The following is a 115343-nucleotide window of genomic DNA, read 5'->3' as shown; positions in this document are numbered from 1 at the left end:
CATGTCGGTCACCACCTCCGTTAACAGGTGCGGAATGCCTTCGTAGACGGACAGTTCGAGCATTTTTGGGTCGATCATGATGAAACGCACGTCTTCAGGCTGCGCTTTGTAGAGCATACTGAGGATCATGGCGTTCACCCCGACCGATTTACCGGAGCCGGTAGTACCCGCAACCAGCAGGTGCGGCATCTTCGCGAGATCGGCAACCACCGGATCGCCGGCGATATCTTTACCCAGCACCACGGTCAGCGGGGACGGGTTGTCGCGGAATTTGGTGTTATCCAGAACTTCACGCAGATAAACGGTCTGGCGTTTCTTGTTTGGCAGCTCAAGGCCAACGTAAGGCTTGCCTGGGATCACTTCCACCACGCGTACCGCCACGGTGGACAGAGAACGCGCCAGGTCGCGGGAGAGGTTAGAAATACGCGCCGCTTTTACGCCCGGTGCCAGGTTCAGTTCGAAACGGGTGATCACCGGGCCCGGTGAGTAGTTCACCACGTCCGCTTTAATGCGGAAGTCAGCCAGACGCGCTTCCACCAGACGGGCCATCTGCTCAAGGGCAAAGGTATCCACCGGCTCGACTTCCGCTGGCGGTGGCGTTAACAGATCCAGCGACGGTAGCGGCGTACTTGGTCGTTGCAGCGGTCGGCTGTCTCCGTTACGCATCAGCAGCGGGTGAATCAGGCTCTCCTGCGGCTGTGGTGCTGGCTGCTGGAACTGTGGCTGAGGCGGTTGAGAAGGTGTCTGCGGCTGCGCATACGCCTGCGGCGCCGGCTGTTGCGGCTGCACGTAAGCCTGTGGTGCAGGCGGCTGACGCACCGGCTCCGCTTCCGGCATTACGCTCGGCGTGAACAGCGGTTCGCTTGGGCCATCATCCACCAGATCTTTCATTGGTGAGAATTCGAAATCCGACAGCGAGAACGGGTTTGCCCCCGAAGGTTGCTCACCGGAATAACGCTGCTGCTGCGTTGCTGCAAACTGGCGCGCCAGCTCCGCTTCGGCCGCATCATCGTCGTCCTGCTGTGAAGGCACGTCATGCTGATACTCTTCGCCGTAACGCTGATTCTGCTGGGCAGCAAACTGACGCGCCAGCTCATCCTGATGCAGTTCGTCGGCATCATCCTCGTAGTCGGACTCACGGGCTTTTTCTTCCGCCATACGCTGGGAAGGCAGTTTAATGCCCAAAGAGGCCAGCTCCCGGCGAGTCGGTACGCGCACGCGGTTAGGGCGCGGCAGCTGTGGACCAATGCCCTCTTTCACCTGAGGACGCGGGGCGCTGTCGGCTGCCGGGCTGAATAGCGGAGCGGACGCGGCAGCGGCTGCCGTTGCCTGCTTCACGGCTTCTGCACCCGACGCAACGGCTGGCGTAGGTTCTACAGGTGGAACGCTGACCGAAGGCGCTTTTGCAACAGGCTCCTGCACCGGCTCGGGCACGGGCTGATACCAGGCGGCAAGCTGCTCGCGCTCACGGGCGCGGCGCTCTTCCACTTCTTCAAAATAGTATAATGGCGGACGGGATGGCTTCGCTTCCTCCACCACTTCGGGTTCAGACACCGGTGCAACGTATGGCTGTTCAGGTACAGCGGGTTCGGGCGTATAAGCCTGATACGGTTGTTGCGGCACGCTGGCAGGCTCAGGCGGCTGAGACGTTTGCTGCCACTGTTCCTGCTGCACAGGAATATAACTTTCAGGCTCAGGTGCAATGGTCGGTTCAGGCGTATGGACGCCTGGCGCAGTCTGCCAGTCTACCTGCGGTTGCTGGATCGCGGACTCCGGTGCCGGAACAGGCGAGGACGGCATCACGCCTTCAACAGGCGCAACATGGGCCTGAGCAGCCGTCGTTGCGGCAGCAGCAGCGGCTACCGGTTCAGTCACGGAGTGGCCATTCAGCAGCGGATCGTATTCGTCATACTCTCCCGGCGTGGCTCGATGGCCAGAGAACAGTACGTCATCAGGGTCGACGGCCGCACCGCGATACTCAATCTGCTCGTCTTCATCCATACGTTTGCCGGAGAACAGCGCGGCATCCGTTTTACGGCCTAACGGGTTAGCAAATTTTTCAGCGACGCGCTGGCGGCGCGCCAGAGCACCGCGCAGAATACGCGCGCGGCGAGATTCACGCCGCTGTACAGGCGCCTCGTCTTCCTCTTCGTACTCATCTTCATACTCGTCTTCATCGACCCACGTATCGTCACGACGGGTACGGTTGCTGGCGAACGTCAGCAGCGTCAGAATAAAGCTGCCGATCTTCTCAGCAATGCTCACCCAGGACCAGCCGGTAAACAGCGTCAGGCCCGCCGCCCAGATACAGAGCAGCGCCAGCGTGCCGCCGCTGCTATGAAGCATCGGTTGCAGCGCGGAGCTCAACAGGCTGCCGATCACCCCGCCGGAGGCGAAGTACCAGATATCATCAGCGTTGATCGCCGCCAGCCCACAGGAGGTGAGGATCAGCGCCAGGGCGCCAATCAGGCGCAGCGAAACGGCAAAATAATCGATGTAGTCGTCGTTCTGTCGATGACGCCAGGCAAACCAGCATCCGCCAATAATGATGACGGGAAGGGTATAAGCCATCACTCCGAAAATGAAAAAGAGCGTGTCCGCAAGCCAGGCACCGGGAACGCCACCTAAGTTATGAATAGGCTCATGCCATGCGGTTTGCGACCAGCTGGGATCTGAGGGGTTGAAACTGAGTAAGGCGGCCATCAGCCAGACGGCAAAAAGGGCAATAACAATCAGTAACGCCTCGAGGAGACGACGTCCGCTGCTTAGCTTAGATAATGTGACTTCTTTGTCTTCAGTGTATTCCTGGCTCAAGAAAGGCTCTCCAGGTATCAGGCATGTCCTGCCTGTGTGCTAAAACGGACAACAGCGCCGGGTATCCCCGGCACTGTTGCTGTATGGATTAACAGGAGTGTAATCAAACTACACTGATTTTGCACCTGTTCCGTGTTAGCGCGTCTTAATAACCAGACGATTGCTCTGTTTGACCTCTTCCATCACCACATAAGTACGGGTGTCGTTCACGCCTGGCAGACGCAGCAGGGTTTCACCCAGCAGCTTACGGTAGGCGGACATATCAGGCACACGGGTTTTTAACAGGTAGTCAAAATCACCGGAAACCAGATGACACTCTTGAATTTCTTCAAGTTTTTGTACAGCGGCGTTAAATTGCTCAAACACATCCGGCGCACCACGATTCAGAGTAATCTCAACAAATACCAGAAGTGAGGCATCCAGATAATGCGGGTTTAGCAGAGCCGTATAGCCCTGGATAAAACCCTGTCTTTCCAGTCGACGCACACGCTCAAGGCACGGCGTCGGGGAAAGTCCCACACGTTTTGAAAGCTCGACGTTGGAAATACGCCCATCCTTTTGCAATTCATTAAGAATGTTACGATCGATACGGTCGAGATCTTTGCCAGGGCGCTTCTTGCTATCTACCATTATTATTGTCTCTCTGTATTCCTTCCCTACTCCTGCCTGGACCCTGTGCACATCACTGTTCAGAGCCTGCACCCGTTATTCATCACATCGCCTGGTTATGTATTAGACGCGATGTGGATTCGGGTTCTGCGGTAAGAAGACCGTTGCCCGAAAGCAGTCACAGACATCACGTATGGCGTCTGTCCACACCATGCGTAGATTTCACTGACCCGGTAAAAATGGCATTTACGTGCATGTCTATTCGACATGCAGTTCATGCGTCTTTTTTTCTTCCTTGAATGTTTTCGCAAAAGCGCAGGGGATTGTCAAAGCAAAACATCGATTTTTAGTACAAGATGCCGGATATTCATTACGGGGGGGTATTAATCATCATTTTATTGCCTTATAAACGCGCGATTTTCAGTAGCAGACGTGATATGACCGTGTCTTATCCATAGGGCGTGACTATTGCATATATCGGAAGCAAAACTGTCGTGCTCTTTTTTTACGGCAACAAATTCCCTACAATCCAGCCCATTGCCTGCCAACAACAATGGGGATCTCATGGGCACGACCAAACACAGTAAGCTGCTAATCCTTGGTTCTGGACCTGCGGGATATACCGCAGCGGTCTATGCTGCACGCGCTAACCTGCAACCGGTACTGATTACCGGGATGGAAAAAGGCGGTCAGCTGACCACCACCACGGAAGTGGAAAACTGGCCGGGCGACCCGAACGACCTGACCGGGCCGCTGCTGATGGAGCGCATGCACGAGCATGCTGCTAAATTCGAAACCGAAATCCTGTTCGACCACATTAATAAAGTGGATTTGCAGAACCGTCCGTTCCGTCTGACCGGCGACAGCGGTGAATACACCTGCGATGCGCTGATCATCGCTACCGGTGCCTCTGCCCGTTATCTCGGTCTGCCGTCTGAAGAAGCATTCAAAGGGCGCGGCGTATCAGCCTGCGCGACCTGCGACGGTTTCTTCTATCGCAACCAGAAAGTTGCGGTGATTGGCGGCGGCAACACCGCTGTGGAAGAAGCGTTGTATCTGGCGAACATCGCCTCAGAAGTACACCTGATCCACCGTCGCGACACCTTCCGCGCCGAGAAGATCCTGATCAAACGCCTGATGGATAAAGTGGCGAGCGGCAACATTGTGCTGCATACCAACCGTACGCTGGAAGAAGTGACCGGCGATCAGATGGGTGTGGCAGGTCTGCGAATTCGTGATACGCAGAACACCGACACCGTCGAAACGCTGGAGGTGGCAGGCCTGTTTGTGGCAATCGGTCACAGCCCGAACACGGCCATTTTCGAAGGCCAACTTGAGCTGGAGAACGGCTACATCAAAGTGCAGTCTGGCATTCACGGCAATGCCACGCAGACCAGCATCCCAGGCGTCTTCGCGGCTGGCGACGTGATGGACCATATTTATCGTCAGGCGATCACCTCTGCGGGCACCGGCTGTATGGCCGCGCTGGACGCAGAACGCTATCTGGACGGACTGGCAGAACAAGGTAAATAATCTTTACAAGTCAGTAACAAACGTAAATAAAGGCGGCCACTGGTCGCCTTTATTTTTGCTCACGTGTAACATGCAGATGTCTAATTTCTTATAACGTCACCTGCAAAGTACGCAATGGAAAAAACCCGTCAACAAGAGTTAACGCGCTGGCTGAAACAGCAAAGCGTTCTGTCCCGCCGCTGGCTTATGATTTCCCGCGTTCTGGGATTTATCAGCGGTCTGTTGATTGTTGCCCAGGCATGGCTGCTGGCCCGCATTCTCAATCATATGATCATGGAGAGCATCCCGCGCGAAGCGCTGCTGCTGCCGTTTATCGTTCTGGTGCTGGTTTTCGTCCTGCGTGCGTGGGTGGTCTGGCTGCGCGAGCGGGTTGGGTTCCATGCCGGCCAGCACATCCGCTATGAGATCCGCCGCAAAGTGCTCGACCGGCTTTCGGAAGCCGGGCCTGCGTGGATCCAGGGCAAACCGGCCGGTAGCTGGGCGACGCTGATCCTGGAGCAAATCGACGATATGCACGATTACTATGCGCGTTATCTTCCACAGATGGCGCTGGCAGTGTTTGTGCCTCTGATGATTGTTATCGCCATCTTCCCTGTTAACTGGGTAGCGGCTCTGATCCTGATGGGGACCGCCCCGCTCATCCCGCTGTTTATGGCGATGGTCGGCATGGGCGCGGCAGATGCCAACCGTCGCAACTTCCTTGCGCTGGGTCGGTTGAGCGGTCATTTCCTGGACCGTCTGCGCGGAATGGAAACCCTGCGGATCTTTGGTCGTGGTGAAGCGGAAACCGAAAACATTCGCCTGGCGTCGCAGGATTTTCGTCAGCGCACCATGGAAGTGTTGCGCATGGCCTTCCTTTCTTCCGGCGTGCTCGAGTTCTTTACCTCCCTGTCGATTGCGCTGGTGGCGGTTTACTTTGGCTTCTCCTACCTCGGCGCGCTGGACTTTGGCCACTACGGTACGGCGGTCACGCTTTCCGCCGGGTTCCTGGCGCTGATCCTGGCCCCGGAATTTTTCCAGCCGCTTCGCGATCTCGGCACCTTTTACCATGCCAAAGCGCAGGCGGTGGGTGCTGCCGACAGCCTGAAAACCTTTATGGAAACGCCGCTGGCGCATCCGGAGCGTGGTGAGGTGACGCTGAATACGAACGATCCGGTGACCATTGAAGCACAGGATTTTTCTGTTCTGTCGCCTGAAGGCAAAGTGCTGGCCGGCCCGCTGAACTTTACCCTGCCTGCCGGGCATCGTATGGTGCTGGTGGGTACCAGCGGCTCAGGTAAAAGCTCATTGTTGAATGCGCTGTCAGGTTTTATGGCGTACACCGGATCGCTGCGTATCAACAAAACGGAGCTACGCGAGCTCGATCCTGATGCCTGGCGTAAACAGCTAAGCTGGGTGGGTCAAAACCCTCAGCTGCCTGCCCCGACGCTGCGCGAGAATGTGCTGCTGGCAAGGCCGGATGCACGTGACGATGAGCTGCAATCTGTCCTCGACCGCGCCTGGGTCAGCGAGTTTTTGCCGCTGCTTGCGCAGGGTGTCGATACCGTCATTGGCGATCAGTCTGCCGGGCTGTCAGTGGGCCAGGCACAGCGCGTCGCGGTTGCCCGTGCGCTGCTGAACCCCTGTTCGTTAATGCTGCTGGACGAACCCGCCGCCAGCCTGGACGCTCACAGCGAGCAGCGCGTGATGGATGCGCTTAACGCAGCCTCACGCCAGCAAACTACCCTGATGGTGACCCACCAGCTGGAAGGTATTGCCGACTGGGATCAGATCTGGGTGATGGAAAACGGACACATTGTTGAGCAAGGCGATTACGCCGCGCTTGTTGCCGCGCAGGGGCCCTTTGCGACCCTGCTGGCGAACCGTCAGGAGGATATCTGATGCGCGCCCTGCTTCCCTATCTTGCTTTGTATAAACGCCACAAATGGATGCTGACGCTCGGGATCGTACTGGCGATTATCACTCTGCTCGCCAGCATCGGCCTGCTTACGCTTTCTGGCTGGTTCCTCTCCGCGTCTGCGGCCGCAGGCTTTGCCGGGCTATACAGCTTTAACTACATGCTGCCTGCCGCCGGGGTGCGCGGCACGGCGATTACGCGAACTGCCGGGCGCTACTTCGAACGCCTGGTCAGCCACGACGCGACCTTCCGCGTGCTGCAACACCTGCGTATTTATACGTTCAGCAAATTGCTGCCCCTCTCCCCTGCCGGGCTGGCACGTTTTCGGCAGGGCGAATTACTCAACCGCGTAGTTGCGGATGTGGATACGCTGGATCACCTCTATCTGCGCGTCATCTCGCCCATGGTGGGCGCGTTTGTGGTGATTGTCGTGGTCACGCTGGGGTTGAGTTTCCTGGATGTTCCCATCGCACTGACGCTCGGCGGCATCATGCTGATGACGCTGATTATTCTGCCGCCCCTGTTTTATCGTGCAGGTAAAACCACCGGGGAAAACCTGACGCGTCTGCGCGGGGAATACCGCCAGCAGCTCACCTCCTGGTTGCAGGGTCAGGCCGAGCTCACCATTTTTGGTGCCAGCAAGCGCTACCGCACCCGTATGGAAAATACGGAACTGAACTGGCATGAAGCCCAGCGTCGCCAGTCTGAACTGACCGCGTTTTCTCAGGCGCTGATGATGTTAATCGGTGGGTTTGCCGTTATCGCCATGCTCTGGATGGCCTCCGGTGGCGTGGGCGGTAACCCGCAGCCTGGCCCGCTGATTGCGCTGTTTGTTTTCTGTGCCCTGGCAGCCTTCGAAGCCTTAGCCCCGGTCACCGGCGCCTTTCAGCATCTCGGCCAGGTGATTGCCTCTGCGCTGCGCATTACGGATATTGCAGAGCAGGAGCCGGAAGTGAAGTTCAGCGCGGGTCAAACCATCGTGCCGGAGCAGGTCGCGCTGACGCTCAGCAACGTCACCTTCGCCTACGACAAGCAGGCGCAAAACGCGCTGGAAGACATCAGCCTTTCTGTTGATGCCGGGCAGCGCATTGCGATCCTTGGCCGTACGGGATGTGGCAAATCGACGCTTTTGCAACTCCTCACGCGCGCCTGGGACCCGCAGCAGGGCGAGATTCGGTTTAACGACCTTCCGCTGTCTGATTATAGCGAAGCGGCCTTGCGTAAAACGGTCAGCGTCGTGCCCCAGCGTGTGCACCTGTTCAGCGCTACGCTGCGCGATAATCTTCTTCTGGCGGCACCGGACGCCTCTGACGATACGCTGCGGGCGATGCTGGAACAGGTTGGGCTGCACAAGCTGCTTGAGGACGACGGGTTGAACAGCTGGCTGGGTGAAGGGGGCCGACAGCTTTCCGGCGGCGAACTGCGTCGTCTGGCCATCGCGCGCGCCTTGCTGCACGATGCTCCGCTGATGTTGCTGGATGAACCGACAGAAGGTCTGGATGCGACAACCGAGAGTCAAATTCTTGATTTACTGACAAAGGTGATGAAAGGCAAAACCGTGCTGATGGTCACTCACCGCCTGCGCGGGCTGGTGAATTTCGATCGAATAATTGTGATGGACAACGGACACATAATTGAGCAAGGTAATCACGCAGAGCTGCTGGCAAAACAGGGTCGCTACTACCAGTTTAAACAGCGCCTGTAGACTATATTTGTAGCGTCCTCTCTCGCGTACTGGAGTTCTGTTGTCATGCGCCTGGTGCAGCTTTCTCGCCATAATATTGCGTTCCCTTCTCCGGAGGGGGCGCTGCGTGAACCTAACGGATTGCTGGCTTTGGGCGGCGATCTCAGCCCGGCGCGTCTCTTAATGGCTTACCAGCGCGGCATCTTCCCGTGGTTTTCTCCCGGCGACCCGATTTTATGGTGGTCTCCGGACCCGCGAGCCGTGCTGTGGCCCGGGCAGTTTCACCTGAGCCGCAGCATGAAACGTTTTCACGCAAATTCGCCCTATCGCGTCACGCTCAATCATGCCTTCGGGCAGGTTATCGAAGGCTGCGCTGAAGATCGTCATGAAGGCACCTGGATAACCCGCGACATCATTATCGCCTACCACCAGCTTCATGAGCTGGGCTACGCGCACTCCATCGAAGTATGGAAAGATGATGACCTCGTTGGGGGGATGTACGGGGTGGCGCAGGGCACGCTGTTCTGCGGCGAGTCGATGTTCTCCCGCGCCACGAATGCGTCGAAAACCGCGCTGCTGGTTTTTAGCCAGGAATTTGCCCAACGCGGCGGACAACTGATGGATTGTCAGGTGCTGAATGAGCACACCGCCTCGCTCGGCGCGGTTGAAATTTCCCGCCGACGCTATATCGAACACCTTGAACAGTGCCGACAGGAGACTCTTCCGCGCGATTTTTGGGTTCCCAGAATGCTCTTTATGCCCAATGCCTAAATGTTTTCCGCATATTTTTTATGAGGGTGTTATAATTACGCCGCAGAGTAGCTTCTGCCTGTTGCCCCGCCGCCGTTTGGGACCCTCGCTTCAGATAACGTCCTGACGTTTATCCTGTCGTATCCCCTTTACGAATGCGCTTTCCGTTCGGTTGTACCGTGACGCTTGGGCAATACGCTGAAATTGTTTTGCTGCGTTTTAAACGCGCAATTCTTTACTTAATTGATGAATTTCGGCATTATCTTGCCGGTTCAAAACTTGGTAGTGATACCCCAGAGGATTAGATGGCCAAAGAAGACAATATTGAAATGCAGGGTACCGTACTTGATACGTTGCCTAATACCATGTTTCGCGTAGAACTGGAAAACGGTCACGTGGTAACTGCGCACATCTCCGGTAAAATGCGCAAAAACTATATCCGCATTTTGACGGGCGACAAAGTGACTGTTGAACTGACCCCGTACGACCTGAGCAAAGGCCGCATTGTCTTCCGTAGTCGCTAATTGTTTTCGCCTGTAATGGCAGATGAATATTTAAAAGGTCGGGACAATCCCGGCCTTTTTTATTTATGGCCTTAGTGTGGCTGTGTCGGCAGATGTATTGTCATGCACGGGTTCATGGGTACGATTAAATCTTCAGCTATCGCGTGGGTAATGTCATGCAACAGTCCCGTCAGGTGCGGCAACATATCGCGGTCAAAATGCGAAACCAGCAGCACGTGGTTTAACGCCCGGCAGTAGTCACATTTCGTTTCTGTATCTTCCAGCAACCACTCTTTTTGTCGCGGCTGTTCCGCTTCGTCCTCAAATTCCACCACCTGAAAATCACGCATGGATTCTGTGAGGCCGGATTTTACCTCTTCCAGATAAGCTCCGAGACAGCGGCAAACGGGCTGCGTTTGTGGGAGCGAATGACAGTCGAGCAGGATTTCAGTGAGCAGGTTACAGCGTTCGGCAAGAGTTGGGAGATCGGGGTTGAGGGAGAGTTCGGTGTAGAGCTGGGCGAAGCTATTAATATTAGTCATATGTAATCCTTTATGCACGCAAGATTGTCTGTGCACACACTTTCAGGACGCCAATCCCGGCACCCGATTTTGCAGGTGCGACACCATTTTATTACTGTAGATTTATCCAGCAACTGACTTCGAAAGAATCTGGAAAGCGCCTCGCAAAATTCCTCTGCGGCCTGATGCCCTCACCCCAGCCCTCTCCCACTGGGAGAGGGAGCAAACAAAAAAAACGGCAACCGAAGTTGCCGTTTTGCTTTTACCTTTCAACTCAGTGAGCCGCTTCCGGCTTGTGCTTCGCCGCACTCTGGAAATCGTACGTCAGTTCGTTCTTCGCCTGATCCAGCGCCACGGTCACCTGGCCGCCGTCAACCAGCGATCCAAACAGCAGTTCGTTCGCCAGCGGTTTCTTCAGGTTGTCCTGAATCACGCGCGCCATCGGACGGGCACCCATCGCACGGTCGTAGCCTTTCTCAGCCAGCCAGTTGCGGGCCTCCTGGCTCACTTCCAGCGACACGCCTTTCTGATCCAGCTGAACCTGCAGCTCGACGATGAACTTATCCACCACCTGATGGATCACCTCGGTAGACAGGTGATCGAACCAGATAATGTTGTCCAGACGGTTACGGAACTCCGGCGTGAAGATCTTCTTGATCTCCTCCATCGCATCGGTGCTGTTATCCTGATGGATCAGGCCGATGGATTTGCGCTCGGTTTCACGCACCCCGGCGTTGGTGGTCATCACCAGCACCACGTTGCGGAAATCGGCCTTGCGCCCGTTGTTATCGGTCAGCGTCCCGTTGTCCATCACCTGCAACAGGATGTTGAACACGTCCGGGTGCGCTTTCTCGATTTCATCGAGCAGCAGGACCGCGTGCGGATGCTTGATCACCGCGTCGGTGAGCAGGCCGCCCTGGTCAAAGCCCACGTAGCCCGGAGGCGCACCAATCAAACGGCTGACGGTGTGACGCTCCATATACTCGGACATATCAAAGCGCAACAGCTCAATGCCCAGCGCTTTGGAGAGCTGCACCGTTACCTCGGTTTTACCCACACCGGTCGGGCCGGCGAACAGGAAGGAACCGACAGGCTTGTGGTCATGCCCCAGGCCAGCACGGGCCATCTTGATCGCTTCGGTTAAGGCCTCAATGGCTTTATCCTGACCAAAGACCAGCATTTTCAGGCGATTGCCGAGGGTGCGCAGCGTATCACGGTCGCTCTGAGAGACGCTCTTCTCAGGGATACGTGCGATACGGGCCACCACGGACTCGATATCCGCTACGTTCACGGTTTTCTTACGCTTGCTCGCTGGCATCAGGCGCGCACGCGCACCCGCTTCATCAATTACGTCGATCGCTTTATCCGGCAGATGACGATCGTTGATGTATTTCACCGCCAGCTCCACCGCCGCACGCACCGCTTTCGCGGTGTAACGCACGTCGTGGTGCGCTTCGTACTTGGTTTTCAGACCGTTGATGATCTGCACCGTTTCGTCAACCGACGGCTCGGTAACGTCGATTTTCTGGAAACGACGCGCCAGCGCACGATCCTTCTCAAAGATGTTGCTGAACTCCTGGTACGTCGTAGAGCCCATCACGCGGATCTTGCCGCTGGAGAGCAGCGGTTTGATCAGGTTGGCGGCATCTACCTGACCACCGGAAGCCGCGCCTGCGCCGATGATGGTGTGGATCTCATCGATAAACAGGATGCTGTTGGTGTCCTGCTCCAGCTGTTTTAACAGCGCTTTGAAACGTTTTTCAAAATCACCGCGGTATTTGGTGCCCGCCAGCAGCGAGCCAATATCCAGCGAGTAGATGGTGCAGTCGGCAATCACTTCCGGCACGTCGCCCTGCACAATGCGCCAGGCCAGACCTTCGGCAATCGCGGTTTTACCCACGCCAGATTCCCCCACCAGCAGCGGGTTGTTCTTACGGCGACGGCACAGCACCTGGATGGCACGCTCCAGCTCTTTGTCGCGGCCAATCAGCGGGTCGATACCGCCAACGCGAGCAAGCTGGTTAAGGTTGGTGGTGAAGTTTTCCATACGATCCTCCCCGCCTGCTTGCTCTTCATTGCTGTTGATCTGTCCGCTGGGATCCGATGCCTGGTTAGGCTCGTCTTTTCGCGTTCCGTGAGAGATGAAGTTGACCACGTCGAGCCGGCTGACTTCGTGTTTACGCAGCAGGTAGGCCGCCTGGGACTCCTGCTCACTGAAGATGGCGACCAGCACATTGGCGCCCGTCACTTCGCTACGTCCGGAAGACTGGACGTGGAAAACCGCGCGCTGCAGCACGCGCTGGAAGCTGAGCGTCGGCTGTGTGTCGCGCTCTTCTTCACTGGCTGGCAGCACCGGTGTGGTTTGTTCGATGAAGGCTTCGAGTTCCTGACGTAGCGCCACCAGATCCACGGAGCAGGCTTCCAGCGCTTCGCGGGCAGATGGGTTGCTAAGCAGTGCGAGCAGCAAATGCTCGACGGTCATAAACTCATGTCGGTGCTCACGCGCTCTGGCGAAAGCCATGTTTAAACTGAGTTCCAGTTCTTGATTGAGCATAGGCACCTCCCCCAATTTTATGCCTTATCAGGCCTTTTCCAGCGTACACAGCAACGGATGCTCGTTCTCCCTTGCATAGTCGTTCACCATCGCTACTTTGGTTTCCGCTACTTCGGCAGTAAAGATGCCGCAGATCGCTTTGCCACGATAATGAACGGTAAGCATCAGTTGCGTTGCACGTTCAACATCATAAGAAAAGAACTTTTGTAGCACGTCAATAACAAATTCCATCGGCGTGTAATCATCGTTCATTAACATAACTTTATACATAGATGGCGGTTTTAGCGCGTCGCGCACTTTATCTTCCGCCAGCTGGTCAAAATCCAGCCAATCGTTGGTCTTACCCATTATGCATAACCACTTTGAATCTACCTCAGATGTTAGATAACAATCATCTATTACTGTCATCCGCGATGTCTGTCACAAACTGTTGCAATAGCGTTAACTGCCTCAAATTTTGGTTGATTATTGTCCCAACTCCAGCGCCAAACGCTTGACGGCTTCTTCCGTTTCTCTAAATTGTACAAGCGTGAGTTGGCGAGGTTTTGAACAGCCCCCACTCCACCACCGGTTCATTCCATCTTAATTTATAAGATTTACGAAGGATGTCGAAGCATGGAAATGGGTACTGTTAAGTGGTTCAACAACGCCAAGGGGTTTGGCTTCATTTGCCCCGAAGGCGGCGGCGAGGATATCTTCGCTCACTATTCCACCATTCAGATGGATGGTTACAGGACGCTCAAAGCCGGGCAGTCCGTCCGGTTCGATGTACACCAGGGGCCAAAAGGCAATCATGCCAGTCTGATCGTCCCCGTTGAAGCAGAAGCGGTTGCATAGCTCTCTGATTCATTGTGTACACCCTGCAGGCAAAATGCCAGCCCGATCGGCTGGCATTTTTATTTTCGGGTTATTCGCGCGCCAGCGCATCCACCGGATCCAGCCGCGCCGCGTTTCGCGCCGGTAGCCAGCCGAACAGAATACCGGTGAAGGTGGAACATAAAAACGCCGTCAGGATCGCCATCGGCGAGAAGCCAATCTCCCAGCCCGGTAAGAAGAGCTGGAGCGCAAAGGCGATCATCATCGAGAGCGCAATCCCCATCGCACCGCCCACCAGACACACCAGCACCGCTTCAATTAAAAATTGCTGCAGCACGTCGCTGGCTCTGGCTCCGACCGCCATGCGGATGCCGATCTCCCGCGTACGTTCGGTCACCGACACCAGCATAATGTTCATCACCCCTATCCCGCCGACGACCAGCGAAATCACCGCCACCAGCGTCAGGAACAGCTGAAGAGTACGTGTGGTCTTTTCCGCCGTTTTCAAGAGGCCATCCATATTCCAGGTGAAGAAATCCTTTTTCCCGTGGCGCAGGGTTAACAGCCGCTCCAGCTGCTGTTCCGCCAGCCCGCTGTCGTAGCCCTCCTTCACTCGAACGGTAATAGAGTTAAGCCAGGACTGCCCCATGATGCGCCCGGAAATGGTGGTGTACGGCAGCCAGACGCGCAGGATTTTACTGCTGCCGAACATCGACTGCTTCTCTTCCGCCACGCCGATCACCGTCGCTGGCATGTTGCCTACGAGGATCACTTCCCCCACCACATTGGTCTTATTCGGGAACAGCTGCCTGCGGGAGTTAGCATCTAACACCACCACCTGCGCCCTGCCCGCCAGCTGTTCAGCGTTGAAGGTCGCCCCTTCGCTGAAGGTCATGCCGTAGACGTTGAAGTAATCTCCGCTGACGCCGTTAGCGCTGGCCGCCACGTCGATGTTGCCGTAGCGCAGACGCAGGTTTTGCGAGACGGCAGGCGTGGCGGAGTTCACCCACGGCTGCTTCTGAATAGCCGCCAGATCGTCATACTTCAGCGCCTGCTGATACTGCGGCTCGTCGTCGCCAAAATCTTTGCCGGGGTAAACGTCGATGGTGTTAGTCCCGATGGCGCGAATATCTGCCAGCACCAGCTGTTTCGCCGCATCGCCCACCACCACAATCGACACCACTGAGGCAATACCAATAATGATGCCAAGCATGGTCAGCAGAGTGCGCATTTTGTTGGCCGCCATCGCCAGCCAGGCCATGGTCAGCGCCTCGCGGAAACCGCTGGAAAACTGGCCCCAGCCGGTTGCGGCCGGCAGCGCCTCTTTCGCCGCCGCCGCTCTGGACTGACGTGGCGGCGGGTTGCTGACCAGCTCGCCGTCGTGGATCTCGATAATGCGTTCCGCCTGCGCTGCCACCTGCGGATCGTGGGTGACGATAATCACCGTATGCCCCTGATCGCGAAGCTGATGCAGGATCGCCATCACCTCTTCACCGGAATGGCTGTCGAGCGCACCGGTTGGCTCATCGGCGAGGATCACCTGCCCACCGTTCATCAGCGCGCGGGCAATACTCACGCGTTGCTGCTGACCGCCGGAAAGCTGCGAAGGCTGATAATCAACACGCTCCGCCAGCCCAAGACGCGTTAACAGCGCCTTCGCGCGTTCGAGGCGTTTTTTGCGCTCGACGCCCGCATACACCGCCGGCACTTCCACATTCTGCGCCGCGCTCAGGTGTGAAAGCAGATGGTAACGCTGGAAGATAAAGCCAAAATGCTCGCGACGCAGCTTCGCCAGCGCGTCGCCGTCCAGGGTGGAAACATCCGTCCCGGCCACGCGATAGGTGCCGCTGGTAGGCTTATCCAGACAGCCGAGAATGTTCATCAGCGTTGATTTACCCGAGCCCGATGCCCCGACAATCGCCACCATTTCACCGGCTTCAACGCGCAGGGAGATGCCTTTCAGCACCTCCACCGGCCCGTCGCCGGACGGATAGCTGCGACGAATGTCATTCAGCTCAAGCAGCGCCGTCATTGCGCGGCTCCAGGCAGGCTTTCGCTGGTGACCACTTCCTCACCCTCTTCCAGCCCTTTTACCACCACCACGTCGGTGTCGTTACGTGCGCCAATCACCACTTCCCGCTCGCGGGTTTCACCGTTGCGCAGCACTTTCACCTTGTAGCGATTGTCCCCGGCGGATTCGCCCAGCGCGGAGAGCGGAACCGTCAGCACGTTTTTCACGCCGGTCAGCTGGATATGCACCTGAGCGGTCATGTCCAGACGCAGCACGCCCTGCGGGTTAGGCACCTCAAAACGCGCATAGTAGAAGATGGCGTCGTTGACCTTCTCCGGCGTCGGCAGGATATCTTTCAGCACCCCTTCATAGCGGGTTTGCGGATCGCCCAGCACCGTAAACCAGGCTTTCTGCCCCGGCTTAAGGTGAATGACGTCCGCTTCAGATACCTGGGCTTTCACCAGCATGGTGCTCATATCCGCCAGGGTCAGGATGTTCGGCGCCTGCTGCGCGGCGATGACCGTCTGGCCTTGCAGGGTGGTTATCTGCGTCACTTCCCCGGCCATTGGCGCAACGATTTGCGTGTAATCGAGGTTGGTTTTCGCCGTATCCAGCGAGGCCTGATTCCGCTTGATTTGCGCATCGATGGTGCCAATCTGCGCCTGCTTCACCGCCAGCTCCGTGGCGGCTGTGTCCAGATCCTGTTTCGAGATGGCCTGCGTTTTCGCCAGCGCCTGCTGGCGCGACAGGGTGACCTGAGCGAGATTACGCTCCGCCTGAGCCTGAGCGCGCTGCGCGCGCAACTCCATCAGCGTCGCTTCCACTTCGCGGATCTGGTTTTGCGCCTGCTCAGGATCGATCACGCCCAGCAACTGGCCTTTTTTAACCTTATCGCCAATCTCAACCGACAGGGTTTTAAGCTGACCGCTGACTTGCGCGCCCACGTCAACCTTACGCAGGGCATCCAGCTTCCCCGTCGCCAGCACGTTTTGTTGCAGCTCGCCCGGACGAACAATCAGCGTTTGATACTGTGGTACCGGCGCGTTCAGTACCTTCCATAACCAGAATCCGCCTGCTAACACCACTACCGCCAGCAGCAGAAACAGCTTTCTGCGTTTTCCCTTCAGGTTCATAAATATTCCAAATAATTGTTCTGGCTATCATCACCGTTGATTTTATCTAAACCACTCCTCAACGAAACCCCCGATCCCCGTAATCGTCGGGAATTGTTTACCCGATGTTGATAAAGCGCCTGCTGAAATAGCGAAATTCCACCAGAAGCAGGATCTAACATGTCTTCCATCGTCGATACACCTTATTCAACGCTGTCCCAGCCTAAATCGGGCTGGCAACTGTTTAAAAGCCTGGCATCCGGTTCCCTCACGCCGGGGCTGGCGTGGCAAAATCCGGCCTATCGACGTAAGTTTATGCTGCGCTCGCTGGCAACGCCGTTCACCACTGCGCGCCTGCTCGGAAACCTTGCAAAACAGCCCCGTCTGATGCAGATCCTGCGCGTGCAGCCCGGCCTGCCGTGCCGCCTGCACCGACCGTGGCTGACCGTCAATATGGGCCGTCAGAATACGCTGGACGCATTGGACAATCACTATCAGATGATGAGCCGCCATCTTCCGGCGTCACTGCTGAACGGCTACCTTTCCAGCCAGGGCATCACGCTGGTGACGTTAACGGGCAAAGAGGAGCAGCAGTTTAGCGTTCGCCTGAGCGCGGATGCGTTTCTGGACAAAGAAGGGGAAGCGACCCTCACTTTTTGTGACCACCAGAACACGGTGCTGGCCGAGCTGACCTTTACGCTGTGCAAATACCAGGGCAAGTCAACGCTCTTCATCGGCGGAATGCAGGGGGCGAAAGCGCATGTCCCGCACGAGCACATTCAGCTGGCGACCAAAGCCTGTCACGGACTGTTCCCAAAACGTCTGCTGGTAGAAGCGGTCATGACGCTGGCAGGCGCCTTCCCCGTCGAGCAGATCCTCGCGGTGAGTAACGCCACCCACATCTACCGCAGCTGGCGCTATCGCAAGAAAAAAGAGGGAAAATTGCTGGCTGACTATGACAGCTTCTGGCGCTCCCTTGGCGGACAGCAGCAGGAGAACGGTAACTTTGCACTGCCACTGACCATGCCACGCAAACCGATGGAAGAGATTGCGAGTAAAAAACGGTCCGAGTACCGCCGCCGCTATATCCTGCTTGATAGCCTGCATCAACAGGTATCGCAGGCGACTGCCCGTTAATCGGCTCTCCCGCGTGCCAGCCAGAGGACGCGGGAGAACATTTTACGCAGCAGCGTGGGCACCGACTCCACGCCCCGCCTGCCCGCTTCCGTCGCGACTTCAATGGCCAAATCCGGTTTTGACGACCGATGGATAGCTTTGGCGATCACCCGACGCATATTCATGGGCACATCCACCGGGATCATCGCCACGCGGTGAAAGACGTCGTCAAATCCCTGGCGGTACATAAAGTGCTCCATGTCCATCGCGGGCAGCGTGGTCAGATGTTCCCGCTCCTCTTCACGATCGTTATTGAGCAGGCTGCGCACGGTCGCCGCATATTTTTTACCCGCCTCATCGCCATCCACCAGCACGTGCCACTCTATCCCCATCCGGCGCGCAAATTTGATCAGCGGCTTTAAGCCAGACTGAGCAAATTCGATCACTTTGATGCCTTCGGCATCAAAGTGGTGTCCGCACTGGCGCGCCAGCTCGTTTATCACCCAGGTTTCGGTTTCCCCTTCCACCAGCAACCAGCAGCGGGCAAACAGGGAAGAGGCACGGTTAAAACGGATATGAAACGCAATGCGTCGGCCATCTTCGGCATTTAACCCGCCGGGCCCGAGCCGGTAGGCGGTGACCCGCGAGGATTCACGCACCAGGCGGCAGACATACTCCACCGGCGTCAGGGAGAGCAGCTCGCCGGAATTCGTGGTGGTGACACGCTGCAACGGCAGCAGATTAAGAAGATGCCACGCCACGGAAAGCATAATCGGGTGCAGCCGCGTTTCCGGATCTTCCACCAGCAGCAGAGGGCGCGCGTCCCGATCCAGGCGCACCGTCCCTTTCGCCTGTAAAAGCGTGGAGAATAATCCCAGCAGGATCACCCGATGCGTGCGCCCGTTGGGGCGGTCGATCATGCGGTTGATAATATCGAGATAGCGCCAGCTTCGTTGCTCGTCGTGCGAGCGGCGGCGCATCAGGCGGTGGCGCGCCTGCCCCGTTCCCTGCTCGGAGAAGTAGTGCTCCAGCAGTTGGACCATGGCAGACAGTCCCTGACGGATCTGGCCGTCGGTGAGGTTCTGCGGCCGCGAGACCAGTTCACGGGCGAGGAAATCCAGCTCGCGGGCGGTTACTTCCACCTCAGGCATATTCGGTACGGTGCCGTTACGGATCCGCCGCATAAAGCGCGCGTCTCGTAAGCGCAACACGGGGGAGAGGCGGATAAGATGGCGGGCAAGCTCGTCAATATTATCGAGCGGGATCGGATTCCCCTTCTCATCAAGAAATTCACGCAGGGTTAATACCCCGTCGTTTTGCGCCATTTCGCCCTCAAGGCGATAGAAAATACGCTGGAACCCATCTTCACAGGGCACCCAGCAGGGCGACATAGGGCGAAAACGACGCACGCGATGGCGACCGGGCTCGGATTCGCGGAAGGTCAGAATGATATGCAGGTGTTTCTCGCGCCCATTGACATCCCCCGGCGGAAACCAGAAGTCATCATGGACAAAGTGGTACAAGTTCTCTTCGGGCGAAAGCAGCAGCGTCAGGGCATCCAGCAGGCTGGATTTACCCCAGGCGTTTTCGCCTATCAGGACGTTGTTCTGTTCCAGTTGCAGCGACAGGCGGTTAATCCCGCGAAACCCGACAATCTCCACACGTTCGAGTAGCATACATCCCCCGCATTTCGGCCACTTTTTCCTTCAAGTTATCAGCAGTATAGCGGCAGGCTGTAGGTCACGACAGCAGAATATACGCCCCCTTAATTATTGGGCTATGCTCTAATTACCTCCGTTCTGAACAAGGATTGACATCACATTGCCTTAAATCAAATTTAGTGAATTTATTTGAGTGGCGAAGGGATGTTGATGGTTTCAAAATACTGGCTCTTTGAGTCGTCATCCCTTTATGGCGATATAACCCGCGCGCAGGAATGGGCGCGGACGTTTATTATTGAGGTGGTTATGTTCAGAAAATTAGCGGCAGAATGCTTTGGTACATTCTGGCTGGTGTTTGGTGGTTGCGGTAGTGCAGTACTCGCAGCCGCATTTCCGGAATTAGGCATTGGATTTGTCGGCGTCGCGCTGGCATTCGGTTTAACCGTATTAACCATGGCATTCGCCGTGGGGCATATTTCCGGCGGTCATTTCAACCCGGCCGTCACGTTAGGTTTATGGGCGGGCGGACGTTTCCCGGCGAAAGATATTATTGGCTATATTATTGCCCAGGTTATTGGCGGTATTATTGCCGCGGCGGTGTTGTACGTCATTGCCAGCGGAAAAGCCGGGTTTGACGCCGCGGCCAGCGGATTTGCGTCAAACGGCTTCGGCGAACACTCTCCAGGCGGCTACTCAATGCTGTCTGCTATCGTGATTGAAATTGTGCTCACCGCAGGTTTCCTGTTGGTGATCCACGGCGCAACGGACAAATACGCGCCTGCGGGCTTTGCCCCCATTGCTATTGGTCTGGCGCTGACGCTTATCCACCTGATCTCCATCCCGGTGACCAATACCTCCGTTAACCCGGCACGCAGCACCGCGGTGGCTATTTTCCAGGGCGGCTGGGCGCTTGAACAGCTGTGGCTGTTCTGGGTGATGCCAATTATTGGCGGTATTATGGGCGGCGTGCTGTATCGCACCCTGCTGGAAAAACGCGATTAATTAAGTGCGGCCTGTAATGTCGGGTGGCGCTAAAGCTTACCCGACCTACGTGAGTGTGCACTTTGTAGGCCGGGTAAGGCGCAGCCGCCACCCGGCTTTCTTTTGCCGCTTTACTGTACAGCCTTTATTGGGTAGTGTCTCTGGCGCTTAAATGATACTCAAAAGGACCGGCTGTTCATGTTCTCAGGACTCCTCATCATTCTTCTGCCCCTGATTGTGGGCTACCTTATTCCGCTGCGTCATGAATCGGCCTTAAAGCTTATTAATCGTTTTCTCAGCTGGATTGTTTACGTCATTCTGTTCTTTATGGGGATCAGCCTGGCCTTCCTGGATAATCTGGGGACGAACTTGCTTTCCATCCTGCATTATTCTGCGGTTACGGTAGTGGTTATTCTGCTGTGCAATATTGCCGCGCTGTTCTGGCTGGAACGCACTATTCCCTGGAAAAATCACCACCATCAGGAAAAGCTTCCCTCCCGAATTGCGATGGCGCTGGAATCATTAAAGCTGTGCGGCGTGGTGGTGCTCGGTTTTTTACTGGGGCTAACCGGATGGGCTTTTTTACAGCACGCTACGGAAGCCAGCGAATATACGCTGATTTTCCTGCTCTTCCTGATCGGTATTCAGTTGCGAAATAATGGCATGACGCTGAAACAGATTGTCCTGAACCGCCGGGGCATGATGGTTGCCGTTATCGTTGTGGCCAGCTCAATGGCGGGGGGAGTGATTAACGCCTTTATTCTCGATCTGCCGCTGAAAACCAGCCTGGCGATGGCATCCGGTTTTGGCTGGTATTCGCTCTCCGGTATTCTGCTGACCGAATCGTTTGGTCCGGTGATCGGCAGCGCCGCCTTCTTTAACGATCTGGCGCGCGAGCTGATAGCCATCATGCTGATCCCCGGCCTGGTACGCCGCAGCCGCTCTACCGCGCTGGGCCTGTGCGGGGCCACCTCAATGGACTTTACCCTGCCGGTGTTACAGCGCTCGGGAGGGCTTGAGATGGTCCCTGCCGCTATTGTACACGGCTTTATTCTGAGCATGCTGGTCCCCATCCTGATGGCGTTCTTCTCAGCCTGATACTGCTTTGGCGGTAGTGAACCTGCCGCCAAAATTGCGCTAAATCAATAACCCTCCACTTAGTATAAGAAAGCACTTTTCTCCGTTGTGGCACAGGCATAACCTTAAACATGTATCTGAAATATAACTTTAACAGGTGTGATTATGTTTTGTGTGCAATGTGAACAAACCATCCGTACCCCGGCAGGCAACGGCTGCTCTTACGCGCAGGGTATGTGCGGCAAAACCGCAGAAACGTCCGATCTCCAGGACCTGCTGATTGCGGCGCTGCAAGGCTTATCCGCCTGGGCCTTCAAGGCCCGTGAATATGGCCTTGTCGATCACTATGTCGACAGCTTTGCGCCGCGCGCATTTTTCTCCACGCTGACTAACGTTAACTTCGATTCTCCACGCATTGTGGGCTATGCCCGCGAAGCGATTGCCCTGCGTGAAGCCCTGAAAGCGCAATGCCTGAATGCCGACGCCAGCGCCCGCGTGGACAACCCGATGGCGGAACTACAGCTGGTGAGCGACGACCTGGGCGAGCTACAGCGTCAGGCCGCCGAATTTACTCCCAATAAAGACAAAGCGGCGATTGGCGAGAACATCCTCGGCCTGCGCCTGCTGTGCCTGTACGGTCTGAAAGGTGCTGCGGCGTATATGGAGCACGCGCACGTACTCGGCCAGTACGACAACGACATTTATGCCCAGTACCACAAAATCATGGCATGGCTGGGCACCTGGCCTTCCGACATGAACGCCCTGCTGGAATGCTCGATGGAAATCGGCCAGATGAACTTCAAAGTGATGAGCATTCTGGATGCCGGTGAAACCAGCACCTACGGTCACCCAACGCCGACGCAGGTCAACGTCAAAGCGACCGAAGGTAAATGCATCCTGATCTCCGGCCACGACCTGAAAGATCTCTACAACCTGCTGAAGCAGACCGAAGGCACCGGCGTTAACGTCTATACCCACGGCGAAATGTTGCCCGCGCACGGCTACCCGGAACTGCGTAAATTTAAGCATCTGATCGGTAACTACGGCAGCGGCTGGCAGAACCAGCAGGTGGAGTTCGCCCGATTCCCTGGCCCAATCGTCATGACCTCTAACTGCATCATCGACCCTACCGTGGGCGCGTATGACGACCGTATCTGGACCCGCAGCATCGTCGGCTGGCCGGGCGTGAGCCACCTTGAAGGCGATGATTTCGGTCCGGTTATCGCGCAGGCGCAGCAGATGGCGGGCTTCCCGTACAGCGAAATTCCGCACCTCATCACCGTCGGTTTTGGCCGTGAAACCCTGCTGGGTGCGGCGGATTCCCTGATTGACCTCGTCAGCCGTGAAAAACTGCGTCACATCTTCCTGATCGGCGGCTGTGACGGCGCGCGCGGGGAACGTAACTATTTCACCGATTTCGCCACCCGCGTTCCGGAAGACTGTCTGATCCTGACCCTGGCCTGCGGTAAATACCGTTTCAACAAGCTGGACTTCGGCAACATCGAAGGTCTGCCACGCCTGGTGGATGCTGGTCAGTGTAACGATGCATATTCAGCCATCATTCTGGCGGTCACGCTGGCAGAGAAACTGGGCTGCGGCGTGAACGATCTGCCGCTGTCGCTGGTGCTCTCCTGGTTCGAGCAGAAAGCGATCGTTATTCTGTTGACCCTGCTCTCTCTCGGCGTGACCAACATCGTCACCGGGCCGACCGCGCCAGGCTTCCTGACGCCGGACCTGCTGGCCATCCTGAACGAGAAATTTGGTCTGCGTTCCGTGACCAACGTTGAAGATGATATGAAGCAACTGCTGTGCGCGTAAGGAGTAACTCATGACCATGCCAACCTCACAATGTCCGTGGCGGATGCAGGTTCATCACATCCAACAGGAGACGCCGGATGTGTGGACACTGTCGCTGCTGTGCCATGACTACTACCCGTACCGCGCAGGTCAGTATGCGCTGGTGAGTGTGCGTAATTCGGCGGATACCCTGCGCGCCTACACGATCTCCTCCACGCCGGGCGTGAGCGAATACATAACGCTCACCGTCCGTCGTATTGATGACGGCGCAGGCTCCCGGTGGCTGACCCGTGACGTGAAGCGCGGGGATTACATCTGGCTGTCTGACGCGCAGGGCGAGTTCACCTGCGACGACAAGAAGGAAGACAAATTCCTGCTTCTGGCGGCAGGCTGTGGCGTAACGCCGATTATGTCGATGCGCCGCTGGCTGGCGAAATACCGTCCTCAGGCCGACGTGCAGGTGATCTTTAGCGTGCGTTCCCCGGAAGATGTGATTTTTGCCGAGGAATGGCGAAATTATCCGGTGACCCTGGTGGCTGAGCACAACGCGACGCACGGTTTTGTCGCGGGGCGTCTGAGCCGCGAAATGTTGCAAAGCGTGCCGGACATTGCGGATCGTACCGTGATGACCTGCGGCCCGGCGCCGTACATGGAGATCGTGGAGAAAGAAGTGAAAGCGCTCGGCGTGGCCCGCTTCTTTAAAGAGCAGTTCTTCACGCCTGTAGCGGCAGCGGCGACCAGCGGGATGAAGTTCACGAAGCTGCAACCGGCGCAGACCTTCTTTGGTCGCGTGGGCACCACGCTGCTTGAAGCGCTCGAAAGCAATAACGTGCCGGTAGCGGCAGCCTGTCGTGCGGGTGTGTGCGGCTGCTGTAAGACGAAGGTGGTTTCCGGTGAATACACCGTCACCAGCACCATGACGCTGACCGATGCGGAAATTGCAGAGGGTTACGTGTTGGCGTGTTCATGCCATCCGCAGGGGGACCTGGTGCTGGCATAATCTGGCGCAGTGCCTCCATTTGTTGCCGGGTGGCACTGCGTTTACCCGGCCTACTTTGTACATGTTGGCTCTTCGTAGGCCCGGTAAGCGTTAGCGCCACCGGGCTTTTTGCCGGGTGACACTGCGTTTACCCGGCTTACGTTGTGCCTACTGCCTGTGCGTATGGAATACCAGGCAGCCAATACAGTGACTTTCTTCTAAGCTTGTAAGCGATATCACATAAAGGAGAAGGACCACCATGAAACAAACCGTGGCTGCATACATAGCGAAAACCCTGGAGCAGGCTGGCGTAAAGCGTATCTGGGGCGTCACCGGCGATTCGCTGAACGGACTCAGCGACAGTCTTAACAAGATGAAGACCATTGAATGGATGCCCACCCGCCATGAAGAGGTCGCCGCCTTTGCCGCGGGTGCCGAAGCGCAGCTCACGGGCGAACTCGCCGTCTGTGCAGGTTCCTGCGGACCGGGAAACCTGCACCTTATCAACGGTCTTTTCGACTGTCACCGCAACCATGTTCCGGTGCTGGCGATTGCCGCACATATTCCGTCATCCGAAATCGGCAGCGGCTATTTTCAGGAGACGCATCCTCAGGAGCTGTTCCGTGAATGCAGCCACTACTGCGAGCTGGTCTCGTCGCCGGAGCAGATCCCACAGGTGCTGGCGATAGCCATGCGTAAGGCGATCCTGAATCGCGGGGTTTCGGTGGTTGTGCTGCCGGGGGACGTGGCGCTGAAGGCCGCACCTGAAACCGCCACCACCCACTGGTACTCTGCGCCACAGCCAACCATTACCCCTGCGGATGAAGAGCTTAAAAAGCTGGCGCAACTGCTGCGATACTCCAGCAATATCGCCCTGATGTGCGGCAGCGGCTGTGCCGGCGCGCATAAAGAGCTGGTGGAATTTGCCGCTAAGCTGAAGGCGCCAGTTGTGCACGCCCTGCGCGGGAAAGAGCACGTTGAATACGATAACCCGTACGATGTGGGCATGACCGGGCTGATCGGTTTTTCCAGCGGCTTCCATACCATGATGAACGCCGATACGCTGATCCTGCTCGGCACCCAGTTCCCGTACCGCGCGTTCTACCCGACGGATGCGAAAATTATCCAGATCGACATTAATCCCGGTAGCATCGGCGCGCACAGCAAGGTGGATATGGCGCTTATCGGCGATATTAAATCCACCCTCGCCGCCCTCCTGCCGCTGCTGGAAGAAAAAACGGACCGCAAATTCCTCGATAAAGCCCTGAGCGACTATCGCGATGCGCGTAAGGGGCTGGACGATCTGGCCAAACCGAGCGAAAAAGCGATCCACCCGCAGTATCTGGCGCAGCAGATCAGCCACTTCGCCGACGACGATGCCATCTTCACCTGCGACGTGGGTACGCCCACCGTCTGGGCCGCGCGCTATCTGAAAATGAACGGCAAACGACGCCTGCTTGGCTCGTTCAACCATGGCTCAATGGCCAACGCCATGCCGCAGGCGCTGGGCGCAAAAGCGACGGCACCGGAACGTCAGGTGGTGGCGATGTGCGGCGACGGCGGGTTCAGTATGCTGATGGGGGATTTCCTGTCGGTGGCGCAGATGAAGCTTCCGCTGAAAATCGTGGTCTTTAACAACAGCGTGCTGGGCTTTGTGGCGATGGAGATGAAGGCCGGAGGCTACCTCACGGACGGCACCGAGCTGCACGACACCAACTTCGCCCGCATCGCCGAAGCCTGCGGTATCACCGGTATTCGGGTGGAGAAAGCCTCAGAGGTGGACGAAGCCCTGCAACGTGCCTTCTCCATCGACGGCCCGGTGCTGGTGGATGTGGTGGTCGCCAAAGAAGAGCTGGCAATCCCGCCTCAAATCAAGCTGGAACAGGCTAAAGGTTTTAGCCTCTACATGCTGCGCGCCATCATCAGCGGGCGCGGTGACGAAGTGATCGAACTGGCAAAAACCAACTGGCTCAGGTAAAACATTTCACAAGACCTCTTAAATGAAAGGGATGTGAAATGATTGATTTACGTAGTGATACCGTTACCCGTCCGGGCCGCGCCATGCTCGAAGAGATGATGGCCGCCCCGGTCGGGGACGACGTCTACGGCGATGACCCGACGGTCAACGAACTCCAGCGCTATGCGGCCGAGCTGAGCGGTAAAGAGGCTGCCCTGTTCCTGCCCACCGGCACGCAGGCTAACCTGGTGGCGCTGCTGAGCCACTGCGAGCGCGGCGAAGAGTATATCGTCGGCCAGGGGGCGCATAACTACCTGTACGAAGCCGGCGGCGCGGCGGTGCTTGGCAGCATTCAGCCGCAGCCGATCGATGCTGCGCCGGACGGTACGCTGCCGCTGGACAAAGTCGCGGCAAAAATCAAAGCCGATGATATTCACTTCGCCCGCACTAAACTGCTGAGCCTCGAAAACACCCATAACGGTAAAGTCCTGCCGCGCGAATACCTGAAAGCGGCATGGGATTTTACCCGCGAGCGCAAGCTCGGCCTGCACGTTGACGGCGCACGTATCTTCAACGCCGTGGTGGAGTACGGCTGCGAGCTGAAAGAGATCACCCAATATTGCGACTCGTTCACCATTTGCCTCTCTAAAGGGCTGGGCACGCCGGTAGGTTCCCTGCTGGTTGGCAGCGCGGACTACATCAGACGCGCCAACCGCTGGCGCAAAATGACCGGCGGCGGGATGCGTCAGGCGGGTATTCTGGCGGCTGCCGGACTGTACGCCCTGAAAAATAACGTGTCACGCCTGAAAGACGATCACGACAATGCGGCGTGGATGGCAGCGCAGCTGCGTGAAATCGGCGCTGATGTCATGCGTCATGACACCAACATGCTGTTTGTCCGCGTCGGCAATGAGCATGCTGCCGCGCTGGGCGAATTTATGAAAGCCCGAGGCGTGCTGATCAACGCCTCCCCGGTCGTGCGACTGGTGATGCATCTTGACGTTAACCGCGAGCAGTTGACCGAGGTGGTGAAACACTGGCAGGCGTTTTTACAGCGTTAAGGAGCATACCGTGCCGCAACGTATTCTGGTGCTCGGTGCCAGCGGGTATATCGGTCAGCATCTGACCACTGCGTTAAGCCAGCAGGGGCACCAGGTGCTGGCAGTGGCACGCAACACGGAACGCCTGCAAAAGCTACATTTGCCTGGCGTGACGTGTCACAACGTTGACCTTAACTGGCCGAAAGCGCTTCCTGCGCTGCTGGAAGGGGTCGATACGCTTTACTACCTTGTTCACAGCATGGGCGAAGGCGGCGATTTTATCGCCCACGAGCGTCAGGTGGCGATGAACGTACGTGATACGCTGCTGCAAACGCCGGTAAAGCAGGTGATCTTTCTAAGCTCGCTTCAGGCGCCTGAGAACGAGCAGTCAGACCATCTGCGCGCCCGGCAACTGACGGCAGAGACATTGCGAAGCGCCCTTATCCCCGTCACCGAACTGCGGGCAGGGATCATCGTCGGCGCGGGTTCCGCCGCGTTCGAAGTGATGCGCGATATGGTCTACAACCTGCCTGTGCTGACACCGCCGCGCTGGGTACGCTCGCGCACCACGCCCATTGCGCTGGAGAATTTACTCCACTATCTGGTGGCATTGCTGGATCATCCGGCGGCGGCGCATCGTGTGCTGGAGGCGGCTGGCCCGGAAGTGTTGAGCTATCAGGCGCAGTTCGAACATTTTATGCGGGTGAGTGGCCGCCGCCGCTGGCTGGTGCCCGTCCCCTTCCCGACCCGCTGGATTTCGGTGTGGTTTTTGAATGTGATCACCTCCGTGCCGCCGACGACTGCCAAAGCGCTTATACAGGGACTGAAACACGATCTGCTGGCGGACGATCGTGAACTGCGTGCCTTGATCCCTCAGGAATTGATCCCCTTCGACGATGCCGTACGCAATACGCTGAAAGAAGAAGAGAAGCTGGTGAACTCCAGTGACTGGGGCTACGACGCGCAGGCGTTTGCCCGCTGGCGGCCCGAGTACGGCTATTACCCAAAACAGGCGGGCTGTACGGTAAAAACCACTGCCAGCCTCTCAGCGCTGTGGGACGTTGTGAACCAGATCGGCGGCAAAGAGCGCTATTTCTTCGGCAATATCCTCTGGCAAACGCGCGGCGCGCTGGATCTGCTGGTGGGTCACCGGCTGGCAAAAGGCCGTCCTGCCGCCCCGTATCTGAACGTGGGCGATACGGTCGACAGCTGGAAGGTGATCATCGTTGAGCCGGAAAAACAGCTGGCGCTGCTGTTTGGCATGAAGGCACCGGGGCTGGGGCGGCTCTGCTTCACCCTTAAAGACAAAGGCGATCACCGCGAGCTGGACGTTCGGGCGTGGTGGCACCCGCACGGAATGCCCGGGCTGTTCTACTGGCTGCTGATGATCCCGGCACACCTGTTTATCTTCCGCGGAATGGCGAAAAGGATTGCGCAACTGGCAGAAGAAAAGCGGGAAAGTAATTAAATAAAACCCTTTTTCTTTCACCTTTCCCATTGCAACACATCGTAATTCACGAAAGAATGCGCACGAAATTCTTTTCAACACAGTGGATTGTTATGAAGGTACTGGTTACCGGGGCGACCAGCGGCTTAGGCCGAAATGCGGTCGAATTTCTGCGCAACAAAGGCATCAGCGTGAGGGCCACCGGTCGCAACGAGGCGATGGGCAAGCTCTTGCAAAAAATGGGCGCTGAGTTTGTCCATGCCGACCTGACGGAGCTGGTCTCCTCTCAGGCCAAGGTGATGCTCGCCGGTATCGATACGCTGTGGCACTGCTCCAGTTTTACCTCCCCGTGGGGTACCCAGGAAGCCTTCGATCTCGCCAACGTGCGCGCCACGCGCCGTCTGGGCGAATGGGCCGTCGCCTGGGGCGTGCGTAACTTTATTCATATCTCTTCCCCGTCGCTCTATTTTGATTATCACCATCATCGTGATATTCAGGAAGATTTCCGCCCTGCGCGCTTTGCCTGTGAATTTGCCCGCAGTAAAGCGGCTGGCGAAGAGGTGATCGACCTGCTGGCCCAGTCAAATCCGCACACCCGCTTTACCGTGCTGCGACCACAGAGCCTGTTTGGGCCGCACGACAAAGTCTTTATCCCGCGACTGGCCCAAATGATGCACCATTACGGCAGCGTGCTGTTACCGCGCGGCGGCGATGCGCTGGTAGACATGACCTATTACGAAAATGCCGTTCACGCCATGTGGCTGGCGAGCCAGCCGGAGTGCGATAAGCTGGTGTCGGGCCGCGCCTATAACATCACCAACGGCGAACCCTGTACCCTGCGCAGCATTGTGCAAAGGCTGATTGATGAGTTAAAAATCGACTGCCGGATCCGTTCCGTTCCCTACCCGATGCTGGACATGATTGCCCGCAGCATGGAGCGCTTTGGCAGTAAATCGGCGAAAGAGCCTGCGCTGACGCATTACGGTGTGTCGAAGCTCAACTTCGATTTTACGCTGGATATTTCTCGGGCGGAGAACGAGCTGGGGTATAAACCGATTATCTCGCTGGATGAAGGGATCGTGCGTACGGCGGCGTGGTTACGGGATCACGGGAAGTTGCACCGGTAAGCGTTCCAGCCTCATGTAGGCCGGGTAAGCGCAGCGCCACCCGGCAAAAAACAGAGAGTGCGGACTGATGCCCTCACCCCGGCCCTCTCCCACAGGTAGAGGGTGCAAACATTAAAACGGCAACCCGAGGGTTGCCGTTTGCTTTTACAGAGCCGTCCAGGCTTCAGCCCATGCCAGGCCTGCACCCGGCTCATAGTACGTCGGCGCACTGTTACACCAGCCGCTGTACGGGAACGGTTTGCACTGGAACAATTTACCGTGGTTGTTCACGATATCACCGGCGTTGTACTTGCTGTTCGCGCTCCATGCCGGGTAAGACGTATCTTCTCCGGATGGCGTTGCCGCTTTCGCTTTCACGTTCAGCAGGTAAGACGTGGTGCTGCTCAGCTCGCCATCGCTGACGGTCAGGCTCACTTCATACTGCTGCGCCGTTGCAGACTCAGGCGCCTTAAAGGTCACCACCGCTTTATCTTCGCCGGTCACGGTCTGGCCATCCTGAGAACGCCAGGTGTAGGTCAGCTTGTTGCCGTCTGCGTCGGTAGAGCCTTCCGCGCTCAGAGAAACCTGCGCGCCCGCTTCTACGGCACCGATTGGGCCCGCAATCTGCGCAACCGGCGCGTGGTTCACCGCGACAGGTTCAACCGGAGTTTCATCCGGAACTGGCGCTGGCGTTGGGGCCGGCGTAACATCTTCAGAAGGTGTTGGCGTTGGCGTGACCGGGGTTTCGTCCGGCGTCACCGAGGAACCGTCGTCATTCACGATATTCACGTTATAGAACTTCTGCACGCACTTGCTGTAGTCGCCCTCTTTGAACGCGCTGAACGGTGTCTGATAACCCACCAGCTGGCAAGAGTAAGTCTTGCCGTCCGGGGTATCCGCGCTCCATCCCCAGTCCTGTTCCCAGTAAATCTTCAGGGCGCCTGCGCCACCTTCGTCAAACTGCTTCATGTTGGCGCAACCCAACACTTCGTTCGCCGGAACAGGGACTTTCAGGTAGTTCGCAAATTCTTTGTAATACTTGATACGGTTCTGAGACTGCGCAATTTCAGTCGGGCCGCCGCACTCAACGCCACCGTTGATGATCTGGGTTGTTACACCGAAGCCCGGGACCAGTCCGTTGGCTTTATCGTGATCGTTCGGCTGCCATGTACCGTCGATCACCTGCAACATGCTTGGTTTTGGCGGCTGTGGATAGGCGAAGAAGAAGATAGCACTGGCCAGGTTCAGCCAGGTGTCCGCCACCAGCTCAGGTTTATCGAGCAGGGTACGCACGTCGCCGTACATCGCTTCAGAGAATGGACCGTAGTTGTAGTTGTAGGACAACTGTTTCGCACCGCGTCCGAAATAGCTCAGGAAATCGCCGTCTTTGTCTTTACCGCAAGGCCAGGTCTGTCCCTGCCAGACGTCCGGGTTACATTCGCCGTTATAGCCGCCCTTCTGCCCTTCGCTCCAGCCCATTTCACGCACGTGGACCAGCGCCTGACGCCATTCGGCTTCCGGACGCCAGCTTTCGTGGCCGCCGGTTTCCTGGGCAAAGTGGGCAAACATGGTCGCCAGCTCTTTGCGGCAGATAGCGTCGCTGTCACGACCGTCGTTGTAGGTCTTACACAGCGCCGGGAATTTACCCACGGCTTTCAGGAAGTTGCTGTAGGTATAAGCCTGTGCACGCAGCGGAAAGAGATATTCCCAGTCGCTGGCTTTCACAATCCCTTCAACGCGTTTGACGTTGTCCGGGTTCGCCGCGCGGCCTGGCTCAATCAGTTCGACCTGCGCGTTGTCCAAGGTCTGAATAGTCTCTTTAACGGAGGCCATCAGCGGGAAGTTAGTGAGCTCATGCTCTTTCTTCGCCAGATCGCTGGCTTTCATGGTGTACGGCTCGCCGGTGGTCGCCTGCAAAGAGGCGGCCTGCGCCATAAAAGGTGCAACGCAAGCACCAGCAACAAGTACACTCAGTAACGTCCTTTTGTTCATTTCAGTTTTCCTGTTCGTTTCAAATTAAATGTTAATATCCCGGCTTAGGTATTATTCCGTTAATACATAAACCACATTCAGCTGTTTTCACTTTTCGAAGAACACCTTCAGGAATTCTTCAAAAATAAAAAACGTTAATCGCGTGCTGCTAATTTTAATTGCTGATATTTAGCCCAGACCTTATGGGCATATTTCATCCGCTGCGGATAATTCTCTTTCTTCAACCCGGCGTTATAAGCGCCTACCGCTTCCCAGTTATAGCCATATACTCTTATCATTCCGGAGAGAATGGAGGCACCCACCATGATGGAGGTACACGGCTCGGTCATTAAGCGATACTCATCGATGCCTCTGCTTTCCAGCGCGGTAAAATGCGAGCTGTTGATTTGCATCAGCCCGACATCTCGCGTGCCATCGCGTTTTTTCCCAACCGCGTACGGATTCATACCGGATTCCACATTCGCTATCGCGTACAGTAAATAAGGGTCGACATGATAATAACGCGCCGCTTTATCCCAACAGTTTGCCAGAGCACCCTGGCTTATTATTAATAACAACAAAATGAGCTTTTTCATTTTTACCTGCTGACTTTATTGGTTATTTCTCCTTAGAAACATCCTGTAAAATGAATTTTTAATTACTCCCCCTCAGAAGGGGGGAGTAATTAATGGGTTAGATTATTTGCAATCTGTTGATGCGCCTTCTTTTACCCATACGTCGCTATTTGCTGGGTTATCACCACGGGTCCACCATTTCGCACGGTAAACGTTACCTTCATAGGTGGTGGTGTCGCCGCCGTTATAGACCAGGTCAGAACGCCAGTTCATCTTCACGTTGCTTACCAGCTCCCACGCGTCCATACCGAAGCCAGGCTGATTGCCCTGAGTCCAGTATTTCGCTTTCCACACGAGGTGGTCGAAGCTTACGGTATCGCCGTTGTTATAGATTTTGCTCGCGTCCCACGCAGCGTATTTGCTGGCGTTGGCATCGACAGGTGCATCGCAGCTGCCGGTGGTATCATCAGCTGGCGGGGTTACGTCGTCAGCCGGTGGTGTGACGTCATCGGCAGGAGGCGTTACGTCGTCAACCGGTGGGGTTACGTCATCGGCAGGAGGCGTTACCTCGTCAGCCGGCTTAGGCTCCACCGTCACCTGCACGTCAGACTGCACGCTGGTTTTACCGTCCGTCACAATAACGCTCAGGGTGTAGGAAGAGGTATTGTGCACTTCTGGCGCAGTGATGCGAACGTTCGCCGAATCAGTGCCGGTCGCGTTCATATCAGCCGGTACGCTCCAGCTGTAGGTCAGCGCGTCACCATCAGGATCGGATGCCTGTGCGTGCAGAGAAATTGCTTCACCGGACTGAACGGTAACGGCTTCCATAGCATTGATTACCGGCGCCTGGTTGGCTTTAGGCGCTTTATTCACAACCTGGACGTCAACAGCATTGCTCAGCCCTTTAGCGTCGGTTACGGTCAAACGGAAGACCAGGTTCTGGTCGCTTGTCACAGCCGGAACGCTAAAGCTGGCTTTTGCTTTGGTGCTATTGGCGATGGTCACAGAAGGGCCTGAAACCTGCGTCCATTTATAGGTCAGCGCATCGTCGTCCTGGTCGCTGGAAGCAGAGCCATCCAGGGTCACGGTTGCAGGACCGGTGACATTTTGATCGGCAGCTGAAGCCACTGGCGCATGGTTAGTCTCAACAGGCAGATCCGGGATGGAACTTCCGCCCAGAAGGCTTTCGTTCATGGCGTTCAGGATATCGCCGTTATCAGACTCGATAGACCATGCGAACAGTCCGCCCAGGTTTTTGTTCAGTACGTATTTGCCTTTCGCCATAACGGAACGGGCGTTATCGTACGTCACCAGCTCACCGGTGGACTTGTTGAACACGTACGGCGCTTCAGCCGCTTCGTCATATTTGTATTCCCAGCCCGGTTTGCCCAGCATCTGGTTGACGATTTGACGATAGTCAACGATACCGTTTTCCCATGTCCCTTTAATTGGTCCGGTTGCGGTGCCGGTAAATGGATTATCGCCGGTATAACCATGAACGCCGGTCCAGCCGCGGCCATACATACCTGCGCCTACCACGATCTTGCCTGGCTTAACGCCCTGCTCCAGCATCGCTTTCACCGCGTTATCGGTGGTGTAGTTAGTGTCTGGTTTCCAGGAAGCACCGTACAGGGCGGTCTGGTGGCCCAGATCGGTATTGCTCCAGGCACCGTAGAAGTCGTAGCTCATCAGGAAGATATGGTCGAGGTACTGCTGCGTGGTGTTATAGTCCACGTCTTCGATCTTATCTTTACCGGCACCGATTGCAGTAGTCAGCTCGTAGGTACGACCGGTTTCCGCAGACAGTTCATTCAGCATCTGACGCAGGTCGTGCATCAGCGCGGTGTAGGTAGCTTTATCGGTCTGAGGATTGCCGAGTTTGGCGTTTTCACCGCCGCCGCCCGGGAATTCCCAGTCAATATCCACACCGTCAAACACTTTCCAGGTGGTCAGGAAGTCTTTTACCGACGCCACGAAACGGTCACGCAGTACTTTGTTATCCATCTGATAGAACGGATCGGACAGGGTCCAGCCACCAATGGATGGCAGAATTTTCAGGTCAGGATGGGCTTTTTTCATCGCCATCAGCTGCCCATAGTTACCTTTGTAGGGATCGTCCCAGTTGCTTACGCCTTTCTGCGGTTTCTGCAACGCAGCCCATGGATCGTGAATGGCCACGGTGTAGTCCTGACGGCCAGCACAGGCGCGTTTCAGGGATTCCAGTGCACCTGAAGATTTGGCGCTGTCATTAATACCGTCACCGCCGCAAATTGGAATAAAGCCGTACAGCAGGTGGTTAATGTTCGCGACCGGGATCTTATCCGCAGAGAAGTTTCGATCGTAAACGCCCCACTCAGGGAAATAGGCACCGACGACTTTATCGGTATGCTGAGCGAAAGCTTTGTTATTTTCCAGCAGCGGCGTATTCAGCGGCAGCAAATGGCTTCCGTCGGTATCCGCCACGATAATCAGTTTGCTTGCGCTTTTGGTACAGCCGCTGTCGTTACACAGTTCGACCTGTTCCTGATAGCGGCCCCCTTTTTTGACTTTGAAGGTCGCAGAACCCGCCGCGCTGCCCGCGCCGGTCCAGACGGTCTTGCCGTCCAGCAGCACTTTTGCAGACGTTGGGGCGTCACCGCTCCAGACGTTCCATTCCACTTTTACATCAACACCCTCTTTATGCACTTTGATGAGGTTGTTGTAATCCTGTGCCGCCTGATCCACTTCTACCAGCGCAAATTTATCATTGCCCGATGTAATAGAAGGCGTACCCGGCGCAGCTGCAAATGCGGAGCTGGTGGCCGCCGCAATAAAGAGCGCCAGATATTTTGGTTTCATAAATTTCATTTTTATTTCCTGATAAATTTATTTATAACGTAATAACCCATGCCTTCCGTGAGATCATGGATGCGTTTCGCGTAATGCGTATTTAACCAACGTGAGTGCCGTAAACAAAAAATTGTTGCTGCGCTGTATTCCTCCATAAAAAGATACAAGCCAAATCCCGTGTAGCTTATATCTCCTACGATACACCGAGCGTAAAGAGTCGTCCTTCTCTCGCAGCATCAAAAAGATTTATAAAAAACCTTGACCAGTATATTTAAAATGTGAAAGCAAACTGCTGACTAATAAACACCACGATTCCAGAAAAGGCGAGGTAAGGACCAAAAGAAATAGTGAGGTTATTTTTATTTAAATTATTGACGGCGAAATAACCGACAATACCGCTTAACGCTGCCGCCAGTTCAATGGAGGGTAATGCCTGCCAGCCGCACCAGGCGCCCAGCGCCGCCAGTAGCTTAAAGTCCCCGTAACCCAGCCCTTCTCGTCCGACGATCAGACGAAAAGCCCAGTAGAGCAGCCAGAGCGACAGATAGCCCGCCACCGCGCCAAACAGCGCATCGCGTAGCGGCAATGTGTGGTCAATAGCATGGAGCACTAACCCCGCCCACAGCAGCGGCTGGGTCAGGCAGTCCGGCAACAACTGATGCTGCCAGTCGATCATGGCCAGCGGCAGCAAAAAAGCCGCCAGTAACCACAAAGAGAACAGCGCCTGAACGTCCGGCATGCACCAGGCCGTGATGCCAAAAAACAGCGCGGAGAACAGTTCCACCAAAAAGAGTCGCAGCGGGATCGCGCTGCCGCACTGGTGGCAGCGCCCCCGTAATAACAGCCAACTGAGCAGCGGGATATTTTCCCATGCAGCAAGCGTGTGCTGACACACCGGGCAGTGCGAGGCAGGAAAGAGCAGATTGCCGCTCCCCTCCTCATCCATCACCATTCCCGGTACGCGCTCGGCAACAACGCCGAGAAAACTGCCCATAATCCCGCCCAGGATAGCACTCATCATCGGGAAACCGAGCGGACAGGCCTCCCGCATCAGCGTGAAGGTATTCATGCGCTTTTTGACCAGGTAAGCTGCACCTGTGCTTTCACATCGCTGAGGTGGTCAACCGGCGTGAGGTTTATTTTTTGCAATGTCACGCCGGAGGTCTGATTAATTTCACGCAGCCAGCTTTTTAATTCATATACATTTACCCGATTCACCACGAACGATAAAGTTTGCCCCTCCTGGCGCACATCCGTCAGTGAAAGATTAATTTCATGAGCGCTGTTCTCGACCACCGTACGCGGATTATTCGTTTTAACTAACTGGACCTGAAGATGATTTTTATCAATTTCACTGCGCATCCAGTTAAGCGTCTCTTTTTGTCTTTTAAGCGTCGATTTACTATTTTGAATTATATTATCCAGGGGAATTACTCCTGTGTAATACACCGCAGCCGCCACAATGGCAACGGCACATATTTTTAAAATGATTTTTTCCCGGGCGCTGTAATTCTGATAGCGTGATTTCAGCTGCACGATTCGCTCTTTCATTTATGTTTCCCTGCGATCATGGCGGTATACGGTTCGGTTGTTGAAACAGGTTGTAAGGTAAAATCAAAATTCTCACTGGTCTGGTTCACAAACGCCTGCAACGCGGGCTGGCTTTGCGCGCTAACGCTCAGCGTCAGGGTGTTTTGCTGCGCATCGTATTCCAGCAGATCGATTTCCATCGCAGGGACTGACTGCCTGGCTTTCTCCAGCTCCTCAAGCTGAAGAAAGAACCCCTTGCTCTGTTTTTTCAGGCTTTGGCCAAAGTGATATTTGATATTGGTCTGCTGGCGCATGCTGGGGAAATGGTGCTGATAAACCTGAACGATCTCCTGCTGAACCCGATTTTCCTGCTGCACCAGCATCCAGGTCATCGCAATGCGCGGCCCCAGCAGCAGACCAACGGACAGCAGGCCCGCCGCTATCATCGCTGCTTTCATGCTTTTTGCGGCCTGGCCATGACCGGCCTTAAGGCTGAATTCACCGTGAAGCAGATTCATACGACAGGTTTTCCACTGCGGCTGGATCAGCACCAGCGGGTGCTGCCAGGCATGCTGTACGTCAACGTGAACGTCCGCAGGCGCGTCGCCGTAGCAACACACTTCCCCGTCTCCGGCTTTCTGCATCAACAGCGGCAGCAGGGTTCCCTCCATTTCACCCGCCACGTGGGGAGATAAACGCAGCCAGTAGCCTTTATCCTGTACGACCAGCGTGCTGCCCCCTGCCGCCACGGGCAGCAGCCAGGCATCAGGCAGGGCCTGAATCACGTTTAATCCGGCCTCGTGACAGCGGGTCAATGCCGCACGCAGGCGGTCGGCGTCAATGGCAACGGCGTCGACGTCAGCGCCTTTTTTGTAGAGCACTGTCCAGTGGAGGTTGTCCACGTCGCCAATCAGCGTCTCTTCCGCCATCCACGAGAAGGCCATCGCCTGAGAAGCCACCTTTTTCGGCAGCGTGAAATGGCGGAAAATCATGTCGCTGGCGGGCAGCAGGAGACAAACGCGTGTAGCCAGCGGGTGTTCGGCCAGCATCTCCAGGCTGTCGAGCACCTCGACGCGCTCGCTGCCGGACTCACAGCACATTATTTTCCCGCCCTCGCGGCTGTCGGGGCGAACAAAAAGTACCTGTTTCATAACGTTCTACTTTTCTTATTCAATCATTCGGTAACGACGCTGCCACGTCACGATCTCACCGGCTTCGTTATTCATCTGAAGCTGGCTGACCACGCGAAGCGTTAATTCATCGGTATTGCCGCTGTAATTCACGCGGAAGTACCGGCTGTTTATAGAAAATTGATCTGCCACCTGCGGGAGATCGTCTTTTAACTGCGGGAAGGTCTGCTCCAGCGCTTTGCTGAACGCGTCCATATTTTCCCAGCCCGATTCCGGACGTGTATCCAGCAGACGAACCGCGTCATCCTGCGTGAATTTTCCCGGAAACATGGCCGCCAGCACCATGGCCTGTTCCGGTTGCAGGGTGTTAACGTCCACCTTGCTGGCGGCGTCCGGCAGCGCGCATAACACCTTGCTCACCTTCGGATATGCCGTAACCGGGAACGCTGGCAGCAGTTTGATCTCCGCGATGCTGCGCATCATCTGGTTTGCCGGTTGCCGGGCGGGCACGACGCCAGCCCACGCATCGCTTTCGGCACCCTCTTTCGCCGTGGTGCTGTCACCATCGAGATAATCCACCAGCTGGAAATAGACCGCCTCCGCCGTGCCCGGACTGAGCCCGCTTTCCGTCAGGAGTTGTTCAACAATCCGCTCTTTACGCGGTTTTTCCGCCACAGCGGGAGCGCTTTGCCCCTGGGGCGCGACGTCGGCGGTCAACAGGTTATTGACGTTAAAGCAGTCCTGAGCGTCTTCCACCTGGCTCACGACCGTGTAGTCTTCTCCCTGCGTCTCCAGCGGCTGATGCCAGTCGCCGTCCAGCGCCAGCGGCTTGCTCTCGCCGCTGGCATCGGTCTGTAACCTGTCCTTCACCACTTTTTCCTGGGCCTGCATCGCCCAGCGCAGCTGCTGCTGGCTTATCTGATAATGCGTTTTCTGCAAATTACGGCAGAACTGCTGGCTGATTTTGGCGGCCAGCGCCGACATCATCACCAGCAAAATCAGCACCACCAGCAGAGCGACGCCCTTTTGTTGACGGATTCGGTTCATGGTCTGGTCTCCGGCGAAGGCGCAGGGGCTGCGTCCGGAGTCGTCGCAGGCGCGTCGGCGGCTTTCTCTGGGGCAGCGGCAGCGGCCACCTCCGGCATATCCCCCGGCGTGGTGAACACCCAGCGCCAGGTATCCCCGTTTTCCATCGTCAACGTGACCTCCACGCCGTCCGGCAGATGGGCGGCGTCGTGCCAGGCTGTCTTCCAGCCCTGACGATAAAACCGCCACTGCAATGCTTTTACGCCGCTGACAATCGGCACTTCGTCAGGCTTAACGTCCACCGGGCCGTCAATGACCGGCCAGACGTCGCGGTACAAACGCCCCTCTTCCAGCCGCCAGCGCACGCGCTCCAGCTGGACCGTTCCGCTCACGCCATTCAGGGTGGTCAGTTCAAGGGCATCGCCCTCCTGACGGAACCGCTCTGGCTCATTACGCGGCGCTCGCGCCTGTAGCTGGAAAAAATCGCGCTCCATCAGACTCCAGCCGCGCTGAAGCTGGTTGAGCTTAGCGGCGCTGGCATCGGTGGCCGAGCTGGTACGCATCGCGCCGTCCAGAATTTGCCAGGCCAGGGTGCTGATTACCGCGAAAATAGTCAGCGCAATCATGATCTCCAGCAGGGTAAATCCGCGCTGGCGTCGCGTTTTCTTCACTTGCTCTCTCCCGGCGGAATGATGTGCAGGGAAATAACCGGCTGGCTCTCATCGCCTTCCGCATAGACGCGAATGGAGTTCGCCCAGCCGTTGTCGGCGGTTTTCACCCGCTGCTTACGCCAGTTCCAGCTGCGCCCGCCCATGATTTCCGTCCCCTGCTGCTCAGCATCCGGGAAGTCGGTTTTGGTGAGCTGCGCTTCCGCCAGCTGATTTTCCGCCACCCAACTGGCCTGCAAGGTATCGGCCAAGCCATGGGTAAAACGCACGTTCAGGGAGACCGAGTTCATTAGCGCCAGCGCGGCGGTGGAGAAAATCACCAGCGCGACCATCACCTCCAGCAGCGTCATCCCCTTTTGCTTTGTGTTGTCGTTAGCCATCGTTTTCTACCGATACCGGCGCCGCACCCTGCGACACCACGCGGAAATGGTGCTGTTTGTCGTAACTTTGCAGCGTCAGCGTAAAGCGGCTGATTTCACCGTCCGGTAAAAAGATCACCTGTGGCTCGGACGCCACCGTCGCGGCCAGGCGCTGCGGCGAGAGCGACACGTGCATCTCTTCCGGAAAATCACCTTTGGTGGTAATACGTCCGGCAGATAATGGCACCCAGTGACGCTCGCCATTTTTATCCGCGCTCGTCACCAGCTGATATTTATCAGTGGCGATCACCAGCCCGACAATATTTCCGTCCATCACCGCACGGTCTGAACCATAATCAACGAGCGCTTTTAATTGCTGGCCAAATATATCCGCGCCGCTGCGCGATGGAATGGTGGACACCACCATCATGGCGCAGCTGGCAAATATCACCAGCGCCAGAATAATTTCCAGCAACGTAAAGCCGCGTTGATTTTTCATTACTTCTCGTTCTTATCCAGAGACCAGTTGGTAATGTCATCGGCAGTATTCGCTTCGCCGTCCGGACCCGCAGAGAAAATGTCCACCGCACCGTGTTCACCTGGGCTGACCAGAATATAATCGCTGCCCCATGGATCCTGCGGCAGGCGGCGAATATAGCCATCCGTGCGATAGCCGTTCGGGATTGGTGCGATTTCCGGTTTCGTCACCAGCGCCTGCAAACCCTGCTCTGTGGTCGGGTAGCGGTGGTTGTCAAGCTTATACATATCCAGCGAGCCTTCGAGCGCGACAATATCGCTGGTCGCCTTTTGCGTATCCGCTTTTTCTTTATTACCCATTAAGTTTGGCACTACCATACTCGCCAGAACGCCAAGAATAACAATCACCACCATTAATTCGAGCAATGTGAAGCCCGCCTGGCGAGCCAGGTTTTTACGTTTTAGAGCCATGATTTAACCTACCATATTATTAAGTTGCAGAAGCGGTTGTAATATTGAAAGAACGATGAATAAAACAATCGTCGCCATGGATACCACCAGCGCCGGTTCAAATACCGACAGCGTTAATGTAATTCGATGCTGTAATGCCGATTCCTGATTTTCCGCCGCGCGATCCATTAAATTACCTAATTCCCCGCTCTCTTCACCGGAGGCAATCATATACAGCATGGTTGGCGGGAATAATTTCGCCTGTTCCAGCGCCGCATACAGCGACGCCCCCTGACGTACGGTATCGGCGGCCTGCTCCAGCACCTGCCGGGCATAGAGATTTTCAATACCGTCCATCGCGATATACATCCCCTCCAGCAGCGGCACGCTGCTGGCCTGCAAAATGCTCAGGGTACGGATATAGCGGGCGCTGTTGATGGCGCACACCAGCTTTTTAATCGGCGAGCCGTTCACCAGACAGCTGTGCCAGCGAAAACGGTTTTTCACGTTTCGCACCCAGGTTTTGAAGCCGACGAACGCCCCCGCCAGGCTGCCGACAATATAGATACCCCAGGCTTGCAGGAAATCACTTACCGCAATCAGCGTCCGGGTGGTGATCGGCAGTTGCTGTTTCATGTGGGTAAACTGCTCAATCACCTGCGGCACCACCGCCACCAGCAGAATGCCGATCACCGCGATAGCGACCACGGTGAGGGTAATCGGGTAGACCATCGCCTGCGTCAGCTTGCATTTCATCTTCTGGCGCTGTTCGTTGTACTCCGCCAGCTTCTCCAGCACGTCGCCCAGGTGGCCGGTCTTTTCACCGGCCATCACCAGCGTGCAGTAAAGTTTGTCGAAGGTGCGTGGAAACTGGCTAAAGGCGTCGAACAGCGTATGCCCCTCGACCACCTTCTCGCGGATCTCCATCACCATCGCCGCCAGCTTTTTATCTTCCGTCTGCTTAGAGATCGCCTTCAGCGCACTTTCCAGCGGCAGCGCGGCGTTCACCAGCGTCGAAAGCTGACGGGTAAACATCGACAGCACCGGGGTAGAGAGCTTCGCCCCGGTTTTCGCTTTCCCGCCTGTCGCCGTTTCGCGGGTTTCGGTGATACTCACGGGCATCAGCTTTTGCTCGCGAAGCCACTGGCGAACCTGCTTCTGTCCCTCGGCCTGTAACGTCCCGCGCTGGGTTTTTCCCGCGGCACTCGTCGCCGTCCAGGCGTAGAAGGCCATTACGCATCCCCCCCACGCTCGGCGGTGACGCGCATGACTTCTTCCAGAGACGTCACGCCGCCGATCACCTTCAGCAGCCCGTTTTCACGCAGGCTGTAGGCCTGCTTAAAGAGCTGCGTTTCGATGGACATTTCGTCCTTATCTTCATGGATGGCGCGGCGCATGGTACTGTCCACCACCAGAAACTCATGAATACCGGCGCGGCCCTGATAGCCGCTCTGACGGCAGTGTTCACACCCCACCGCGCGATAAATCGCTTTTGGTGGCGCGTCCATAAAGCTGAACAACGCTTTTTCATTGGCATCCAGCGGACTGGTGGTCCGGCAGTGCGTACACAGCCGACGCACCAGACGCTGGGCAATGACACCGAGCAGCGATGAACCGATTAAAAACGACTCCAGCCCCATATCCCGCAGACGGGTTATCGCCCCTGCGGCACTGTTGGTATGCAGCGTCGACATCACCAGGTGACCGGTCAGCGACGCCTGCACCGCGATCTGGGCGGTCTCACCGTCGCGAATTTCCCCGATCATCACCACGTCCGGATCCTGACGCAGAATCGCGCGCAGCCCGCGGGCAAAGGTCATGTCCACGCGCGGGTTAACCTGCGTCTGCCCCACGCCTTCCAGCTCGTATTCGATCGGATCTTCCACGGTCAGAATGTTGCGCTCGTGACCGTTCAGCGCCGAAAGAATGGCGTACAGCGTGGTACTTTTACCGGAACCCGTCGGGCCGGTAACGAGGATGATCCCATGCGGGCGGTCAATCAGCCCTTTCAGCTTCTCCAGCTCTTCATCAATCAGCCCAAGCTTGTTGATGTCGGGCTTGAGATTGCTTTTATCGAGCAGGCGCATGACCACGCGCTCGCCGTACTGGGACGGAATGGTCGACACACGCACATCGATGGCCTTACGGCCAATGCGCAGGGAGATACGTCCATCCTGGGGGAGACGTTTCTCGGCGATGTCGAGTTTCGACATCACCTTAATACGCGACACCAGCAGCGGCGCGAGCTTACGCGCCGGTTGCAACACCGGGCGCAGCACGCCGTCAACGCGGAAGCGGATGCTCAGCGTGCGCTCGAAGGTTTCGATATGAATATCCGACGCGCCGTCCTTCACCGCCTCGCCGAGAATGGCGTTGATCAGGCGGATCACCGGTGAGTTTTCGTCGTTATCGAGCAGATCTTCGTTATCCGGGATCTCCTCGGTTAAGGCCATCAGATCGATATCCGCGTCCATGTCGTCCACCAGCTGCTGCGACACGCCGCTGCTCTGCTGCCAGATTTTGGCCAGCATCTCGTCAAACGCTTCCGGCGTCACAGTGACGGGGATGAAAGCACGGCCCAGCACCCGGCGCACCTCCAGCAGAGCATGCGCAGGAGTGTCGCCCCGGATATAGACATCATTGTTGTAAAACAGAACGCCGTTATCTTTTGCGTAGTTGCTGCTACACAGTGTTTTACTCAGTTCGTCCACGTTACCCCTCCGCGCTATTCTTTAAACGGATTGCGCGTGGCGCTGGTTTTCACCGGTGCGGCGCCAGTGCTTGCAGAGGGAAACGCGGGCAGGACGGCGTTGTCAGTCGGCTCAACAATACCGAGCTTTTTCTCCTCCACTCGCTGCATCTGGCGCACCCGGATCTGGTCATATTTCTCTTTCGAGGCCGCGCTGTAGTTGTCGTCGTCACGCAGGACGGTGGTATGAATAAACACCATCAGGTTGCGTTTGGAAGTATCCTGCGAGGTGTAGCGGAACAGCTGACCGACCAGCGGGATATCGCCGAGCAGGGGCACTTTGGACACGGACTGTTTGGTCACATTTTCCATCAGACCGCCGAGCACCACCGTCTGACCACTGTGGACCATCACTTCGTTATTAATCGTGCGCGTGTTGAAGGTTGGGCCGAGGCTGGAGTCTTCCGTCGCGCTGTTGTCGACACTCGACACTTCCTGCTCAATCTTCAGATGGATCATGTCGCCATCGTTAATCTGCGGCACAATCTTCAGCTTGGTCCCTACGGTTTTACGCTCAACCGAGTTAAAGACGTTGTCGCCGCTGGTGGTTTGCGAACCGGAAAGCACCGGCACATCCTGACCGACGTTGAACGACGCTTCTTTGTTATCCAGCGTGACCACGCTTGGCGTGGAGAGGATGTCATTTTTGCCGTCAGTGGAAAGCGCGGTCACCAGCGCACCGAAGTCACCGTTAAAGAAGCCGGTCGCAAGGCCAGTGAAACTTGCCCCTTTCATGGTGCCATTTTTAATCTGGCTGATTGGCAGGCCGGTGGAGCCAAACTGCACCCCGCCGTGCTTGCTGGTCCACTGCACGCCAAGATCCAGGCCGTTACCGTCCTGCACTTCGGCAATGATCGCTTCCACCAGCACCTGCGGACGGCGAATATCCAGCTTGTCGATCACTTTCTCGAGGGAGTTCATCACGTTAGGCTGTGCGGTGATCACCAGGGAGTTGGTTGACTCGTCGGCGGTAATATTCAGATCGGTTGAGGTGCTCGCGGATTTCGCTTTGGCCGCACCCGGCTTGTCTTTCAGCTGCTCACCAATCCCGGTGAGAACCGGCACCACTTTGGTGGCGCTGGCATACTTGAGGTAGAAGACGCGGGTATTGCCCTCGTTATTCTGCTCACGATCCAGCTGATGAATAAGGGAACGGGTGCGCGCCCGCGCATCTTCCGCGCCGCTGATCACCAGGCTGTTGGTTTCGTCATCCGCGACGACTTTAGTCGCCAGCTGCGGCGCGTTCTGCCCTTTCTGTTCTTCATTGTTGAGGTTATTCAACATCTCCGAGAGTTCTTTGGCGGACGCAAAGCGCAGCGGGATGATTTCGCGACGCTGGATGCCGTCTTTATCGACGCGCTGCACCAGATCCACCAGCCGGTTCACCACCGAGGCTTTACCGGTTAACAGCAGGACGTTGGACGGCTCAAAGTGGACCACGTTCCCGATACCGGTGGCATCGTTGAGCTGACGCAGCAGCGGGGCCAGCTCACGAACAGGCACGTTTTCCATGCGCACCACGCGGGTGATGATCTCATCACCTTTGCCCGGATTTTTGCTGTCTGCCAGCGGCGCACCGGCGGTACGCGCCACGCTTGAGCGCACCACTTTGACCATGCCGTTGTCCATCGGGATCACCGACAGGCCGTAGAGATCCAGCACGCTCAGAAAGAATTGATAGTACTCATCTTCCGTCAGCACGTTGTAGGTTCGGACCGAGACGGTTCCCTGGACGGACGGATCGACCAGAATGGTTTTATTGAGATTGCGGCCTACCGTATCGATAAACTCGCGAATATCAGTATTTTTAAAACTCGCGCTAAAGTTAGCTGCAAGCAGCGAACTGGAATATAACGACAATGCGGTCAGCGCCACGCACGCCCAGGGAATTTTTTTCATGTCTGCACACTTTTTAATTGTTTAGAACATTAATCCGAATATTTTCAAGGTGAGCGTGACGTCGTACGATGACCTCCGCTTCTTTCATTTTTGACCAGTTGGCAATAATGCTTTTCGCTTTTGCTTCATCGGTCATATCGACAGAGTTAACCTGAACCGCCACATCGCCTTTTACCAGACCTGACTGGCTGTAAAAGGCGGAGGCATTCCTTGGGTTTATCCTGTAGCCTTCCAGTCGGCCCTTTTCAATTATGGGTTTTAACACCAGATAATCATCAAGATGCACACTCTCTGCGCCAACATCTTTTGTCGATTTCGTTACCGGGCCGCTATCCACGCCACCCTTAAAATAGTCCGGTTTATTTAATGCCAGAACCTGCGTAGTACCTTCATAATTAACCACCACATTATCTTTGTTTATTTCCTGAATAAATGCGTCGTTAAATCCAGAGAGAGGTTCACCCTCACGGTAGCTTCTCTGACCGCCTGGCGTTTTGATGACAGCAAAGGAGAGCCAGGCGTCATCGCTGTTCACAATACCTTCGATTTCAGCTGCCAGCGGGGCTTTCACCGCACCCGGTAAGATTTCCTGACGCACGGCTGCCGTAAAAAGCGTAAAGGATTTCTCTTCGCGCGTTTTTTTCAGCGGCTGTTGATCGGCATTAGCCAACTTATTCATAACTTTTTTATAATCTTTAAAGGTGAGATACCCTTGCTGGCCGCAAAAGATCAGCAGCACAAACATAATACAAGGCGTTATCCACCGTGAAAGAAATGAGAACCTCATTTTTTATCCGGCCTATAGCAAAGCAAAAATAAGCAGCGTCATACTGCGCCAATATGGATGAAAATAGTAATAAGCTGGTGCAAATGCGACCACTGACTTCGCCGCTAACTTTCATAAAGAAAAATATTGACCGTATAAAATCCAAATGTTAGACGCTGCCAGCAGGATATTTTTACCCTGTTTGCAAATTGACCGTTCAGGGGCGTTACCTTACTTTCTGATGCTGTTGCTATTCCTAATCAGAGACGGTAAGTCGTTATGTATCAGAGCCACTTTAATTTTAAAAATCCGCCATTCAGATCGATCGCCCGTTTATCCGGGGATTTTCTGGTGCCTTATCATCAGGATGTGTTCAACCTGTTGAAAGAGAAAACCCAGCAGGCGGGAATTATCGGGCTCTTTTGCGACGACGCCCCGCTTCTGGGTCACTTCAGCGATGCGCTAAAAACCCGCCACAGTAACGTCCTTGTTATCAATGCGTTTCCCAAACTGAGTGCCAGTAGCCTGCTGTACAAGCTCAATCCGGTAACGAAAGAGAGCAAGAATCGCCTGCAGGCGGTGGATGCCATCCTGCGCCAGTGGCACGAGGGAAAAGCGAAAACCAGAGTGCTGGTGATTTCACACGCCGAAGCCATGAAAGAGAGCTGCCGTGAAGTCCTGGGTACGCTGCTCACGCGAGCCCAGGAGCTGAACTTCCGGCTCTCCGTGGTGCTGACGGGCACTGCGGATCAGGAAATCCTGCTTAAGCAACCTGAACTGCGCGAATATACACACACTCGTCATGTCCTGCGCCCCCTGACCTGCCGCGAATTCCTGGGCTATGTGCAGGCGCAATGCGAAGAACACGGCTGTGAAAATTCGCCGTTAACGCCGGCCCGCGTGCGCAAAATGCACACGTTGACCAAAGGCAACATCAGCAAACTTAACGAACTGGCGCACCTGTCAATGCTCGCCGCCTGGACGGAACGCGCGTCGCAGGTCAGCCCGCGTCATTTACGCCTGGCGGCGGGAGAGATCCTGCCCGCGAAAAAACACGGTAAGCGTCTGGCAACCGTGGGGCTGTTCGCATCGGTGCTGTTTGCCGCTTGCGGCTGGTATTTAACCTCATCCATCAGCGGGCATCTTCCCATCCAGCTGCCGGTCCCCGTCAGCTGGAAACAGCCGACGCGAAAAACGGAGGCGCCCGTGGTGCCGGTTATCGACAATGAAATGGTTAATCAGCCGGATGCGATGCACCAGCTCTATCTGATGTGGGGATATGACGCCTCGGCCGAAGATGCGCTGTGCCAGAATGCCGCTAAAGTGAACCTGATGTGTAAACAGGGGAACGCGTCGCCGGAGACGCTGGCGCAGGAAGGGTATCCGTGGGTCAGTGAGCTGAAAACCAGCGGTCACCTTAACTATGCGGTGGTCGCCAGGGTCGGAGATACATCAATTGACCTGTTAATGAATAACCGGACCTGGCAGGTGAGCCGCAGCTGGTTTAACCGGCATGCGACCGGCAACTTCACCCAGTTGCACCGCCTGACACCGGAAGGAAAAGACGCGATCGGCGCGGCCAGCGACAGCAAAGACATGGCCTGGCTCGATCACCAGTTAAGCCTGGCGCTGAACCAGCCCGAAACGCATGCCCGGATCTGGACCGCTGAGATGATGAAACGCACCCGTGAGTTTCAGCAAAAAATGCATCTGCACGTGGATGGCATCCCCGGCGAAGAAACGCTGATGCAGCTGATGCGCGTAACCAACAGCACGCCGAGCGTACTGATTCAGGCCACCCGCACTACCCCGGACGCAAAAATGCAGGAGAAGAAAGCCTAATGTCGACCATCTGCCTTGCGGCCCAGCGCAGCTATACAACCGGGGAAGCGGTCTGGTTTTCGTACCGCCTCCCCAGCCTGAAAAACGTTTTCGGCAAAACAGCATTATGGATGGTCGGCCTTTGCGCCATGCTGGTTGTCGGCCTGTATATGCATGTCTACTGGAACATGCGCCACCCGGCGCCTGAACCGGTCAACGCCAGCGTTGCCAAACCGGAAACCCAGCTTTCGGAGATGCACTACGTGTACGTGAGTAAACCGTTCCCGCATCCGCAGCCTAAAGCTGCGCCAGTGCCTGTTGATGTTCCACCGATGCAGGATCTGCCGATCATCAGTGATGATGCCGACTGGCAGCAGGCGCCCGACGGCGCGGTGCCGCAAGACCCCTCGCGGGATACCCTACCCGGAACTGAGGCGCATGAGCACGATACCCCCCCCGCCAGCACGAGCAGTGAAGAGTCATCATTAACGGAATTATTTAAACAGGCATTAAAAGAGCAGGAGCAGGATTATTCTCAAGGAAAAATTCCCGCACCGCCGGTTGACGAAACGCAGGATAATTCACAAGCAAGTGTTAAAAACAGTGAAAACAGCCGTTCCCCTTTCAGTGATAAAGGAGACCGGCGGGAGTAGGCATTAATATTTTTCAGGCAGTGCGGTGAGGTTAAGCAGTCGACCTTTTTCCACCACAATATATTGACCTTTTTTCAGATCGGAGAGGATTTTAATAATGGTGCTACGTGCCAGGTTAGTGTATTCCTGAATGTAATCATAAACGTTAATATCACGCTGATGCTGTACAATCAGGTCGTTGATCTCATATAAAAATTCGCGAACAACAGAATATGCGCTGCGAGCGACCAGAATATCATCGCGCTTGCTCATCAGGCATATGTACCAGGAAAGCACTTTTGTCAGTTCAGGCCACAGGTTTTTCTCGGTCATCAGCTGGGCGAAGACCTCTTTCTTGATCGAGCGAACAACCGTATTCGACCGAACAAGGCCGTACATATGGGTGGCGTTGTAATACATCGACGACAGGCCGAAAATGCATTGCCCGGTAACGGTGAACAAGCACAGTTCGTCAGAGTCACGTCGAAATTCGACTTCGCCGCTGACAATAATATGAATTAAACCGGAATCAGCAGTGGAAATCTTCTGCCATTTTTTTAACGTTCTTTCTTCAACGCATGAGGTTGCAGAAATAATCTTTTCCATTTCATGTTGCGGACGTAATTTTTTTCCATAGATGCTTAACATTGTTATACCCGTTTTAAGATGTGATTTTAAAAAAACATGGCAATGGCATTCATACCGAACCATAAATATTTTCCTGATGAAAAACTCAAGAATAAAAAAAAGAGTAAAGTTTTTTATTCGCTTAATTGCTTAGCGTGCTATGTGTCCATCTTAAATCCGAATAATTTTAAGTCAATTAACTAAAAATGAAATGAGATTGTACTTAGGATTAATCTAATAGAAACTTGCGGAAATATACTCATTTGGGGGTAAGCCAAAGGTCTACCCCTGCCCGTATTTCTCTAAAAGTGCTTCGGCAATCGCCATGGTTTCCACATCCGCTACGCCATTCCATAACTGCGGACGAAAATGCATCTGGAACACCATGATGATGCGTTTTTGCTGTGCAGGCGTGCTGTTTTCTGGCACCTCGTAACCGTAGCGCGCCAGCAGATCGAGCAGTGCTGCGGTATCAACCTGCTGATAATGCGGTCGCCCGTTGATATAAAAATTCACCCGCGCCGGTTCGGGCCAGGCTCCGATGCCCTGCTGCGCCAGTTCGCGCCACGGAAACAGCGGGCCAGGGTCGTCTTTACGCTGCGGGGCGATATCCGAATGGGCCACAACGTTCTGCGGTTTAATGTCGTAGCGGGCGATGATGTCTCTGGCAAGCGGGATCAGCGCCGCAATTTGCCCCGGTTCGAAGGGGGTAAAGATTTTCACGCCATCGGTTTTCCGCCAGCCGCGGTTTTCCAGCTCAATGCCGACGGAGGTATCATTTATGCGGTTGGTCCCACGCCAAAAGCTAATACCTGCATGCCAGGCCAGCTCGCTCTCCGGCACCAGCTGCCAGATACGCGGTTTGCCCTGCGGAGCTGGGGGCTTCGCGGGGATGAGATAGTGAGAGCTGACGTTTTTATCGGTCAAGGTCGCAAGCGAGGTGTCGAAATCATCGGCGGTGTAATGGATCACCAGCACCTTTATGCGCGGGTAGGCCGCCTGCGCCTGATGGCGCGTATCAAGTTCGTACGCGCCTTTATCAACAATGCCCTCTTCCGAGGCGCATCCTGCCAGCAACAATGCCAGCAGGAGGGTTGAGAGCGAACGCTTCATCGACGGGTTTTCACCGCCGTGCCGCTTACGCTCACCATCAGCATGCTGGCATCTTTCCCGACCGTTTCGTAGTCGATATCAATGCCCACCACCGCATCCGCGCCCAGCGCTTTGGCCTGCTCGCCCAGCTCCTTAAACGCAATGTCACGCGCTTTACGCAGTTCTTTCTCGTAGGCACCGGAGCGCCCGCCGACGATATCCCGAATGCCGGCAAAGAAGTCCCGGAAGATGTTGGCGCCCAGAATCGCCTCACCGGTGACCACGCCGCAGTACTCGGTAATGGGTTGACCTTCCAGGGTTGGTGTTGTTGAAAATTGCATACTTCCTCTCCGTCTTTAGCGTTCAATGCGTTAGCAACTGCATTATCGGTTCGTTACGCTATGATTGAAAGGATAGTTAATAAATAAGGAAATCAACATGCGCTACTCTGCTTTAACGCTTTTAGTGCCCTGCGCGCTGGTGCTCAGCGCCTGCACTACGCCGGTCACGCCAGCCTTTAAGGATATCGGTTCCCGCAGCGGCCCCTGCATTGAGGGCGGCCCGGACGCCGTGGCGCAACAGTTCTATGATTACCGCATTCAGCATCGCGGTAATGACCTCACCGCCCTGCGCCCGTACCTGAGCGATAATCTGGCGAAACTGCTTAATGACGCCTCGCGCGATCCGCAGCAAAACGCGCTGCTTTCATCCGATCCGTTCTCCAGCCGCGCCACGCTGCCGGACAGCGCCGACGTCGCCAGCGCGTCCACCATTCCGAATACCGACGCACGGAATATTCCTCTGCGCGTGAAGCTAACCCAGGGGACGCAAACCTGGCAGGATGAGGTGCTGATGATCCGTGAAGGCCAGTGCTGGGCAATAGATGATGTGCGCTACATTGGCGGCAGCGTTCATGCTCCGGCGGGCACCCTTCGCCAGTCGATTGAGAACCGCTAACGCATACGTTAAATAAACGTTAACCCCGTAAAATGTCCGGCATTTCATGCGGAATGCCGACATTTATTCTCGCCCCCCTTTCCCGTCGCTATTTTGTGCTATGTTTAAGAGGAAACACGGGTTATATTTAACTTTTAACGCAGAAATATTGCATAACTATTCTGTCAACGGTACTATCTGCGGCCTCAATTGCTATAGATTGCCTGGATGAGTAAAGACTGCCCCGATGAGTATTAAACTAAACGGCATTAACTGCTTCTACGGCGCACACCAGGCGCTGTTCGACATTACGCTGAGCTGCCCGGAGGGCGAAACGCTGGTTTTGCTCGGCCCAAGCGGTGCGGGAAAAAGCTCCCTTCTGCGTGTTTTAAATCTGCTTGAAATGCCCCGTTCGGGAACGCTGGCCATCGCCGGTAACCATTTTGACTTCGCGAAAACCCCTTCTGATAAAGCGATTCGTGAACTGCGTCAAAACGTGGGCATGGTTTTCCAGCAATATAATCTCTGGCCGCATCTGACGGTGGTGCAAAACCTGATTGAAGCCCCGTGCCGCGTGCTTGGCTTAAGCAAAGACCAGGCGATGGCGCGAGCTGAAAAGCTGCTGGAACGTCTGCGTCTGAAACCGTACAGCGACCGTTATCCTCTGCATCTCTCTGGTGGTCAGCAACAGCGTGTGGCGATCGCCCGTGCGCTGATGATGGAGCCAGCGGTGCTGCTGTTCGACGAACCAACCGCGGCGCTGGACCCGGAAATTACTGCCCAGATCGTGAGTATCATTCGTGAACTGGCGGAAACCAACATTACCCAGGTCATCGTGACCCACGAGGTGGAAGTGGCGCGCAAAACCGCCAGCCGCGTGGTCTACATGGAAAACGGGTATATCGTTGAGCAAGGTGATGCGAGCTGCTTCACCAACCCGCAAACCGATGCCTTCAAAAACTACTTATCACACTGATGTGTTAGGGAAATTATAATGAAAAAAGTATTGATTGCCGCGCTGCTTGCTAGCGTCAGCCTTTCCGCTACCGCAGCCCAGACCATCCGTTTCGCCACTGAAGCGTCCTACCCTCCGTTTGAATCCATTGATGCGAACAACAAGATTGTTGGCTTCGACGTGGATCTGGCAAATGCCCTGTGTAAAGAGATCGACGCGACCTGTACCTTCAGCAACCAGGCGTTCGACAGCCTGATCCCAAGCCTGAAGTTCCGCCGTATCGACGCCGTGATGGCCGGTATGGACATCACTCCGGAGCGTGAAAAGCAGGTTCTGTTCACCACCCCTTACTACGACAACTCGGCGCTGTTCATTGGCCAGAAAGGTAAATACGCCTCCGTTGACCTGTTGAAAGGCAAGAAAGTCGGCGTGCAGAACGGCACCACGCACCAGAAATTCATCATGGATAAGCACCCGGAAATCACCACCGTGCCGTATGACAGCTACCAGAATGCGAAGCTGGACCTGCAAAACGGCCGTATCGATGCGGTGTTCGGGGACACTGCTGTCGTGACTGAATGGCTGAAAGCGAACGACAAGCTGGCCGCCGTGGGTGACAAGGTGACAGATAAAGACTACTTCGGTACAGGTCTGGGTATTGCCGTACGTCAGGGCAACACCGAGCTGCAGCAGAAATTCAACGCTGCGCTGGAAAAAGTGAAGAAAGACGGCACCTACGAAACCATCTACAAAAAATGGTTCCAGAAGTAATTCCTGATGAATGAAATTTTTCCTTTAGCAAGCGCCGCCGGGATGACCGTCGGCCTTGCCGTTTGTGCACTGATTATCGGCCTCGTACTGGCGATGTTCTTTGCGGTGTGGGAGTCCGTTAAGTGGCGCCCTGTCGCATGGCTCGGTTCAGCGCTGGTAACTGTGCTGCGTGGACTGCCGGAAATTCTGGTGGTTCTGTTTATCTATTTCGGCTCCTCACAGCTGCTGTTAACGCTGTCGGACGGCTTTACGATTAATCTCGGCTTTGCGCAGATCCCGGTGCAAATGCAGATTGAGAACTTCGACGTCAGTCCGTTCCTGTGCGGCGTAATTGCGCTCTCCCTGCTCTATTCGGCCTATGCGTCACAAACGCTGCGCGGCGCGCTGAAAGCGGTACCGCAGGGACAGTGGGAATCCGGTCAGGCGCTCGGCCTGTCGAAAGCGGCGATCTTCTTCCGCCTGGTGATGCCGCAGATGTGGCGTCATGCCCTGCCAGGGCTGGGCAACCAGTGGCTGGTACTGCTGAAAGATACCGCGCTGGTGAGCCTGATCAGCGTGAACGATTTGATGCTGCAAACCAAAAGTATCGCCACCCGTACGCAGGAGCCATTTACCTGGTACATCGTCGCGGCGGCTATCTACCTGGTGATCACGTTGCTGAGCCAGTACGTTCTGAAGCGTATTGATCTGCGCGCAACGCGTTTTGAACGGAGACCAGGCTGATGCTGGATTATTTACCCGAACTGATGAAAGGGCTGCACACCAGCCTGACGCTGACCGTTGCGTCTATCATCGTAGCGCTGATCCTGGCGCTGTTCTTCACCATCGTCCTGACGCTGAAAACGCCGGTGCTGGTGTGGATTGTCCGTGGCTACATTACGCTCTTTACCGGTACGCCGCTGCTGGTGCAGATCTTCCTGATTTACTACGGTCCAGGGCAGTTCCCGTCGTTACAGGAATATCCGGTTATCTGGCATTTGCTCTCTGAGCCATGGCTCTGCGCCCTGATAGCTCTCTCACTGAACAGCGCGGCCTATACCACGCAGCTGTTTTACGGCGCGATCCGCGCGATCCCGGAAGGCCAGTGGCAGTCCTGCGGTGCGCTGGGCATGAGCAAGAAGGACACGCTGGCGATCCTGCTGCCATACGCCTTTAAGCGTGCGCTCTCTTCCTATTCCAATGAAGTCGTTCTGGTGTTCAAAAGCACCTCTCTGGCCTACACCATCACCCTGATGGAAGTGATGGGCTACGGGCAGCTGCTGTACGGACGTACCTACGACGTGATGGTGTTCGGTGCGGCGGGTCTGGTCTATCTGGTGGTCAACGGTCTGCTGACGCTGATGATGCGTCTTATCGAGCGTAAGGCGCTGGCGTTTGAGCGCAGGAATTAATCACGCCAATGCATAAAACGGTATTCATTGAGCGGGTAACCTGATGGGTTATCCGCTTTTTTTTGCAACAAAGGTAATATTTAATCATTTTTATTGCATATAAATTCAGTAGATGGCATTGTATATCCAGGCCGCAGACACGGCGCATAAATAAGACAGACGGGAGCATTACAATGAAAAAGTTAGTTCTGGCCGCATTACTCGCAACCTTCGCCGCAGGCGCATCCGCCGCAGATAAAATCAATTTTGGCGTTTCTGCCACCTATCCGCCGTTTGAATCGCTGGATGCCAGCAACCAGATCGTCGGCTTTGACATTGACCTGGCGAAAGCGCTGTGCAAGCAGATGCAGGCCGACTGCACCTTTACTAACCACGCGTTTGACAGCCTGATCCCGTCCCTGAAATTTAAAAAATACGATGCGGTGATCTCCGGCATGGATATCACCCCAGAGCGCAGCAAGCAGGTCGCGTTTACCGACCCGTACTACGCGAACTCTGCGGTAGTGATTGCGAAGAAAGGAGCTTATAAGTCTTTCGACGAACTGAAAGGCAAGCGCATCGGCATGGAAAACGGCACCACGCACCAGAAATATCTCCAGGACAAGCATCCTGAAGTGAAAACCGTGGCCTATGACAGCTACCAGAACGCAATTATCGACCTGAAAAATGGCCGTATCGATGGCGTATTTGGCGACACCGCGGTGGTGAATGAGTGGCTGAAAACCAACCCGCAGCTGGGTACAGCGACGGAGAAAGTGACCGATCCGCAGTACTTTGGTACCGGCCTCGGCATCGCGGTACGTCCGGATAACAAAGCCCTGCTGGAAAAACTGAACGGCGCGCTGAAAGCGATCAAAGCTGACGGCACATACCAGAAAATCAGCGAGCAGTGGTTCCCGCAGTAATCTCTTTTTGCCGGGCGGTCTGGCCTACGGGGGTGGTCTGTAGGCCGGGAAAGCGCAGCGCCACCCGGCAATTTCTCATAGCGGCACAAAGAACCTGAACCGCGCCCCGCTCACGGACTCCATCAGCCTGATCCCGCCACCGTGCAGCTCCAGCATTCTCTTCACGATTAACAGCCCTAATCCCCCACGGTTCTCCCGCGACGCCTGAGGATTTAACGCTGACGGTCGCTGGAACAAATCGTCGCGCAGCGAGGCATCTACGCCCGTACCATTGTCTGCCACTTCGACCTGAAGTCGTTCATTCTCCTGCCAGACCGCCAGACGAATTTCTCCGCCGCTCGGCGTATGACGGATGGCGTTATCCAGAAGATTAGTGACCACGCGCTCGATCATCGACACGTCGGCGTTCACCAGCGGCAATCGCCCCGGCACATCAATACGCAGGTTCACCTCGCGCGTGCGGGCGGTAAGTTCAAACTTCTGCGCCACGTCGGAAATCAGTTCAGCCATGGCAAAACGCTCGCGCTGGGGCTTGATGCCGCCGTGCTCAAGACGCGCCAGCTCGAACAGCTGCTGCGACAGATGGCGTACCTTTTGCCCCTGACGCAGCGCGGTAGCGAGGTACTGCTGATGCTCCTGCGGCGACAGCGTGGCGGATTTCAGCGACAGCGTTTCCAGATAACCCAGCAGCGACGTCAACGGGGTGCGTAAGTCGTGCGAAATGTTGGCGATAAACTCCCGGCGCTGGCGGTCGCTGTCGGCCAGCCGATCCCACTGAGAGGTGATTTTGCGCGCCAGCTCGATAAAGGTATTGCGCAGGATCGCCACTTCATCCTGGCCGGCAGGCTCGAGCGGCTGGGCCGCCAGCTGCTTAATCGCGCTGATGCTGTCCTGCTCCAGCCCGGCCACGTCCAGCGTGAGCTGTTTAACCGGGCGCGTCACCCAGTACCAAAGCAGCAGCCCCGCCAGCAGACCAAACAGCGCCACCAGCAGCATCGACCACAGCGCCGTACTCCAGAGCGCTTTGTGCCAGGCCATCTCCGCCAGCGCGTTGGACTCCTCCCCCTGCAAAATAATGTACAGATACCCCTTCAGCTCGCCGTCCTGTCGCAGCGGGGTGGCGCTGAAGACTTTCTTATTCTGGCTTCGGGGATCGTCGCCAAACACCGGCATCACCGTCCCGCTCAGGAAATTCTGTATCGGCGCGAGGTCAATTTTTTGCCGCTGAATGTGCCCCGGCGGGGCGGCATCGGCCAGGATATCGCCATCAGGCGAGACAACATACAGCTCGACGCTCGGATTAAAGGTCATCAGCCGGTCGAACAGCGGCTTTAAGGCGCTGCGATCCACCCTGCCCTGCGAATCCAGAATCGCTTCCCGCTGCGCAATCTGCTGCGCCAGCCCGCCTGAGAGACGCTGCACCATCGCATTGCCGTACTGCATGCTAACGTAGAGCTGCACCGCACAGGCGACGGTGGCGCAGAGCAACAGTAACACCGTAAACAGCAGCGTCAGGCGCTGGCTCAGGCTAAAGCGACGCATCATGATTCTGCTCCGCAAATTTGTAGCCTTTACCCCAGACGGTGCGAACGATCTCCGGCTCGGCGGCATCTTTCTCTATTTTGATGCGCAGGCGGTTAATATGGGTGTTGACGGTGTGTTCGTAGCCTTCGTGCTGATACCCCCACACCTGCTCCAGCAATGCCAGCCGTGAAAAGACCTCTCCGGGATGGCGGGCAAAAAAATAGAGCAGTTCAAATTCACGCGGGGTGAGATCGACGTGTTGACCGTTAAGACGCACGGTGCGCGCCAGCGGATCGATAGTCAGACCGTGCGCCTGAATAATGCCGTCCGTCTGCGCCTGGCCCATCGCCTGCTGTCGGCGGAACAGCGCCTTAATGCGGGCAATCAGCTCCTGCACCGAGAAAGGTTTTGCCAGATAATCATCCGCCCCGGTTTCCAGGCCGGTAATACGGTCAGTTTCACTGCTGCGGGCGCTAATGATGATAATGGGCAGGTAGCGGGTCATCTGGCGGATACGGCGGCAAATCTCCAGACCATCAACATTCGGCAGCATCAGATCGAGGATCACCGCGTCCCACGGCTGTTTTTCCAGAAGCAGTAACGCCTTTCCCCCGTCCGGCTCGTGGGTAATGGCGTAGCCTTCATCTTCCAGGTTAAGACGCAGGAGTGCAGCGATATCGTGGTCGTCTTCTACCAGCAGGATCTGCTTCATGGGTAAGCCTTCAATCATTTGTTATGACGTAAGCTTACCTGATTTCGAGCGGGGGAAGAGTTCACATTTTGTTTAAGATTTCACGAGCAACGTCAGCACTTCGTAATGCGCAGTGTGCGGGAACATATCAAAGAGCTGAACGCGCGCAATGCGGTAGCCCGGCAGGCTGGCGATATCCTTCACCATGGTCTGCGCGTTACAGCTGGAGTAGACGATGTACTCCGGCGCCATCTGGCTCAGGTAGTCGCAGAGCGCCTGGCCGATACCCCGGCGCGGCGGGTTCACCAGCACCAGCTCCGGCACGTTGCCCTGGCCGGTGGCGAACCGGGTCGAGTCCAGCGCCTGGAAGTGCAGATTCGTCAGCCCCAGCTCCGCGGCGGACTGTTTCGCGCAGGCGATGGCCTCCGCAGAAATTTCAATCCCGGTGAGCTGCATGTCTGGCGTGGCACAGTGCAGGCCAAAGCCGCCGACGCCGCAGAACAGATCCCACATGTGATGAACCTGTAACGCACGCACCCAGTCGCGCGCGGTCGCGTACAGCGTGCTGGCGACGGTGGGGTTAGTCTGGAAGAAGCTTTGCGGACGGATCCACAGCGGCACGCCGTTGAAATTCTCCGCCAGCGCATGCTGTTCGGTGAAGAAAATCTCTTTCTCTCCTTCCATGATCGCCATATGCACCGGCTGAATATTAGCGGTAATGACCTTGAGCTGCGGAAGCTGTTCCTGCAGCCACGGCAACACCGCGCGAAGCTGCTCCAGTTTGGTTTCCGAACGCAGCACAAAGCGCAGCATCATCCCGCCGTCGATTTGGCTTTCGGTCAGCAGAAGGTATTTCAGCTCGCCGCGCCTGCGGGCAACGTTATAGGGCGTTAACCCCGCGCGGGCGATAAAGGGTTTCAGGGCGGTAAACACCGGCTCAAACGAGGCGGGATACAGCGGACAGCCGGTGAGATCGACGGGCGTGCCGTCACGGTGCAGCATGCCCAGCAGCGGCTTTTCGACGCTGCCGCTGACCACCATTTTGGCTTTATTACGAAAGCCCTGCTCCGGCCCGCTGACGGGTGCGCACCACTCGCCCACCGCGTGTGCTGCCAGCAGCTGTTGCAGGTCGGCCATTTTGGCGGTGAGTTGTTGAGGGACCGGCTGTTCTATCCACTGACAGGAGCGGCAGCGTCCGGCGTCATAGAGTGCGCACTGCATATGAAAACCTTAAGAATCACGAGGGCTGCGATTATACACATTATTGCAGGCGGAAGAACCGCCGACTGGAGGCGGGAACATAGAGCAGGCAGAGCACCAGCATGTCCGGCAATTTTTGCATCACTAAGGAATGGAAAATCTCGCGGCGGGAGCCGCCGGGAATGCTGAATAGCTCCGGATAGCCATAGCCCAGCGAGGCGGCCCACAGATAGCTGGCGGCGGTGATCTGCGTAAGAAAATATACCCAGCGCGCCCAGTTGCGCCCCTTTACCAGCGAGAACGCACAGTAGATCTCAATAAACACCAGCATCAGGCTGCTGAGAAACACCAGCGTCAGATTCCACGTCTGCGCGCTGCGGTGAATGAACTCCCCCATGCCTCGCGGGCCCAGCGTGTTCATAATCATCAGCACATCCAGGCAGCGGATCATAATAATGGCGAGCGCCGCCACCTGCACCAGCGCAGGGACGTTCGGACGGGCGTGCGAATGACGTGTTTTTTGCAAGAATCCCAATGTTTTTACTTCCCTGAAAAACAGTGCCGCGTCATACGCGGCACATCACTGGAAATAATAATTCCTTCAGCCGCGTCTTGCACGCTGGATATCGCGCACGCGCTGCTTTTCCGCGCGCGCCATCAAATACCAGGCGATAAATCCGACAATTCCGACCACGCCGAGGATGATGGAGGCCAGGGCATTAATCTCCGGATTCACCCCCATGCGCACGCTGGAGAAGACCAGCATCGGCAGCGTCGTCGCGCCCGGCCCCGACACAAAGCTGGCGATAACCAGATCGTCGAGCGAGAGCGTGAACGCCAGCAGCCAGCCGGAGATCACCGCCGGCATAATCATCGGCAGCGTAATGATGAAAAAGACCTTCAGCGGCGTGGCGCCGAGATCCATCGCCGCCTCTTCAATGGAGCGATCCAGCTCGCGCAGCCGCGAGGAGATGACCACCGCCACATACGCCGTACAGAAGGTGACGTGCGCCAGCCAGATGGTGAGCATCCCGCGATCCGCTGGCCAGCCGATGGCGTGCGCCAGCGCGACAAACAGCAGGAGCAGCGACAGACCGGTGATGACGTCCGGCATGACCAGCGGGGCGGTGATCATAAACGCAAAACCATTTGCTCCGCGAAAACGGCCGAAGCGCACCATCACCAGCGCGGCAATCGTGCCCAGCACGCAGGCCATCGTCGCCGCCAGCGCCGCAATGGTCAGGCTCAGCCCCACCGCGCTCATCATCGCATCATCGTGGAACAGCTCGCTGTACCAGCGCGTCGACCAGCCCGCCCAGACGGTGACCAGCTTAGAGCTGTTGAACGAGTAGATCACCAGCATCAGCATCGGCGCGTACAGGAAGGTAAAGCCGATAATCAGGATCAGAATTCGCCACGGGGAGCGTACTACCGGTAAGTTGTTCATCCGTGGTCTCCCATCTGTTTCTGCTGATGTTTGTGGAACCACATGATCGGCACGATCAGCAGCAGTAACATGACAATCGCCACCGCCGAGGCCACCGGCCAGTCGCGGTTATTGAAGAACTCCTGCCACAGCACGCGGCCAATCATGATGCTGTCCGGGCCGCCGAGCAGTTCGGGGATCACAAACTCCCCGACCGCCGGGATAAACACCAGCATCGATCCGGCGATGATCCCGCCTTTTGTGAGCGGCACAATGACGCTGAAGAACGTCTTCAATGGGCGTGCGCCGAGATCCAGCGAGGCTTCCACCAGCGAGTAATCGATTCGCGTCAGCGCCGTGTAGATTGGCAGCACCATAAACGGCAGATAGGCATAGACAATCCCGATATACACCGCAAGGTTGGTATGCAGGATCGTCAGCGGCTGGTCGATCACCCCAAGCCACAGCAGGAAGTTATTCAGTATGCCGTTATTCTTCAGGATCCCCATCCACGCGTACACGCGGATCAGGAAAGATGTCCACGACGGTAAAATGACCAACAGCAGTAAAATATTTCGCGTCGACGGCTTGCTGTGCGCCACTGCCCACGCCAGCGGGTAGCCCATCAACAAGCAGCAGATCGTTGAGATCGCCGCAACCTGTAACGACTGTAAATAGGCTTCGAAATAGAGCGGATCCTCAGTCAGTTGCAGGAAATTCCCAAGGTTTAAGGTCAGCGTCAGTTGCCCGTCGGCCCACTCCCACAGATCGGTATACGGCGGGATCGCCCGCGCCATCTCCGCCAGGCTGATCTTAAAGACGATCAGGAACGGCAGCAGAAACAGCAGGATCAGCCAGATATAGGGCATGGCGATGACCAGCTTGCGGCCATGCGCCATCTGCACGCGCGCCAGCCAGTGCGAGAAACCGCCCGGTTTTTTGACGCGGGCTGGAGGTTCAAGTGTGCTCATGACCGCTCCTTATACCGTCAGGACTACGCAACTGTCCGCATCCCAGCACAGGCTCACTTCGTCGCCCCAGGTTGGCTGTCCCTTGCGATACCGGTGTTCGTTCTGTAACTGGGCGCTGAGCATCTGGCCGCTTTTCAGGCGGACATGGTAAATCGACAGATCGCCGAGATAGGCGATGTGTACCACTTCGCCCACGGCAAAGTTATAGCCATCGGCGGGCGGCTCATCGCAAAGCATGATTTTTTCCGGGCGCAGGGCAACGTAAACCGGCACGTTGTCCACCACGGAATTATCAGAATCAACCTTAAGCGGGTGCACCAGCCCCGGCGATTCAATCACCAGACCGTCGTCATGGCGTTCCTTCAGCAGCCCTTCGAAGACGTTTACCGAGCCGATGAACTCCGCGCTGTAGCGGGTTGTCGGGTGTTCGTAAATCTCCTCCGGCTCGCCGATCTGCACGAACTTACCGCGATTCATGATCGCAATGCGCCCGGCCATGGTCATCGCCTCTTCCTGGTCGTGCGTCACCATCACGCAGGTCACCCCTACGCGCTCAAGGATATCCACCACTTCCAGCTGCATCCGGTCGCGCAGCTTTTTATCCAGCGCGCCCATCGGCTCGTCGAGCAGGAGTAATTTTGGACGCTTCGCCAGACTTCTTGCCAGCGCCACGCGCTGACGCTGGCCACCGGAAAGCTGATGCGGCTTACGCTTCGCGAACTCCTGCATGTGCACCAGGCTCAGCATCTCCGCCACGCGCGCGGTGATTTCGGCTTTCGGCAGTTTGTCCTGCTTCAGGCCGAAGGCGATGTTCTGCTCGACGGTCATGTGCGGGAACAGGGCATAGGACTGGAACATCATGTTAATGGGCCGCTGGTACGGCGGCACGCTGGAGAGGTCTACCCCATCCAGCACGATCTGCCCGGCGGTAGGTTGTTCAAACCCGGCCAGCATGCGCAGCAGGGTCGATTTACCGCAGCCGGATGCGCCGAGCAAAGCAAATATTTCACCTTTGTAGATCGTCAGGCTGACATCGTCCACGGCATGCTGGCCGTCGAAGGATTTGGTGAGGTTTCGAATTTCAAGAAGCGGGGTCAGCGCTTTACGGACTTTCGCCTGCGGGCGGGGGATCGCGTCATTCACGGGGTGCTCTCCGGCATAGATCAACACTGGTGCAAACGCACCGTCAGGGTGCGTATCGCCGGGCGGCGCTAACGCTTGCCCGGCCTACGGGATTTGTCGGCCCGGTAAGCGACAGCGCCACCGGGCAACGATATCAAACGCCGTTACTTACCGCTTTTCACCTTCGTCCACGCGCGGGTACGCACACGGTCAATTTTCGGTTCCTGCACTTTCAGGGTGAAGAGCTTGGCAAACACATCGGCTGGCGGGTAGATCGCCGGATTATTGCGGATTTCTTCGCTCACCAGCGGCACGGAGGCCTTGTTACCGTTGGCGTAGTAGACGTGGTCGCTGATGTGGGCAATCACTTCCGGACGCATCAGGTAGTTGAGGAACTGATACGCTTCCTCTTTGTTTTTCGCATCAGCCGGCATCGCGAAGACGTCGAAGAACGCCAGCGCCCCCTCCTTCGGAATGAAGTAGGAAACATTCACACCGTTTTTCGCCTCTTTCGCACGGTTCGCCGCCTGCCAGACGTCACCCGCCCAGCCGATGGCCACGCAGATATCCCCGTTAGCCAGGTCGTTGATGTACTGAGAGGAGTGGAAGTAGCGAATATTCGGACGCAGCTTCAATAGCAGGTCGGTCGCCGGACCGGTGTAGTCGTCGGCCTTGCTGCTGTTTGGATCTTTGCCGAGATAGTTAAGCACGGTGGCGAAAATCTCTTCCGGCGCATCGAGGAAAGAGACGCCGCAGCTTTTCAGCTTCTCGAGGTTTTCCGGCTTCAGCACCACGTCCCAGCTGTCCAGCTTGACGTCCGGGCCCAGCGCCGCTTTGACTTTATCCACGTTAAAGCCAATACCGGTGGTCGCCCACAGGTAAGGCATGGCGTATTTGTTGTCCGGATCATGCTTCGCCACCAGCTTCAGCACTTCCGGGTCAAGATTTTTCCAGTTCGATAACTTGTTCTTGTCCAGCGGCTGGAAGACACCGGCGGTCAGCTGACGCTCCAGGAAGCTTGCAGAGGGCACCACCAGGTCGAAACCGGTACTGCCCGCCATCAGTTTGCCTTCCAGTACTTCGTTGGAATCGAATACGTCGTAGACAACCTTAATGCCGGTCTCTTTTTCAAAATTCGCGACGGTGTCCGGCGCAATATAGTCAGACCAGTTATAGACGTGCAGCGTTTTTTGTTCCGCAGCGAGCGTGCCGGCAGAGACGGCCATCAGAGCACCCGCAACCAGACCCGATAACCATTTTTTATTCAAGGCGATCATATTGTTATTCCTTCTGAAAGCTCGTTAACAAACGAACCAAAACTGTGCAGCCTGAAGATATGCAATATTCATGCATAGTTTGTCGCTCTGCCCGAAATAAAATACACCCCTCTTCCCGGCAGGTTCCGCTCGCTTTTTTAAGCACCGCAAGAATAACTGTAGCCCGTGTCTCCGGCTATAGCCCAGACGAAAAAACGCCTTTTATCAATTTTTTATGCAGATTATGTCTACGTGATAAGCCGAAACGGCCTGAGAGGAGGTGAAAAATTCTTTAAAGAAAGGTTAAAAGCAGCAGAAAAAGCGGTGTTATGCAGCCGCTCTGGTAGCGACTGCGCAAAAGTCAGACAGGCTTAGTGGAGAAAATTGGAAGATGCAACATTATTCTCGGCATCATCTTCCGCGCTATACAGCAGGTGATGTGCGTTGGCTTCCATCATTACCATGGAAATTTGCTCTTCGCTCAGGCGCATAAACCAGGCGAACTGTTTGAAGGAGAGCCCCGCGCCGGAGAATAAAGACTGGCAAACCACCAGCTTCGGCAGATTATCATCCTGTATGTCGAGAAACGCTTTCACCGTCAAAGAACTGGCGTTAATCGCTGACAGATCGGATGCCAGTGCAAGCAGCGCTGAAGGCTTCACTTCAGCCAGCGCCGAGAACAGGATCACGTCGTTAATCAGATCAATTTTGGCATCAAAAATACCATCGAAATTTTGCATGTGAGGCAGATGCAGCGCCTGGCAGGAGTCGCATTCGAAAAAAGTAATACCGGCATCATCGAGCCATTGACGTAACGTATCCAGTGTAGGTACGACCTGTAAATCCATCGCTGTGCAGCCTCTTAAATAAAAACGTTGTCCAGCTTACGCAAAAAGTGCGCGCCGATCCATTTAACCGCCCGTTTTCAGGCAAAATCCCGGCGTCGCATGGCGTTCAATCCATGCGATCATTTTACCTGCAATATCGACGCCTGTGGTTTTTTCCACCCCTTCCAGCCCCGGCGAGGCGTTAACTTCCATCACCAGCGGCCCGCGGTCGGCACGCAGCAGATCGACCCCCGCCACGTCCAGGCCCAGCGTCTGCGCCGCTTTCACCGCAATCTCGCGCTCGCGCTCGCTGATAAGGGCCACCCGCGCGATACCGCCGCGGTGCAGGTTAGAGCGGAAGTCGCCCTCTTTCGCCTGCCGCTCTATGGCGGCCACCACTTCATCGCCCACCACAAAGCAGCGGATGTCGCACCCTTTGGCCTCTTTAATATACTCCTGCACCAGAATATGGGCATTCAGACCGCGAAAGGCATCAATCACGCTTTCCGCCGCCTGACGCGTCTCCGCCAGTACCACCCCAATACCCTGCGTGCCTTCCACCAGCTTAATGACCAGCGGCGCACCGCCCACCATGTCGATTAAATCGCTGGTGTCGTCCGGGGAGTGAGCAATCCCGGTGACGGGCAAATCGATCCCCTGGCGCGCCAGCAGTTGCAGCGAGCGCAGCTTATCGCGGGCGCGTGAGATCGCCACGGACTCATTGAGCGGATAGCTTCCCAGCATTTCAAACTGGCGCAGCGCGGCCGTGCCGTAATAGGTGATCTGGGAGCCAATGCGGGGAATTACCGCATCAAAATGCGGGAGTTTGCGGCCTTTGTAATGAATCGACGACGCCGCAGGGTCGATGTTCATATAGCAGGACATCGGATCGAGGATCTCAACCTGATGTCCGCGTTTCGCCGCCGCTTCTCGCAGGCGTTTACATGAATAGAGCGTTCCATCCCGGGACAATATGGCAATTTTCACCCTGCACCTCTCTAAAGACATGGGAAAAGCCTGCCTATCATACACGAGGCGCAGGAGGAAGGGACTATCGCGTTGCCCAGCCCTGTTTGTGCAGGTAATCAAGAATGAACGGGCGGTTTTCTTTAATGATGGTGCGACGAATATGGTCGCTCCAGGTATCGCGGCGGTTGTTGCTGTCGCGCGTCAGATAGTAGTTCGCCAGCTCTTCATCGTATTGATGCAGAACGTCCTGATCGACCGGCTGGTAGTGGTTTTCATGCACCAGCATCGCAGCAGGAATACGCGGCTTCAGATCCGGGTTATCCGCCGGCCAGCCGAGGCACAGACCAAACAGCGGCAACACGTGTTTCGGCAGCTTCAGCAGTTGCGTCACGCTTTCGATGTTATTACGCAGCCCGCCGATATAGACGCCGCCAAGCCCCAGCGATTCCGCCGCCGTGAACGCGTTTTGCGCCATCAATGCCGTATCCACCACGCCCAGCAGCAGCTGTTCCGCCAGCCCCAGCTCCGCCTCAGGACAGATTTGCAGGTGACGGTTAAAATCGGCGCAGAACACCCAGAACTCAGCCGCCTGGGCAACGTGCTTTTGTCCGCCCGTCAGCGTTACCAGCTGCTCACGCATCGCCGGATCGGTGATGCGGATAATGGAGCTGCACTGCAAAAAGCTGGAGCTGGAGGTGCCTCTTGCGCTGTCGATGATCGCGTCCCGCTGCGCCTGGGTGATCGGCTCATCGGTGAAATGGCGAATGGAACGGTGGGAACGAAGCAGGTCAATGGTTGGCGTCATTTTGTCTCTCTTTGTATTGCGTAAAACGTATGGCAGCCAGTATAGGCAATGATCCACCTGATGTAATTGGCGAAACATAGCCTGACTGTATCAAAGTGACAGGTGAAACCTTCTTTCCATGACGGCAGGTTATCGTGCACTATAGGGATTATTCGCCGTCAGGCTTGTTTTTTGAGGAGAGAGAAATGTTTGCAGTAATTTTTGGTCGTCCAGGATGCCCTTACTGTGTGCGCGCGAAAGAGCTGGCTGAGAAACTGACTGAAGAACGTGATGATTTCAACTTCCGTTACGTGGATATCCACGCGGAAGGCATCAGCAAAGCCGATCTGGAAAAAACCGTGGGTAAACCGGTTGAAACCGTGCCGCAAATCTTCCTCGATCAGAAACACATCGGCGGCTGCACCGATTTCGAAGCGTACGCCAAAGAGCACCTGGGCCTGTTTGCCGCTCAGTAATGCTAAGACGCCCTCACCCTGAGGGCGTTTTTATTTATGATGCTTCCGCTGTTGCAGCAGGCTGCGCATAAATAAGAAACAGAGCGCCCCCAGCGCACACCAGAAAACGCCACTTAGTAGCCACGCCACTTCCTGCCAGACGCTTCTCGACGAGAGAAACAGCACGCGCATCAGAAGCAGGCAGAGGGGCGCCGCAAGGATGGCCCCCAGCAGCGGCATTACCACCTCGCCTTTGCGCGAGAGAAAACTGGCCACTACCCCCGGCAGGATGAAGAACAACAGGCCCAGCTCGGGATGACCGGACGCTCTGAAGGCGCCCTTCACATTAAAAGCAAGCGACATGCAAACGACCGTAAACAGCAAAAAGCAGCTGATTACGCCAACCCAGTTTCGTTTAAAGTTCAAACTATCCTCCTGACTTATCTCTATCAAATACAAAAATCGTCCGGTGGACGCCCAGTCAGATAAAGCATTGCGGCAATCCTTGCCAAAGCACGCACACAAGTCGTGCGATAATAGGTGGCTGTCGGTAGCTATTACGATTAAACTAACCGCCTGCTAGTGTTTAGGGTATTTATCAGGAAGCAGGGAGGTGCAAAGTGATTCCCTGACTCTGAAAACAGTAGCCCAAATAGTCCTTTCATTCAACAACTTACTGGTAAACAAGAAGTTAGCCTCCGTGAATATAAACGTCGCAGACTTGTTAAATGGGAATTACATCCTGTTATTATTTGTGGTACTGGCACTGGGCCTTTGTCTGGGTAAATTGCGCCTGGGTTCAGTTCAACTTGGTAATTCCATTGGCGTTTTAGTCGTCTCCCTGTTATTAGGTCAGCAACATTTCAGTATTAACACGGACGCGCTTAACTTAGGTTTCATGCTGTTTATTTTCTGTGTTGGCGTAGAAGCCGGTCCGAACTTTTTTTCCATTTTCTTCCGAGACGGCAAAAATTATCTGATGCTGGCGCTGGTGATGGTCGGCAGCGCCCTGCTGATTGCGTTAGGGCTGGGCAAACTGTTTGGCTGGGACATCGGCTTAACGGCCGGTATGCTGGCAGGCTCGATGACCTCCACGCCGGTGCTTGTTGGCGCGGGGGATACGCTTCGTCATTCTGGCATGGCAGGCACGCAGCTTTCCGCCGCGCTGGATAACCTGAGCCTGGGCTATGCCCTGACCTATCTGATTGGTCTGGTGAGCCTGATTGTTGGCGCGCGCTATCTGCCAAAACTTCAGCATCAGGATCTCCAGACCAGCGCCCAAACCATTGCCCGAGAGCGTGGTCTGGATACGGACTCCAAACGTAAAGTATACCTGCCGGTGATCCGCGCATACCGCGTCGGGCCAGAGCTGGTTGCCTGGACCGACGGGAAAAACCTGCGCGAGCTGGGGATCTACCGTCAGACCGGCTGCTACATCGAACGTATCCGTCGTAACGGCATTCTGGCAAACCCGGACGGTGACGCGGTACTCCAGATGGGCGATGACATCGCTCTGGTTGGCTACCCGGACGCCCACGCGCGTCTCGATCCGAGCTTCCGCAACGGGAAAGAGGTGTTTGACCGCGACCTGCTGGACATGCGTATCGTAACTGAAGAGATTGTGGTGAAGAACCACAACGCCGTGGGCCGCCGTCTGGCGCAGCTGAAGCTGACCGACCACGGCTGTTTCCTCAACCGCGTGATCCGCAGCCAGATTGAAATGCCTATCGACGATAACGTGGTGCTTAATAAAGGCGATGTGTTGCAGGTCAGCGGCGATGCCCGACGTGTTAAAACCGTTGCCGACCGTATCGGCTTTATCTCGATTCACAGTCAGGTGACGGACCTGTTAGCCTTCTGCGCCTTCTTCATTGTTGGCCTGATGATCGGGATGATCACCTTCCAGTTCAGTAACTTTAGCTTCGGCATCGGTAACGCTGCCGGTCTGCTGTTCGCCGGGATCATGCTGGGCTTCCTGCGAGCGAACCATCCCACCTTCGGCTACATCCCTCAGGGAGCGCTGAACATGGTGAAAGAGTTCGGTCTGATGGTCTTTATGGCGGGTGTCGGCTTAAGCGCCGGGAGCGGCATTGGCAATGGCCTGGGTGCGGTCGGCTGGCAAATGTTGGTTTCCGGACTTATCGTCAGCCTGGTACCGGTAGTCATCTGCTTCCTGTTCGGCGCCTACGTGCTCCGCATGAACCGCGCCCTGCTCTTCGGCGCGATGATGGGCGCGCGCACCTGCGCACCGGCAATGGAGATCATCAGCGACACCGCGCACAGCAATATTCCGGCGCTGGGCTATGCAGGCACCTACGCCATCGCAAACGTGCTGCTGACGCTGGCAGGTACGCTGATCATCATTATCTGGCCAGGACTCGGATAAATCTCAAGATTGCGTGTGGCTGAAAAAATTTTCGTTACGCGCAGAACTTTTTACGCAGGGTGCAGTCATAACTAGTGCCACTGCTTTTCTTTGATGTCCCCAATTTGTGGAGCCCATCAACCCCGCCATTTTTGGTTCAAGGTTGATGGGTTTTTTGTTGCCTGCTATTTTATCCCTTCCAAATCACTGACTTACTCACTCCATTTCATGCCAATGGCGGCAAAGTGGCGACAGAGAAAGCTCATTAACTATGTAAGGCTACAGCTATGGCATCAGATAGAAAAGCCAGGTACGATTCTATCGAACTTTACGTTCCAGAAGACCTAAGGCAAAAATTCATAGATGGTTTTGATGAAGTGGGTTTGCATGCTGGAGTGGTACGTTGTTTCTCCGCCAAGCCATCAACCGTAAAAGAATTTCTTAGCGTACTATATGAACGTGGTAAAACCTATGCACCATTAGTACTGAAGGCACTTGAAATGTTACAGAGAAAAAATAGCATTAAAATAGAAATTTGCTCAGATCGAAGAATCATTGATTTAAAAGGTTTTTCAACTGAGGATGCTCTTGAAATTATCAAGGCCTCAAATGCAATTAAAGTTTCTCATATAGAGAGTATCGAAGAACAAAGCGACACATCTGGATTCAAAAATTCAAAAGAATAATGATATTGACATCAAAAAAACTTGCAATCAATCATTATCACCGAAATTGCATTTAGGATGCACAGTTTCACAGCATCTTTGAATATTTAATAGAGGAGATATCTAATGTTAAATGTTGGCATCAACCATTCCCTGACACGACCAGTCAATAGGAAATTCTATAAATATCTTAATATGGAAAATTGCTTAAAAACCCTGAGTAACGGTACATTATGGTATTCAAGACCAGAAAAATTCAACGATCCTTTTGACTGCTACCCATATTTTCCATCCCAAGGCAAACAAAAACTTTTTAAAAGACTTAAAAGCATCTATAAACTCGAACAAAAGGCATCTAATAAATTATTGCAAAGAAATTTTAATTTAATGAGTCAAACAGGCGTAGGTGGAATAACTCATCGTTTAGTGTCAAATAACTTAACAGTCACATGTTTTAGTTTAGACCATTTATCCGCTCCTATGTGGGCACATTATGCCGACGAACATCAAGGCTTTGCAATTGAGTTTGAATATACATCCGAAATGATTGCACGAATTTCAAAAACTGAAAATCCAATAATAATACTTCCTTTCGATGTTAATTATACCGACATGCGACCTGCCTTATATGACAAAGACGGTAATATGAACGGGTTGAATATTGCACTATCTAAAAGCAAACAATGGGCTTATGAACAGGAAGTAAGAGCATTAAGTAACCGTGAGGGTATCCATGAATTTTCCAGATTTCAAATTACTAAGGTTTTTGCCGGAGTAAGAGCTGGTAAAGAGAATAAAGCCAAGATAAGAGGCGCAATCGCTGATATGAATAAAGAGATAAATTTACGATGCAAATTTATTGAACTTGGTATGGCATTCGATAGCTACAAATTTGTTGAGTTGAATTAATTTCAATTAGGTATGGGGATATCCACAATTGTTAAAGTGAAACTCGTTGCAGATTGTTATGAAGTGGCTTCCATGCGAAGCCTTCAACATTACTAACATAATTCCAATTACAGCTCCCCTTTTGAGAGTATAAACTTTCATTTTAAATTCGTAAAACTACATTCAGTTTTCTCTATAAACTTAAATTCCCGATAATCTCGTGTGACAAGCACTGCATCTGAGTTTATTTGTAAAGCATGATATTTCCCATTACACATGAGGGTATCCTTTTCACCATTAGCCACGGTCACACCAATAAAATACATCAATAACAATGCCGACATGCCCCAAGTTAAATATACAAATTGTGTTAATACATTAAACTTATGAGCAGCTTTTATTGATCCAGTAACTCTAGGTGATTTCAAATAAATATTAAACCTCCGCATATACCATTTTGTATTTACATTCTTTGGCACAACAGAAAACTCAGCCAGAAAAACAAAACAAAATACAAACACAATAAATGATAGTTTTGATATTGTCGGGTCATGAAAAAAATCCATTATAGCCAAAAGCATTGTAATGATAATTAGACTATTTCGTTTAAAGAAAAGCCTCCATGGTTCACTCAGTGTCACAGCATCAGTCTGGCCTTCATTTATTTCACGCTCACCTATCGAAGTCAACATGTCAATAAAAAATGACATTAACCCTAAGACCCCTAACAAAAAAACACCAACCTTTATCATTGAAATCAACTGGATATCAATAAACTGCTCAGGAATGTTTTTTGCTCTGAAATATCCTAAAAAATATACGTATGTATATAAGTATGAACATGCAGTAATTATTAAAACCAATAATCCATCTTTGATTTTCATTATGCCACCATTATTCAATAAACAAGCACATTCAAAATGTGCGCATTTCAAGAATTTCAGTCAATTGTAAATTGGTATCAATCTGAAGGCCACGTCATCCTTGATTTCATCGCAAAAGATCATAACACATGATTACTTTATCAGTCATTTACACTCACGCAAAAAAACAGAAAAAATCATATAAATCAGATTATTAGCCAAGGCAGGGGCAAAGATATAAATCCAGAAAAATGAAAAACACTGAAATTCTTTTCAATCTTTTCAGTTCTGGGTTTCTGTTGAGCCGCCAGCACTGGCGCGGTATGGCGGTCTGATTTGGAGAAAAATAAAACTGAAAAAATTTTATGATCCAAAAACCGCAGGCGGGTGCGGTGTAGTGCGATTTTGGTCTGCGAAAGATTTTTTTGGCCATGCTGTGACGCGCCAGCGCCCTGCTGGGGGCTCGATCTGCTTTAAGGGTGGCGCTAACTGCCTGAAAGGCTGGAACACGCCAGAGCGCTACTAGTTGCGCGTGGCAAAGTCTGTATGTGATGATATTTCTGTTGGATTTTGGAACGAGTCACTCAATGTTGAACTTATCTATTCGCACTAAAAGCTCGCCGATAAATCGCATATTGGTTAAAAAACATCAAGTCATTATCCTAAAAATACCCTGCTTTTCATGAACATGATCTGCTTTGAACTTCCATATTAGTTACAGATATACGCTGGAGCGGATAGAAACACTATGGAGGGGACAGGAATGCAGTTTTCAAGTTCAGTAATAGCAATGCCGGTCTTAGGGGATGCAGCAAAAAATCGCTCAATTGAGCTGAAGTGCGAGGTCCGTAAGCATGTACCATTCTGAAGAGATCATCCGCCAGCTTCAGAGCCAAAAGATACTGGCAATGAAGCTGGACCGGGCGGTACGTGATGTAGGTGAAGAGGTAAAGAGCCACCTGAATAATATAGGTGCCGGTGCCCAACGCCTGCTGTACTACACCTCCTGCTTTACTGATGAATATTACGATGTATGCACCCGACAAAACCTGGAGGACGCTCGATTCCGAAAGGGCATATTCCATCTCGTTTCTCGCTGGAACATCGTCTTTGACCTAATCAACACGTACGTAGAGGAGCTGGTTAAGGATTATTCCCCGGCAGAATTATCAGCGATACAGCATGCTCTAATGCGCGCTAACGTTTATATATCCACCAGCACGCTAACCTCGTATTCATTCTCTGCAGGCGTCGCATCGACTGTTTGCCTCTATGTGACCCTTCCACCTTCAGTGTTAAAGGGCGTTTCAGGATTAACGGGCGCGGCTATTGGAGGGCTGGGGATATACGGGGTTGTGCAAAAAGCTGCTGACAGCGCTCATCGCCTGCAAGTGATGCATCCCGCCTACTATCAAGCGTTATACCTGCGAGAACTGGAGATGATGTATTTCCTGGTGGAGCCTGCTTTTATGCGCGCGGGCGTGCTAACCCAGCAATGGACTGACAGTCAAAGCCCTTATGATGCTGCTGACACGATCCTGAAGCTAATGGGTAGACACTGATGGGCTTTTTAAGACGCTGGTTCAAATCTCAGGCTCAGTTTTTCTTCTGGACCTATGTCCCGATCATCCTCACGTTCATTTTTGGCTATGTCCTTGACGTTTACTTCCCTGAGGTTAGCCAGGGATTCATCCTCCTGTTTTACCTGGTAACACTGGGACTGGCTTACTGGATATGGCATTGAGGAACATCAATGCGTTACGCTTACTAATAAGGAAATTACATGTCTACACCCGCACACCTATGGCTAGAAGACGAGAACGGTTCGCCGATTATCGGTAGCTGCATGATGCCCACGCGTCTTGGTTCCATAGAGCTAAAATCGTTCTCCCACGGTGTAACCATTCCGGTTGATCCAAGCTGGGGTAAACTCACCGGCACGCGCGTCCATCGCCCTATTACGATAGTTAAAGAATTTGATCAGACTACCCCGCTTCTTTACCGCACCGTGTGCGAAGGGAGAGTTATGAAGAAGGGAATCATTAAGATGTACCGCATTCTGGAGTCCGGGATCGAGGCCGAATATTTCAATATCGTGATGGAAAACGTTAAGTTCACGACAGTGGCACCCTTCATGACCCCTAACGGGATGAGCAGCACCCATCTTGAAACGCTCGAATTGCGTTACGAAGCAATCTCATGGAAGTACACGGAGGGGAATATCATTTACCGTGACACCTGGAACGATCGCTGCTGCGCCTGAACACAGAAGAGCGTTGAAAGTGAGCAGATATGAAGAAACCGTCCCCCTGGGGCGGTTTCTTTCCCATGACTATCAGGAGTAGTCCGGACAAGCCATAAAGACTATTTTGACCTTAGCGAGTCCTCCAGTCGCTTTTTTATCCTTCCTGCTATCTCCTTCTTCTCTCCTTTACTACAATCACATATGATTTAATGCATATGACACAAAACATTCAGGATGACAGAATGCTCCACCCGCTCCAGCTCTTCAAAACCCTCTCCGACGAAACGCGCCTCTCCATCGTCATGCTTCTGCGTGAAGCGGGCGAGCTGTGCGTCTGCGATCTCTGCTCCGCTACCAACGAGCCGCAGCCGAAAGTCTCCCGCCATATGGCATTGCTGCGTGAGGCCGGGCTGGTCATCGATCGTCGTGAGGGTAAATGGATCTACTACCGTCTCTCTCCCAACATGCCCGCGTGGGCGGCAACCGTTATCGATAACAGCTGGAACTGCCTGCGAGAAGAGACACGTATGAAGCTGAAAAACCGCCTCCCGGGCTCGTGCTGACCACAACACATTCACAAAAACAGATATAACGGAGTAAAAGATGTTTCTGGCAGGGGCTATTTTTCTGTTTACGCTGGTACTGGTTATCTGGCAGCCCAAAGGGCTCAGTATCGGCTGGAGTGCCACCATTGGCGCCGCGCTGGCGCTGGCGAGCGGTGTGATCCACGTTAACGATATTCCGGTGGTCTGGAACATCGTCTGGAATGCGACGGCCACGTTTATCGCGGTAATCGTTATCAGTTTGCTGCTGGATGAGTCCGGTTTTTTCGAGTGGGCGGCGCTGCACGTTGCTCGCTGGGGAAACGGTCGCGGGCGGTTGCTGTTTACCTGGATCGTGCTGCTGGGTGCGGCCGTGGCGGCGCTGTTCGCCAATGACGGTGCGGCATTGATCCTGACGCCTATCGTTATCGCCATGCTGCTGGCGCTGGGGTTCAGCAAGCAGGCCACGCTGGCGTTCGTGATGGCGGCGGGATTTATCGCCGATACCGCCAGCCTGCCGCTGATTGTCTCCAACCTGGTCAACATCGTCTCAGCGGACTTCTTTAAGCTGGGCTTTAGCGAATACGCCTCGGTGATGATCCCGGTTGATATCGCCGCAATTGCCGCGACGCTGGTGATGCTGCATCTGTTCTTCCGCAAGGAAATACCGCCGGAATATGACCTGGCAAAACTCCGCGAGCCCGCACGGGCCATTCATGACCTGCCGACGTTCAGAACGGGCTGGATCGTGCTGCTGCTACTGCTCGTCGGTTTCTTTGTGCTTGAACCTCTGGGTATCCCGGTCAGCGCTATCGCAACAACTGGCGCGCTGATTTTATTTGCCGTTGCGAAACGCGGGCACGCCATCAACACCGGGAAAGTGCTGCGCGGCGCACCCTGGCAGATCGTTATCTTTTCGCTGGGGATGTATCTGGTGGTGTATGGCCTGCGTAATGCCGGGCTGACGGAGTCTCTTTCAGGCGTTCTTGATCGCTTAGCCGGACATGGACTCTGGGCCACTACGCTGGGAACCGGATTTATCACCGCCTTTCTGTCATCCATAATGAACAATATGCCAACGGTATTGATCGGCGCGCTCTCCATTGAGGGTAGTGCGGCAACAGGCTTGATTAAGGAGGCGATGATTTACGCTAACGTGATTGGCTGCGATCTGGGGCCGAAAATCACCCCCATCGGTAGCCTGGCTACCCTGCTATGGCTTCATGTGCTGGCACAGAAAAACATGACCATTACCTGGGGCTACTATTTCAGGACGGGCATCATAATGACGCTGCCAGTTCTGTTTGTGACGCTCGCCGCGCTGGCGCTACGTCTCTCCTTCACACTGTAATGAGTAACGGATATGAGCAACATCACTATCTACCACAACCCGGCCTGCGGCACGTCGCGCAATACGCTGGAGATGATCCGCAACAGCGGTACGGAACCCGAAATTATTCTCTATCTTGAGAACCCACCGTCGCGTGATGAACTGACCAGGCTGATTGCAGACATGGGGATTCCCGTGTGCGATCTGCTGCGCAAAAACGTCGAGCCTTACGAGCAACTGGGCCTTGCCGGGGGAAATTTCACCGATGACCAGCTTATTGATTTCATGCTGCTATACCCCATTCTGATTAACCGTCCGATTGTGGTGACGCCGCTGGGTACACGTCTGTGCCGCCCTTCTGAAGTCGTTCTCGACATCCTTCCGGACGCGCAAAAAGGGGCATTTACGAAGGAAGATGGCGAAGTCGTCGTTGACGCCAGCGGGAAAAAAATCTCCTGACATCAGGCGTGGCCGGGGCGAGCGCTATCAGACGGTATCCTCGCCTGCAATCCGTCCCACTATCGCCCGGATCTCCTCCCGGGTTAACGGCGACCGGTCGGTTACAAAATGCAGCGTCATCCCCTCGATAAACGCATCCAGCGCACGGGCGGTGGCCGGATCAAACCACTGCTCAAGCGTAGTCTGGCTCATCTTCATCCAGTCCTGCATCACCGTTTTCAGCGCGGCGCTGCGGTGCATAAAAGCGTACAGCTGATACATCAGCGCCATATTGTGTGGCGTGGTCACGGCTGAACTGTGGATCAGCGTGGTAATGGCCTCGCACGCCCTCTCCCGCCCGGTCACCCCCGCGAAGAAATCCCGGTACTGCTGAGACATCTGCTGCGTAAACCACGTGAACGCCTCCTCCAGAAGCGACTCCATCCCGTCGAAATAGTAGGTCATCGACCCCAGCGGTACGCCTGCACAGGTGGCAATTTTGCGGTGCGTGACGGCATGAATACCGTGCTCAGCAATGGTGTCCAACGTCGCCTGGAGTATCTTCTCGCGGCGGTTAGGGTCGTTTGGTGGTCTGCTCATAAAATCCTCATCCGGTTTATGTACAAATGTACACAAAGTTGCTAGTGTTGTCGCTATTGTTGTACTTCTGGTGCTGATCCCAATGACGCTAACTTCTCCTCGCAAAGCCCTGCATCTGCGCATGTGGGCGCTGTTTATGTTCTTCTTCATCCCCGGGCTGCTGATGGCTTCCTGGGCAACGCGCACCCCGGCAATCCGCGATACGCTATCCGTCTCGACGGCGGAGATGGGGATCGTGCTGTTTGGCCTGTCGATTGGCTCGATGAGCGGCATCCTCTGCTCGGCCTGGCTGGTGAAGCGCTTTGGCACGCGCGCGGTGATCCGTACCACCATGTGCTGCGCCGTGGTGGGAATGTTCGCTTTGAGCGTGGCGCTGTGGTTCGCCTCGCCGCTGATGTTTGCCCTTGGGCTGATGGTATTTGGCGGCAGCTTTGGTGCGGCTGAAGTGGCCATTAACGTTGAGGGGGCCGCCGTCGAACAGGCGATGAACAAAACGGTGCTGCCCATGATGCATGGCTTTTACAGTCTCGGCACGCTGGCGGGCGCGGGCGTGGGGATGGCGCTGACGGCGCTGGGCATTGCGGCCAATGTGCACATTTTGCTGGCGGCGCTGGTCTGTATTATACCGATCCTCACCGGCATCAGGGCTATTCCCGCAGGCACAGGACAACACGCCTCGGACGAACAGAAGTCTGCGGCAAAAGGGTTGCCCTTCTATCGTGATTTCCAGCTAATGCTGATTGGCGTGGTGGTGCTGGCGATGGCATTTGCTGAAGGCTCCGCCAACGACTGGCTACCGTTGCTGATGGTGGACGGGCACGGATTTAGCCCCACCTCCGGCTCGCTGATCTACGCTGGATTTACGCTCGGTATGACCGTCGGACGCTTTACCGGCGGCTGGTTTATCGACCGTTACAGCCGCGTGGCGGTCGTCCGTGCCAGCGCCCTGCTTGGTGGGCTGGGCATCGCGATGATCATCTTTGTGGATGTGGACTGGATTGCCGGCGTGTCGGTGATCCTGTGGGGGCTGGGCGCCTCCCTTGGCTTCCCGCTGACCATTTCCGCTGCCAGCGATACCGGTCCCGATGCGCCGACGCGCGTGAGCGTTGTGGCGACCACGGGCTACCTTGCCTTCCTGGTGGGGCCACCGCTGCTTGGATTCCTCGGTGAGCACTACGGGTTGCGCAGCGCCATGCTGGTGGTGTTAGGGTTAGTGATTATTGCCGCCCTGGTGGCGCGTGCGGTGGCAAAACCGGAAGCAGAACAAACGACAATGGAGAAGGGATATGAGCGTTAAACTGATTGCAGTCGACATGGATGGCTCCTTCCTGAGCGATGCGAAAACCTATAATCGCGCGCGTTTTCTGGCGCAGTACGCGCGCATGAAAGCGCAAGGCATCCGTTTTGTGGTCGCCAGCGGAAACCAGTACTACCAGTTGATCTCATTTTTCCCCGAGATCGCCCATGAAATCGCCTTCGTCGCCGAAAACGGCGGCTGGGTGGTGGATGCGGGCGAAGACGTGTTTAACGGCGAACTGTCGAAAGAGCATTTTCTGACCGTCGCCACCCTGTTAAACGACGTGCCCGGCATTGAGATAATTGCCTGCGGAAAAAACAGCGCCTACACGCTGAAAACGTATAACGACCTCTTTAAAGAGATTGCGGCGAAATACTATCACCGCCTTGAAAGCGTCAGCAGCTTTGACAACCTCAACGATATTTTCTTCAAGTTCGGGCTTAACGTCTCTGACGACGAAATACCGCGCATTCAGGCGCTGCTGCATGAGAAGCTTGGTGACATCATGGTGCCGGTGACCACGGGTCACGGCAGTATCGACCTGATAATCCCTGGCGTGCACAAAGCTAACGGCCTGCGGATCCTGCAAGCGCGCTGGGGCATTGAGGACAGTGAAGTGGTGGCCTTTGGCGACAGCGGTAACGACGTGGAGATGCTGCGCCAGGCTGGGTTTGGCTTCGCGATGGCCAACGCCAGACCGCATATAAAGGCTGTGGCCCGCTATGAAGCGCCGAACAATAATGACGAAGGGGTGCTGGACGTGATTGATATGGTGCTGGAGGGGAAGGCGCCGTTTAATTGATTCCGTGCGCTCTGGTGCCTTCACCCTAACCCTCTCCCACAGGGCTGAGGGTTCCCCACAAAATAATGCCTGCACAGATGGCCCCCTCTCCCTTGAGGGAGAGGGCTGGGGTGAGGGGGAACATACGGCTCTGGTGGTCATTCCGTTCACTTTATGTTCCTTGCTACTCTGTCACGACATGACCGGTGAATGTGCCAGGGTGGCTCAGTCGCCACCACCCTGGCAACCCGGGCTTCCGGCGGAAAATCGCCGCTTCGCGGTGCCTTCGGCTTATTCCTTCCGGCTTATCGGGGACGGGCGGAGGTAACATCCCTGTAAAGCCCGCCCTCTCGGCGCATCCCTGCGCCTCGCCCCGGCCTACAGGAAACGCCTCAGCGATTTACAGCCGGACCGAGGCATCGCTGAAAGCCCTCAGTTATTCTGAGGCAACGTTATCGCTTTTGCTTTCAAATTACTGGGGATCCCTCAGCCCACAGGGAGAGGGAACTGTCCCGAGCTCGCCCAGCGGGGAGAGGGAATAAGGATTACGGTTGCAGTGCGCTTCCGACGCGTTTGTCCTTCAGGAACACCACCATCAGCCCTACCCACAGCACACCGTTTGCGAGGTTGAACAGGCTGAACAGCCCGTTACCGCCGAAAGCATAGGCATGTTTGCTCACCTCAATACCGACAGTGAAAATCAGCATTTGCAGCATCCCCATCGCGGCAGACACCGTGCCTTTACTCATTTCACTGGCGAACAGCGTCAGGCGCACCAGGCCAGCATTCGCCACGCCGATACCAAACGCGTAAACACTCAGCCCCGCCGTCATCCACAGGTACGCATGAGACGAGGCTACGGTCGCCACCGCCGCGATAATCAGCCCTGCCGCTATGGGCCAGCCGCCCAAAATAATCAGCGAACGCACGGTACGGCGCGACGTCAGACGCGCCAGCACCAGGTTACCGATAATCAGCGCGCCAAAAATCGGCACCTGTAACAGGCCATACTCATAGCTGCTAAGCTGTTCGCCGCTGATGATAATGACCGGCGACTGGGCAATCCACGCCAGCAGTGGCAGGCTGACAAACCCCGTCGCCAGCGCGCCCGCGACAAAACGACCGTTTTTCAGCACTGCCTTATAATCCCGCCCCAGCTCTTTAAGCGAGAGCTTTTCGCCCAGGCGGGTGGCGGTTTCCGGCATCGCACGGTGCAGGCCAAAGAAAGAGATAGCCGCAAGCGCGGCAAAGAGGACGAACATCCCCTCCCACGGCGCGACGTGAACCCATGCGGCTCCCACCAGCGGCCCAAGAAGCGGTGCAATCAGCGCCACGTTTGCCATCAGCGCGGTAATTTTGATACACACCGCCTCCTCAAACGACTCCTGAATAGCGGCATAGCCCACGGCGCCAATAAAGCACAGGCTCACGCCCTGAAGGAAACGCAGCAGCGTGAACTGCTCAATACTCTGCGCCAGCAGCGTGGCGAGACAGGTGACGATAAACCACACTACGCCCGTCAGCATCACCGGACGGCGGCCAATACGATCCGACAGCGGCCCTAACAGCCACTGTAAAAACATGCCGCCCGCCAGATAGGCGGTCATGGATGTCGGTACCCACTCAATACCTGCGTTGTACTGCTCAACCACAGCCAGCATGCCGGGCTGGATCATGTCGTTGCCGATGTAGGTAGAGAATTCGTAAAGCACCAGACACAGAGGAAAAAGTAACGCCTGACGACCCAGACGATTACCGGAAGAAGAACGGTTTATCATGCAATCTCTTTAGTATGAAAAAATCGCGATGAGTGTAATGAATTGCCGCTGTCTGAGATAGCAAATTAACGTGAAAAAACAGAAATAACGCACTTATCGTTGTTGTTTAAGGTTTCCTTAAGTTGCCCTCCCTATGATAGTGCTATTTCACGTTATTGACCGAAACTATGACACACGCCGTCAGCCCTTCAGAATTATCTAAGTTACCGACAAATAAGACAAAACGTCTTTACCGTTTGCCTCCCCGCTTTTATGGTTATCAACTTTTCGTGCTTATTGCCCTTGCGGTGCTTTTTACCTGGCTTTCGCGCGATGAATCGCTTGACCGATGGATAACCGGTTTCTGGTATGACGCAGCGACGCATCATTTTCCGCTACAGCAAAACCCGCTGCTGGATCTGCTGAACCATCGGCTGGCGAAATATGTGACCATTGTTATCGCTGCCGCATCGCTGATTTACGGCGCTTACAAACGCAATGCCCGACTGGTAACGGCCGCGCTTCTGATGGGGCTGGGTGCGCTGGTAGTAGGGGTGCTGAAAAGCATAAGCCACCACAGCTGTCCGTGGGATCTGGTGGAATATGGCGGCAGGTCCGTTTCGTATCCCCTGTTCAGCGCCGTTCCGGCAGACAGCGGACCGGGACGCTGCTTTCCCGGCGGCCACGCCTCCAGCGGGTTTATGGTGATGGGGCTGTTTTTTGCCTTCTGGCGTGAACGTCCGCGCCTGGCATGGTCCTTTGTCGCGTCAGGCGTTGTTATGGGGCTGGTGATGGGCTTCGGGCAGGTCATGCGCGGCGCGCATTTTTTCTCTCACAACCTGTGGGCCGGGTGGTGGGTCTGGTTTTCCCAGGTGCTGGTTTACGGGCTGGTTTCCGCCCGGTTTGCTAAAGAGTAACGAGATTATGTTAGAAAATCTGAACTACGAACTGTTTTACCTGCTCAACGCCACGCCGTCGTCACCGGAATGGATGATCGATCTCGCCACCTTCATTGCGAAAGATCTGATTAGCATTGTACCGGCGCTGGCGGTGATCCTCTGGTTATGGGGACCTCGTACACAGGTCACCGCCCAGCGCCATCTGGTGATCAAAATGGCGATGGCAATTGGCGTGAGCGTGCTGGCAAGCTACGTGCTGGGTCACGCCTTCCCGCACGATCGTCCGTTTGTCGATCGCGTCGGCTACAACTTCCTGCACCATGCGCCGGATGACTCGTTCCCGAGCGATCACGGCACGGTGATCTTCACCTTTGCGCTGGCCTTCCTGTTCTGGCATCGCCTGTGGTCCGGCGTAGTGCTGATGGGCGTGGCAGTCGCCATCGCCTGGTCCCGCGTCTACCTGGGGGTGCACTGGCCGCTGGATATGGTCGGCGGTTTCCTGGTGGGGCTGATGGGCTGCGTCAGCGCAGCCATCCTGTGGAGCCTCTTTGGCCCGGCGCTTTATCGTGGATTATCACAGGCCTATCGCGTTCTGTTTGCCCTTCCGATCCGCAAAGGCTGGATACGTGACTAACCCCGGTCCGTCAGGTTACACTTGAGCCCCCGCCCTGCGGGGGCTCACTTTTTTAGCCCGAGGATCTATGGAAACACGTCGCGATGACCGCATTGCTCAGCTGCTTCAGGCGCTGAAGCGCAGCGATAAGCTGCATCTTAAGGAAGCCGCTTCCCTGCTTGGCGTGTCTGAAATGACCATTCGTCGCGATCTGAACAGCGACAGCGCCCCCGTTGTGCTGCTTGGCGGGTATATTGTTCTGGAGCCGCGTAGCGCCAGCCATTATCTGTTAAGCGATCAAAAAACACGCCTGGTGGAAGAGAAGCGCAAAGCCGCGCGGCTCGCCGCCTCGCTGGTGCAGCCGCATCAAACGCTGTTTTTTGACTGCGGTACGACAACCCCGTGGATCATTGAGGCCATCGACAGCACCGTTCCCTTTACCGCCGTCTGTTATTCGCTAAATACCTTCCTGGCCTTGCAGGAGAAACCAGCGTGCCGGGTGATTTTGTGTGGCGGCGAATTTCATGCCAGCAACGCCATCTTCAAGCCGCTGAATATTCAGGACACGCTGAGTAATGTATGCCCTGATATCGCCTTTTACTCTGCGGCGGGCGTGAATGTGAAACAGGGGGCAACCTGTTTTAATCTTGAAGAGTTACCGGTGAAACAGTGGGCGCTCAACGCCGCGCAGCAGCATGTGCTGGTGGTTGATCACAGTAAATTTGGCAAGGTCCGTCCGGCAAGGATGGGAGAACTGTCGCGCTTTGACGCCATCGTCAGTGATTGCCGCCCGGATGACGAGCTGGTGGCATACGCGAAAGCGCAGCAGGTGAAGTTGATGTATTGAGGTTATGCCGGGTGGCGGCTTCGCCTTACCCGGCCTACGTTCGAGCCGTTGTAGGCCGGGTAAGGCGAAGCCGCCACCCGGCAAAAACTTAGCTGAACCAGCTGCCAAACCAGCCGTGGAATTTCATTAACACAAAGTCCCACATCCGGCTGAAGAAGCCGCCCTCTTCCACCGCTTCCATTACCACCAGCGGACGCTGCTCAATAGATTTGCCGTTAAGCTGGAAATCTATCGTCCCGACCACCTGACCTTTTTTCAACGGTGCGGTGAGCTGTGGCTCGGTCAGGGTATAGCTGGCTTTCAGGTTTTTCAGCTGACCGCGTGGAATGGTAACGGAACCCGCTTCACCCGCTCCCAGGTTCACTTCACTTTTATCACCAAACCAGACACGCTGGCTGACGAAGGTGGCGTCCGGCTTAATCGGCGTGACGGTTTCAAAGAAGCGGAAACCCCAGGTCAGCAGTTTTTCGGATTCGTTAAAACGAATACGGTCGGTTTTCGTTCCCAGCACCACTGAGATCAGGCGCATATCGCCCTGCGTCGCAGAAGCCACCAGGTTGTATCCGGCCCCGGCAGTTGTACCGGTTTTCATGCCGTCCACGTTAACGTTACTGCTCCACAGCAGACGGTTACGGTTAGGCTGGCGGATATTGTTGAAGGTAAACTCTTTCTCTTTATGGATAGCGTACTCATCCGGCACGTCATGGATCAGCGCTTTGCCCAGCAGCGCCATATCGCGCGCGGTACTGAACTGACCCGGCGCATCCAGGCCGTGAACAGTTTTAAAAGTGGTATTGGTCAGACCCAGTTTTTTCGCGTAGCCATTCATCAGCCCAATAAATGAGTCCTGACTGCCCGCGACGTAATCGGCCAGCGCAATACAGGCATCATTTCCCGACTGAATAATAACCCCTTTATTCAGATCGGACACGGAGACCTGGTCGCCAGGCTTCAGGAACATCACGGACGAGCCGCGCAGCGCCGGATTACCGGTCGCCCAGGCATCTTTCCCGACGGTGACCATGTCATTCAGCTTGATCTTGCCCGCTTTCAACGCCTGGCCGACCACATAGCTGGTCATAATTTTCGTCAGGCTCGCCGGGTCGAGTTTTTCGTCGGCGTTACCTTCCGCCAGCACTTTCCCGCTGGCGTAATCCATCAGGATCCAGGCGCGCGCATCAACAGGCGGCGCTTCGGGCGCTGTCTGTTCCGCCGCATGGAGCGTTGGGGCAAAAAGGAAAAGCAGCGCCGAGCCTGCCGCCAGGCTGCGCAGAGAGGAAGTTTTTTGCGTCATAAATGCCACCCGAGTGTCCATTCTAAAAATCACGTCACAATCACCGTGTCGCAAGAAGCGATGAGTAATAGCGCACTACAGCCTTCAAAGAAACCTGTTCCAGGTAAAGTTTTTAAAGTTTATGCAATAACATTCAGATACGCTTTGATGGCGGTGTTTTTTTTAGCATCTGTTGCGTAATTGTTAGGTTTATCTCACCATGGCGAAAAGCTGACTCGGATTCACATCTCATCGGGAGTAAATATGATTACGCTGTGGGGCAGGAACAATTCGACCAACGTGAAAAAAGTGCTCTGGACGCTGGAAGAGCTGGATTTACCGTTTAAGCAGGTTATGGCGGGCCTGGAGTTTGGCGTGAATAAAGACGCGGACTACCTGGCGATGAACCCAAACGGACTGGTGCCGCTACTGCGCGATGACGAGACAGACGCCACGCTGTGGGAGTCTAACACCATCGTGCGATACCTCGCCGCGCAGTACGGCCAGGGTCGGCTGTGGGTAGAAAATCCAGCCCAGCGCGCGCAGGGCGAAAAATGGATGGACTGGGCAAACCAGACGCTTTCCCCAACGCACCGCGTGATCCTGATGGGGCTTATCCGTACGCCGGAAGCCGATCGTGATTATCCCGCCATTCATGCCGCCCAGGACGCGTGCGAGTCGCTGTTTGCGATGATGGACGACGAACTGGCGAAGCATACCTGGTTCTCCGGCGACACGTTCGGCGTGGGCGATATCGCCGTCGCCCCTTTCGTCTGGAACCTCACTAACATGGGTCTCAGCTGGACCCCGCGCCCTCACCTTCAGCGCTGGATCCAGCAGCTCAGCGAGCGCCCGGCGTATCGCAACGTGGTGATGATCCCGGTGACCTGATTACGACCCGGACGGGCTGACTTTCCAAAGCTGCCCGTCCGTCTCGTCGGTCAGCACGTACAGATAACCATCCGGCCCGACGCGCACATCGCGAATTCGATGATCTTTATCCCCAAGAATGCGCCCGTCCTCCGTCACGGTATTGCCCTTCACGCTCAGCACGATGACGTCTTTCTCCTTCAGCGCGCCGATAAACAGCTTGTTTTTCCATTGCGGGAAGACGTCGCTGTTGTAGAACGCCATGCCGCTGACGGCGGGCGACACTTTCCAGACAAACAGCGGTTTTTCAGTGCCCTCAACGTGCTCGCCTTTCGCTTCCGGGATTTTCAGGCCGCTGTAGTTGATCCCGTGCGTCGCCATCGGCCAGCCGTAGTTTTTGCCTTTTTCAGGAATGTTGATCTCATCCCCGCCGCGAGGGCCGTGTTCATTAAGCCACAGCGCGTCGCTCCACGGGTTCATCGCCATCCCCTGCGGGTTGCGAATGCCGTAAGACCAGATTTCAGGCCGTGCACCGGCGGTGTTCACAAACGGGTTATCCGGCGGCACTTTCCCGTCCTCCGTCAGGCGCACCACCTTACCCTGAAGCTTATCCAGATCCTGCGCCGTCGGGCGCTGGTTGTTTTCACCTAAGCCAATAAAGAGATGGCCTTTGCCGTCAAACACCAGCCGTCCGCCAAAGTGGTTGCCAGTAGAGAGCTTCGGCATCTGTCGGAACACCACCTGGAAGCCCTCAATGCGCGAGAGGTCATCGCTCAACCGCCCGTAGCCCACCGCGGTACCCGCTTTTCCATCATCACCCGCCTCGGCGAAGCTGAGCCAGATCCGCCGTGATTGTTCAAAATCCGGGGCCAGCACCACGTCCAGCAATCCGCCCTGGCCGCTCGCCCAGACCTTCGGCACGCCGATAATCGGGTCGGAGAGCCCTTTCCCTGCCTGCCAGTGCTTAAGCTGCCCGTCTTTTAGCGTGATCAGCAGCCCCTTATTATCAGGCAGAAACGCCAGCGACCAGGGGTGATCCAGTTTTGTCTGTAGCACGTCGACCTTAACCGTCTCGGGCGCCGCAAGCAGCGAAAGCGGGAATAACAGTGCAGGGAGGAAAAGCAGCGAGGATCGAGGCATAACGCACTCCTTTATCGGCATATGGCTTAAAGATTAGCCACTGTTCCCGGGTGCGTTAACACTTTTACAAAAGCTTAATCAAAAGGGGGAGTTGCCTCCCCCGGGTTCAGTGTCGGGCAAGCGTTTCCGGCTTGTTCAGACACATGATGCAAAGCGCGAGCGTGGTCAGGCAGTTTTCAAGCTTCTCCGCGTTAACGGCAATAAAATTCGGGCAGTCGTGACGTCCGTTCATCAAACAGACCCCTGCGATGGAAAGCACCTCGGCGGCGCGGCGCAGCGCCACTAATTCGTTTTCAGCGCAGTGCGCTTTCAGGATGGGTGCTTTTTCACGCATGAAATTGCAAAGTTCAAAGAAATTTTCACGCAGATTTTCGCTTTCGCTGACTGACATATACCCTTTCGCCTTGCGGAGTTGCAGATATGCAGCCAGGTCGATTCGGGCGTTGATCAGCTTGTTAAGCAGATCGCGTTTCAGTCTGTCAACGGACATGCTATTTCCTCCTCTGTCAGCCATGTTACCCTATTAATAATAAGGTCATTTTTTGTACAATGTGATGCCTGAGATCAATAAACGATAACTGATTAACATTCTTTACAATGTTACAACGATTGCCCGCCTCAACTGCGCCATCAAGAGTGTATAAATCCCCCGCGATACGCTGTAAAATCCCGCCCTGACAACTCCATAATTGATGAATTTTTAACCTATGAGCAATGTTACGCACCCGCCGAAAATCGGCTTTGTCTCCCTGGGCTGCCCGAAGAACCTGGTGGATTCCGAACGCATCCTGACTGAACTTCGCACTGAAGGCTATGACGTGGTGCCAAGCTACGACAACGCCGACATGGTGATCGTCAACACCTGTGGGTTCATCGACAGCGCGGTCCAGGAGTCACTGGAAGCCATTGGTGAAGCCCTGACGGAAAATGGCAAAGTGATTGTCACCGGCTGCCTGGGCGCGAAGGTGGATCAGATCCGCGAAGTGCACCCGAAGGTACTGGAGATCACCGGCCCGCACAGCTACGAGCAGGTGCTGGAACATGTTCATCACTACGTACCAAAGCCAAAGCACAACCCGTTCCTGAGCCTGGTGCCGGAACAGGGCGTGAAGCTGACGCCGCGCCACTATGCTTACCTGAAAATTTCCGAAGGCTGCAACCATCGCTGCACATTCTGCATCATCCCGTCGATGCGTGGCGATTTGGTGAGCCGTCCGATTGGCGAGGTGCTGGCAGAAGCCAAACACCTGGCCGACGCGGGCGTGAAGGAGTTACTGGTCATCTCCCAGGACACCTCCGCCTACGGCGTGGACGTCAAACACCGCTCCGGCTTCCATAACGGCGAGCCGGTAAAAACCAGCATGGTTGGCCTGTGCGAGCAGCTTGCTAAGCTCGGGATCTGGACGCGTCTGCACTACGTCTACCCTTACCCGCACGTTGACGACGTGATTCCGCTGATGGCGGAAGGCAAAATCCTGCCGTATCTGGATATCCCGTTACAGCACGCCAGCCCGCGCATTCTGAAGCTGATGAAGCGTCCTGGCTCCGTTGACCGCCAGCTGGCGCGCATCAAGCAGTGGCGCGAGATCTGCCCTGAACTGACCCTGCGCTCCACCTTCATCGTTGGCTTCCCGGGTGAAACCGAAGAAGATTTCCAGATGCTGCTCGACTTCCTGAAAGAAGCGCGTCTGGATCGCGTGGGCTGCTTCAAGTACAGCCCGGTTGAAGGCGCAACGGCCAACGAGTTGGCGGACCAGGTACCGGAAGAGGTCAAAGAGGAACGCTGGAACCGCTTTATGCAGCTGCAACAGCAGATCTCTGCTGAACGCTTGCAGGAGAAAGTGGGCCGCGAAATTCTGGTCATTATCGACGAAGTGGACGAAGAAGGCGCGATTGGCCGCAGCATGGCGGATGCGCCTGAAATCGACGGCGCGGTGTACCTGAACGGGGAAACCAACGTCAAGCCGGGCGATATTATTCGCGTGAAGGTTGAAAACGCCGACGAGTATGATTTGTGGGGCAGCCGGGTTTAATCTTTAACCCCTCACCCCGGCCCTCTCCCCAAAGGGGCGAGGGGGAACAGACCGCACCGAGCAGTCCCCTCTCCCCTCAGGGGAGAGGGTTAGGGTGAGGGGTAAGTTCCTGCAAAAACCTACCCCTTAATCCTCGGATCCAGCGCGTCGCGCAGCCCATCCCCCAGCAGGTTAAACGCCAGCACGGTCAGGAAAATCGCCAGGCTCGGGAAGATCGCCACGTGCGGGGCGATCACCATATCCGCCCGCGCCTCGTTCAGCATCGCGCCCCACTCCGGCGTCGGCGGCTGTGCGCCTAACCCCAGAAACGACAGGCTGGCCGCCGAGATAATCGACACGCCTATGCGCATGGTGAAATAGACCACGATAGACGAGACCGTTCCCGGCAGAATATGGCTGAACAGGATTGTGGCATCGCTGGCTCCCATGCTGCGGGCCGACTCGATAAAGGTCTGCTGCTTCAGCACCAGCGTGTTGCCACGTACCAGGCGCGCGAAAGCGGGAATCGTGAATACCGCCACGGCGATGATGACGTTCGCCATGCCGCTGCCCATCACCGCCACCACGGCAATCGCCAGCAGAATACCGGGAAAGGCAAACAGCACGTCGCAGATACGCATGATGATGCGGTCCCACCAGCCTTCGTAATACCCGGCCACCAGCCCCAGCACGGTGCCAATTGCTGCGCCCATCAGCACCGCAAAGACCCCGGCCGCCAGCGAGATCTGCGCCCCTACCAGCACGCGGCTGAAAATATCGCGCCCGAGCGAGTCCACGCCAAACCAGTGCATCATCGACGGTCCATCGTTCAGCCGGTCGTAATCGAAGTAATTTTCCGCATCAAACGGGGCTATCCAAGGGGCGATAATCGCCACCAGGATCAGCAGTAACACAAACAACCCGGCGACCATAGCGACGGGCTGACGACGGAATCGACGCCAGAACTCAACCCACGGGGTGCGAATATGGTCCGGCCTGATCCCCGGCATAGCGTTTAAAATGGCCTGGCGACGCCAGTTCAGTAATCGCATCTTACTTATACCTGATGGCCGGGTTAATGGCGGCGTACAGCACGTCCACCACGAGATTGATAAGAATAAATTCCAGCGAGAAAAGCAGGACTTCCGCCTGAATCACCGGGTAGTCACGCATATCGACCGAGTCGACCAGCAGGCGCCCCAGCCCCGGCCAGTTAAAGACCTTCTCAACCACGATAGAGCCGCCCAGCAGGAAGCCGAACTGTAGCCCCATCATCGTGACCACCGGGATCATCGCATTACGAAAACCATGCTTCAGAATGACCCATTTCTCACTCACCCCTTTTGCCCGCGCGGTGCGAATGTAATCTTCGCTCAGCACGTCGACAAAGGAGGCGCGGGTGAAACGGGCCATCACTGCCGCAACGGCTGCGCCAAGCGTCATAGAGGGCAGAATGTAGTGCTTCCAGGTGTCGGCCCCGACGGTGGGCAACCAGCCCAGCTCGACGGAGAAAATCTGCATCAGCAGCATACCCAGCGCAAACGCCGGGAAAGAGATACCGGTGACCGCCAGCGCCATACCGAGCTTATCCGGCCAGCGGTTGCGCCAGACGGCGGCAACGATTCCCGCGCCCAGGCCAAACACAACCGCCCAGCTCATACTGGCAATCGTTAACCAGAAGGTGGGCATAAAGCGGCTGGCAATCTCCTCCGACACCGGACGACGCGACACCATCGAGATGCCGAAATCGCCCTGAAGGACATTGCCAATGTAGCGCAGAAATTGCCGATACAGCGGCTGATCAAGACCGAGCTGTTTACGTACCAGTTCGATAACCGTGGCATCCGCTTCCGGTCCGGCAATCAAACGCGCCGGATCGCCGGGCAGCATGTGGACAAACAAAAACACCAGCACGGCCACAATCAGCAGCGTCGGGATAAGCCCCAGCAGGCGTTTACACACATAATTCAGCATGAGTTTTATTTTAGATCCGCGTCATCAAAGCTAAAGCCCGTATCCGGCATGATGTAAAAACCGGTCAGCGCTTTATTGTGGGCTGAGACCAGTTTTTCCACCACCAGCGGCACCCACGGCGACTCTTTCCAGATAATGTCCTGCGCCTCTTTGTACAGGCGCGCTTTCTCTTCCGGTTTGGTGGTTTTCAGGGCATCGGCCAGATCCTTATCCACCTGCGGATTACTGTAGAACGCGGTATTGAACAGCGTTGGCGGCCAGTTCTGGGAAGCAAACAGCGGCGACAGGGACCAGTCCGCTTCACCGGTTGAAGCCGTCCAGCCGGTGTAGAACATCCGCACGCCGCTCTCTTTCTGTCCTTTGCCTTCCACTTCCGCCGCGCGCTGTCCGGCATCCATCGCCGTGACCCTGGCTTTAATGCCCACCTGCGCCAGCTGCTGCTGGGTAAATTGCAGCACCTTCTGCGCGGTACTGTGGTTATGCGACGACCACAGCGTGGTGCTAAAGCCGTTCGGATAGCCCGCCTCTTTCAGCAGTTCCCGCGCTTTCGCCGGATCGTACGGCCACGGCTGATAGCTCTGCGCGTACTCAATGGTTGGCGGCATCACGCCCGTCGCCGGGGTGGCGTAGCCTGCAAAGGCCACCTTCACCAGTGCCTGGCGGTTAATGGCGTAGTTGATGGCTTCGCGCACCTTCGGGTTATCAAACGGTTTTTGCGTGACGTTCATGCTGATGTAGCGCTGCATAATCGACGGGCTGGCCACCAGCTCCAGCTTGCTGTTTTTCGCCAGCAGCGCTGCCTGTTCGTAGGGGATCGGGAAGGCAAACTGCGCTTCGCCGGTTTGCAGCATCGCGGCGCGGGTATTGTTGTCCACGACCGGCCGCCAGGTGAGGGTATCCAGCTTCGGCAGCCCCGGCTGCCAGTATCCGGCGAATTTCTTCACCTTCACATAATCGGTCTGGTTCCAGGTAAGCAGTTCGTACGGTCCGGTCCCCACCGGGTGGAAGCCAATCTCTTTGCCGTATTTCTTCAACGCCGCAGGGGAAATCATCACCGTCGCGGGATGCGCCAGGATATTGATAAACGCCGAGAACGGCTCTTTGAGGGTGATCTTCACCGTCGCCGGATCAATCACCTCGGTTTGGGCGATATTTTTATACAGGTTGTAGCGCTTAAGACCGTTTTCCGGATTGCTGGCTCGGTCCAGGTTGACCTTAACCGCCTCGGCGTTGAAGTCGGTGCCGTCCTGGAACTTCACGCCGGTACGGAGCTTAACGGTATAGACCAGCCCGTCGTCCGACACGGTATAGCCTTCCGCCAGCACGTTTTTCAGCTTCATCTCGCGGTCCAGGCCGAACAGCCCCTGGTAGAAGGATTTTGCCACCGCCTGAGAAAGGGTGTCGTTAGCATCATACGGATCCAGCGTCGTGAAGTTAGACCCCACAGCCACCACCACGTCTTTCGCCGCGATCGCGGGGGCGGCGGCCAGCGCAGCCGTCACGCTCGCGGCAAGCAGCCATTGACGAGCAACAAAAGGAACCATTGTGTTCTCCTGCCTGTTGTAAGTTATAACCGCGAGAATGCATTGCCCTGACGCGGGGGTGCGACAAAATGACCGGGACCGACTTCACGCAGCGCCACGCGCTCCAGAGTTTCGCCCCGTTTACGAATATTGCTCGGCATTTCGTCCTGCAACAGCACGCGCTGGGCGTGACGATGCTCAGGATCGGCAACCGGTACGGCGGCCATCAGCTTGCGGGTGTACGGATGCTGCGGGTTTTCAAATACCGCCCGACGGGGGCCAATTTCAACAATTTGCCCCATGTACATCACCGCCACGCGATGGCTGATCCGCTCAACCACCGCCATATCGTGAGAGATAAACAGAAACGCAATGCCCAAATCCCGCTGTAAATCGAGCAGGAGATTGATGATTTGCGCGCGGATGGAGACATCCAGCGCTGACACGGACTCATCCGCAATCACCACTTTCGGATTCAGGGCCAATGCCCGGGCTATGCAGATACGCTGTCGCTGACCGCCAGAAAATTCGTGCGGATAACGCCAGGCATGCTCCGGTTTCAGGCCCACGCGCTCCAGCAGCCACGCGACGCGGCGCTGCGCGGCTTCACCGTCGAGCAGGTTGTGCACCCGCAGCGGCTCCATAATCGAGTACCCCACCGTATGGCGCGGATCGAGCGACGCATAAGGATCCTGAAAAATAAACTGAATATCCCGGCGTACCGCCTGCAATTTACCATTGGGGAGTGTATCGATGCGCTCACCGTTGAAGGTGATGCTCCCCTCCTGCGACTCAACCAGCCTGAGCAGCGCCCGCCCGGTGGTGGATTTACCGCAGCCGGACTCCCCCACCAGCGCCAGCGTTTCGCCCGGCCAGAGATCAAAACTGACGTATTCAACCGCATGCACTTCGCGCTTCACGCGGTTAAGGATCCCGCTGCGCAGCGGGAAACGGGTCACCAGTTCACGCACTTCAAGGATCGGCCTGCCGGAAACCACCGTGTTCTGCTCGGTTTCGTCTTCCTGCTGGCCCTGTTCGGTCTGAGAGAACAGCGGAAAACGGCGCGGAAAATCACTGCCATTCATGGCGCCCAGACGCGGGACCGCCGCCAGCAGCGCTTTAGTATAAGGATGCACCGGCGTATGAAAGACCTGCTCCACCGAGCCGGTTTCCACGGCATTGCCCTGATGCATAACCAGCACCCGATCGGCAATATCCGCCACCACCCCCATATCGTGGGTGATGAATATCACCCCCATCTCCATCTCCTGCTGCAACACCTTAATCAGTTGCAGGATCTGGGCCTGAATGGTGACATCCAGCGCCGTGGTGGGTTCGTCCGCAATGAGCACCGCCGGACGGCACGACAGCGCCATCGCAATCATCACCCGCTGGCGCATGCCACCGGAAAGCTGATGCGGATAGCGGGACAAAATCGCGTGCGCCTCAGGGATACGTACCAGCTCCAGCATCCGTTTAGCTTCGTTGAGCGCCTCATCACCGCTCAATCCCTGATGCAGGCGGATAGATTCGGCAATCTGCTCGCCCACCGGAAAAACCGGGTTCAGGGAGGTCATCGGCTCCTGAAAAATCATCGCAATATCCGCCCCGCGCACCCCCTGCATCCGGGACGCGCTCAGCTCGTTGAGATCGATAACCTGACGGTTGCGACGGCGCAACAGCATCCGCTCGCTGGTGACCTGCCCGCCCGTCTGCTCAAGCAGACGCATCAGCGCCAGCGCGGTAACCGATTTACCGGATCCGGACTCGCCGACAATCGCCAGCGTCTCGCCGCGCCTGAGCGAAAACGATAAATTCTGTACTGCAGGGATGAACTGCCGCTCTTCCTGAAAGGCAATATTCAGTTGGTGGACAGCCAGCACTTCGCAGTTGTCCAGCTCTTCACTGTGCGGCACGCAATGCCCCCTTATTCACGATAAATGCCTGTGCTGGGCGCATCGCCGGCATACCCCCACGCCCGGTACATCCCTTCACTGTTGAACGGCAGCGCCACGTTGCCCTCCCGATCCACCGCTATTAAGCCACCTTCTCCGCCCAGGGCTGGCAGTTTCTCCATTACCACCCGCTCGCAGGCCTCACTCAGGCTTAATCCGCCGTAATCCATTAGCGCGGTAATGTCGTAGGCCGCCAGCGCGCGGATAAACACTTCGCCGGTTCCGGTGCATGACACCGCCGCCGTGGCGTTATTAGCGTAACACCCGGCCCCCGGCAGCGGACTGTCGCCGACGCGTCCGGGAAGCTTGTTGGTCATACCGCCTGTCGACGTCGCGGCGGCGAGGTTACCGGCTTTATCCAGCGCCACCGCGCCTACCGTGCCCATTTTGCTGCGTTCATCGAGCGGCGCGGCATGGTCCAGCTGCGTCATCCCCGCTGTACGGGCCTCCAGCAACTGCCGGTAACGCTCCTCGGTGGAAAAAAGATCGGGCGAGACCGTATCCATCCCGTGCTCGACGGCAAATTTCTCCGCCCCCGCCCCGGTCAGCAGCACATGCGGGCTTTGATCCATCACCAGACGCGCGGCCAGCACGGGATTGCGCAGTCGGCTGACGCCCGCCACCGCCCCCGCTTTCAGGGTGATACCGTCCATCACGCAGGCATCCAGTTCATGCGTTTCATCGCGCGTAAAGACCGAGCCAATACCGGCATTAAACAGCGGACACTCCTCCAGCAGGCGCACCGCTTCGGTCACCACGTCCAGCGCGCTTTTGCCCGCTTCCAGCATGCGCTGGCCTGTTTCCACAATGGCGTTCAGCGCATCAATATAACGCTTCTCCTGCTCGGGACTGAGCTGTGCACGGGTGATTGCCCCGGCACCGCCATGAATTGCGATAACCGCTTTACTCATTTCGCATCACCCATCAGCCTGGCTGGCTGCTTTTTCTATAAATATCATTATCGTCGACGAATCTTCAGATGATTTTTGAATATAGAAAGACGCAACTGTGATGTAAAGCTTACACCCATCGGGTCATACAGTTAGCCGCACTTTTCTGCCATAATGAGCGCTTTCGTTGTTACTCCGCAGGAGCCCACCATGGATTTTACCGCCGGACTGATGCCGCTTGAGACGGCACTCTCGCAGATGCTTGATCGTATTACTCCCCTGCACGACGTTGAGACGCTGCCGCTTGTGCGCTGTTTTGGCCGTATTGCCGCGCGCGATATCGTCTCGCCGCTGAACGTGCCGGGGTTCGATAACGCGGCGATGGACGGCTATGCCGTACGTCTGGCGGATTTGCAAACGGGTCAGCCGCTGCCGGTGGCAGGTAAAGCCTTTGCCGGGCAGCCGTTCAACGGTGAGTGGCCAGCGGGCACCTGCGTGCGCATTATGACCGGCGCGCCGGTGCCAAAGGGCTGTGAAGCCGTGGTGATGCAGGAAGAGACCGAACTAACGGACGACGGCGTGCGTTTTACCGCCAGCGTCAAAGCGGGACAGAATATCCGCCACATCGGGGAAGACATTACCCTCGGCGCAACGGTCTTTGCCGCCGGGCAAAAACTGACGGTCGCCGAACTGCCGATGCTGGCATCGCTTGGCATCGCGGAGATTGACGTTGTCCGCAAGGTACGCGTGGCGGTGTTCTCAACGGGAGACGAGCTACAGATTCCGGGTCAGCCGCTGAACGAGGGGCAGATTTACGACACCAACCGTCTGGCGGTGCACCTGATGCTTGAGCAACTGGGCTGCGAGGTGATTAACCTCGGCATCATTCCTGACGATCCGGAGAAACTGCGCACGGCATTTATCGACGCGGACGCCTCTGCCGACGTGGTGATCAGCTCTGGCGGCGTATCGGTTGGCGAAGCGGATTACACCAAAACCCTGCTTGAAGAGCTGGGTGAAATCGCCTTCTGGAAGCTGGCGATTAAACCGGGCAAACCGTTCGCGTTTGGCAAACTTCCGCACAGCTGGTTCTGTGGCCTGCCGGGTAACCCGGTCTCTGCCGCGCTGACCTTCTACCAGCTGGTGATCCCGCTGCTGGCGAAGCTTTCAGGCAACAATGCCGACCCGCTGCCGGAACGTGTGCGCGTGCGGGCGGCAACGCGCCTCAAAAAATCTCCGGGCCGTCTCGATTTCCAGCGCGGCATTCTGGCGCGCAACGCCGACGGCGAGCTGGAGGTGAGCACCACCGGGCATCAGGGTTCGCACATCTTTAGCTCCTTCAGTCAGGGTAACTGCTTTATCGTGCTGGAGCGCGATCGCGGCCACGTTGAGGCGGGCGAATGGGTTGAAGTGGAACGCTTTAACCACCTGTTCGGAGGCTGACATGACGGTGGAACTGAGCGACCCGGAGATGATGCGCTATAACCGCCAGATCGTGCTGCGCGGGTTTGATTTCGAGGGCCAGGAAGCGCTCAAGGCGGCCAGCGTGCTGGTTGTGGGTCTTGGCGGGCTGGGCTGCGCGGCAGCGCAATATCTGGCTGCGGCGGGCGTCGGCCGCATGACGCTGCTGGATTTCGATACCGTGTCGGTGTCGAACCTGCAACGCCAGACGCTACACAGCGACGCGACGGTTGGTCAGCCGAAAGTGGAATCTGCGCGCACGGCGCTGGCGCGAATTAACCCCAACGTTCAGTTCACCCTGATTGACGCGATGCTGGATGACGACGCGCTGTTTGCGCAGATTGCACGGCATGACCTGGTGCTGGACTGCACCGATAACGTCGCCATTCGCAACCAGCTCAATGCGGGCTGCTTTGCCCATAAAACGCCGCTAATTTCCGGCGCGGCCATCCGCATGGAGGGTCAAATCAGCGTTTTCACCTACGCTGAGGGAGAGCCCTGCTACCGCTGCCTGAGCCGTCTGTTCGGCGAGAATGCGCTGACCTGCGTCGAGGCGGGCGTGATGGCGCCGCTGGTTGGGGTTATCGGTTCCTTGCAGGCCATGGAGGCGATCAAGGTGCTGGCGCATTACGGCACGCCCGCAGCGGGCAAAATCGTGATGTATGACGCGATGACCTGTCAGTTCCGCGAGATGAAGCTGATGCGTAATCCGGGGTGTGAGGTGTGCGGAGGTTAAACCCTGCTGCGGCCTGATGCCCTCACCCCGGCCCTCTCCCACAGGGAGAGGGAGAAAATCGTAGGCCGGGTAAGCGTCAGCGCCACCCGGCAACAGCATCAAATAGACGTCCGCCCAAACGCCCCCTGCCAGTCCTGCTCAAACTTCACAATTGCCGCATCTACTGCCGGAGAGGTAATAAACTGCTGCGCCACGTCCAGCGGCAGCGTGATGGACTCGCACCCTGCCAGCAGGCAGTCCAGCGCCTGGCGCGGGGTTTTAAAGCTCGCGGCGAGCACCTTTGACTGCGGTGCGTGCAGCGTCAGCAATTGTTGCAGTTCAATCACCGTCTGGATCCCGTCCCCGCCCTGCGCGTCCACGCGGTTCACGTAAGGGGCCACATACTCAGCACCCGCCAGCGCGGAGAGCATCCCCTGCGCTGCGCCGTATACCGCGGTACCCAGCGTCGGGATCCCTTCTGCTTTCAGCATCTTGATCGCCGCCAGCCCTTCAGCGGTCACGGGCACTTTCACCACCAGGTCATCGATTATCGCGCGCAGCTTACGTGCGTCTTCCACCATCCCCTCGGCGGTCTTCGCCATCACCTGGGCGAACAGCCGGCCCTTGCCGCCCAGCGCGTCGTGCAGCGCGGGCAGCAACTCTTCCAGGGGGGTTTTACCCGCCGCCACAATGCTTGGGTTAGTGGTCACGCCCGCCAGCGGGAAGATACGCGCCAGCTTTTTGACTGCCGCAACGTCAGATGTGTCGAGATAAAGTTCCATGATGTCACCCTCAAAATTTGCCTGCATTTACCCTATCACGAGAAAACCTGCTCATGAATTGACCCATATCAAGATAACTTTCATTCGAAAGTAATTTAATCTTCATATGTAATCAGAGGGCAAAAAAATGATCTTCAACATACAGCGTTACTCCACCCACGACGGCCCCGGTATTCGAACCGTGGTGTTCCTGAAAGGCTGCTCGCTGGGCTGTCGCTGGTGCCAGAACCCGGAAAGCCGCTCCCGCACGCGGGACGTCCTGTTTGACGCCCGTCTGTGTCTGGACGGCTGTGACCTGTGTCAGCAGGCCGCGCCAGGGTGTGTTGAACGTGCGCTGAACGGGTTGATCATCCATCGTGAAAAATTAAGTGAAAAGACGCTCACTGCCCTCACCGACTGCTGCCCGACGCAGGCGCTTACCGTCTGCGGTGAAGAGAAGCAGGTGGAGGAGATTATGGCCACCGTGCTACGCGACAAGCCCTTCTACGACCGCAGCGGCGGCGGGATCACCCTTTCCGGCGGCGAGCCGTTTATGAATCCTGACCTGGCGCACGCCCTGTTTAAAGCCAGCCATGAACAAGGCATTCATACTGCGGTTGAAACCTGCCTTCACGTGCCCTGGCATTATATCGAGCCTTCACTGCCGTATGTCGATCTGTTCCTGGCGGACCTGAAACATGTCGACGGCGAGGTGTTCAAGCAGTGGACCGATGGCTCTGCTAAGCGGATCCTGGACAACCTGAAGCGCCTGGCTACCGTCGGGAAGAAGATCACCATCCGCGTGCCGCTGATCCAGGGCTTTAACGCCGATGAAGCGTCGGTTACCGCCATTACCAACTTCGCCGCCGATGAACTCGGCGTCGATGATATTCATTTTCTGCCGTATCACACGCTGGGCATGAACAAATACACCCTGCTCGGCCAACCCTACTCTGCCCCTGACAAACCGCTGGATAACCCTGCCCTGCTGGACTTCGCGCAGCAGTATGCCTGCCAGAAAGGGTTAACCGCGACCTTACGAGGATAAACTTATGACCACCCTGAATCTCAACACCCTCAGCGAGCGCATCAAGGCGCACAAAACGGCTCTGGTGCATATCGTTAAGCCGCCGGTTTGTACCGAACGCGCGCAGCACTATACCGAAATGTATCAGCAGCATCTGGACAAGCCGATCCCGGTACGTCGCGCGCTGGCCCTCGCCCACCACCTGGCAAAACGTACCATCTGGATCAAGCACGACGAGCTGATTATCGGTAACCAGGCCAGCGAAGTGCGTGCCGCGCCGATCTTCCCGGAATATACCGTCTCCTGGATTGAGAAAGAGATTGACGATCTGGCGGACCGTCCAGGTGCAGGCTTTGCGGTGAGCGAAGAGAATAAACGCGTTCTGCATGAAATCTGCCCGTGGTGGCGCGGCCAGACGGTACAGGATCGCTGCTACGGTATGTTTACTGACGAGCAGAAGGGCCTGCTGGAAACCGGCATCATCAAAGCGGAAGGTAACATGACCTCCGGTGACGCACACCTGGCGGTGAATTTCCCGCTGGTGCTGGAGAAAGGGCTCGACGGCCTGCGCGCGAAAGTAGCCGAGCGCCGCTCGCGCATCAACCTGACGGTACTGGACGATCTGCACGGCGATCAGTTCCTGAAAGCCATTGATATCGTGCTGGAAGCCGTAAGCCTGCACATCAGGCGCTTCGCCGATCTGACTCGTGAGATGGCCGCCAGCGAAACCCGCGACAGCCGCCGCGACGAGCTGCTGGCGATGGCGGAAAACTGCGACATCATCGCCCACCAGCCGCCAAAAACCTTCTGGCAGGCGCTACAGCTGTGCTACTTCATTCAGCTGATCCTGCAAATTGAGTCCAACGGTCACTCCGTCTCCTTTGCCCGTATGGACCAGTACCTTTACCCGTACTATCGCCGCGACGTGGAGCTGGACCAGAGCCTGGATCGCGAGCACGCCATCGAGCTACTGCACAGCTGCTGGCTGAAGCTGCTGGAGGTGAACAAAATCCGCTCCGGCTCGCACTCCAAAGCCTCTGCGGGCAGCCCGCTGTATCAGAACGTCACCATCGGCGGCCAGAAGCTGGTCAACGGCGAGCCAATGGACGCGGTCAACCCGCTCTCCTACGCAATTCTGGAATCCTGCGGCCGTCTGCGCTCCACCCAGCCAAACCTGAGCGTGCGTTACCACGCGGGGATGAGCAACGACTTCCTCGACGCCTGCGTGCAGGTGATCCGCTGCGGCTTCGGGATGCCGGCGTTTAACAACGATGAAATCGTCATCCCGGAATTTATCAAGCTCGGCGTGGAACGAGAGGACGCGTATGACTATGCGGCGATTGGCTGCATCGAAACCGCCGTCGGCGGAAAGTGGGGCTATCGCTGCACCGGCATGAGCTTTATCAACTTCGCTCGCGTGATGCTGGCAGCGCTGGAAGGCGGTCGCGATGCCACCAGCGGCCAGGTATTCCTGCCGCAGGAAAAAGCGCTTTCGGCCGGTAATTTCGGCAATTTCGACGAAGTGATGGCGGCGTGGGATAACCAGATCCGCTACTACACCCGCAAATCCATTGAGATCGAGTACGTGGTGGACACCATGCTGGAAGAGAACGTCCACGATATTCTCTGCTCGGCGCTGGTGGATGACTGCATCGAACGCGCGAAAAGCATTAAGCAGGGCGGCGCGAAGTATGACTGGGTTTCCGGCCTTCAGGTGGGGATCGCCAACCTCGGTAACAGCCTGGCCGCGGTGAAGAAGCTGGTGTTTGACCAGGGCGTTATCGGTCAGCAACAGCTGGCGGCGGCGCTGGCGGATGACTTCGAGGGGCTGACCCACGAGCAGCTGCGCCAGCGCCTGATCAACGGCGCGCCGAAGTACGGCAACGACGACGACAGCGTGGACCTGCTGCTGACCCGTGCCTACGAAACCTACATTAAAGAACTGAAGCAGTATCACAACCCACGCTACGGCCGTGGCCCAATTGGGGGTAACTACTACGCGGGCACGTCGTCTATCTCCGCAAACGTGCCGTTTGGCGCAGCAACCATGGCGACGCCGGACGGACGTAAAGCGCACACCCCGCTGGCGGAAGGGGCAAGCCCGGCCTCCGGTACCGACCACCTCGGCCCGACGGCGGTGATTGGCTCCGTGGGTAAACTGCCGACGGAAGCGATCCTCGGCGGCGTGCTGCTTAACCAGAAGCTGAACCCGTCGACGCTGGAAAACGACAGCGATCGCCAGAAGCTGATGGTGCTGCTGCGCACCTTCTTCGAGGTGCATAAAGGCTGGCATATTCAGTACAACATTGTCTCGCGCGAAACGCTGCTGGAAGCGAAGAAACACCCTGATCAGTATCGTGACCTGGTGGTGCGCGTCGCGGGTTACTCGGCGTTCTTCACCGCCCTGTCACCGGATGCGCAGGACGATATTATTGCCCGTACCGAGCATACACTGTAAAAAAACGCCCGGTGGCGCTTCGCTTACCGGGCTTACATTGTCTCCCCGTAGGCCGGGTAAGGCGAAGCCGCCACCCGGCTTTCTGACTTTCATTCGAAATTAAATTTGTGCTCCCCGTCACCTTGTTATTAGAATGTTTCAAAACGCAGTGACCCAGGAGCACAGTATGACCGTAAAAGTTATCGTCACCGATATGGACGGAACTTTCCTTGATGATGCCAAGCAGTACGATCGTGACCGCTTCCAGGCACAGTTTGAGCAGCTTAAAGCCCGTAACATCGAATTTGTTGTCGCCAGCGGCAACCAGTATTACCAGCTCATCTCCTTTTTCCCGGAGCTGAAAGATCAGATCTCCTTCGTCGCGGAAAACGGCGCGCTGGTGTTCGACCACGGCGAACAGATTTTCCACGGTGAGCTAACGCGTCATGAGTCGCAGATCGTCATTGGCGAGTTGCTGAAAGACAAAGGGCTGAATTTTGTGGCCTGCGGGCTGGAGAGCGCGTACGTCAGCGATAAGGCTCCAGAAGCGTTCGTGAAGCTGATGTCGAAACACTACCATCGCTTAAAACCCATCAGCGATTACCGCGACATTGACGACGTGCTGTTTAAATTCTCCCTGAACCTGCCGGACAGCGATATCCCGAACCTGGTCGATAAACTGCATGTCTCCCTGGACGGCATCATGAAGCCGGTTACCAGCGGCTTCGGTTTTGTCGATTTGATTATCCCGGGCCTGCACAAAGCCAACGGCATCAGTCGTCTGCTGAAACGCTGGAAAGTCTCCCCGCAGGCGTGCGTGGGCATTGGCGACAGCGGCAACGATGCGGAAATGCTGAAGCTGGTGAAATATTCATTTGCGATGGGCAATGCGGCGGAAAGCATTCAAGCGGTCAGCCGTTACACTACCGACGATAACAACCATCAGGGCGTGCTGAATGTGATTCAGGCCGTGCTCGACGCCCACTCCCCGTTCGACGTCTGATCCCCTACCTGCCGGAGCCTCACTCCGGCCCCTTCACTCTTTTTCCATCCTGTGGCGCCCGTCAAGGTTTTAAACTTGCATTAACTTATTTTTAACTTAAAGTGTCACTTGTAGATACTTTTACTTTCGAATGAAAGATGCGAGGCAGTTATGACCTTTACCAGCGAAACGTTGCCAGCGGACCACAAAGCGGCAATTCGTCAGATGAAACGCGCGCTACGGGCCCAGATCGGTGACGTGCAGGCAGTGTTCGACCGGCTTAGCGACAAAATCGCCGCCCGCGTGGCGGAAATTAACGCCCTTAAAAATAAAGGTGAATCCGTATGGCCGGTAATCCCCTTTACGGATGTGAAAAACGGTACGATCACCGCCGAACAGCGCGAAGCGGTTAAACGTCGCGGCTGCGCGGTGATCAAAGGCCACTTCCCGCGCGAGCAGGCGCTGGCATGGGATCAATCGATGCTCGACTACCTCGATCTGAATAAGTTTGACGAGGTTTACAAAGGACCCGGCGATAACTTCTTCGGCACCTTAACGGCCTCTCGCCCGGAGATTTATCCGATCTACTGGTCTCAGGCGCAAATGCAGGCGCGCCAGAGTGAAGAGATGGCACAGGTACAGTCGTTCCTGAATCGTTTATGGACATTTGAGAGCAACGGTAAGCAGTGGTTCGACCCGGACGTGAGCGTAATTTATCCGGACCGCATTCGCCGCCGCCCACCAGGAACAACCTCGAAAGGCCTTGGCGCACACACCGATTCCGGCGCGCTGGAGCGCTGGCTGCTGCCCGCTTATCAGCAGGTCTTTGCCCGCGTGTTTGACGGCAACGTTGAGAAATACGATCCGTGGAATGCTGCGCACCGTACCGAGGTGGAAGAGTACACGGTGGATAACACCACCAAATGCTCCGTGTTCCGCACCTTCCAGGGCTGGACGGCACTGTCGGACATGATCCCCGGCCAGGGGCTGCTGCACGTGGTGCCGATCCCGGAAGCGATGGCTTACATTCTGCTGCGTCCGCTGCTGGACGACGTGCCGGAAGACGAACTGTGCGGCGTGGCGCCGGGGCGCGTGCTGCCGATTTCTGAGAAGTGGCATCCGCTGCTCATCGAAGCGTTGACCAGCATTCCCGCGCTGGAAGCCGGTGATTCTGTCTGGTGGCATTGCGATGTGATCCACTCGGTCGCGCCGGTGGAAAACCAACAGGGCTGGGGCAACGTGATGTATATTCCTGCCGCGCCGATGTGCGAGAAAAACCTCGCCTACGCGAAAAAGGTCAAGGAAGCGCTGGAAACCGGCGCGTCACCGGGAGATTTCCCGCGCGAGGATTATGAGAAAAGCTGGCAGGACCGTTTCACCGTGAACGATCTGAACATCCACGGCAAGCGCGCGCTGGGCATGGCTTAACTGTCGTAAAGCCCTTCCCGCTCAACGGCGGTGCGTCGTTTTCCCTGACGTATCCGCCGTACCGATTCCCGCACGGCCAGCGTGCCGTTCAGCAGCAATGTTCCGACCGGCGCGTCCGGGCGCATCAGCCGCTGCTGGAGCATATATACCGCTTCTGTTCCCAGCTCATCGCGCGGGACATGCACCGCCGTCAGAGGCACATCCTGAATCGCCGCGAGATTAAAGCCGTCGATGCTCATCACCGAGACATCCTGCGGCACGCGCAGACCGTGTTTTTGCAGGGCGCTGATGGTCCCCGCCGCCATAAAGTCGCCGCCCACCAGGAACGCCGTCGGCAGATCTTTCCCTTTTTGCTGGTGAAGCCACTCACTCACCAGCTGCTCCGTCTCTTTGGCGCTGAAGCTTGGCACCATCAGCAGATCGCGCCGGTCGCTAAACCTGAGGTTATGGCCGTGCCACGCGTCGCGGATCCCCGACAGGCGCAGCTCCATGGTATAGCGACGCAAACACAGCACATTCATCACCTCCCGGTGCCCCATCTCGAACAGGTACTCCGCCGCCCGCTCGCCAATGGCGCGGTGATCCGGCGCGACGGCGGGCAGGCGCATGTGGCGGTCCCGGCAGTTAATCAGCATGCAGGGTTTGCCCACGTCTACCGCCAGATCGTGGATATGCGGATCGTCGATACCGAGGAGGATCGCCGCCTGGGTGTCCACTTCGTTCATGCGGGCCAGAAACAGCTGGGCGTCGCTGTCGTTCTCCTCCAGCGCACAGTAACGCAGGCGAACCTCGTGCGAGGCCAGCCCTTTGCTCACGCTCTGGATGACGCGGTAGTAAAAGATGTCAGACCGCTCGTCAAACGCCCGCTGCGGGGCAAACACCATCAGGCTGTTAAGCAGCAGACGCCCCGCCGCCATGCCCTCTATTACCCCCAGCTCCCGCGCGCATGCCAGCACCGTTGCCCGTGCTTTTTCGCTGGTGTTTGCCTTCCCCGCCAGCACGCGGGAAACGGTGCTGATGGAGAGCCGGGTACGGGCGGCGATTTCGGTGATTTTAAGCCTTTTATCCATTTTGTGATCTGGCTCCGGATGTGAAATGAAAAAATTTTCACAACATCTTTATCAGGTAATAACTTGCGAGAAGGCCATAATGCCGAAAATTAAACCTCGGTTATGAGAAAGTTTGCACAAAATCCACTATTTCCTGCTCAATTTCTCTCTTAAGGTGAACCTGTCACACAACTTCCATACTAGTTGTATAGCAGCTTAGCACTCTAAAACAGATAACTTTCAAACGCCTGACGCTGTGTGACACCTGAACCTTTGTCCCTTACCGTCCGTCTTGTGGAGAAGAAAATGAGTCAGGACATCAACAACACCGTTGCGACAAGCAAAACCCGTCGCGTCATTAAGAATCTGCGCTGGTACGTACTGGTGCTGTTTCTTCTTGGCGTGACCGTAAACTACATCACCCGTAACTCGTTAGGTATTCTCGCCCCCGAGCTGAAAGAGAGCCTTGGTATCACCACCGAGCAATACTCGTGGATCGTCGGCGCGTTCCAGATCGCCTATACCATTTTCCAGCCCCTTTGCGGCTGGCTGATTGACGTTATCGGCCTCAAGATTGGCTTTATGGTCTGCGCCGGGATTTGGGCGCTGATGTGTATCTTCCACGCAGGTGCCGGGAGCTGGCTGCATCTCGCGATCCTGCGCTTCTTTATGGGCGCGTCCGAAGCCGCCGCCACGCCAGCGAACGCCAAAACCATCGGTGAATGGTTCCCGAAATCAGAGCGTCCTGTTGCCGCCGGTTGGGCGGGCGTGGGCTTCTCCATCGGTGCGATGCTGGCTCCGCCAATCATTTACTTCGCTCATGCGTCGTTCGGCTGGCAGGGTGCGTTTATGTTTACCGGCGTGCTGGCGCTGCTGTGGGTGATCCTGTGGTGGATCTTCTATCACAACCCGGAGCAACACCCGAACCTGAGCCGCGACGAGCTGGCGTTTATCAAACAGGATAACGAACCCGCACCGGTCAGGCTGCCCTTTCTGACCGCGCTGAAAACCGTCTCGAAGAACAAACGGTTCTACGGTATCGCCATTCCGGCCTTTATGGCGGAACCCGCCTGGGCGGTGCTGAGCTTCTGGGTGCCGCTGTACCTCGCCAAAGAGCACGGCATGGATTTGAAACAGATCGCGATGTTCGCCTGGCTGCCGTTCCTCGCCGCCGACCTCGGCAGCGTGGCGAGCGGCTACCTCACCCGGCTTTATACCCGCTGGTTCGGCTGCACCCGCGTCAACTCGGTGGTGGCAAGTTCAGTGACCGGCGCGTTTTTGATGATTTCTCTGGCCGTTGTGGCCGTGACCCGCGACCCGTATATCACCATCGTGCTGATCTCCATCGGCGGTTTCGGCCACCAGATTATCTCCTGCATGCTGAGCGCGCTGGTCGTGGAGTCGTTCGACAAGGGCCAGATGGCGACGGTTAACGGCATGCGCGGCTCGGCGGCGTGGATCGCCAGCTTCCTGTTCTCTCTTTTGATTGGGGTGACCGCCGACAAAATCGGCTTCAACCCGCTCTTTATCGCCATGGGCTTCTTTGACCTGATTGGCGCTTTCTTCCTGGTGGCATTTATTGCTGAACGTCGCGCCAAGCGCGCCTGATAGTGGATGTATTGCATATGAAAACCCTGAAAAACTGGACCATCGATACGCAGTCAGCGAATCATCTGGAACTGCTGGTGGATAACCAGCACCGTCTGTGCCTGTATGTGCTGGAAGAGAATCTGTTCCGCGTGCTGATCAAGCGTAAAGGCCAGCTGGCGCTGGACCGCACCTGGAGCATCGCGCCGGAACAAGACGTACCGTGGGAAGGCCGCCGTCGCGACGATGTCAGCGGCTTCACCTGCCCGGCCTGGACACTGACGCAGCAGGGCGATGCGTTAACCGTAGCGACCGAACAACTGCGCGTCATCGTCCACCAGCCCCTGTGGCTGGAGTGGCACTACCGCAATGAGGCGGGCGAGTGGCAGCCGTTGGTCAATGACCGCCCGACCAGCGCCTACCTGCTGAACGCCCACGGTGACGGCGTGGCGCACTATCTCAGCCGTCGCAATGATGAACGTTTTTACGGTCTGGGTGAGAAAGCGGGGGATTTACAGCGCAACGGCAAACGCTATGAGATGCGTAACCTGGACGCGATGGGCTATAACGCCGCCAGCACCGATCCGCTGTACAAGCACATCCCGTTCACCCTCACCCGTCGCGATGACGTGAGCTACGGCCTGTTCTACGATAACCTGAGCAGCTGCTGGCTGGATCTGGGTAACGAGATCGACAACTATCACACCGCCTACCGCCGCTGGCAGGCGGAAGCGGGCGATATTGACTACTACCTCTTCACCGGCAAGCGCGTGCTGGACGTGACGAAAGCCTTCGTGCGCCTGACGGGGAAAACGCTGTTCGGACCGAAGTGGAGCCTGGGCTACAGCGGCTCAACCATGCACTACACCGACGCGCCGGACGCGCAGGACCAGCTGATGAACTTCATCCGCCTGTGCGATGAGCATGCCATTCCGTGCGACTCGTTCCAGCTCTCCTCCGGCTATACCTCGATTAACGGCAAGCGCTACGTCTTTAACTGGAACTACGACAAAGTGCCGCAGCCGAAGGTGATGAGCCAGGCGTTCCACGACGCGGGGCTGCGGCTTGCGGCAAACATCAAGCCGTGTCTGTTGCAGGATCATCCCCGCTACGGCGAAGTGGCGGAACGCGGCCTGTTCATTCGCGATTCAGAAACCGATGCGCCTGAACGTTCCAGCTTCTGGGATGACGAAGGATCGCATCTCGACTTCACCAACCCGCAGACGGTGCAGTGGTGGCAGAACGGCGTGACCACGCAGCTGCTGGAGATGGGCATCGACTCCACCTGGAACGACAACAACGAATATGAAGTGTGGGACGGGGAAGCGCGCTGCTATGGCTTCGGCCAGGAGATCGCCATCAAGCATATTCGCCCGGTGATGCCGCTGCTGATGATGCGCGCCTCGCTGGAAGCACAGCAGCGCTTTGCGCCGGATAAACGTCCGTATCTGATCTCCCGCTCCGGCTGTGCCGGAATGCAGCGCTACGTTCAGACCTGGAGCGGCGACAACCGTACCAACTGGGACACCCTACGCTATAACATCCGCATGGGCCTGGGCATGAGCCTCTCCGGACTGTTCAACGTCGGTCACGACGTCGGCGGTTTCTCCGGCGACAAGCCGGATGCCGAGCTGTTCGTGCGCTGGGTACAGAACGGCGTGATGCATCCGCGCTTTACCATCCACTCGTGGAATGACGATCGCACCGTGAACGAACCGTGGATGTACCCGGGCGTGACCCCTGCGATTCGTAGCGCCATTGAACTGCGCTATCGCCTGCTGCCGTACCTCTACACCCTGCTCTGGCAGGCGCACGCCGACGACGAGCCGATGCTGCGCCCGACCTTCCTCGATCATGAGCACGATGCGCAGACCTTTGAAGAGTGCGACGACTTCCTGCTGGGCCGTGACCTGCTGGTGGCCAGCGTCGTCGAAGCCGGGCAGCGCGAGCGCCGCGTCTGGCTGCCGGATAACGAAACCGGCTGGTACGATTTTTACACCCACGCGTGGTATGCGGGCGGGCAATCGATCGTCCTTGATGCGCCGCTGGAAAAGCTGCCGCTTCTGGTGCGCGCAGGGGCCGGTTTGCCGCTCAGCGAACGCATCCGTCACGTGAGCGCCGATAAAGACGATACCCGCGAGCTAAAACTGTTCCCGGTGAAAGGCGTCGGCACCACCTCCGGGCTGCTGTTTGAGGATGACGGCGAAAGCTGGGGCTACCTGAACGGCAATGCGCTGTGGGTGGAATGGGAGATGGTGTGCGACGGCGCAAGTATCAACCTGAAGGTGAATGCGCGCGGCGACTATCGTCCGGCATGGAAGGCACTGAAGGTGTCGTTACCGACGGGGGAAAAACGTACGCTGCGGGTGAACGGGGTTGAAGGGGGCGAGTGGGTGGTTTAGTACGTCCTGATGCCCTCACCCTAACCCTCTCCCACAGGGAGAGAGGATAGAACGTAGGCCGGGTAAGGCGAAGCCGCCACCCGGCTATTTTTTAACTCTCGATACCTTTACTGCGCAGGTAATCTTCGTAGTTACCGGTGAAGTCCACCACGCGCTCTGGCGTGATTTCGATCACGCGGGTCGCCAGGGAGCTGACGAACTCACGGTCGTGAGAGACGAAGATCAGGGTGCCCTGATACATCTCCAGCGCCATGTTCAGGGATTCGATCGATTCCATATCCAGGTGGTTGGTTGGTTCGTCCATCACCAGGATATTCGGTTTTCCCATCATCAGCTTGCCGAACAGCATACGGCCCTTTTCACCACCGGAGAGCACTTTGGCGGGCTTTTTGATGTCGTCCTGGCTGAACAGCAGACGCCCCAGAATGCTGCGTACCGCCTGCTCGTCGTCGCCTTCCTGCTTCCACTGGCTCATCCAGTCGAAGACGGTCAGATCGTTTTCGAACTCATATTCATGGTCCTGCGCGTAGTAACCAATCTGCGCGTTTTCAGACCATTTCACGGTACCGTTATCCGGTTGCATTTCGCCCACCAGAGTTTTCAGCAGGGTAGATTTACCCACGCCGTTGGCGCCCAGGATAGCAATCTTCTCGCCCACTTCCAGCAGCAGGTTGAAGTTTTTGAACAGCGGGCCTTCATCGAAGCCTTTGGTGAGGGCTTCCACTTCCAGCGCGTTACGGAACAGCTTCTTGTCCTGCTCGAAGCGAATGAACGGGTTCTGACGGCTGGAGGCTTTTACCTCTTCGAGCTTGATTTTGTCGATCTGACGGGCACGCGACGTTGCCTGGCGCGATTTAGAGGCGTTAGCGCTGAAGCGGCTGACGAAGGATTGCAGGTCCGCAATCTGCGCTTTCTTCTTGGCGTTGTCGGCAAGCAGACGTTCACGCGCCTGGGTTGCCGCCGTCATGTACTCATCATAGTTGCCCGGATAAACGCGCAGCTCGCCGTAATCCAGATCCGCCATGTGCGTACACACCATGTTAAGGAAGTGACGGTCGTGCGAGATGATGATCATGGTGCTGTCGCGATCGTTCAGCGTCTGCTCAAGCCAGCGGATGGTGTCGATGTCCAGGTTGTTGGTCGGTTCGTCGAGCAGCAGGATGTCCGGGTTAGAGAACAGCGCCTGCGCCAGCAGCACACGCAGCTTCCAGCCTGGCGCAACTTCGCTCATCGGACCATAATGCTGTTCAACAGGAATGCCGACGCCCAGCAGCAGTTCGCCCGCACGCGCTTCCGCAGAATAACCGTCCATTTCGCCGTACTGCGTTTCCAGGTCGGCCACTTTGTAACCGTCTTCTTCGCTCATCTCAGCGAGACCGTAGATACGATCGCGCTCCTGCTTCACTTCCCACAGCTCCGCATGCCCCATGATCACGGTGTCGAGCACGGTGAACTCTTCGAAGGCGAACTGATCCTGACGCAGCTTACCGATACGCTCGTTCGGGTCGAGCGACACGTTGCCCAGCGTCGGCTCCAGGTCACCGCCGAGGATCTTCATAAAGGTGGATTTTCCGCTACCGTTGGCACCAATCAGGCCGTAACGGTTGCCGCCGCCAAATTTGACGGAAATATTTTCGAACAGCGGCTTACTGCCAAACTGCATAGTGACGTTGCTGGTAACTAACACGGAGAGATTCCTGCGAAAAGTGTGATAAACGCGGCATTATGCCACAATTCCGAATTGAGATCCTGTGTTGCGGTAATCCACTAAACTTTAACAAAATCGAAAAAAATGTGATTTCGTACACATCTGAATTCCCAGTTAACGGGAATGCACATATAATGCGCTCCCATTACAGATTCAGACTTCTCAACTCATCGCCAGAATGGCTTAGATACCTCGCATAACATGAACATGAAATTAACAACGCTTTTTGCGGCGGCGTTAGCCGTAGTAGGTTTTTGTAAGACCGCGTCTGCGGTGACGTATCCCCTGCCGACAGACGGAAGCCGTCTGGTGGGTGAAAACCAGGTGGTGACGGTTCCGGAAGGTAACACTCAGCCGCTGGAATACTTTGCGGCGCAGTATCAGCTCGGCCTGTCTAACATGCTGGAAGCGAACCCGGGCGTTGACCCGTATCTGCCGAAAGCGGGTACCGTACTCAACATTCCACAGCAGTTGATCCTGCCGGATACCGTGCACGAAGGTATCGTGATTAACAGCGCCGAAATGCGTCTGTATTACTACCCGAAAGGCACCAACACCGTGATCGTGCTGCCTATCGGTATCGGTCAGCTGGGTAAAGACACCCCGCTGAACTGGACCACCAAAGTGGAGCGTAAGAAAGCGGGCCCAACCTGGACGCCGACCGCCAAAATGCACGCTGAGTACATTGCTGCCGGTGAACCGCTACCGGCCGTTGTGCCTGCTGGCCCTGATAACCCGATGGGTCTGTACGCGCTGTACATTGGTCGTCTGTATGCCATCCACGGTACTAACGCCAACTTCGGTATCGGCCTGCGCGTAAGCCACGGCTGCGTACGTCTGCGTAATGAAGACATCAAATTCCTGTTCGATAACGTGCCGGTCGGTACGCGCGTGCAGTTCATTAACGAACCGGTGAAAGCGACGTCAGAGCCGGACGGCAGCCGTTACATTGAAGTGCATAACCCGCTGTCCACCAGCGAAGATCAGATCAACAACAACGAAATCGTACCGATTAAGCTGACCAGCGCGGTGCAGTCCGTTACCTCTCAGGCGGATGTTGACACGACCATCGTTGACCAGGCGATTCAGAACCGTTCCGGTATGCCGGTGCGTTTGAACTAATCGCGAGCACGAACAAAGCGGGCCTCGAGGCCCGCTTTTTTTTATCCGTTATTCACAATTACGATGCCGCCATGATCATAGCGATAGTGACAATGGGCGTACTCCAGCGGCGTACCATCTTCCAGATAGATCACCTGCTCGACCTCCAGCACCGGGTCGGTTGGCTCACAGACCAGATGCTGCATATCCAGCGCACTGGGCTTCAGCGCCCGCACCACACGATACGATCCCATGATCTTCAGCCCCAGCGTCTCCTGCACATACCGGAATACCGAACTTTCAAGATGGGTTTTGTTCAGGCCGGGCACCAGATTGAGCGGCATCACCGTGGCGTCCAGGGACATCGGCTCACCGTTGAGTAAACGCAGACGGATGAAGTCATAGATCGGCGTATCCGGATTTATCATCAGCGAGGCCTGCTCTTTCTCGTTCGGGAAGCGAAGTTCGAAGTGCACCACCTGGCTCGACACCGTGCCTAAATGTTCCCAGGTTTTGGTCGCCCCAAAGTAGTCGCTGCCGGAGAGATCCCACTGGGAAAGCTGGAGGAAATTTTTGCGGATGAACGTGCCCTGTCCCTGCCGGGTATAGACCAGCCCTTCTACGATCAGCTGACGCATCGCCTGCTGAATGGTCATCCGGCTGGTGCTGAATTCCGCCGCCAGCGCGAACTGGTCCGGCAGCGGTTCATTGGCGGCGTACTGCTGGGTAATAATGCGTTTCTTAATTTCCCGCGCTATGGTGATGTACTTCGCCGCCATCTTCCTTCCTTAAATTAGTTTTCTGTCCCGCTGTTTTTCAAGGCCACTCGCTCGGCCACCTTGAGGAAAGGCAGGTAGAAGAATACACCAAATACGATGATTGCCAACTGCACCACCACCGCCCGCCAGTCCCCCGCCGTCGCCAGCCAGGCGCTGAGGATCGGCGGCGTGGTCCACGGGATCATCACCACGCAGCGCGACATCAGACCCAGCGTGGTACAGAGCCACGCAAAGTAAATCCCGATGGCGGGCAGCAGCACAAACGGGATCATCAGCGGCAGGTTAAAGACAATCGGCAGGCCGAAAATCACCGGCTCGTTGATGTTGAACAGACCCGGCGCCAGTGACAGACGCGCCACCTGCTTCGCTGATTTCTGTCTTGAGAAGATGAAGATAGCGATCAGCAATGAGATAGTGCTGCCCGTCCCGCCCACCATGCCAAAGGTCGGCACAAAGATGTTGTTGATGATGTGTGGGATCGGCTGGCCGTTGGCAAAGGCCAGCATGTTCTCGTTAGTGTTGATCAGGAGGAACGGTTCCAGCACCACGCTGTTGACTACCGACTGATGAATACCGAGCGTGAACAGGAAGTTACCGAAGCTGTAAATGAAGATCGTCCCGGGCAGACTGGTGTTGATCAGCCGCAGCGGCTGCTGAATGAATGTCGTAATGAGATGGATCAGATCCGTATGCAGCACGTTCGCCAGTATGGCCGCCAGCACCGCAAACAGGGAGAGCGTGAGGATTGTCGGGATCAGCGCGGTAAAGGATTTGCTCACCGCCGGAGGCACGTTCTCCCCCAGCGAAATGTGCAGCGCCTTCAGCCGTGAAATGGCGATAAACAGCTCGGTTGAGAGCAGCCCAATCAGCACCCCGGCGAAGATCCCGGTGGAGCCGATATTGGCGAACGTCAGCACCTGGGTGACGTTCACCGGGGCGTCGCTGCCGACAGGCGTAATCTGTAAGCGCATCGGCATCATGATGATGAAGCTGCTGACGGCGATAACCACTGCCGAGACCGGATTGTCGAAATCTTTGTTGCGCGCCAGCGACCAGGCGATCATCGGTGCCAGCAGCAGCGCGGCGATGTTCAGCGTGCCGTTGATAATAGCCTCGCCCCACACCTTAAACTGCGTGAGCGTGTCGCCTTCCAGCACCCATGGAAACACGACGTTGTTCACCAGCACCGCCAGACCGGCGAGGATGAAAATCGGCATCACCGTGGCGAAAGCGTCCCGCAGGGATCGCAGGTGTACCTGGTTTGCCAGGCGCGCCGAGAACTCAACAAATTTATCGACAAAAGACTGCATGTGCGGTGTTATTTTTGTTTCAGACATAGCGGAGTATTCCCATCAATCAGTCACAAAAACGGCCCGGCAGCGTACGGCTTACATCTCGCGTCCGTTAGTATGGATAACCTGTTTTAACCACGCGTAGCTCTTCTTCGGCACGCGCTTAAGGTCTTTCAGGTCGTGATTTTCACGGTTGACGTAGACCACGCCGTAGCGCTTACGCATGTCACCCTGCGAGCTGAGAATGTCGATTAAGCCCCAGCCGAGGTAGCCCATTACCTCTGCCCCGTCCTCGAATATTGCCGCTTTCATCGCCTCGATGTGCGCCCGGTGGTAGTCGATGCGGTAGGTGTCCTCGATCGGGTTTACCCCGTCCCAGGACTCGATCACGCCGATGCCGTTTTCAATCGGGAATACCGGCATCCGCCAGTCGTTGGCATAGCGGGTGATGATGGTGCGAAAGCCCAGCGGGTCGATCTGCCAGTTCCACTCGGTGGCTTTCAGGTACGGGTTATTTTTCTCGCCATGCAGCAGGTAATGGTTCACCGGCGTGCCTTCCGGGATGGCATCGCTGTCCAGCGTTTTGCTGGCGTAATAGCTGAAGGCCATAAAGTCGTTCTTCGTGCGCGCAAACAGCGCGAGATCGTCTGCGCGGTAGATATCACCGAAGCCCTCCTGCTCCACCACCGCCATCACCGCCGGGCTGTAGCCCTGTCCCGCGAAGACGCGCAGCAGGTTCTGGTTGAGGAATTCGTCGTACTGCTGGGCGCAGAAGATATCGCGCGGTTTGCAGGTGGCTGGATAAATCAACTGGTGCGCCAGCATGCCGCCCATCAGCTTGCCTGGCTTAGTCTGGTGCAGGTATTCGGTCAGAGTCATGTGCGCCACCATCGCATGGTGCTGAAGCTCATACAGCTCGCGCAGGGTTTGTTCACCTTTCATGTAACCGGAAATGCGAAAAGCTTCCGGCATATGGAAAATGTTCTGCTCGTTGAAGGTCAGCCAGTACTTCACGCGATCGCCGTAGCAGTCGATCATCTTCTTGCCGTAGCGGATAAAGGCCTCCATCACCCGGCGTTCGTTGAAGCCGTTGTACTCCTGCGCCAGCGCCAGCGGCATATCGAAGTGGTAGAGGCAGACCATCGGCTCAATACCGCGGGCGAGCAGATCGTTAATAAAGCGGTCGTAAAACGCGATACCTTCGGCGTTGAACTCGCCGTCACCCTGCGGGCAGACGCGGCTCCAGGAGATCTGGAAGCGGTAGCAGTTCATGCCCAGATCCTGCATCAGATCGAAATCTTCCCGGTAGCGGTGGTAGGAGTCGGTCGCCACTTTCCAGTCGGAGATGTTTTCTCCTGCTTCCCGAATGTCATATACCGACATCCCCTTCCCGCCCTCATTCCATGCCCCTTCCGTCTGCATGCTGGATACCGAGTTGCCCCATAAAAAGTTGGCTGGCAGTGATTTGTTCATGGTCTCTCCCTATATGACTAGTCATTTAAATTTAATGACTAGTCATATAGATCGAGATGAAACATCAGGCAAAGAGAAGGAGCATTTTTTGTGAGGTGGGTTGAAATAAAGACCAGAGATAGTAGCCCCGGTAAGCGAAGCGCCTCCGGGGAAAAGGAAGGTTACTGCTGCGCGAGCTGACTACGACGGTATTCCCCCTGCCGCTCCAGCATCCAGCCTGGATATTCGCGCGGCAGCGCACTGACGGCATCAAGCTGTTTAAGCTCGTCTTCGCTTAAGCGGATCCCGGTGGCGGCAATATTATCGTCCAGCTGATCGACGCGTTTCGCACCAATAATGACGCTGGTCACCGCTTTTTGATGCAGCAGCCATGCCAGCGCGATTTGCGCCACGGAGACGCCCCTACGCTCGGCAATGACGCGCATTACGTCCACGCAGTCGAAGGCGCGATCTTTATTCACCGGCGGGAAGTCAAATTCCAGACGGCGGCCTCCGGTTTCGCTCTGCCCGTCACGACCGTATTTTCCGCTCAGCAGGCCGCCCGCCAGCGGGCTCCAGACCATCAATCCGACGCCTTCGCTCTGCATCATCGGCACCAGCTCGCGCTCCAGGTCACGTCCGGCAA

At 56.0% G+C, this 115343-nt stretch carries 105 protein-coding genes (2 of these 105 only partly in view); 48 read left to right on the top strand and 57 right to left on the bottom strand.

The window, feature by feature from the left end; genetic code table 11:
* Together L3069_RS07345 and lrp are read right to left on the bottom strand one after the other, a co-directional pair.
* A protein-coding gene (locus L3069_RS07345; protein WP_236901908.1) for a DNA translocase FtsK 4TM domain-containing protein crosses the window boundary here: on the bottom strand, positions 1-2814 show its 5' portion. It extends 852 nt beyond the left edge of the window; only the first 2814 of its 3666 coding nucleotides appear in the window; its start codon is at positions 2812-2814; the stop codon falls past the left edge of the window.
* Positions 2815-2949: 135 nt separating this feature from the next.
* Positions 2950-3444: a leucine-responsive transcriptional regulator Lrp gene (gene lrp, locus L3069_RS07340; protein WP_000228469.1), complete on the bottom strand. Its 495-nt coding sequence runs from the start codon at positions 3442-3444 to the stop codon at positions 2950-2952.
* A gap of 543 nt (positions 3445-3987) precedes the next feature.
* Between lrp and trxB the strand changes: the two genes are divergently transcribed.
* The 5 genes from trxB (at position 3988) to infA (ending at position 9811) form a co-directional block, all read left to right on the top strand.
* Complete coding sequence (gene trxB, locus L3069_RS07335) at positions 3988-4956, top strand: thioredoxin-disulfide reductase (protein ID WP_022647616.1); 969 nt, start codon at positions 3988-3990, stop codon at positions 4954-4956.
* 114 nt (positions 4957-5070) lie between these two features.
* On the top strand, positions 5071-6837 hold the full coding sequence (cydD, locus tag L3069_RS07330) for a cysteine/glutathione ABC transporter permease/ATP-binding protein CydD (RefSeq protein ID WP_023299715.1): 1767 nt from the start codon (positions 5071-5073) through the stop codon (positions 6835-6837).
* On the top strand, positions 6837-8558 hold the full coding sequence (gene cydC / locus L3069_RS07325) for a cysteine/glutathione ABC transporter ATP-binding protein/permease CydC (RefSeq protein ID WP_038415771.1): 1722 nt from the start codon (positions 6837-6839) through the stop codon (positions 8556-8558). Before cydD ends, cydC begins: the two co-directional genes overlap by 1 nt.
* Positions 8559-8603: 45 nt before the next feature.
* Positions 8604-9308: a leucyl/phenylalanyl-tRNA--protein transferase gene (aat, locus tag L3069_RS07320; protein WP_023299713.1), complete on the top strand. Its 705-nt coding sequence runs from the start codon at positions 8604-8606 to the stop codon at positions 9306-9308.
* 284 nt (positions 9309-9592) lie between these two features.
* The gene (infA, locus tag L3069_RS07315) at positions 9593-9811 is read left to right on the top strand and encodes a translation initiation factor IF-1 (protein WP_002211347.1); all 219 of its coding nucleotides are present in this window, start codon (positions 9593-9595) and stop codon (positions 9809-9811) included.
* 71 nt (positions 9812-9882) lie between these two features.
* On the opposite strand, the gene L3069_RS07310 is transcribed toward infA, so the two are convergent.
* From L3069_RS07310 to clpS, 3 genes are all read right to left on the bottom strand, one after another.
* Positions 9883-10332, bottom strand: coding sequence for a hypothetical protein (locus tag L3069_RS07310; RefSeq protein WP_038415770.1), 450 nt, complete (start codon positions 10330-10332; stop codon positions 9883-9885).
* A 253-nt stretch (positions 10333-10585) separates the two neighbouring features.
* A complete protein-coding gene (gene clpA / locus L3069_RS07305; protein ID WP_022647611.1) occupies positions 10586-12865 on the bottom strand; it encodes an ATP-dependent Clp protease ATP-binding subunit ClpA in 2280 nt (759 codons plus the stop codon).
* A gap of 27 nt (positions 12866-12892) precedes the next feature.
* The gene (gene clpS, locus L3069_RS07300; RefSeq protein WP_006174393.1) at positions 12893-13213 is read right to left on the bottom strand and encodes an ATP-dependent Clp protease adapter ClpS; all 321 of its coding nucleotides are present in this window, start codon (positions 13211-13213) and stop codon (positions 12893-12895) included.
* A 267-nt stretch (positions 13214-13480) separates the two neighbouring features.
* Here clpS and cspD point away from each other — a divergent pair, with 267 nt between their 5' ends.
* Positions 13481-13702 carry a cold shock-like protein CspD gene (cspD, locus tag L3069_RS07295; protein ID WP_006174390.1) on the top strand — a complete coding sequence of 74 codons (222 nt, stop codon included), beginning with the start codon at positions 13481-13483 and terminating at the stop codon, positions 13700-13702.
* Positions 13703-13772: 70 nt separating this feature from the next.
* Here cspD and macB read toward each other — a convergent pair whose 3' ends face one another.
* From macB to L3069_RS07280, 3 genes are read right to left on the bottom strand one after another with little or no spacing between them, the layout of a single operon-like run.
* Positions 13773-15713 carry a macrolide ABC transporter ATP-binding protein/permease MacB gene (gene macB / locus L3069_RS07290; RefSeq protein ID WP_023305795.1) on the bottom strand — a complete coding sequence of 647 codons (1941 nt, stop codon included), beginning with the start codon at positions 15711-15713 and terminating at the stop codon, positions 13773-13775.
* Positions 15710-16825 carry a macrolide transporter subunit MacA gene (macA, locus tag L3069_RS07285; RefSeq protein ID WP_022647609.1) on the bottom strand — a complete coding sequence of 372 codons (1116 nt, stop codon included), beginning with the start codon at positions 16823-16825 and terminating at the stop codon, positions 15710-15712. The genes macB and macA overlap by 4 nt, the downstream gene beginning before the upstream one ends.
* A complete protein-coding gene (locus L3069_RS07280) occupies positions 16822-16995 on the bottom strand; it encodes a hypothetical protein (RefSeq protein WP_154817112.1) in 174 nt (57 codons plus the stop codon). Before L3069_RS07280 ends, macA begins: the two co-directional genes overlap by 4 nt.
* Here L3069_RS07280 and L3069_RS07275 point away from each other — a divergent pair.
* Entirely contained in the window at positions 16985-17941 is a 957-nt protein-coding gene (locus L3069_RS07275) for a VirK/YbjX family protein (RefSeq protein WP_038415768.1), read from the top strand. The two genes, L3069_RS07280 and L3069_RS07275, sit on opposite strands and share 11 nt — an antisense overlap.
* Here L3069_RS07275 and L3069_RS07270 read toward each other — a convergent pair.
* Positions 17938-19596 (bottom strand): ATP-dependent endonuclease, encoded by a 1659-nt coding sequence (locus tag L3069_RS07270; RefSeq protein ID WP_038415767.1) that lies wholly within the window; start codon positions 19594-19596, stop codon positions 17938-17940. The two genes, L3069_RS07275 and L3069_RS07270, sit on opposite strands and share 4 nt — an antisense overlap.
* Positions 19597-19887: 291 nt before the next feature.
* On the opposite strand from L3069_RS07270, the gene aqpZ reads away from it, so the two are divergent.
* The 8 genes from aqpZ (at position 19888) to L3069_RS07230 (ending at position 29986) form a co-directional block, all read left to right on the top strand.
* The gene (gene aqpZ, locus L3069_RS07265; protein ID WP_038417009.1) at positions 19888-20583 is read left to right on the top strand and encodes an aquaporin Z; all 696 of its coding nucleotides are present in this window, start codon (positions 19888-19890) and stop codon (positions 20581-20583) included.
* Positions 20584-20760: 177 nt separating this feature from the next.
* Positions 20761-21660 carry a lysine exporter LysO family protein gene (locus L3069_RS07260; RefSeq protein WP_038415765.1) on the top strand — a complete coding sequence of 300 codons (900 nt, stop codon included), beginning with the start codon at positions 20761-20763 and terminating at the stop codon, positions 21658-21660.
* A gap of 144 nt (positions 21661-21804) precedes the next feature.
* A complete protein-coding gene (hcp, locus tag L3069_RS07255) occupies positions 21805-23457 on the top strand; it encodes a hydroxylamine reductase (RefSeq protein WP_038415763.1) in 1653 nt (550 codons plus the stop codon).
* Between the two features lie 10 nt (positions 23458-23467).
* Complete coding sequence (gene hcr, locus L3069_RS07250) at positions 23468-24436, top strand: NADH oxidoreductase (RefSeq protein WP_038415762.1); 969 nt, start codon at positions 23468-23470, stop codon at positions 24434-24436.
* Between the two features lie 238 nt (positions 24437-24674).
* Positions 24675-26393 carry a ubiquinone-dependent pyruvate dehydrogenase gene (gene poxB / locus L3069_RS07245; protein WP_022647603.1) on the top strand — a complete coding sequence of 573 codons (1719 nt, stop codon included), beginning with the start codon at positions 24675-24677 and terminating at the stop codon, positions 26391-26393.
* Between the two features lie 38 nt (positions 26394-26431).
* On the top strand, positions 26432-27433 hold the full coding sequence (gene ltaE, locus L3069_RS07240; protein WP_032624552.1) for a low-specificity L-threonine aldolase: 1002 nt from the start codon (positions 26432-26434) through the stop codon (positions 27431-27433).
* Between the two features lie 10 nt (positions 27434-27443).
* Positions 27444-28880 carry an SDR family oxidoreductase gene (locus L3069_RS07235; protein WP_038415761.1) on the top strand — a complete coding sequence of 479 codons (1437 nt, stop codon included), beginning with the start codon at positions 27444-27446 and terminating at the stop codon, positions 28878-28880.
* Positions 28881-28972: 92 nt separating this feature from the next.
* Positions 28973-29986, top strand: coding sequence for an NAD(P)-dependent oxidoreductase (locus L3069_RS07230; protein WP_022647600.1), 1014 nt, complete (start codon positions 28973-28975; stop codon positions 29984-29986).
* A gap of 144 nt (positions 29987-30130) precedes the next feature.
* Here the strand turns inward: L3069_RS07230 and L3069_RS07225 are convergent, their stop codons facing one another.
* From L3069_RS07225 to gspC, 15 genes are all read right to left on the bottom strand, one after another.
* Positions 30131-31957 carry a chitinase gene (locus L3069_RS07225; protein ID WP_022647599.1) on the bottom strand — a complete coding sequence of 609 codons (1827 nt, stop codon included), beginning with the start codon at positions 31955-31957 and terminating at the stop codon, positions 30131-30133.
* A 134-nt stretch (positions 31958-32091) separates the two neighbouring features.
* Positions 32092-32532 carry a type III secretion system invasion protein IagB gene (gene iagB / locus L3069_RS07220; protein WP_038415760.1) on the bottom strand — a complete coding sequence of 147 codons (441 nt, stop codon included), beginning with the start codon at positions 32530-32532 and terminating at the stop codon, positions 32092-32094.
* A 102-nt stretch (positions 32533-32634) separates the two neighbouring features.
* Positions 32635-35358, bottom strand: a complete 2724-nt coding sequence (locus tag L3069_RS07215; RefSeq protein WP_038415759.1) for a glycosyl hydrolase family 18 protein — start codon at positions 35356-35358, stop codon at positions 32635-32637.
* A 253-nt stretch (positions 35359-35611) separates the two neighbouring features.
* Positions 35612-36409, bottom strand: coding sequence for an A24 family peptidase (locus L3069_RS07210; RefSeq protein WP_038415758.1), 798 nt, complete (start codon positions 36407-36409; stop codon positions 35612-35614).
* Positions 36406-36891, bottom strand: coding sequence for a type II secretion system protein GspM (gspM, locus tag L3069_RS07205; RefSeq protein ID WP_038415757.1), 486 nt, complete (start codon positions 36889-36891; stop codon positions 36406-36408). Before gspM ends, L3069_RS07210 begins: the two co-directional genes overlap by 4 nt.
* Positions 36888-38021 carry a type II secretion system protein GspL gene (gene gspL / locus L3069_RS07200; protein WP_038415756.1) on the bottom strand — a complete coding sequence of 378 codons (1134 nt, stop codon included), beginning with the start codon at positions 38019-38021 and terminating at the stop codon, positions 36888-36890. The genes gspM and gspL overlap by 4 nt, the downstream gene beginning before the upstream one ends.
* Positions 38022-38036: 15 nt before the next feature.
* Positions 38037-39047, bottom strand: a complete 1011-nt coding sequence (gspK, locus tag L3069_RS07195) for a type II secretion system minor pseudopilin GspK (protein ID WP_038415755.1) — start codon at positions 39045-39047, stop codon at positions 38037-38039.
* Positions 39044-39697 carry a type II secretion system minor pseudopilin GspJ gene (gene gspJ / locus L3069_RS07190; protein WP_038415754.1) on the bottom strand — a complete coding sequence of 218 codons (654 nt, stop codon included), beginning with the start codon at positions 39695-39697 and terminating at the stop codon, positions 39044-39046. Before gspJ ends, gspK begins: the two co-directional genes overlap by 4 nt.
* Positions 39694-40074: a type II secretion system minor pseudopilin GspI gene (gene gspI / locus L3069_RS07185; protein ID WP_022647591.1), complete on the bottom strand. Its 381-nt coding sequence runs from the start codon at positions 40072-40074 to the stop codon at positions 39694-39696. The genes gspJ and gspI overlap by 4 nt, the downstream gene beginning before the upstream one ends.
* Positions 40067-40552, bottom strand: a complete 486-nt coding sequence (gspH, locus tag L3069_RS07180; RefSeq protein ID WP_038415753.1) for a type II secretion system minor pseudopilin GspH — start codon at positions 40550-40552, stop codon at positions 40067-40069. Before gspH ends, gspI begins: the two co-directional genes overlap by 8 nt.
* Complete coding sequence (gspG, locus tag L3069_RS07175; RefSeq protein WP_038415752.1) at positions 40552-41001, bottom strand: type II secretion system major pseudopilin GspG; 450 nt, start codon at positions 40999-41001, stop codon at positions 40552-40554. The genes gspH and gspG overlap by 1 nt, the downstream gene beginning before the upstream one ends.
* Before the next feature lie 3 nt (positions 41002-41004).
* A complete protein-coding gene (gene gspF / locus L3069_RS07170) occupies positions 41005-42213 on the bottom strand; it encodes a type II secretion system inner membrane protein GspF (protein WP_038415751.1) in 1209 nt (402 codons plus the stop codon).
* Positions 42213-43691 carry a type II secretion system ATPase GspE gene (gene gspE / locus L3069_RS07165; protein ID WP_051979818.1) on the bottom strand — a complete coding sequence of 493 codons (1479 nt, stop codon included), beginning with the start codon at positions 43689-43691 and terminating at the stop codon, positions 42213-42215. Before gspE ends, gspF begins: the two co-directional genes overlap by 1 nt.
* 14 nt (positions 43692-43705) lie before the next feature.
* Positions 43706-45628 carry a type II secretion system secretin GspD gene (gene gspD / locus L3069_RS07160; protein WP_038415749.1) on the bottom strand — a complete coding sequence of 641 codons (1923 nt, stop codon included), beginning with the start codon at positions 45626-45628 and terminating at the stop codon, positions 43706-43708.
* Between the two features lie 13 nt (positions 45629-45641).
* On the bottom strand, positions 45642-46373 hold the full coding sequence (gene gspC / locus L3069_RS07155; RefSeq protein WP_038415748.1) for a type II secretion system protein GspC: 732 nt from the start codon (positions 46371-46373) through the stop codon (positions 45642-45644).
* Positions 46374-46673: 300 nt separating this feature from the next.
* Between gspC and L3069_RS07150 the strand changes: the two genes are divergently transcribed.
* Both L3069_RS07150 and L3069_RS07145 read left to right on the top strand, forming a co-directional pair.
* Positions 46674-48236, top strand: a complete 1563-nt coding sequence (locus L3069_RS07150; RefSeq protein ID WP_038415747.1) for an ExeA family protein — start codon at positions 46674-46676, stop codon at positions 48234-48236.
* Positions 48236-48868 carry a hypothetical protein gene (locus L3069_RS07145; protein WP_051979817.1) on the top strand — a complete coding sequence of 211 codons (633 nt, stop codon included), beginning with the start codon at positions 48236-48238 and terminating at the stop codon, positions 48866-48868. The genes L3069_RS07150 and L3069_RS07145 overlap by 1 nt, the downstream gene beginning before the upstream one ends.
* Before the next feature lie 3 nt (positions 48869-48871).
* Here the strand turns inward: L3069_RS07145 and L3069_RS07140 are convergent, their stop codons facing one another.
* The 3 genes from L3069_RS07140 to L3069_RS07130 form a co-directional block, all read right to left on the bottom strand.
* Positions 48872-49495 (bottom strand): helix-turn-helix domain-containing protein, encoded by a 624-nt coding sequence (locus L3069_RS07140; protein ID WP_022647582.1) that lies wholly within the window; start codon positions 49493-49495, stop codon positions 48872-48874.
* A gap of 261 nt (positions 49496-49756) precedes the next feature.
* A complete protein-coding gene (locus L3069_RS07135; RefSeq protein WP_038415746.1) occupies positions 49757-50587 on the bottom strand; it encodes an N-acetylmuramoyl-L-alanine amidase in 831 nt (276 codons plus the stop codon).
* Positions 50584-50907: a heavy metal-binding domain-containing protein gene (locus L3069_RS07130; RefSeq protein ID WP_003858361.1), complete on the bottom strand. Its 324-nt coding sequence runs from the start codon at positions 50905-50907 to the stop codon at positions 50584-50586. The genes L3069_RS07135 and L3069_RS07130 overlap by 4 nt, the downstream gene beginning before the upstream one ends.
* Positions 50908-51004: 97 nt before the next feature.
* Here L3069_RS07130 and L3069_RS07125 point away from each other — a divergent pair, with 97 nt between their 5' ends.
* From L3069_RS07125 to artJ, 6 genes are all read left to right on the top strand, one after another.
* Entirely contained in the window at positions 51005-51523 is a 519-nt protein-coding gene (locus L3069_RS07125) for a lipoprotein (protein WP_022647580.1), read from the top strand.
* 226 nt (positions 51524-51749) lie between these two features.
* The gene (artP, locus tag L3069_RS07120; RefSeq protein ID WP_006809439.1) at positions 51750-52478 is read left to right on the top strand and encodes an arginine ABC transporter ATP-binding protein ArtP; all 729 of its coding nucleotides are present in this window, start codon (positions 51750-51752) and stop codon (positions 52476-52478) included.
* An 18-nt stretch (positions 52479-52496) separates the two neighbouring features.
* On the top strand, positions 52497-53228 hold the full coding sequence (gene artI, locus L3069_RS07115; protein WP_006174322.1) for an arginine ABC transporter substrate-binding protein ArtI: 732 nt from the start codon (positions 52497-52499) through the stop codon (positions 53226-53228).
* Positions 53229-53234: 6 nt separating this feature from the next.
* Entirely contained in the window at positions 53235-53951 is a 717-nt protein-coding gene (artQ, locus tag L3069_RS07110) for an arginine ABC transporter permease ArtQ (protein WP_003858367.1), read from the top strand.
* Positions 53951-54619 carry an arginine ABC transporter permease ArtM gene (gene artM, locus L3069_RS07105; RefSeq protein ID WP_038415745.1) on the top strand — a complete coding sequence of 223 codons (669 nt, stop codon included), beginning with the start codon at positions 53951-53953 and terminating at the stop codon, positions 54617-54619. Before artQ ends, artM begins: the two co-directional genes overlap by 1 nt.
* 173 nt (positions 54620-54792) lie before the next feature.
* On the top strand, positions 54793-55524 hold the full coding sequence (gene artJ / locus L3069_RS07100; RefSeq protein WP_015571008.1) for an arginine ABC transporter substrate-binding protein ArtJ: 732 nt from the start codon (positions 54793-54795) through the stop codon (positions 55522-55524).
* A 75-nt stretch (positions 55525-55599) separates the two neighbouring features.
* Here the strand turns inward: artJ and L3069_RS07095 are convergent, their stop codons facing one another.
* The 11 genes from L3069_RS07095 to nfsA all read right to left on the bottom strand — a co-directional run bounded on the left by L3069_RS07095 (position 55600) and on the right by nfsA (position 66315).
* A complete protein-coding gene (locus L3069_RS07095) occupies positions 55600-57069 on the bottom strand; it encodes a sensor histidine kinase KdpD (RefSeq protein ID WP_032624570.1) in 1470 nt (489 codons plus the stop codon).
* Positions 57053-57760 (bottom strand): response regulator transcription factor, encoded by a 708-nt coding sequence (locus tag L3069_RS07090; RefSeq protein ID WP_038417008.1) that lies wholly within the window; start codon positions 57758-57760, stop codon positions 57053-57055. Before L3069_RS07090 ends, L3069_RS07095 begins: the two co-directional genes overlap by 17 nt.
* 72 nt (positions 57761-57832) lie before the next feature.
* Positions 57833-58960: a 23S rRNA (uracil(747)-C(5))-methyltransferase RlmC gene (gene rlmC / locus L3069_RS07085; RefSeq protein ID WP_038415744.1), complete on the bottom strand. Its 1128-nt coding sequence runs from the start codon at positions 58958-58960 to the stop codon at positions 57833-57835.
* A 40-nt stretch (positions 58961-59000) separates the two neighbouring features.
* Positions 59001-59498: a YbjO family protein gene (locus L3069_RS07080; protein ID WP_087878582.1), complete on the bottom strand. Its 498-nt coding sequence runs from the start codon at positions 59496-59498 to the stop codon at positions 59001-59003.
* A gap of 42 nt (positions 59499-59540) precedes the next feature.
* Complete coding sequence (potI, locus tag L3069_RS07075; RefSeq protein WP_022647574.1) at positions 59541-60386, bottom strand: putrescine ABC transporter permease PotI; 846 nt, start codon at positions 60384-60386, stop codon at positions 59541-59543.
* A complete protein-coding gene (gene potH / locus L3069_RS07070) occupies positions 60383-61336 on the bottom strand; it encodes a putrescine ABC transporter permease PotH (RefSeq protein ID WP_022647573.1) in 954 nt (317 codons plus the stop codon). The genes potI and potH overlap by 4 nt, the downstream gene beginning before the upstream one ends.
* Before the next feature lie 9 nt (positions 61337-61345).
* Positions 61346-62479, bottom strand: a complete 1134-nt coding sequence (gene potG, locus L3069_RS07065; RefSeq protein WP_023299684.1) for a putrescine ABC transporter ATP-binding subunit PotG — start codon at positions 62477-62479, stop codon at positions 61346-61348.
* Between the two features lie 143 nt (positions 62480-62622).
* On the bottom strand, positions 62623-63735 hold the full coding sequence (gene potF, locus L3069_RS07060; RefSeq protein ID WP_022647572.1) for a spermidine/putrescine ABC transporter substrate-binding protein PotF: 1113 nt from the start codon (positions 63733-63735) through the stop codon (positions 62623-62625).
* A gap of 350 nt (positions 63736-64085) precedes the next feature.
* On the bottom strand, positions 64086-64562 hold the full coding sequence (locus L3069_RS07055) for a YbjN domain-containing protein (protein WP_126509584.1): 477 nt from the start codon (positions 64560-64562) through the stop codon (positions 64086-64088).
* A 63-nt stretch (positions 64563-64625) separates the two neighbouring features.
* The gene (gene rimK, locus L3069_RS07050) at positions 64626-65528 is read right to left on the bottom strand and encodes a 30S ribosomal protein S6--L-glutamate ligase (protein ID WP_032621711.1); all 903 of its coding nucleotides are present in this window, start codon (positions 65526-65528) and stop codon (positions 64626-64628) included.
* A 64-nt stretch (positions 65529-65592) separates the two neighbouring features.
* Positions 65593-66315 carry a nitroreductase NfsA gene (nfsA, locus tag L3069_RS07045; RefSeq protein WP_023299683.1) on the bottom strand — a complete coding sequence of 241 codons (723 nt, stop codon included), beginning with the start codon at positions 66313-66315 and terminating at the stop codon, positions 65593-65595.
* Between the two features lie 185 nt (positions 66316-66500).
* Here nfsA and L3069_RS07040 point away from each other — a divergent pair, with 185 nt between their 5' ends.
* The gene (locus L3069_RS07040) at positions 66501-66770 is read left to right on the top strand and encodes a GrxA family glutaredoxin (protein WP_014169305.1); all 270 of its coding nucleotides are present in this window, start codon (positions 66501-66503) and stop codon (positions 66768-66770) included.
* Positions 66771-66800: 30 nt separating this feature from the next.
* On the opposite strand, the gene L3069_RS07035 is transcribed toward L3069_RS07040, so the two are convergent.
* A complete protein-coding gene (locus L3069_RS07035; RefSeq protein ID WP_023299682.1) occupies positions 66801-67175 on the bottom strand; it encodes an inner membrane protein YbjM in 375 nt (124 codons plus the stop codon).
* A gap of 274 nt (positions 67176-67449) precedes the next feature.
* On the opposite strand from L3069_RS07035, the gene L3069_RS07030 reads away from it, so the two are divergent.
* The 3 genes from L3069_RS07030 (at position 67450) to L3069_RS07020 (ending at position 70688) form a co-directional block, all read left to right on the top strand.
* Positions 67450-69135, top strand: a complete 1686-nt coding sequence (locus L3069_RS07030; RefSeq protein WP_032676350.1) for an aspartate:alanine antiporter — start codon at positions 67450-67452, stop codon at positions 69133-69135.
* 266 nt (positions 69136-69401) lie between these two features.
* Positions 69402-69800 (top strand): hypothetical protein, encoded by a 399-nt coding sequence (locus L3069_RS07025; RefSeq protein WP_038415743.1) that lies wholly within the window; start codon positions 69402-69404, stop codon positions 69798-69800.
* 105 nt (positions 69801-69905) lie between these two features.
* The gene (locus L3069_RS07020; RefSeq protein WP_063135929.1) at positions 69906-70688 is read left to right on the top strand and encodes a DUF2971 domain-containing protein; all 783 of its coding nucleotides are present in this window, start codon (positions 69906-69908) and stop codon (positions 70686-70688) included.
* Positions 70689-70825: 137 nt separating this feature from the next.
* On the opposite strand, the gene L3069_RS07015 is transcribed toward L3069_RS07020, so the two are convergent.
* Positions 70826-71551 carry a hypothetical protein gene (locus tag L3069_RS07015; protein ID WP_023305770.1) on the bottom strand — a complete coding sequence of 242 codons (726 nt, stop codon included), beginning with the start codon at positions 71549-71551 and terminating at the stop codon, positions 70826-70828.
* 833 nt (positions 71552-72384) lie between these two features.
* Between L3069_RS07015 and L3069_RS07010 the strand changes: the two genes are divergently transcribed.
* The 5 genes from L3069_RS07010 to arsC all read left to right on the top strand — a co-directional run bounded on the left by L3069_RS07010 (position 72385) and on the right by arsC (position 76106).
* Entirely contained in the window at positions 72385-73092 is a 708-nt protein-coding gene (locus tag L3069_RS07010; protein WP_038415739.1) for a hypothetical protein, read from the top strand.
* Positions 73093-73313: 221 nt separating this feature from the next.
* A complete protein-coding gene (locus L3069_RS07005; RefSeq protein WP_038415738.1) occupies positions 73314-73793 on the top strand; it encodes a type VI secretion system tube protein TssD in 480 nt (159 codons plus the stop codon).
* Between the two features lie 224 nt (positions 73794-74017).
* Entirely contained in the window at positions 74018-74338 is a 321-nt protein-coding gene (locus tag L3069_RS07000) for a metalloregulator ArsR/SmtB family transcription factor (protein ID WP_038415737.1), read from the top strand.
* Positions 74339-74378: 40 nt separating this feature from the next.
* Positions 74379-75668, top strand: a complete 1290-nt coding sequence (locus L3069_RS06995) for an arsenic transporter (protein ID WP_023299679.1) — start codon at positions 74379-74381, stop codon at positions 75666-75668.
* 12 nt (positions 75669-75680) lie between these two features.
* Positions 75681-76106 carry a glutaredoxin-dependent arsenate reductase gene (arsC, locus tag L3069_RS06990; protein WP_023299678.1) on the top strand — a complete coding sequence of 142 codons (426 nt, stop codon included), beginning with the start codon at positions 75681-75683 and terminating at the stop codon, positions 76104-76106.
* Positions 76107-76133: 27 nt separating this feature from the next.
* On the opposite strand, the gene L3069_RS06985 is transcribed toward arsC, so the two are convergent.
* Positions 76134-76685: a TetR/AcrR family transcriptional regulator gene (locus tag L3069_RS06985; RefSeq protein WP_032624580.1), complete on the bottom strand. Its 552-nt coding sequence runs from the start codon at positions 76683-76685 to the stop codon at positions 76134-76136.
* 82 nt (positions 76686-76767) lie between these two features.
* Between L3069_RS06985 and L3069_RS06980 the strand changes: the two genes are divergently transcribed.
* Positions 76768-77982: an MFS transporter gene (locus L3069_RS06980; protein WP_023299676.1), complete on the top strand. Its 1215-nt coding sequence runs from the start codon at positions 76768-76770 to the stop codon at positions 77980-77982.
* Positions 77972-78784 (top strand): Cof-type HAD-IIB family hydrolase, encoded by an 813-nt coding sequence (locus tag L3069_RS06975; protein ID WP_022647558.1) that lies wholly within the window; start codon positions 77972-77974, stop codon positions 78782-78784. Before L3069_RS06980 ends, L3069_RS06975 begins: the two co-directional genes overlap by 11 nt.
* 524 nt (positions 78785-79308) lie before the next feature.
* On the opposite strand, the gene L3069_RS06970 is transcribed toward L3069_RS06975, so the two are convergent.
* The gene (locus L3069_RS06970) at positions 79309-80541 is read right to left on the bottom strand and encodes an MFS transporter (protein ID WP_022647557.1); all 1233 of its coding nucleotides are present in this window, start codon (positions 80539-80541) and stop codon (positions 79309-79311) included.
* 167 nt (positions 80542-80708) lie between these two features.
* On the opposite strand from L3069_RS06970, the gene L3069_RS06965 reads away from it, so the two are divergent.
* From L3069_RS06965 to deoR, 3 genes are all read left to right on the top strand, one after another.
* Entirely contained in the window at positions 80709-81437 is a 729-nt protein-coding gene (locus L3069_RS06965; protein ID WP_038415736.1) for a phosphatase PAP2 family protein, read from the top strand.
* A 7-nt stretch (positions 81438-81444) separates the two neighbouring features.
* On the top strand, positions 81445-82053 hold the full coding sequence (ybjG, locus tag L3069_RS06960) for an undecaprenyl-diphosphate phosphatase (RefSeq protein WP_022647555.1): 609 nt from the start codon (positions 81445-81447) through the stop codon (positions 82051-82053).
* Between the two features lie 67 nt (positions 82054-82120).
* Positions 82121-82879 (top strand): DNA-binding transcriptional repressor DeoR, encoded by a 759-nt coding sequence (deoR, locus tag L3069_RS06955; RefSeq protein ID WP_022647554.1) that lies wholly within the window; start codon positions 82121-82123, stop codon positions 82877-82879.
* Positions 82880-82967: 88 nt separating this feature from the next.
* Here deoR and dacC read toward each other — a convergent pair whose 3' ends face one another.
* A complete protein-coding gene (dacC, locus tag L3069_RS06950) occupies positions 82968-84173 on the bottom strand; it encodes a serine-type D-Ala-D-Ala carboxypeptidase (protein WP_023299674.1) in 1206 nt (401 codons plus the stop codon).
* Positions 84174-84416: 243 nt separating this feature from the next.
* On the opposite strand from dacC, the gene L3069_RS06945 reads away from it, so the two are divergent.
* The gene (locus L3069_RS06945) at positions 84417-85043 is read left to right on the top strand and encodes a glutathione S-transferase family protein (protein WP_022647552.1); all 627 of its coding nucleotides are present in this window, start codon (positions 84417-84419) and stop codon (positions 85041-85043) included.
* On the opposite strand, the gene L3069_RS06940 is transcribed toward L3069_RS06945, so the two are convergent.
* On the bottom strand, positions 85044-86162 hold the full coding sequence (locus tag L3069_RS06940; protein ID WP_038415735.1) for a PQQ-dependent sugar dehydrogenase: 1119 nt from the start codon (positions 86160-86162) through the stop codon (positions 85044-85046). It lies immediately after the preceding gene.
* A gap of 106 nt (positions 86163-86268) precedes the next feature.
* On the bottom strand, positions 86269-86652 hold the full coding sequence (bssR, locus tag L3069_RS06935) for a biofilm formation regulator BssR (protein WP_038415734.1): 384 nt from the start codon (positions 86650-86652) through the stop codon (positions 86269-86271).
* 217 nt (positions 86653-86869) lie between these two features.
* Between bssR and rimO the strand changes: the two genes are divergently transcribed.
* Complete coding sequence (gene rimO / locus L3069_RS06930) at positions 86870-88195, top strand: 30S ribosomal protein S12 methylthiotransferase RimO (RefSeq protein WP_100167734.1); 1326 nt, start codon at positions 86870-86872, stop codon at positions 88193-88195.
* 119 nt (positions 88196-88314) lie between these two features.
* On the opposite strand, the gene gsiD is transcribed toward rimO, so the two are convergent.
* Genes gsiD through iaaA form a run of 5 tightly spaced genes read right to left on the bottom strand, consistent with a single transcriptional unit; the run spans position 88315 to position 94537 of the window.
* Positions 88315-89226, bottom strand: coding sequence for a glutathione ABC transporter permease GsiD (gene gsiD / locus L3069_RS06925; RefSeq protein ID WP_023299670.1), 912 nt, complete (start codon positions 89224-89226; stop codon positions 88315-88317).
* A 1-nt stretch (position 89227) separates the two neighbouring features.
* Positions 89228-90148, bottom strand: a complete 921-nt coding sequence (gene gsiC / locus L3069_RS06920) for a glutathione ABC transporter permease GsiC (protein WP_006809475.1) — start codon at positions 90146-90148, stop codon at positions 89228-89230.
* 5 nt (positions 90149-90153) lie between these two features.
* The gene (gene gsiB / locus L3069_RS06915) at positions 90154-91692 is read right to left on the bottom strand and encodes a glutathione ABC transporter substrate-binding protein GsiB (protein ID WP_023299669.1); all 1539 of its coding nucleotides are present in this window, start codon (positions 91690-91692) and stop codon (positions 90154-90156) included.
* A 23-nt stretch (positions 91693-91715) separates the two neighbouring features.
* Positions 91716-93587 carry a glutathione ABC transporter ATP-binding protein GsiA gene (gene gsiA, locus L3069_RS06910; RefSeq protein WP_038415733.1) on the bottom strand — a complete coding sequence of 624 codons (1872 nt, stop codon included), beginning with the start codon at positions 93585-93587 and terminating at the stop codon, positions 91716-91718.
* Positions 93588-93598: 11 nt separating this feature from the next.
* The gene (iaaA, locus tag L3069_RS06905) at positions 93599-94537 is read right to left on the bottom strand and encodes a beta-aspartyl-peptidase (RefSeq protein ID WP_038415732.1); all 939 of its coding nucleotides are present in this window, start codon (positions 94535-94537) and stop codon (positions 93599-93601) included.
* A gap of 189 nt (positions 94538-94726) precedes the next feature.
* Between iaaA and moeA the strand changes: the two genes are divergently transcribed.
* Together moeA and moeB are read left to right on the top strand one after the other, a co-directional pair.
* Positions 94727-95959: a molybdopterin molybdotransferase MoeA gene (moeA, locus tag L3069_RS06900; RefSeq protein ID WP_038415731.1), complete on the top strand. Its 1233-nt coding sequence runs from the start codon at positions 94727-94729 to the stop codon at positions 95957-95959.
* A gap of 1 nt (position 95960) precedes the next feature.
* Complete coding sequence (moeB, locus tag L3069_RS06895) at positions 95961-96713, top strand: molybdopterin-synthase adenylyltransferase MoeB (protein ID WP_038415730.1); 753 nt, start codon at positions 95961-95963, stop codon at positions 96711-96713.
* Positions 96714-96811: 98 nt separating this feature from the next.
* On the opposite strand, the gene fsa is transcribed toward moeB, so the two are convergent.
* Positions 96812-97474, bottom strand: a complete 663-nt coding sequence (fsa, locus tag L3069_RS06890) for a fructose-6-phosphate aldolase (RefSeq protein WP_022647542.1) — start codon at positions 97472-97474, stop codon at positions 96812-96814.
* Positions 97475-97601: 127 nt separating this feature from the next.
* Here fsa and L3069_RS06885 point away from each other — a divergent pair, with 127 nt between their 5' ends.
* The 4 genes from L3069_RS06885 (at position 97602) to L3069_RS06870 (ending at position 103327) form a co-directional block, all read left to right on the top strand.
* Positions 97602-98501 (top strand): glycyl-radical enzyme activating protein, encoded by a 900-nt coding sequence (locus tag L3069_RS06885; RefSeq protein ID WP_023299664.1) that lies wholly within the window; start codon positions 97602-97604, stop codon positions 98499-98501.
* 4 nt (positions 98502-98505) lie between these two features.
* The gene (locus L3069_RS06880) at positions 98506-100938 is read left to right on the top strand and encodes a formate C-acetyltransferase/glycerol dehydratase family glycyl radical enzyme (protein WP_236901907.1); all 2433 of its coding nucleotides are present in this window, start codon (positions 98506-98508) and stop codon (positions 100936-100938) included.
* 166 nt (positions 100939-101104) lie between these two features.
* On the top strand, positions 101105-101920 hold the full coding sequence (locus tag L3069_RS06875; RefSeq protein ID WP_236901906.1) for a Cof-type HAD-IIB family hydrolase: 816 nt from the start codon (positions 101105-101107) through the stop codon (positions 101918-101920).
* A gap of 150 nt (positions 101921-102070) precedes the next feature.
* Positions 102071-103327 (top strand): DUF1479 domain-containing protein, encoded by a 1257-nt coding sequence (locus L3069_RS06870; protein ID WP_038415728.1) that lies wholly within the window; start codon positions 102071-102073, stop codon positions 103325-103327.
* On the opposite strand, the gene L3069_RS06865 is transcribed toward L3069_RS06870, so the two are convergent.
* On the bottom strand, positions 103324-104397 hold the full coding sequence (locus L3069_RS06865; protein ID WP_032676354.1) for a LacI family DNA-binding transcriptional regulator: 1074 nt from the start codon (positions 104395-104397) through the stop codon (positions 103324-103326). The two genes, L3069_RS06870 and L3069_RS06865, sit on opposite strands and share 4 nt — an antisense overlap.
* A 285-nt stretch (positions 104398-104682) precedes the next feature.
* Here L3069_RS06865 and L3069_RS06860 point away from each other — a divergent pair, with 285 nt between their 5' ends.
* Positions 104683-105984: an MFS transporter gene (locus L3069_RS06860; RefSeq protein ID WP_023299659.1), complete on the top strand. Its 1302-nt coding sequence runs from the start codon at positions 104683-104685 to the stop codon at positions 105982-105984.
* Positions 105985-106001: 17 nt separating this feature from the next.
* On the top strand, positions 106002-108365 hold the full coding sequence (locus L3069_RS06855; RefSeq protein ID WP_038415727.1) for a TIM-barrel domain-containing protein: 2364 nt from the start codon (positions 106002-106004) through the stop codon (positions 108363-108365).
* A gap of 91 nt (positions 108366-108456) precedes the next feature.
* Here L3069_RS06855 and L3069_RS06850 read toward each other — a convergent pair whose 3' ends face one another.
* Positions 108457-110052, bottom strand: coding sequence for an ABC-F family ATPase (locus L3069_RS06850; protein ID WP_038415726.1), 1596 nt, complete (start codon positions 110050-110052; stop codon positions 108457-108459).
* A 222-nt stretch (positions 110053-110274) separates the two neighbouring features.
* Between L3069_RS06850 and ldtB the strand changes: the two genes are divergently transcribed.
* A complete protein-coding gene (gene ldtB / locus L3069_RS06845) occupies positions 110275-111195 on the top strand; it encodes a L,D-transpeptidase (protein WP_003858435.1) in 921 nt (306 codons plus the stop codon).
* A gap of 41 nt (positions 111196-111236) precedes the next feature.
* Here the strand turns inward: ldtB and L3069_RS06840 are convergent, their stop codons facing one another.
* The 4 genes from L3069_RS06840 to L3069_RS06825 all read right to left on the bottom strand — a co-directional run.
* Positions 111237-111953, bottom strand: a complete 717-nt coding sequence (locus L3069_RS06840) for a GntR family transcriptional regulator (protein ID WP_023305749.1) — start codon at positions 111951-111953, stop codon at positions 111237-111239.
* A gap of 14 nt (positions 111954-111967) precedes the next feature.
* Positions 111968-113290, bottom strand: coding sequence for a PTS sugar transporter subunit IIC (locus L3069_RS06835; RefSeq protein WP_023305748.1), 1323 nt, complete (start codon positions 113288-113290; stop codon positions 111968-111970).
* Positions 113291-113341: 51 nt separating this feature from the next.
* Complete coding sequence (locus tag L3069_RS06830) at positions 113342-114718, bottom strand: glycoside hydrolase family 1 protein (RefSeq protein WP_022647532.1); 1377 nt, start codon at positions 114716-114718, stop codon at positions 113342-113344.
* A 161-nt stretch (positions 114719-114879) separates the two neighbouring features.
* Positions 114880-115343, bottom strand: partial view of an aldo/keto reductase gene (locus L3069_RS06825; RefSeq protein ID WP_023299653.1) — the 3' end only. It continues 577 nt past the right edge of the window; 464 of the gene's 1041 nt are visible here — the last part of the coding sequence; its start codon lies off the right edge, out of view; its stop codon occupies positions 114880-114882.

Origin of the sequence: Enterobacter cloacae complex sp. ECL411, assembly GCF_021869665.1 — a bacterium.
Taxonomy (GTDB): domain Bacteria; phylum Pseudomonadota; class Gammaproteobacteria; order Enterobacterales; family Enterobacteriaceae; genus Enterobacter; species Enterobacter intestinihominis.
The sequence above is the reverse complement of the archived record's forward strand: the minus strand, read 5'-3'. Positions and strand labels throughout refer to the sequence as shown.

Coding starts and splice junctions, on each gene's coding strand:
- lrp (WP_000228469.1), bottom strand. CDS start 3,444: ATGGTAGATAGCAAGAAGCGCCCTGGCAAAGATCTCGACCGTATCGAT.
- trxB (WP_022647616.1), top strand. CDS start 3,988: ATGGGCACGACCAAACACAGTAAGCTGCTAATCCTTGGTTCTGGACCT.
- cydD (WP_023299715.1), top strand. CDS start 5,071: ATGGAAAAAACCCGTCAACAAGAGTTAACGCGCTGGCTGAAACAGCAA.
- cydC (WP_038415771.1), top strand. CDS start 6,837: ATGCGCGCCCTGCTTCCCTATCTTGCTTTGTATAAACGCCACAAATGG.
- aat (WP_023299713.1), top strand. CDS start 8,604: ATGCGCCTGGTGCAGCTTTCTCGCCATAATATTGCGTTCCCTTCTCCG.
- infA (WP_002211347.1), top strand. CDS start 9,593: ATGGCCAAAGAAGACAATATTGAAATGCAGGGTACCGTACTTGATACG.
- L3069_RS07310 (WP_038415770.1), bottom strand. CDS start 10,332: ATGACTAATATTAATAGCTTCGCCCAGCTCTACACCGAACTCTCCCTC.
- clpA (WP_022647611.1), bottom strand. CDS start 12,865: ATGCTCAATCAAGAACTGGAACTCAGTTTAAACATGGCTTTCGCCAGA.
- clpS (WP_006174393.1), bottom strand. CDS start 13,213: ATGGGTAAGACCAACGATTGGCTGGATTTTGACCAGCTGGCGGAAGAT.
- cspD (WP_006174390.1), top strand. CDS start 13,481: ATGGAAATGGGTACTGTTAAGTGGTTCAACAACGCCAAGGGGTTTGGC.
- macB (WP_023305795.1), bottom strand. CDS start 15,713: ATGACGGCGCTGCTTGAGCTGAATGACATTCGTCGCAGCTATCCGTCC.
- macA (WP_022647609.1), bottom strand. CDS start 16,825: ATGAACCTGAAGGGAAAACGCAGAAAGCTGTTTCTGCTGCTGGCGGTA.
- L3069_RS07275 (WP_038415768.1), top strand. CDS start 16,985: ATGTCTTCCATCGTCGATACACCTTATTCAACGCTGTCCCAGCCTAAA.
- L3069_RS07280 (WP_154817112.1), bottom strand. CDS start 16,995: ATGGAAGACATGTTAGATCCTGCTTCTGGTGGAATTTCGCTATTTCAG.
- L3069_RS07270 (WP_038415767.1), bottom strand. CDS start 19,596: ATGCTACTCGAACGTGTGGAGATTGTCGGGTTTCGCGGGATTAACCGC.
- aqpZ (WP_038417009.1), top strand. CDS start 19,888: ATGTTCAGAAAATTAGCGGCAGAATGCTTTGGTACATTCTGGCTGGTG.
- L3069_RS07260 (WP_038415765.1), top strand. CDS start 20,761: ATGTTCTCAGGACTCCTCATCATTCTTCTGCCCCTGATTGTGGGCTAC.
- hcp (WP_038415763.1), top strand. CDS start 21,805: ATGTTTTGTGTGCAATGTGAACAAACCATCCGTACCCCGGCAGGCAAC.
- hcr (WP_038415762.1), top strand. CDS start 23,468: ATGACCATGCCAACCTCACAATGTCCGTGGCGGATGCAGGTTCATCAC.
- poxB (WP_022647603.1), top strand. CDS start 24,675: ATGAAACAAACCGTGGCTGCATACATAGCGAAAACCCTGGAGCAGGCT.
- ltaE (WP_032624552.1), top strand. CDS start 26,432: ATGATTGATTTACGTAGTGATACCGTTACCCGTCCGGGCCGCGCCATG.
- L3069_RS07230 (WP_022647600.1), top strand. CDS start 28,973: ATGAAGGTACTGGTTACCGGGGCGACCAGCGGCTTAGGCCGAAATGCG.
- L3069_RS07225 (WP_022647599.1), bottom strand. CDS start 31,957: ATGAACAAAAGGACGTTACTGAGTGTACTTGTTGCTGGTGCTTGCGTT.
- iagB (WP_038415760.1), bottom strand. CDS start 32,532: ATGAAAAAGCTCATTTTGTTGTTATTAATAATAAGCCAGGGTGCTCTG.
- L3069_RS07215 (WP_038415759.1), bottom strand. CDS start 35,358: ATGAAATTTATGAAACCAAAATATCTGGCGCTCTTTATTGCGGCGGCC.
- L3069_RS07210 (WP_038415758.1), bottom strand. CDS start 36,409: ATGAATACCTTCACGCTGATGCGGGAGGCCTGTCCGCTCGGTTTCCCG.
- gspM (WP_038415757.1), bottom strand. CDS start 36,891: ATGAAAGAGCGAATCGTGCAGCTGAAATCACGCTATCAGAATTACAGC.
- gspL (WP_038415756.1), bottom strand. CDS start 38,021: ATGAAACAGGTACTTTTTGTTCGCCCCGACAGCCGCGAGGGCGGGAAA.
- gspK (WP_038415755.1), bottom strand. CDS start 39,047: ATGAACCGAATCCGTCAACAAAAGGGCGTCGCTCTGCTGGTGGTGCTG.
- gspI (WP_022647591.1), bottom strand. CDS start 40,074: ATGGCTAACGACAACACAAAGCAAAAGGGGATGACGCTGCTGGAGGTG.
- gspH (WP_038415753.1), bottom strand. CDS start 40,552: ATGAAAAATCAACGCGGCTTTACGTTGCTGGAAATTATTCTGGCGCTG.
- gspG (WP_038415752.1), bottom strand. CDS start 41,001: ATGGCTCTAAAACGTAAAAACCTGGCTCGCCAGGCGGGCTTCACATTG.
- gspF (WP_038415751.1), bottom strand. CDS start 42,213: ATGGCCTTCTACGCCTGGACGGCGACGAGTGCCGCGGGAAAAACCCAG.
- gspD (WP_038415749.1), bottom strand. CDS start 45,628: ATGAAAAAAATTCCCTGGGCGTGCGTGGCGCTGACCGCATTGTCGTTA.
- gspC (WP_038415748.1), bottom strand. CDS start 46,373: ATGTTTGTGCTGCTGATCTTTTGCGGCCAGCAAGGGTATCTCACCTTT.
- L3069_RS07150 (WP_038415747.1), top strand. CDS start 46,674: ATGTATCAGAGCCACTTTAATTTTAAAAATCCGCCATTCAGATCGATC.
- L3069_RS07145 (WP_051979817.1), top strand. CDS start 48,236: ATGTCGACCATCTGCCTTGCGGCCCAGCGCAGCTATACAACCGGGGAA.
- L3069_RS07140 (WP_022647582.1), bottom strand. CDS start 49,495: ATGTTAAGCATCTATGGAAAAAAATTACGTCCGCAACATGAAATGGAA.
- L3069_RS07135 (WP_038415746.1), bottom strand. CDS start 50,587: ATGAAGCGTTCGCTCTCAACCCTCCTGCTGGCATTGTTGCTGGCAGGA.
- L3069_RS07130 (WP_003858361.1), bottom strand. CDS start 50,907: ATGCAATTTTCAACAACACCAACCCTGGAAGGTCAACCCATTACCGAG.
- L3069_RS07125 (WP_022647580.1), top strand. CDS start 51,005: ATGCGCTACTCTGCTTTAACGCTTTTAGTGCCCTGCGCGCTGGTGCTC.
- artP (WP_006809439.1), top strand. CDS start 51,750: ATGAGTATTAAACTAAACGGCATTAACTGCTTCTACGGCGCACACCAG.
- artI (WP_006174322.1), top strand. CDS start 52,497: ATGAAAAAAGTATTGATTGCCGCGCTGCTTGCTAGCGTCAGCCTTTCC.
- artQ (WP_003858367.1), top strand. CDS start 53,235: ATGAATGAAATTTTTCCTTTAGCAAGCGCCGCCGGGATGACCGTCGGC.
- artM (WP_038415745.1), top strand. CDS start 53,951: ATGCTGGATTATTTACCCGAACTGATGAAAGGGCTGCACACCAGCCTG.
- artJ (WP_015571008.1), top strand. CDS start 54,793: ATGAAAAAGTTAGTTCTGGCCGCATTACTCGCAACCTTCGCCGCAGGC.
- L3069_RS07095 (WP_032624570.1), bottom strand. CDS start 57,069: ATGATGCGTCGCTTTAGCCTGAGCCAGCGCCTGACGCTGCTGTTTACG.
- L3069_RS07090 (WP_038417008.1), bottom strand. CDS start 57,760: ATGAAGCAGATCCTGCTGGTAGAAGACGACCACGATATCGCTGCACTC.
- rlmC (WP_038415744.1), bottom strand. CDS start 58,960: ATGCAGTGCGCACTCTATGACGCCGGACGCTGCCGCTCCTGTCAGTGG.
- potI (WP_022647574.1), bottom strand. CDS start 60,386: ATGAACAACTTACCGGTAGTACGCTCCCCGTGGCGAATTCTGATCCTG.
- potH (WP_022647573.1), bottom strand. CDS start 61,336: ATGAGCACACTTGAACCTCCAGCCCGCGTCAAAAAACCGGGCGGTTTC.
- potF (WP_022647572.1), bottom strand. CDS start 63,735: ATGATCGCCTTGAATAAAAAATGGTTATCGGGTCTGGTTGCGGGTGCT.
- L3069_RS07055 (WP_126509584.1), bottom strand. CDS start 64,562: ATGGATTTACAGGTCGTACCTACACTGGATACGTTACGTCAATGGCTC.
- nfsA (WP_023299683.1), bottom strand. CDS start 66,315: ATGACGCCAACCATTGACCTGCTTCGTTCCCACCGTTCCATTCGCCAT.
- L3069_RS07040 (WP_014169305.1), top strand. CDS start 66,501: ATGTTTGCAGTAATTTTTGGTCGTCCAGGATGCCCTTACTGTGTGCGC.
- L3069_RS07025 (WP_038415743.1), top strand. CDS start 69,402: ATGGCATCAGATAGAAAAGCCAGGTACGATTCTATCGAACTTTACGTT.
- L3069_RS07020 (WP_063135929.1), top strand. CDS start 69,906: ATGTTAAATGTTGGCATCAACCATTCCCTGACACGACCAGTCAATAGG.
- L3069_RS07015 (WP_023305770.1), bottom strand. CDS start 71,551: ATGAAAATCAAAGATGGATTATTGGTTTTAATAATTACTGCATGTTCA.
- L3069_RS07010 (WP_038415739.1), top strand. CDS start 72,385: ATGTACCATTCTGAAGAGATCATCCGCCAGCTTCAGAGCCAAAAGATA.
- L3069_RS07005 (WP_038415738.1), top strand. CDS start 73,314: ATGTCTACACCCGCACACCTATGGCTAGAAGACGAGAACGGTTCGCCG.
- L3069_RS07000 (WP_038415737.1), top strand. CDS start 74,018: ATGCTCCACCCGCTCCAGCTCTTCAAAACCCTCTCCGACGAAACGCGC.
- L3069_RS06995 (WP_023299679.1), top strand. CDS start 74,379: ATGTTTCTGGCAGGGGCTATTTTTCTGTTTACGCTGGTACTGGTTATC.
- arsC (WP_023299678.1), top strand. CDS start 75,681: ATGAGCAACATCACTATCTACCACAACCCGGCCTGCGGCACGTCGCGC.
- L3069_RS06985 (WP_032624580.1), bottom strand. CDS start 76,685: ATGAGCAGACCACCAAACGACCCTAACCGCCGCGAGAAGATACTCCAG.
- L3069_RS06980 (WP_023299676.1), top strand. CDS start 76,768: ATGACGCTAACTTCTCCTCGCAAAGCCCTGCATCTGCGCATGTGGGCG.
- L3069_RS06975 (WP_022647558.1), top strand. CDS start 77,972: ATGAGCGTTAAACTGATTGCAGTCGACATGGATGGCTCCTTCCTGAGC.
- L3069_RS06970 (WP_022647557.1), bottom strand. CDS start 80,541: ATGATAAACCGTTCTTCTTCCGGTAATCGTCTGGGTCGTCAGGCGTTA.
- L3069_RS06965 (WP_038415736.1), top strand. CDS start 80,709: ATGACACACGCCGTCAGCCCTTCAGAATTATCTAAGTTACCGACAAAT.
- ybjG (WP_022647555.1), top strand. CDS start 81,445: ATGTTAGAAAATCTGAACTACGAACTGTTTTACCTGCTCAACGCCACG.
- deoR (WP_022647554.1), top strand. CDS start 82,121: ATGGAAACACGTCGCGATGACCGCATTGCTCAGCTGCTTCAGGCGCTG.
- dacC (WP_023299674.1), bottom strand. CDS start 84,173: ATGACGCAAAAAACTTCCTCTCTGCGCAGCCTGGCGGCAGGCTCGGCG.
- L3069_RS06945 (WP_022647552.1), top strand. CDS start 84,417: ATGATTACGCTGTGGGGCAGGAACAATTCGACCAACGTGAAAAAAGTG.
- L3069_RS06940 (WP_038415735.1), bottom strand. CDS start 86,162: ATGCCTCGATCCTCGCTGCTTTTCCTCCCTGCACTGTTATTCCCGCTT.
- bssR (WP_038415734.1), bottom strand. CDS start 86,652: ATGTCCGTTGACAGACTGAAACGCGATCTGCTTAACAAGCTGATCAAC.
- rimO (WP_100167734.1), top strand. CDS start 86,870: ATGAGCAATGTTACGCACCCGCCGAAAATCGGCTTTGTCTCCCTGGGC.
- gsiD (WP_023299670.1), bottom strand. CDS start 89,226: ATGCGATTACTGAACTGGCGTCGCCAGGCCATTTTAAACGCTATGCCG.
- gsiC (WP_006809475.1), bottom strand. CDS start 90,148: ATGCTGAATTATGTGTGTAAACGCCTGCTGGGGCTTATCCCGACGCTG.
- gsiB (WP_023299669.1), bottom strand. CDS start 91,692: ATGGTTCCTTTTGTTGCTCGTCAATGGCTGCTTGCCGCGAGCGTGACG.
- iaaA (WP_038415732.1), bottom strand. CDS start 94,537: ATGAGTAAAGCGGTTATCGCAATTCATGGCGGTGCCGGGGCAATCACC.
- moeA (WP_038415731.1), top strand. CDS start 94,727: ATGGATTTTACCGCCGGACTGATGCCGCTTGAGACGGCACTCTCGCAG.
- moeB (WP_038415730.1), top strand. CDS start 95,961: ATGACGGTGGAACTGAGCGACCCGGAGATGATGCGCTATAACCGCCAG.
- fsa (WP_022647542.1), bottom strand. CDS start 97,474: ATGGAACTTTATCTCGACACATCTGACGTTGCGGCAGTCAAAAAGCTG.
- L3069_RS06885 (WP_023299664.1), top strand. CDS start 97,602: ATGATCTTCAACATACAGCGTTACTCCACCCACGACGGCCCCGGTATT.
- L3069_RS06880 (WP_236901907.1), top strand. CDS start 98,506: ATGACCACCCTGAATCTCAACACCCTCAGCGAGCGCATCAAGGCGCAC.
- L3069_RS06875 (WP_236901906.1), top strand. CDS start 101,105: ATGACCGTAAAAGTTATCGTCACCGATATGGACGGAACTTTCCTTGAT.
- L3069_RS06870 (WP_038415728.1), top strand. CDS start 102,071: ATGACCTTTACCAGCGAAACGTTGCCAGCGGACCACAAAGCGGCAATT.
- L3069_RS06865 (WP_032676354.1), bottom strand. CDS start 104,397: ATGGATAAAAGGCTTAAAATCACCGAAATCGCCGCCCGTACCCGGCTC.
- L3069_RS06860 (WP_023299659.1), top strand. CDS start 104,683: ATGAGTCAGGACATCAACAACACCGTTGCGACAAGCAAAACCCGTCGC.
- L3069_RS06855 (WP_038415727.1), top strand. CDS start 106,002: ATGAAAACCCTGAAAAACTGGACCATCGATACGCAGTCAGCGAATCAT.
- ldtB (WP_003858435.1), top strand. CDS start 110,275: ATGAACATGAAATTAACAACGCTTTTTGCGGCGGCGTTAGCCGTAGTA.
- L3069_RS06840 (WP_023305749.1), bottom strand. CDS start 111,953: ATGGCGGCGAAGTACATCACCATAGCGCGGGAAATTAAGAAACGCATT.
- L3069_RS06835 (WP_023305748.1), bottom strand. CDS start 113,290: ATGTCTGAAACAAAAATAACACCGCACATGCAGTCTTTTGTCGATAAA.
- L3069_RS06830 (WP_022647532.1), bottom strand. CDS start 114,718: ATGAACAAATCACTGCCAGCCAACTTTTTATGGGGCAACTCGGTATCC.